Below are 115343 nucleotides of genomic sequence, written 5' to 3' on the forward strand. Positions count from 1 at the left end.
AGAGTTCGGCGCTGCCGCTGGCCCGGACGCACTCCTCGACCCGCTGGCCGAGCTGGGCCAGCGCGTCCTCGGTGACCGGGCGGCCCTGGCAGGCCTTGCGGACGCCGGAGATCACCTTCTCGCGGGAGAAGGGCTCGGTGACGCCGCTGCGCTTGATCACCATCAGGGTGGCGGTCTCGACGGTGGTGAACCGCCGGCCGCAGTCGGGGCACTGCCGGCGGCGGCGGATCGAGCACCCGTCGTCGCTGGCCCGACTGTCCACGACTCTGCTGTCCTGATGCCGGCAGAAGGGGCAGTGCACCTGGAACTCCCTCCCTGCAACCCGACGGCGAACAACTCGCAACACTCTACCCGAACACAACACCTGTGCCCGATCGAGGAGACTAGCCACTAGATCTAGTGGCTGGCACGCCGCCACGCCGAATGAACCCACCGGTTCCGGGGACAGGCCGCAGGGCCGCGCCATAGACTGTTCGAGTCGAACATGCAATCGACTTACACCCGGAGGCTTGATCAAGTCAGCCAACCTCGAATAAGTTCACTCGAACGTGTGTTTGGCGCAACCTTTCGATAGAGGGGCCAGTTGAGCTGGGCAGATGGAGCACCAGCCCGACGAGAGGGTCCGCCGCGATGTCCACCCCCAGCGCCACCGGCGTCATGCACACCGCCGAAGCCAAGACCGCCATCCCGGTGCAGGAGCGTTCCGCGCGCACCGCTGACCAGGAGAGCATGGACCAGGCCATGAGCCGTAGTCAGCCGATCGAGGAGTCCCCGCTCGGTGCGCCCGTTCCCGTCGTCCGCTCCCTCCCCGGCCGCCCGCCCGGCATCCGCACCGACGAGGCCGGCCTGACCGAGCGTCAGCGCCGGGTCATCGAAGTGATCAGGGACTCCGTCCAGCGCCGCGGCTACCCGCCGTCCATGCGCGAGATCGGCCAGGCCGTCGGCCTGTCCTCCACCTCCTCGGTCGCGCACCAGCTGATGGCGCTGGAGCGCAAGGGCTTCCTGCGGCGCGACCCGCACCGTCCGCGCGCCTACGAGGTCCGCGGCGTCGAGGTGGCCCGCCCGGCCGCGGCGGAGACCTCCGGCCGGCCGTCCACCTCCTACGTGCCGCTGGTCGGCCGGATCGCGGCCGGCGGCCCGATCCTGGCCGAGCAGACCGTCGAGGACGTGTTCCCGCTGCCCCGCCAACTGGTCGGCGAGGGCGAGCTGTTCGCGCTGACGGTGAAGGGCGACTCGATGGTCGACGCGGCGATCTGCGACGGCGACTGGGTGACGGTCCGCAAGCAGCCGGTGGCCGAGAACGGCGACATCGTCGCGGCGATGATCGACGGCGAGGCGACGGTGAAGCGGCTCAAGCGCGAGGACGGCAAGATCTGGCTGATGCCGCACAACGCGGCGTACGAGCCGATCCCGGGCGACAACGCGACGATCCTCGGCAAGGTGGTGGCGGTGCTGCGCCGCCTCTGAACGCGGCAGCACGCGAAGGGGCCGGACCCGCTCGGCGGGTCCGGCCCCTTCGCGTGCGCTCAGCGCTGCTTGACCGGCGGGGCCGCGGCGTCGATCGCGGCCAGCGAGCGGCGGACCTGGTTGCGGTCGGTGGTGTACCAGAAGTCCGGCATGGAGGAGCGGAAGAAGCCGCCGTAGCGGGCGGTGGCCAGCCGCGGGTCGAGGACCGCGACGATGCCCTTGTCGTCGGCGGCCCGGACCAGCCGGCCCGCGCCCTGCGCCATCAGCAGCGCGGCGTGCGTCGCCGCGACGGCCATGAAGCCGTTGCCGCCGTGCGCCTCGACGTCCTTCTGCCGGGCGCTCATCAGCGGGTCGTCGGGCCGCGGGAAGGGGATCCGGTCCATCACGACGAGCTGGCAGGCGGAGCCGGGCACGTCGACGCCCTGCCAGAGCGACAGGGTGCCGAACAGGCAGGTCCGCGCGTCGGCGGCGAAGCCCTTGATCAGCTCGCCCAGGGTGTCCTCGCCCTGGAGCAGGATCGGCACGTCGAGGCGTTCGCGGAGCTGCTCGGCGGCGGTCTGGGCGGCCCGCATCGAGGAGAACAGGCCGAGCGTGCGGCCGCCGGCCGCGCCGATCAGCTCGGTGAGCTCGTCCAGCATCTCGGGCCGGTCGGGCTCCCGGCCGGGCGGCGGGAGGTGCTTGGCGACGTAGAGGATGCCCTGCTTGGGGTAGGTGAACGGGGAGCCGACGTCCAGGCCGCGCCAGTACGGCGGGGCGTCCTCGCCCGTCTCGGCGGCGGGCCCGTCGGGGGTGCGGTGGTCGGGGAGCCTGGTCTCGCCGGGCAGGCCGAGCGAGGCGGCGACGCCGTTGAAGTCCCCGCCGAGCTTGAGGGTCGCCGAGGTCAGGACGACCGAGCGGTCCCGGTACAGGTTCTCCCGGAGCAGGCCGGAGACCGACAGCGGGGCGACCCGCAGCGAGGCGGTGCCCAGGCCGTAGCGGTCGGAGCGCTCGATCCAGATCACGTCGTACTCGGAGCCGGTGAGCAGCCGGTCCACGGTCTCGTGCAGGGTCTCGGCGGAGGCCATCGCCTGCTTGCGGACGGCGTCCTCGTCGGTGAGGCCCTTGTCGCGGGTCTCGCCGAGCGAGGTGATCACCTGGCGGCAGGCGTCCCGGATGCCGGCCACCGCGTAGCCGAGGTACTCGGGGAGCTCGTCGACCTGGCCGGGCTGGGCTGTCTCCATCAGGCCGTGGAAGTTCTCGGCGGCGGCCTGGAGGGCGTCCACCGCCTTCTCGTTGGCGAGCTTGGCGGCGCGCTTGACCGCCCGGTTGACGGCGCCGACGGTGAGCTCGGCGGTGGCCGCGCCGGTGACCCGGTTCACCAGCTCGTGCGCCTCGTCGATGATCAGCAGGCCGTGCTCGGGCAGCACGGGGGCGCCCTCGATCGCGTCGATCGCCAGCATGGCGTGGTTGGTGACCACCACGTCGGCCAGCTTGGCGCGCTCACGGGCCTGCTCGGCGAAGCACTCCTCGCCGTAGGCGCAGCGGGAGGCGCCCAGGCACTCCTTGGAGGTGACGGCGAGCTGGGCCCAGGCCTTGTCGGAGACGCCGGGGGTGAGGTCGTCGCGGTCGCCCGTCTCGGTCTCCTCGGCCCACTCGCGCAGCCGGAGCACGTCCTGGCCGAGCTTGCCGGTGGGGCCGCCGAGCGCGTCGACCGGGTCGAACAGGCCCTCGCCCTCGTCGCTCGGGGTGCCCTCGTTGGCGCGGTGCAGGCACAGGTAGTTGGAGCGGCCCTTGAGCATGGCGAACAGCGGGCGGCGGCGCAGCACCGGGTGCAGGGCCTCGACGGTGCGCGGCAGGTCCCGTTCGACGAGCTGGCGCTGGAGGGCGAGCGTCGCGGTGGCGACGACCACCCGGTCGCCGTGGGCGAGGGCGGGCACCAGGTAGGCGAGGGACTTTCCGGTGCCGGTGCCGGCCTGGACGAGCAGGTGCTCGCCCTCGTCGACGGCGGCGGAGACGGCTTCGGCCATCCGGACCTGCCCGGGCCGCTCCGTGCCGCCGACGGCGGCGACGGCGGCGTGCAGCAGCTCGGGGAGGCGGGAGGCGGGGACCGGCGCGGGGGGCTCGGCCGTCTCCGGGCCGCCGGGCAGGGGTTCGATGGTGTCGTTCGTCATGACGCCCCCCAGCCTACGGGGCCGGACTGACAACCCGGACCCGCTGGGCGGGGAGGTGGGCGGTGCTGTGCAGCGGGTTGTCGACCTGCCCGTGGACGGCGGCGTGCGGGCGGTCGGGGCGGTCCCGGTAGCCGTCGAGCAGCAGGCGGTTGCGGTTCAGGCAGAGCCGGTCGATCCGGGGCTTGAACAGGTCGAACAGCCGGTGGCGGTCGGCGAGTTCGGGGAAGCGGCGCTGGCAGTCGAGGATCTCGGCGCGCAGCAGTTCCCAGAACTCCGCTTCCGGCAGCCCGAGTTGGTCCTCCAGCAGCGGGGCGAGGTAGCGGTGGACGCCGATGAACAGGCCGGAGTGCAGGAACTGGCAGAGGTAGTCCGGGTCCTCCCGGTTGAGCACGTCGGCGATCTCCGCGGGCAGGCCGGCGAGTTCGGGCAGCGGCCGGTCGCTGAGGTTGACGTCGTCGACGAAGTCCTTGACGGCGAGCCGGACCGGGACGTCGTCGCGGTCGAAGACCACGATGGCGTTCTCGCCGTGCGGGGAGAACACCAGGCCGTAGCGGTACAGGAAGTGCAGCAGCGGCGGCAGCATCGCGGCGAACAGCCGGCGCACCCACTCCCGGGGCTCCAGGCCGGAGCGGGCGACGAGTTCGGCGGTCAGCGCCCGCCCGTCGGAGCCGGTCTGCAGCAGCGCGGCCAGGGTGCGGGCCCGCTCGCCGGGTTCCAGGTACCGGCCGAGCGGTTCGCGCCAGATCGCGCCGAGCAGTTCCTTGTACTGGTAGGGGGCGTCGGGCAGGTCCCGGTACAGCGGGTGCTCGACGGTGACCGAGGCGATCTCGCCGAGCAGGATCACCCGGCACTCGTCGCGCAGGTACGGGTCGGTGTCGCGCAGGTGGTGGATCCAGGCGGTGACGGCGGGCGCGGCGAGGGCGCGTTCGGTGGGCAGGCCGCGCCAGACCAGGGTGTTGAGGATGGCGAGCGGCAGTTTGACGGTGCAGCGGTCGGGGCGGCTGAGGTTGAAGAAGGAGCGGATGGACTGCTGGGGCAGCCGCAGGTCGCCGTCGCTGGGCAGCGGGATGATCCGGCCGTCGGCGATCCACGGCGCGAACAGGCCGACCACGGTCTCGTCCCACTGCCAGGGGTGCACCGGGAGCAGCCAGAACTCGTCGGCGCGCTCGCCGAGTTGGGTGCGGAAGGCGGGGTCGAGTTCGGTGTCGTAGACGGTCGGGTCGCCGCGGAACTCGGCCAGGCTCTTGTGCACGGCGAGCCAGGGCAGCGGGCGGGGCAGCCGGGCCTCGGGGGTCCAGCCGGCCGCGTCGGTGGCGGAGAAGCCGAGCCGGCCCTTGTTGGCGACGATCCACGGGTGGCCGGTCTGCCGGCCCTCCAGGGCGACGTGGTCGAGGTCGGCGAGCTCGGCGGCGGTCAGCGCGGTGGCCCGCAGGTGGGCGTCGGCGATCAGGGTGGCGGTGAGTTCGCGGACCAGGTGGCCGGTGGTGTCGCCGCTCGCCCCGAGGACGTGCCGGGCCTGCTGGAGGAAGCGCAGCGGGTCGCCGCCGCCCTCGATCGAGGCCGCCTCGACCCGCCAGCTGCCGTACGCGCCGCGGCGGGCGGCGAACCGGTAGTCGGCGTCGGGGAGGCGCAGCAGGTAGCGGCCGTCGCCGTCGGGCTGCGGGTGGAGCAGTTCCTCGTAGGCGAATTCGCCGAGCAGTTTGGCGAGCATGTCCCGTCCGGCGGCTTGCCAGTGCCCGGTGGTGAGCTGGGGTGGCAGGTGGAGCACGGGGTCAGCGGCTGGCTGCGGCACGCTCGGTTCCTTCCTGGGGTCGTGGGAGCACCGCCGGCTGCGGGGCGGGTCCGGGGGCGGCGGGCGGCGCGAAGGTGGTCCAGGCGGTGCGCTGGGGCAGCGGGTGGAGGGTCTTGCCCGCGACGGCGTTGAGGATCACGGCGGCGCGGTGCGCGCCGAGCCCGAGGTCCGGGGTGCCGACACCGTGAGTGTGCAGCTCGGCGTTCTGGACGTACAGACCACCGGTGAGTTCCGGCCGGGTGGCGACCCGGTGGTCGAGGTCGACCCGGTAGCGGCCCCGCTCGTCCCAGTCGATCAGGTCGGCGATCGGGTCGAGGGCGGCGGGGCGCACCGCGCGGTAGCCGGTGGCGAGCACCACGGCGTCGGTGCGGACCAGGTGGCGGCGGCCGGAGTCGCCGTGCCGGCAGTGCAGTTCGAGGCCGCCGCCGGGGCTCTGCGCGGCCTCGGTGACGGCGGTGCCGGGGAGGATCTCGACGGGTTCGGCGTCGATCGGGCGGCCGACGGTGCGCTCGTACAGGTGGTCGTGGATCTCGGCGAGGGTCTCGGCGCTGGCGGCCTTGTGCAGCTGCCACTGGGCGGGGACGAGGGCGTCCCGGACGTCGGCGGGCAGGCCGTGGAAGTAGCGGGTGTAGTCGGGGGTGAACTGCTCCAGGCCGAGCTTGGAGTACTCCATCGGGGCGATCGCCCGGGTGCGGGTGAGCCAGCGCAGCCGGGTGCCGTCGCCGGCCCGGTGGCGCAGCAGGTCGAGGAAGACCTCGGCGCCGGACTGGCCGGATCCGACCACCGTGACGTCCCGGGCGGCGTCCAGGGCGCGGCGCCGGGTCAGGTAGTCGGCGGAGTGCAGCACGGCGGGGTGCCGGTCCAGCGGGGCGAAGGCCGCGGGGCGGACGGGTTCGGTGCCGGTGCCGAGGACGAGGTGGCGGGCCCGGTGCACCGCGCCGGCGGCGTGCACCAGGTAGAGCCGCTGCCCGGCGTCCCAGTGGACGGCGGTGACGGGGCTGCCGAAGCGGCAGTTGGGGAGCCGGTCGGCGGCCCACCGGCAGTAGTGGTCGTACTCGCGGCGGGGCAGTTGGAAGCGCTCGCCGAAGTAGAACGGGAACAGCCGCTGCTGGTCGCGCAGGTAGTTGAGGAACGACCACGGGTTGGTCGGGTCGACCAGGGTGACCAGGTCGGCCAGGAACGGGACCTGCATCCGGGCGCCGTCGACGAGCATGCCGGGGTGCCAGCGGAACTCGGGCCTGGCGTCGAGGAACAGCGCGCTGACGGTCTCGGCCCGGTCGGCGAGCGCGGCCAGCGAGAGGTTGAACGGGCCGATGCCGACGCCGATCAGGTCGTACGGCTCGGGCGGCCGGCCCGCCGTGTCGTCGTGGGAGGTCATGTCGTCCTAGGTGGCGGCGGGGGTGTCGGCGCGCCGACGGATCATCAGGGCGGCGCGCTTGTCGGGCAGGTCGAGGTCGGCGACGCGGTCGAACCCGGCGCGCGCGAACGCCCGGACGGAGGGCGTGTTGCGGACGTCGGGTTCGGCGAGCACCCGGGTGCAGCGGGGTTCGCGCCGCAGCAGCCGGGTGGCGATCGCGTCGAGCAGCGGGGCGGCCAGGCCCCGGCCGCGGGCGGCGGGGGCCAGCAGCAGGTGCACGCCCAGGTCGTGCGGGCGGGCGGGGTAGTGCGCGGCCAGCGGGTCGAGGTCGGCCCGGTACAGCTCGAAGTAGCCGGTGGGCGTGCCGTCGAGCAGGGCCAGGACGGGGCGGCTGCGGCCGTCGCCGTCGAGCTGGGCGGCGAGGTGGTCGGCGGTGGTCCGCGGCGGGCCCGCGAGGGCCCACCAGCGGTCGGTGTCCGGGTCGTTCATCCAGCCGGTGAGCAGGTCCAGGTCGGCGTCCAACCGCACGGTGGGCAGGACGAGTTCACCGGCCGCGGTGGGTATCGTCCCGGTCGCCGGGATCACGCCCGGGCCACCGGGTTGTCGATCTCGACGTACACCGACTGGGTCTCGACCGGGCCGACCAGTTCGTCCAGGCCGTGCAGCCGGGTGAGCAGGTTGGCCTTGCAGCGCAGGGTGGGCGCGTCCAGCAGGTGGGCGGGCAGCGCGGAGCCGGTGGCGGTGGCGGCGGGGCCGGCCAGGAAGCGGCGCAGCGCGGCCAGCAGCAGCTGCTCGTCGGCGAGGCCCTGGGAGCCGAAGGCGCCGATCAGGCCGAGCACGTGGTTGATGCCGAGGTAGTAGGCGAAGCGCTCGTCGGCGACCGCGTCGGGCACGAAGGTGTCGCTGTGCGCGCCGAGTCCGGGCAGCCGCCGGTGCAGCCGGTCGGCGTGCGAGTCGCGGAAGTAGTAGCCCTGGTTGTCGCGGTAGCGGCCGCCGGCGGGCCAGCCCTGGGGGTCCAGCAGGACCAGGCTGTTCTGCTGGTGGGCCTCCAGCGCGATGCCGGCCCGCCCGTCCAGCCAGAGGATCGGCAGCACGACGGTGTCCAGGTAGCGCAGGAACCACTCGGTGGCGACGGTCGGCACCGGGCGGCCGGTGCGGACGGCCAAGTCGTCCAGGACGTCCGCCAGTTGCGAGCCGAGCCGGTCCAGCGGCCGTTCGGCGACCAGTCCGGCCACGCACAGCGCCCGGTCGGCGGGCCCGAACGGCAGCCGGCGCAGCACGGTGTCCAGGCCGTTGGGGTCGCCGAGCGCGGGGTGGTCGACGCCGATCCAGGCCGGGTCGCGGACGATGTCGAAGCCGGGGTGGGCGGCCCGCCACTCGGCGGCCAGGCCGGACTCCAGCAGGCGGTGCACCTCGGCGCCCCGGTGCAGTTCCTTGCGGAGGTTCTCCCGGCGGGAGTTGGTGATCCGCAGGCCGAGCGACAGCTTGAGCATCCACGGGGTGCCGGGGCGGCAGACGGTGCGCACCGAGCTGGTGGGGTGCCAGGGCTCGCCGTGCTGGCCGAGGTCGGTGAGCAGGCCCTGGTCGAGCAGTTCGGCGACGGCCGGGCGGAGCACCAGTTCGCGGGCCTGCCAGGGGTGCAGCGGCAGGGCGGCCGTGCCGGCGGGCAGCGGGCGGCCGTACAGCCCGGCGGTGAGCTGCTCGACGGGGGTGCCGGCGGCGGAGTCGCCGGCCAGCAGCGAGCGGTGCACGGCCCACCAGTGCAGCCGGAAGCTGCCGTGCAGCTCCGGGGAGTACGCGGCGGACTGGGCGGGGCCGAGGCCGTCGCGGCTCTTCGGGGTGGGGTGCAGCGGGTGGCCGAGCAGCAGCGCCTGCTCGGCGCGCAGGAACGGGTCGGCGGGGGCGGCGGGGGCGGCCCGGCGGTGGGCGAGGATCTCCGCGGTGCGGGCCGAGGAGTCGGCCACCCGGGCGGTCAGGTCGGCGAGTTGGCCGGGTTCGGGGCGGCCGGTGGCGCCGGCCACCAGGGCGGCGACGGTGACCGCGTCGACCGGGTGCTCGGCGGTGCCGGTGGAGACGGTGGCCGGGCCGAACCGGTGCCAGCCGCAGGCCGACCAGTGCCGCACCGGCGCGGACAGCTGCGCGGCGCCGCCGAGCACCGGGATCCGCAGCAGGTCGCCGTCCGGGCGCTCGGCCGCGGTCTCCCGGGCCCAGCAGCGCAACAGGCTCTCGGTGGCGGCGTGTTCGGCGGCCACGGCCGGGTCGGGGTCGAGCAGCGGGTCCGGGGTGGGGTGCCCGGCCGCGGGCCGGGCGGCCGGGGGGACGCCGGTGAGGGTGCTGGCCAAATCCGCTCCTTGTAGCCGCGTGACTGCCTACGGGTAAGGGTTGCCTGTCCACCACCGCCGGGCACAAGGACGACTCACTCGTTCCGGTGAGTTTCGGGCGATCCCTCACCCGCAGGTGTGAGTGGGCGGCATCCTGACGGACCGTCACCATCACGGTTCGGTGTCCGGACGTCAACGGCAGGGGCACCGCCCGTCCGCCGCGTCGGACCCGGATGGAAGACTGTCCCGGGGAGTCGTTCCGTTCTGGGGGGTCGATGGTGAGGGCACGGGGGGTGGTGGCCCTGCTGTCCGCGGCCGCCGTGGTGGCGGGCGGGACGAGCGCCTGCACCTCGACCGGCGGCGGGGGCGACGGGTCGCCGCGCAGCTTCGCCGAGTTGAAGCAGTGGGGGTACGCCGAGTGGGACCGCTGGGCGCAGCACCACGGCTTCCGCAACCCGGCGGTGCCGGGCCTGTGGAGCGCCGAGAAGATGGACCAGGCCCCGCCGCAGCAGCCCGCCCCGGCCCCGGACGGGCCGTCCGCCGCGCCACCGCCGTCGCTCCCGGTGAGCACCCCGGCGGGCGCGCCGGAGAGCGGGCCGGAGAGCGCCTCGGCGAGCGGGCCGGAGAGCGCGCCCGCGTCCGGCCCGGCCGCCGCGTCCCCCTCCCCCGCCGCGCCGCCGCCGGTGGCCGCGCAGCCGGTGCCGCGCCCGTACACCAGCTACCCGGCGTCCGGGAAGGTCTTCATGACCGCGCCGAACGGCGGCACCGGCCAGTGCTCGGCCACCGTGGTCGCCGACCCGGCGCACCCGGGGAAGAGCAACCTGGTGTGGACGGCCGCGCACTGCGTGCACGAGGGCAAGGGCGGCGACTGGTACAAGAACCTGGTGTTCGTCCCGGCCTACAACAGCTCCGGCGCGGCCAGCGACCACCGGAGGGCGACGCTCGCCGAGGTCGCCCCGCTCGGGCAGTGGTGGGCCGACAAGGTGATCACCTCGCCGCTGTGGACCACCGAGGGCACCAAGGGCGGGGGTGCCGCGAACCAGTACGACTTCGCGGTGGTCAAGGTGCGCGGCCCGGAGGGCGAGACCCGCTCGCTGGAGGAGGCCGTCGGCACCGCCGTGCCGGTGTGGTTCGACGCCCCGCGCGAGCAGTTGGCGATCCAGGCCTGGGGGTACCCGGCCCTCGCGCCGTTCGACGGGCAGGAGTTGGAGCGCTGCGACTCCGGCCGGCCGGGCTCCCGCAGCTTCGACCCGGCCCGGCCCCCGATGCTGGTGATCGGCTGCACCATGACGGCCGGCGCGTCGGGCGGCGGCTGGTTCGCCGACGGACCGGACGGCCGCCAGCGGCTGGTCAGCAACACCTCGATCGGCACCCAGGCGCACACCGCCCTGAACGGGCCCTACCTGGAGGACGTGGCCCGCCGGGCGCTCGACTACATCTCCCGGACGTGACCGCCGCCGGTCGCCTCCGTCCGGCCCGGCCCCGGCCCCGACTCCGCACCCATTCCGACACCGACCACGGGGGAACACCCATGACCGACCAGCACCGCACGGCGCGCCGAGTCCGGAGCGCGGCCGCGGCCGCCCTGGTGACGGTGCTCGCCGTCACCACCGCCGCCTGCTCCCAGAAGCCGGTCCCGTCGCCGCCGCCCGCCAAGTCCTCCGCGTCCGGGTCGAAGGACTCCGTGGACATCGGCGACCTGCAGAACTTCCTCTCCCAGGCGCCGAACTGGAACGCCGACGACTGGAAGAAGTGGGCGTCCAAGAACGGCTTCAAGCCGGAGGACATCGAGGCGATCAAGAGCTTCTGGAACACGAAGAAGCCCGCCGACCCGAAGAAGACCACCTCGATCGCCCCGGACGAGAAGGCCCCCTCGATCCGGGACGTGGTCTTCCCGTCCGTCGTCCAGGCCAAGGCCCAGCCGCACCCGTACGGCGCGGACACCGCCGTGATCGGCAAGATCTTCTTCGAGAGCGACGAGGGCACCGCGGTCTGCTCGGGCACCGTGGTCGCCGACCCGGGCAACCCCGGCCGGAGCAACCTGGTGTGGACGGCCGCGCACTGCGCCCACGGCGGCAAGGGCAAGGGCTACTTCACCAAGCTGATGTTCGCGCCCAGCTACAACCGCACCGGCGTCACCAGCAACGGCAAGGGCCAGAACGCCACCTGGGAGCAGGTCGCCCCGCTCGGCCGCTGGCTGGCCACCGACATGCTGGTGATGCCGCAGTGGACCCAGGAGGGCAACCTGGTGGGCACCGCGGCCAACCAGTTCGACTTCGCAGTGATCCGGGTGGCCTCGCTGGACGGCTCGGACATCTCGCTGGAGGAGACCGTCGGCGGCTCGGTGCCGATCCTGTTCAACGCCAAGCCGGAGGACATCACCGCGCCCAAGGCGTACGGCTACCCGGCCGGGAAGCCGTACGACGGCGAGGAGTTGGAGCACTGCGACTCCACCGCCAAGCTCACCCCGTTCGTCTTCGACCGCTCGCGCCCGCCGATGCTGGCCATCGGCTGCAGCATGACGGGCGGCTCCTCCGGCGGTGGCTGGATCACCCGGCAGAGCGGCAAGCCGGTGCTGTTCTCCAACGTCTCGATCGGCGACAACGGCAACCGCTGGCAGGCCGGCCCGACCCTCGGGCCGGACGCCAAGAAGATGTTCGACGCCTTCCTGGCCAAGGAGTCGGGCAACCGGTAGCCACCGGAACGCCGACGGGCGGGCGGCGCACCCCTCGCAGGGTGCGCCGCCCGCCCGTTCGTTCGCTACGGCGGGTGGCGGGTGCCGGTGCCGTCAGGCCGCGACGACCGCGTACCGCTCCAGCTCGCCGGCCAGTACGGCCGCCACCTTGGCGTGCAGCAGGGTGCCGTCCGCCGTGTGCTCGGTGGAGATCAGCTCGCCCTCCGCGTGCACCCGGGAGACCAGGTCGCCGCGGGTGTAGGGGACCAGGGCCTTGACCTCCACCGCGGGGCGGGGCAGTTCCCGGTCGATCAGGGCGAGCAGTTCCTCCATGCCCTGGCCGCTGCGGGCCGACACCACCAGGGCGTGCGGCTCGCGGCGCAGCAGGCGCTGGAGGACCAGCGGGTCCGCCGCGTCGGCCTTGTTGATCACCACGATCTCCGGCACGTTCTGCGCGTCGACCGAGACGATCACCTCGCGGACGGCGGCGAGCTGGGTCTCCGGCTCGGGGTGCGAGCCGTCCACCACGTGCAGGATGAGGTCGGCGTCGGCGACCTCCTCCATGGTGGAGCGGAACGCCTCGACCAGGTGGTGCGGCAGGTGCCGGACGAAGCCGACCGTGTCGGCCAGCGTGTAGAGCCGGCCGCTCGGGGTCTCGGCCCGGCGGACCGTCGGGTCCAGGGTGGCGAACAGCGCGTTCTCCACCAGGACGCCGGCCCCGGTGAGCCGGTTGAGCAGCGAGGACTTGCCCGCGTTGGTGTACCCGGCGATGGCCACCGACGGGACGTGGTTGCGCCGCCGCTCCTGCCGCTTGGTGTCGCGGCCCTTCTTCATGTCGGCGATCTCCTTGCGGAGCTTCGCCATCTTCTCGCGGATCCGCCGCCGGTCGGTCTCGATCTTGGTCTCACCGGGACCGCGGGTGGCCATGCCGCCGCCCGAGGAGCCGGAGCCACCGCCGCCCATCTGCCGGGACAGCGACTGACCCCAGCCGCGCAGGCGCGGCAGCATGTACTGCATCTGCGCGAGCGAGACCTGCGCCTTGCCCTCCCGGGACTTGGCGTGCTGGGCGAAGATGTCCAGGATCAGGGCGGTGCGGTCGACCACCTTGACCTTGACCACGTCCTCCAGGTGGATCAGCTGGCCGGGCGTCAGCTCACCGTCGCAGACCACGGTGTCGGCGCCGGTGGAGGCGACGATGTCGCGCAGTTCCTTGGCCTTGCCGGAGCCGATGTAGGTGGCCGCGTCGGGCTTGTCGCGGCGCTGGATCACGCCGTCCAGGACTTCGGAGCCGGCCGTCTCGGCGAGGGCGGCGAGCTCGGCCATCGAGTTCTCCGCCTCCTCGAGCGTGCCGTCCGTCCACACGCCGACGAGCACCACGCGCTCCAGGCGGAGCTGGCGGTACTCGACTTCGGTGACGTCCTGCAGTTCGGTGGAGAGGCCGTGCACGCGCCGGAGCGCGGCGCGCTCGGAGCGGTCGTACTGCTCTCCGTCGTAGTTGCCGAGGCCCTCGTCGATCGCCGCGAGGTCCTCGTCCATCAGGGCTTCCGCCTTGAGGTCGGCGAGTCGGCTGGCGGACTCGCTCGATCGGGTGCGGCTGTCGAACGTGGAGGTCATTTCATCCTTGGGTTGATCGGATCGTGCTCTCGGACAACACGGCGGAGCCGCCGTGAATTCCCCACGATGGTTGCACGTCCGCTGTGCCCGAGTCATCCCTTTTACCAGCCGCCCCCTCCGGACCGGCCACCGCCCCCGCCGCCGCCCCCGCCCCTGCCGCGGCCGCCTCCGCGGCCGCTCCGTCCGGCCCGGCCTCCGGCCCGCCGGGCCGGTACACGTCGTACACGCCCGACACCCGGAGCACCGCCCGCATCACCGCGGGCAGCACCGCGGCGTCGGGCAGCTCCAGGGTGTAGCTGTGCCGCACCCGGAGCTGGCGGGGCGGCTCGACCTCGGCGGAGAAGATCGACGCGCCCTCGCCGGAGATCGCCGCGGTCAGGTCGGCGAGCAGCCGGGGCCGGTTGAGCGCCTCGGCGTGCAGGGTGGCCCGGTAGCCCCACTGCGGGGCGCCGCCGGGCAGCCAGCGGACCCCGACCGGGCGGCGGCCGCCGCGCAGCATCCGGGTGCCGGTGGGGCAGCCCGCCCGGTGCACCGCGACGATCCCGCCGCGCAGCGCGATGCCGGTCACCTCGTCGGGCGGGACGGGCGTGCAGCAGCGGGCCAACCGGACGGCCGCGCCGGGCAGTTCGGGCACCTCGGCGGGCGCGACGGCCTCGGGGGCGGCGGCACCGGCGGCGGCCCCGGGCACGGGGGCGCCGGTCGGCGCGGCGGTCGGGGCGACGGCGGCGGTCCCGGGCGGTTCGGCGGGCGCGGGCCCGGGCGGCACGGCGGGCGCGGCCGGGCGGGCGGCCAGCCGCCGCTCGACGGCGAGCCGGGCACCGGGGGTGCGGACGTACTCCAGCCACTGCGGGTCGGGCCCGCTGTCCTCGCCGTCGGGGGCCAGCAGCAGGCCGAACATGTCGCCGTCGCGCAGTTCGGTGGAGAGCGCGGCGAGCCGGCCGTTGACCCGGGCGCCGATACATCGGTGGCCGGTCTCCTCGCCGAGCAGGTAGGCGGCGTCCAGGCAGCTGGAGCCGGCCGGCAGGTGCAGGGTGGCGCCGTCCTCGGTGACGGCGGTGATCTCGCGGTCGTCGCGCAGGTCGGCGGTGAGCGCGGACCAGAAGGCGTCCGGGTCGGGGGTGTCCTGCTGCCAGTCGAGCAGCCGGGCCAGCCAGCCGGGGCGGGCCGGGTCGGTGCGGTCCTCGGGGTCGTCGGCGGTGCCGGGCCGGTCGGCGGTGCGCGGGTCGCCGAGGGCGACCACGCCGGTCTCGGCGACCTCGTGCATCCGCCGGGTGCGGACCAGGACCTCGATCACCTCGCCGCCGGTCAGCGCGACCGCGGTGTGCAGCGACTGGTACAGGTTGAACTTGGGGGCGGCGACGAAGTCCTTGAACTCGCCGGGCAGCGGCGTCCAGCAGGTGTGCAGCTCGCCGAGCACGGCGTAGCAGTCGGCGTTCTCCTCGACCACCACCAGCAGCCGCCCGAAGTCGGCGGGCCGCAGCCCGGCGCCGTCCGGGCCGGCCCCGCGCTTGATCATCACCCGGTGCAGCGAGACCAGGTGCCGGGGCCGGACGGTGACGGCGGCGGGGATGCCGGCCTCGGCGAGCTGTCGGCCGAGCTCGGCGGCGAACGGGGCGAGCACGCCGTCCGTCCAGCCGCCGGCCACCGCGCCGGTGTGCTCGTACTCCTCGGGGTGCAGGGTGGCGAAGACGATGTCCTCCAGCTCCGCCTTGACCATCTGGATGCCGAGCCGTTCGGCGAGCGGGATCAGCACGTCCCGGGTGACCTTGGCGATCCGCACCTGGCTGGCCGGCTTCATGTGCCGGATGGTGCGCATGTTGTGCAGCCGGTCGGCGAGCTTGATCACCATCACCCGGACGTCGTCGCCGGTGGCGACCAGCATCTTGCGGAAGGTCTCCGGCTCGGCGGCGGCCCCGAAGTCGACCTTCTCCAGTTTGGTGACGCCGTCCACCAGGTACGCCACCTCGGGCCCGAAGACCTCGGCGACCTGATCGAGCGTCACCTCGGTGTCCTCGACGGTGTCGTGCAGCAGCGAGGCGACCAGCGTGGTGGTGTCCGCGCCGAGCTGGGCGAGGATCATCGTCACCGCGAGCGGGTGGGTGATGTACGGCTCGCCGCTCTTCCGGGTCTGCCCGCGGTGGCTCTCCTCGGCGAGCCGGTACGCCCTGGTCAGCAGCGGTACGTCGGCCTGCGGGCGGTGCACCCGGTGGGCCTGGACGATCGGCTCGATGGCGTCGGGGACGGGCGTCCGCCCGGTGGCGAGCAGTGCCGCCCGGCCGGCCCGGCCGAGTGCCGCGCGGCTAAACCGGCCCGCCGGCTGCTTGGACGGCGGACCCGCCAGCTCGGAGCGGATGGTCATCTGCACCTCCGGCAGCAACACCGGAGCGACGGCCGACCCGGTGGTCCATGCTACCGAGCAGAGCACGTTGCGCGAGCCCCCGCTTCCCCTCTGTCACCCGGATCACTCGAACGGGCGGATTAGCCGGAAGGCCGGATGGGAAGCGGGAGCTGACGCCCCGTCGCGCTGACCTGCGGTCAGAGCAGGACGCCCTCCGCGACGATCACCGCGGGGCCGGTCATCTCGATCCGGCCGTCCGGGAACTCCTCGATCAGCAGTCGACCGCCCGGCAGGTCGACCGTGTAGCGGACGGCCTCCCCGGTGACCGCCGGGTCGGCGCCGTCCCGCCGGATCGCCGCCACCGCGACGGCGCAGGCGCCGGTGCCGCAGGAGCGGGTCTCGCCGGAGCCGCGCTCGTGCACCCGCATCGCCACGTGCCGCTCGCCGCGGTCCACCACGAACTCCACGTTCACGCCCTGCGGGTACGCGCCCGCGGGGGCGGTCGCCGGGGCGTCGAGCAGGTTGCCCGCGTGCGCCAGGTCCTCGACGAAGGCGACGGCGTGCGGGTTGCCCATGTTGACGTTCAGCGCGGGCCAGCTGCGGCCGTCCACGGTGACGGTGATGCCGTCCGGGCCGGGCAGCACGGCGCGGCCCATGTCCACGGTGATCCCGCCCGGGGTGCCGTCCGCGGCGTCCGCGGCGATCCGCACCTTCTTCACCCCGCCGCGGGTGGCCACCGCCAGCTCGCCCGGCTTCGCGTGCCCGGCGTGCACCAGGTACCGGGCGAACACCCGCACCCCGTTGCCGCACATCTCGGCGATCGAGCCGTCCGCGTTGCGGTAGTCCATGAACCACTCGGCCTCGTCGGCCATCCCCGCCGCGGCCGGCTCGGCCGCCGAGCGGACCACCCGCAGCACGCCGTCCGCGCCGATCCCGGCCCGCCGGTCGCACAGCTCGGCGACGGTGGCCGCCGGCAGGTCGATCCGCCCGTCCGGGTCGGGGACGATCACGAAGTCGTTCTGGGTGCCGTGCCCCTTGAGGAAGGCCGTTCCGCTGATACCGCTGCGCTCGCTCACACCGCCGATGGTAACGAAGCCCGCCGGCCGCCCGGCCCGCGGTGCGGGGCCTAGCCGCGCAGGTGGACGACCCGCCAGAGGGCGAGCGCCACGGCCGCCGCCGCCAGCAGGGTGTACAGCACGATGGCCTTCCAGCCGGCCCGCTCGGTGCTGCCGCGGCGCGGCACGCCCGGCCACTTGTAGCCGGCCCGGCGGGCGGCCATCGCGCCCCAGCCGACCGAGGCCGCGGTGATCAGCAGGCCGAGCATCCCGATCATCGCGGTCGCGCCCTCGCTGCCGAAGGCCAGCGGGAAGGCGAACATCAGCGAGCCGAACATCACCGTCGCGGCGATCGGCAGGATCTGCCACCAGCGCAGCCGGCGGCGCGGCCGGATGTCCCGCTCGTGGACCACGCCCGGCGCGGCGGCCAGGTCGTCGATCGCGGGCAGCGCCACGGCGTAGGAGGTGGTGGGGACGGCGAGCTCGGGGAGGGTCTCGGACCCGTCGGAGACGTCGCCGAGCAGCTCATCGGTTTCGGGGCCGGTACCCGTTGACACGCGGCCTCCCCTGACGGCTCGACACGAGCTCCGGAGCTCGCGGGCGGTGAGGCCGGCCCGCGTGCCGGGCCTCGGTGCTACCGATGATGGCACGTACCAACACCCGGGCAGGGCGTCCCACGGGTCGATCGGGTGATCCGATGCCAGGACGTGATCCCGCCGTGACCGCCGGTGCCTTCTGCACCTGCGTCTGCCGGTGCAGACGCCGCGAGCCTGGCCGGATCCCTCCGCCCGGCAGCCGAAACGCGCCGGTCAGCCCGCCGCGCCCGGCTCTTCCGGACGGTGGATCAGTTCCAGTGCCCGGCCCAGCAGCTCGACCGGATCGGCGCCCTCCGGCCGTTCCAGCCAGTGGATCCGCGGGTCCCGGCGGAACCAGGACTCCTGCCGCCGGGCGAACCGCCGGGTGGCCCGGACGGTCTCCGCCCGCGCCTCGTCCTCGGTGCACTCCCCGGCGAAGAACGCCAGCACCTGCTGGTAGCCGAGCGCACGGCTCGCGGTCAGCCCCTCGCGCAGCCCGGCCTTCTCCAACTCCCGCACCTCGTCCAGCAGCCCGGCCTCCCACATCCGGTCCACCCGCAGCTCGATCCGCCGGTCCAGCTCCGGCCGCGGCACCTGGACGCCGATCTGCACCGCCGCGTACACCGCCCGCTGGGTCGGCAGGCTGGCCGTGAACGGCCGCCCGGTGATCTCGATGACCTCCAGCGCCCGGACGATCCGCCGCCCGTTGCTGGTCAGGATCGCCTCCGCCGCGGCCGGGTCCAGCTCCGCCAGCCGCCGGTGCAGGACACCGGGGCCGACCCGCTCCACCTCCTCCTCCAGCCGGGCCCGCACCGCCGGGTCGGTGCCCGGGAACTCCATCTCGTCGACCGCCGCCCGCACGTACAGGCCCGACCCGCCGACCAGCACCGGCACCTGCCCCGCCGCCAGCTGCCGGTCCATCTCGGCCCGCGCCAGTCGCTGGTACTCGGCCACCGAGGCGGTCTCGGTCACCTCCCACACGTCCAGCAGGTGGTGCGGGACGCCGCCCCGCTCCGCCGCCGTCAGCTTGGCGGTGCCGATGTCCATGCCCCGGTACAGCTGCATCGAGTCGGTGTTCACCACCTCCCCGCCCAGCTCGCGGGCGATCGCCACCGCCAGGTCGGACTTGCCGGCCGCCGTCGAACCGACCACCGAGACCACCCGGGGCAGCACGGCGGGACGCGCGGGAGAAGAGGAGGAAGAGGAACCGCTCACCCCACCAGTCTCGCAAAAGCCGGGCACCTCCCGTGTCACCGCGTCGTTCACCGGGGAGGATCAGCTATGTCTGATCCGGAAATGACCTGAATTGCGAAGGATGGATGCCATGGGCCTGATGGACAACCTCAAGGGCAAGGCCGAGGAACTCAAGGACAAGGCCAGCGAACTGGCCGGGAAGCACGGCGACAAGCTGGACGGCATGGTGGACAAGGCCGGCGAGGCCATCGACAAGGCCACCAAGCACAAGTACAGCGACAAGATCGAGAAGGGCGCCTCGGCGACCAAGCACGCCCGCGACGACTTCGCCGCCAAGCCCAAGGACGACTGAGCCCCCGGCCCGCCCGGCGCGCTCAGCGCCAGGAGGCCACCAGGTAGCCGACGCCGTACGGGGCGTCCTCGTAGCGCAGTTCACCGCCGAGCGCGGCGCCCTCCGCGGCACCCGCCAGCACCTGCCACGGGGCACGCCCCTCGGCCATCAGCTCCGCCGACAGCCCCGCGTCCAACCCGGCCAGCGCCGCCGCGTCCGCCCCCGCCAGCGCGAGCGCCACCGCCCGGTCGTGGCCCTCGGCCCGCTCGTCCAGGTAGCCGGGCGCCTTCACCGAACGCCGGGCACTGCCGTCACCGAGCACCAACAGCCCCACCCGGTCCGCGAGTTCGGCCAACCCCCGGCCCAGCCCCAGCAGCCGCTCCGGCGCCGTGTCCGGCCGCACCGCGACCGCGTGCGCCGGCACCCGCACGCCCGCCTCCTCCAACAGCCACGCCCCCACCGTCAACGCGGGCGACAACTCCGGCCCCGCCACCCCGCCCGACGGCAACCGCACCGCCTTCGCCACCCCGTACCGACGGAACGACCCCGCCCCGCCCTCCGTCCACACCCCGGCCCGCTCCCCGGTCCCGACCACCACCACCAGATCGACCCCGGCCAGCTCCCCCACCGCCGCCAGACACGCCTCCCGCAACCCCGCCACCTCACCGGCGGCCCCCACCGCCACCTCCGGCACGAGCAACGGCGGACACGGGCACACAGCAGCGGCAACAAGCATGCCGATCACTCTACGCGGAGCCCCCGACCCGACCCCAGGGACGCAGTGACAACTGCTGCAGGCTCACCCGAGCGAAAGCAGGGGCGCGGGGAACTGCGCGGCCAACCGAGCACCCACAGCCAGATCGCCTCGCAGGACAGTGTGTTGCACTATCCCGCGAACTCGCTGACGTGCTCCTCCGCTGCGCGCAGCTCCCGCGCCCCTGCTTCCGCGCGTGCGCCCGTCTCAGCAGCCGCAGCCGTCCCCGCCCGACGCCACGGCCTCCGTCCGCACCGGAGCCCCGATCGTCGGCAGCCCCAGCATCACGCCCGCGGGCTTCGCCGCCGGCGCCGCCTGCCGCTTCTCCCACGCGTCGCCCGCCCGGGTGCGGCGCACGCCGAGCGCGGGGCCCTCCGCGAGGAGGTGGTGCGGGGCGGCGTAGGTGATCTCGACGGTGACCACGTCGCCGGGGCGGACGCCGCTCTCCGGCCGCGAGAAGTGCACCAGCCGGTTGTCGGGGGCGCGCCCGGAGAGCCGGTCGGTGCGGTCGTCCTTCTTGCCCTCGCCCTCGGCGACCAGGATCTCCAGCTTGCGGCCGACCTGCTTCTTGTTCTCCTCCCAGGAGATCTCCTCCTGGAGGGCGATCAGCCGGTCGTAGCGCTCCTGCACCACGGCCTTGGGCACCTGGTCGGCCATCTCGGCGGCCGGCGTCCCCGGGCGCTTGGAGTACTGGAAGGTGAAGGCGTTGGCGAACCGGGCCTCGCGGACCACGTGCAGGGTCTGCTCGAAGTCCTCGTCGGTCTCGCCGGGGAAGCCGACGATGATGTCGGTGGAGATCGCGGCGTCCGGCATCGCGGCCCGCACCTTCTCGATGATGCCGAGGAACCGCTCCTGCCGGTAGGAGCGCCGCATGGCGCGCAGCACGGTGTCGGAGCCGGACTGCAGCGGCATGTGCAGCTGGTGCATCACGTTGGGGGTCTCGGCCATCGCGGCGATCACGTCGTCGGTGAAGTCCTTCGGGTGCGGCGAGGTGAAGCGGACCCGCTCCAGTCCCTCGATCTCCCCGCACGCCCGCAGCAGCTTGGAGAACGCCTGCCGGTCGCCCAGGTCGGAGCCGTACGCGTTGACGTTCTGCCCGAGCAGGGTGACCTCGACGACGCCCTCGGCGACCAGTGCCTCGACCTCGGCGAGGATGTCGCCGGGGCGGCGGTCCTCCTCCTTGCCGCGCAGGGCGGGGACGATGCAGAAGGTGCAGGTGTTGTTGCAGCCGACCGAGATGGCGACCCAGGCCGCGTACGCGGACTCGCGCCGGGTGGGCAGGGTGGAGGGGAAGGTCTCCAGCGACTCGAGGATCTCGACCTGGGCCTTGCGCTCGACGGCGGCGCGCTCGAGCAGCGCGGGCAGGTGGCCGATGTTGTGGGTGCCGAAGACGACGTCGACCCAGGGGGCCTTGCGGACGATGGTCTCGCGGTCCTTCTGGGCGAGGCAGCCGCCGACGGCGATCTGCATGCCGCGGTTGGCCTGCTTGGCGGGGGCGAGCCGGCCGAGGTTGCCGTACAGCTTGTTGTCGGCGTTCTCGCGGACCGCGCAGGTGTTGAAGACCACCAGGTCGGGATCGCCGTCGCCGGCGGCCTTGGCGTAGCCGGCCTCCTCCAGCAGCCCGGACAGGCGCTCGGAGTCGTGGACGTTCATCTGGCAGCCGTACGTGACGACCTTGTAAGTTCGCAAGCTCTCCTCCATACCCACAGAGCCAAGGGTACGGGCAGCGGGAAGGGCCTCCCGCCGGGCGGTGGGGGCTGGCAGTATCCACGGCATGGCTGCTGCGAACCTCCTCTCCCGCCCCGCCGCCGGGCTGCGCTCCGCGGCGCGTTCCGTCCTGCGCGGCCGGCTGCTGCGGATCGTCGTGGTGCTGCTGCTGGTGGCGGGGGGCGTGGGCGGCTGGTGGGTGTCCTCGGCCCGGTCCTCGTCGGGCCCGCACGGGCGGGTGGCGTTCGCCACCGGGGTGGACGGCGGGGTGTACGACCGGTACGGGGTGCTGCTGCAGCAGTACCTGGGCGACCACATGCCGGGGCTGAAGGTCCAGCTGGACAACTCCGAGGGCTCGCTGGACAACCTGGAGCGGCTGGTCTCGGGCCGGGACGACTTCGCGGTGGCCACGGCGGACGCGGTGGCGACCTTCGACAACCCGGGGAAGCCGAAGCTGCGGGCGATCGCCCGGCTGTACGACGACTACATGCAGCTGGTGGTGCCGGCCGGCTCGCCGGTGCACTCGGTGGCGGACCTGCGCGGGCTGCGGGTCGGCGTGGGGCAGGCCAAGTCGGGGGTGAACCTGGTGACCCGGCGGCTGCTGGAGGCGGCCGGCCTGGACCCGGACAAGGACGTGCGGCCGGCACCGGTCAGCGTCGTCCAGGCGGCGGACGGGCTGCAGCGCAAGGAGCTGGACGCGTTCTTCTGGTCGGGCGGCCTGCCGACCACGGCGCTGTCCAACCTGTCGGAGCGCGTCCCGATCCGGATCGTGCCGATGGGCGACCTGTCCGACCCGCTGCACCGGCTGGCCGGGCCGGGGATGGACGCGTACCGGGCGGCGACCATCCCGGCGGACGCCTACCCGAGCGTGGAGCCGGAGCGGACGCCGGTGCCGACGGTGGCGGTGCCGAACCTGCTGGTGACCCGGGCCGACGTGGACCCGGCGCTGGTGGAGGCGCTGACCCGGGCGGTGATCGACAGCCGGGACGACATCGGCCGCCAGGTGCACGCCGCCCAGCTGGTGGACCTGCGCACCGCCGTGTACACCGACCCGCTGCCGCTGCACGACGGCGCCAAGCGCTACTACCTGTCCGTCAAGCCCTGAGCCTTACGCCCTGAGCCTTACGCCCCGAGCCCCGAGCCCCGAGCGCCGGGTCCCGGGCCCCGGGCCGGCTTCAGCGCCGCCCCCGGCGCCGGGGCACGCTGAGCCGCACGGTCAGGCCGTTCGGCTCGGCGGGCGCGAAGTCCAGGCCGCCGCCGCCGGCCAGCAGCAGGGTGCGGGCGATGGACAGGCCGAGGCCGGAGCCGTCGATGTTCTGGTGCCGGGAGGAGCGCCAGAACCGGTCGCCGACCCGGGCCAGCTCCTCCTCGGTGAGGCCCGGTCCGGCGTCGGTGACGGTGGCGGTGACCTCGTCCTTGCCGATCAGCAGGCCGACCCGGACCTCGCCGCCGGCCGGGGTGAACTTCAGCGCGTTGTCCAGGACGGCGTCCAGCGCGCTGCCGAAGCCGATCGGGTCGGCCCAGGCGTGCGCCATCGGCGGGCCCTCCCAGTGCAGGGCGACGCCGCGCTGCCCGGCGAGCGGGCGCCAGGCGTCGGCCCGGGTGCGGACCAGGTCGACCAGGTCGACCGGTTCGGGCTCGGGCCGGGAGCCCTCGGCGGTGGCCAGGCCCAGCAGGTCGTCCAGCACCCGGGCCAGCCGGGCGCCCTCCTCGCGGACCGCGACGAGCTCCTCCTCGTGGCCCTCGGGCAGGTCGAGGCCGATCAGCTCGACCCGGAGCAGCAGCGCGGCCAGCGGGTTGCGCAGCTGGTGCGAGGCGTCGGCGACGAACGCCCGCTGCTGGTCGATGGCGAGCACCACGTGGTCCGCCATGTCGTTGAACGAGCGGGCCAGCCGCCGCAGTTCGGGCGGCCCGCCGCTGGGGGCGACCCGGGCGCCGAGCCGGCCGGTGGCGATGTCGTGGGTGGCCCGGTCCAGGGTGCGGACGGGGCGCAGCACCCAGCCGGTGAGCCGGACGGCGAGCAGGATGGCGACGATCATGGCGAGCGCCTCGCCGCCGGCCAGCACCATCCAGCGGTGCAGGATCCGCGAGCGCAGGCCGCCGGTGGGCGATTCGGTGAGCACCACGGCGATCACGTCGCCGTCGCGGACCACCGGCAGGGCGACGGCCAGGGTGCGGTCGGGGGTCCACGGCCAGACCTGCGGCGGGTTGTGGCTGCGGCGGCCGGCCAGCGCCTCGTGGTACGCCTGCTGGCCGGGGCCGGCGGCGGGGGGCCGCCAGCCGGTCGGGGAGACCGCGATGGCGCTGCCGTCGCGCTGGAACAGGCCGATCCGGGCGCCGTACAGCTCGTGGTAGCGCTCGGCCTCGGTGGTGAGGGCGTGCAGCCGGCCGATGTCGCCGGGGCCGGGTTCGGGGTCGCCCTTGACGGCGGTGGTGAGGCGGCCCTGGGTGGGCAGGTCCTGGGCGAAGCGGGCGGCGTCGTCGATCCGGTCGACGACCACCTTCGACTGCTCGGAGGCGGCGATCAGGTAGGCCAGGGGCACCCCGAGCGCGGCCAGCACGCAGGCCATCAGGGCGATCAGGATGCCGAGCAGGCGGTTGCGCACGTGCGGTCAGCGCTCCGCCGGGCCGTCGCCGGGGGCGGTGCCGGGGCCGCCGTCGGGCTGGTCCGGCTGGTCCGGCTGGTCGGGGATCAGCCGGTAGCCGACGCCGCGGACGGCCTCGACCAGGCCGGGCAGGCCGAGCTTGGTGCGCAGCGAGCCGATGTGCACCTCCAGGGTGCGGCCGTTGCCCTCCCAGCCGGAGCGCCAGACCTCGCTGAAGATCTGTTCCCGGCGGTAGACCACGCCGGGGCTCTGGGCGAGCAGCGCCAGCAGGTCGAACTCCTTGCGGGTGAGCGGGACGTCGCGGCCCTCGACCGAGACCCGGCGGCGCTCGCGGTCGATCTCGACGCCGCGGGAGGCCAGCGGCCCGGACGGCTCGGGGCCGCTCTCCTCGGCGCTGCGGGGGGTGCCGCGGCGGGCCACGGCGTGGATCCGGGCCAGCAGTTCGCCCATGTCGTAGGGCTTGACCACGTAGTCGTCGGCGCCCAGGTTGAGGCCGTGGATCCGGGAGCGGATGTCGGCCCGCGCGGTCACCATGATGACCGGGACGCCGCTGCCGGCCCGGATCCGGCTGCACACCTCGAAGCCGTCCCGGTCGGGCAGGCCGAGGTCGAGCAGCACCACCCGGTAGGGGTCGCTGCCGTCCGGGACGAGCGCGTCCAGCGCCTCGTGGCCGCTGCGGGCGTGCCGGACCTGGAAGCCGTGCCGGCCGAGCACCGCGACCAGGGCGGCGGCCACGCGGTCGTCGTCCTCGACCAGGAGCAGGCGCATCGGGTTCCCCTTCCGGCGTTCGTTCGGTCTGTTCGGTCCGTGTCGGTCCGCGCGCTGTGTCGGTCCGCGCGTCCGGGCCGGTGCGGAGGTCCGCGGGCCGCCCGGTGGCGCGGTTCGCGGTCCGGCGTTGTCATGGCTCGGCCGGTGGCGGATCCGGGCCATCCTGGCATCCATGCCCATCCGGCGTCACCCGGTCAACCGGGTTGGCCGGTCCGTTACCCAGCCGGTATCCGCTACCCGTCGACTACCCGGCGTAGCCGAACCGTGATCCTCAAGTTCAGCTCAGATCGGCTGACGAGGAGTCGTGTACCTGCCTAAAGTCACCCCAGTCCGGGGGCCGTGGGCTCCGCCGGCTCCGGCCCCCGGACATCAGACGGACCATCACCGGCTCTGCGGCCCCAGCGCGTTGGCCCGGGTTGGCAGGACGAGGGAGCGAGCCGCGATGACCGAGAACAGTGCCGACCTGCGCGAGCCCGAGGACGGCGGGGCCGCCCCGCTGGTGTCGCTGCGCGGGGTGAACAAGCACTTCGGCGCGCTGCACGTGCTGCAGGACATCGACCTGGAGATCGCCCAGGGCGAGGTCGTGGTGCTGATCGGCCCGTCCGGCTCCGGCAAGTCCACGCTGTGCCGCACCATCAACCGGCTGGAGACCATCGACTCCGGCACCATCGAGGTGGACGGCCGTCCGCTGCCCGCCGAGGGCCGCGAACTGGCCCGGCTGCGCTCCCAGGTCGGCATGGTGTTCCAGTCCTTCAACCTGTTCGCGCACAAGACCGTGCTGCAGAACGTGGTGCTGGCCCAGGTGAAGGTCGGCCGGGTGCCGAAGGCCGAGGCCGAGAAGACCGCCCGCGAACTGCTGGAGCGGGTCGGCGTCGGCGCGCAGGCCGACAAGTTCCCCGCCCAGCTGTCCGGCGGCCAGCAGCAGCGGGTGGCGATCGCCCGCGCGCTGGCGATGAACCCCAAGGTGATGCTGTTCGACGAGCCCACCTCGGCCCTCGACCCGGAGATGGTCAACGAGGTGCTGGAGGTGATGCGTTCGCTCGCCGCCAAGGGCATGACCATGGTGGTGGTCACCCACGAGATGGGCTTCGCGCGCTCGGCCGCCAACCGCGTCCTGTTCATGGCGGACGGCCGGATCGTCGAGCAGAACACCCCCGAGGCGTTCTTCACCGCGCCGCGCAGCGACCGCGCCAAGGACTTCCTTTCGAAGATCCTGCACCACTGAGCCAGCCATTGATCTAGCGTCAGTTCGCAATTTGCCCGGAGCCAGCGATGGCCCCTACCGAGGAGAAGAACGACCGCATGAAGGCCCGTCGTACCGTAGCCGCCGCCCTGTCCGTGCTCGCCCTGACCGCGGTCGCGGCCTGCGGCAAGGACGGAACGCCGAACTCGGACACCAACAAGGGCGGCTCGGCCGCCCCGCAGCTGCCCACCTACCAGGTGAACGCCGACGCCAAGCTGGACGGCTCGCCGGTGTGGACCAAGGCCAAGGCCGCCGGCAAGCTCCGCATCGGTGCCAAGTCGGACCAGCCGTTCCTCGGCTTCGAGGACGTGCAGACCGGCAAGCGCAACGGCTTCGACATCGAGATCGCCAAGATGGTCGCCGCCGACCTCGGCTTCTCCCCGGACCAGATCCAGTTCACCACCATCAACTCCAGCGCCCGCGAGACCTCGATCGCCGGTGACCAGATCGACTACTACGTCGGCACCTACTCGATCAACGACAACCGCAAGAAGCAGATCGACTTCGCCGGCCCGTACTACATCGCCGGCCAGTCGCTGCTGGTGAACAAGGACAACACCGCCATCACGGACGCGAAGTCCACCGAGGGCAAGGCGGTCTGCACCGTCACCGGGTCCACCTCGGTCGACAACATCAAGACCTACAACGCCAAGGTCACCACCTTCGACAGCTACTCGCTCTGCGTGGAGAAGCTGCTCACCAAGGAGGTCGACGCGGTCACCACCGACGACGCGATCCTCAAGGGCTACGCCGCGAAGAACCAGGGCAAGCTCAAGGTCGTCGGCGAGCCGTTCTCCAAGGAGCGCTACGGCATCGGCCTGAAGAAGGGCGACGCGGTGCTGCAGAAGGCGATCAACGACGCCCTCAAGAAGCACGAGGACAACGGCGACTGGAAGAAGGCGTACGACGCCACCCTGGGCCTGTCCGGCTCCGCCGCCCCGGCGGTCCCCGAGCTGGACCCGACCACCGCCTCCTGACGCCCGTCCCGACCGATACCGAGAAAGGAGGGCCGCCGGCATGGGCATACCGTTCGAGGACGGCAACTTCTCGCTGTTCGTCCGCGGGTTCCTGGGGACGATCGAACTGAGCGCGCTCAGTGCCCTGTTCGCCCTGCTGCTGGGCTTCATGCTGGCGGCCTTCCGCGTCTCGCCGGTCCCGGTGCTGCGGGGCTTCGGCACAGCCTGGGTGACGATCTTCCGCAACACCCCGCTGACCCTGATGTTCTTCGCGGTGACCTTCGTGCTGCCGCGGCTGGACGTGCACATCAGCAGCTTCACCGCCGCGGTGGCCGCGCTCAGCATCTACACCGGCAGCTTCGTCTGCGAGGTGCTGCGCGCGGGCATCAACACCGTGCCGCTGGGCCAGGCCGAGGCCGCCCGCTCGCTGGGCATGGGCTTCGGCCAGACCCTGGGCCTGGTGGTGCTGCCGCAGGCGGCCCGCGCGGTGCTCGCGCCGATGGGCTCGGTGTTCATCGCCCTGCCCCGCAACTCGGCCATCGGCGGTGCCTTCAACGTGTTCGAGCTGTTCAGCGTGCAGAAGACCCTGACCGAGAAGGGCTACGCCATCTTCGCCATCTTCTTCTGGGTCGCCCTGGCCTACCTGGTGATCAGCTTCGCGGTCGGCGCGGTCTTCTCCGCCCTGGAGCGGCGCACGGCGGTGGCCCGATGAGCACCCGCACCGCCTCCGTCCTGTACGACGTCCCCGGCCCGCGGGCCCGGCGGCGCTACCTGGTGGCCGGCGTGATCGGCACGCTCGGCATCGCCGCCCTGCTCTGGTGGGTCGTCGCCACCCTGGCCGACCAGGGCCAGTTCGACGCCTCGCTGTGGGACGCCTTCCAGTACACCGCCGTCCAGCAGCGGATCCTCGACGGCGTGCTGGCCACCCTGGAGACCTTCGCGCTGGCCGCGGCCGGCTCGCTGGTCCTCGGCTCCCTGCTCGCGGTCGGACGGCTGTCCGACCACCGCCCGGTGCGGGCGGTGTGCACCGTCGTGGTCCAGTTCTTCCGGGCCATGCCGCTGGTCATCATGATCTTCGCGCTGTACCAGGCGGTGTTCACCGCCAAGCCGATGTGGGGCCTGGTCATCGGCCTGGTCCTGTACAACGGCGCCGTGCAGGCCGAGATCATCCGCTCCGGCATCAACGCCGTCCCGCGCGGCCAGGCCGAGGCCGCCCACGCCCTGGGCCTGCGCAAGACCCAGGTGATGAGCCTGGTGCTCGTCCCGCAGGCGGTCCGGACGATGCTGCCCGCGATCATCGGCCAGCTGGTCGTCACCCTCAAGGACACCTCGCTCGGCTACATCATCACGTACTCCGAGCTGCTGTACGTGGGCAAGCTGATCGCCTCCAACTCCGACGGCTACCCGTACATCCCGGTCGTCCTGGTGATCACCCCGATCTACATCGTCATGTGCCTCGCCCTCGGCGGCCTGGCCCGCTGGATCGAGTCCCGCGGCCGCCGCGGCGCGACCCGTCGCGGCGCAGCCGCTGCTTGACGGACACCCAGGTGATCTGTTGCATTGCTCTTCGTGACACCACCTGGGACCTCCCACCCGGCATATGACGCACCGGCGGCCGCCGCCGCCCGCCCGAAGGCCCCGACATGGACGCGGTGATCATCGTCGGGGCCGGGCCGGTCGGCCTCGCCCTGGCCCTCGCCCTGGCCCGCAACGACGTCCCCAGCACCGTCCTGGACGAGGGCACCGGCGTCAGCCCGGAGAGCCCCCGCACCGTCGTGCTCGGCGGCGACACCACCGCCTTCCTGGCCCGGATCGGCTACACCCGGGTGGTCTCCGACGCCGCCCGCTGGGACGCCTTCACCATCTGGCGCCGCCGCACCGAGGTGCTGCGCCTGCCGCTGGACGCCGAACCCGTCCTGCACCTCGCCCAGCACCGCCTGCAGCGCGGCCTGCGCGACGCCGTCGCCGCCACCCCGCTGATCCGCCTGCTCCCCCGCCACAAGGTGGTCGAACTCGCCCAGGACCACGACGGGGTGACGGTCCGCACCACCTCCGCCGGCCAGGACGCCTGGTGGCACGGCAGCCACCTGGTCGGCTGCGACGGTGCCCGCTCCACCGTCCGCAAACTGCTCAAGGTCCGCTTCCCCGGCCGCCCCGCCGTCGACCGGCACGCCGTCGCCACCGTCCGGGTCGACCTGCCCTTCCCCGGCGAGGCCCGGATCCACCGCGAACCCCCGTGGCGCGGCGACCGCGAAGCCTCCGCCCGCCCGCTGCCCGACGGCCTCTGGCGGCTCGACTGGCGGCTGCCCCCCGGCCGCCCCCAGCCCACCGAGCCCGTCGACCCGCACGCCACCTGGCCCGGCATCGTCACCGGCGACACCCTGCTCACCCGGGTCACCTCCGCGCTGACCGGCTGGTGCGGCGAACTCCCGCCCCACCAACTCCTCGCCGCCGCCGACCACACCTACCAGCAGCGCCTGGCCGGCCGCTTCCGCACCGGCCGCTGCTTCCTGGCCGGCGACGCCGCCCACCTGCACGGCGCCCTCGGCATGCAGAACCTCGCCGACGGCCTGCGCGACGCCGACAACCTCTCCTGGCGGCTCGCCCTCGCCCGGCACCTGCCCCCCACCGGCGACCGCGCCGACCGCGCCCTGCTCGACGGCTACGAGGCCGAACGCCGCGGCGCGGTCGGCGCCCGGCTGCGCGCCGTCGACCAGAGCATGCCGCTGCTGCGCCCGCTGCGCGGCTGGGCCGAGACCCGCCGCTCGCTGCTCTCCGGCTCCTTCCGCAAGAACGCCCCGCTCCTGGCCGACGGCCAACTCGGCACCGGCCGCTTCGGCGGCGCCCCCGCCTACCCGGCCGCCCCCTCCGGCGTCGCCCCCCGGGTCCCCGAACAGCGCGGCGCCCAGCGCGGCACCTCCCTGACCGAACAACTCCCGGCCACCGCCCCCGGCGTGCTGGTCCCCGACCTCCCGGTGGTCACCGCCGACGGCACCGCCGACACCCTCCGGGCCCGACTCGGCGGCCCCTTCCTACTGGTCCTGGTCGCCCCCGGCACCACCGTCTGGTCCGCCGAACACTGGCTCGGCGCCGGCCTGATGCCCCGCCTCGCCGAACTCGCCGCCGCCCTCCCCGTCCCCACCGAGGTCCTGGTCACCGACACCTACCCCGGCGCCACCCCCCACACCGTCCTCCTGGTCCGCCCCGACGGCCACCTCCTCGGCACCACCCCCGGCCTCCACCCCGAAACCCTCCACGCCCTCACCGCCCCCCTCTCCCCCCAGCCGGGCCTGGAACAGGAAGCCAGGGGATAGGGGACGCCCCCCGGGGGGGGCGCGAGGAACCGCGCGCCCAACCACCCCCGCCCCCGCACGAACACGACCACGCCCGCCGTCCCAGGGGCGCGAGGAACTGCGCACCCAACCACCCCCGCCCCCGCAAGATCGCGCCCCCGACAGCCAGTTGCCGCCCCGGGGCGCCCCTCCCTGCGCGCCCTCCCTGCCGGCCTCTACCTCCCGACCCCTACCTCCCCTACCGCGCGACCTCCGTCGCCCGCGACTCCCGCACCACCGTGATCCGGATCTGCCCCGGGTACGTCAGCTCCTCCCGCACCTGCCGGGCCACCTCCTTGGCGATCTCCTGCGCCCGCAGGTCGTCCACCGCCTCCGGCTGCACCATCACCCGGACCTCCCGCCCGGCCTGCATCGCGTACACCTTGGTGACGCCCTCGTGCGCCCGGGCGATCTCCTCCAGCCGCTCCAGCCGGCGCACGTACGCCTCCACCGACTCCTTGCGCGCGCCCGGCCGCCCGGCCGAGCAGGCGTCGGCTGCCTGGGTGAGCACCGCCTCCACGGTCTTGGCCTCGATCTCGCCGTGGTGCGCCGCTATCGCGTGCACGACCTCCTCCGCCTCGCCGTGCCGCCGGGCGAACTCCGCGCCGATCGCGGCGTGGCTGCCCGGCACCCGGTGGGTGAGCGCCTTGCCGATGTCGTGCAGCAGTGCGGCCCGCCGCACCGGCTCGGGGTCGACGCCGAGTTCCGCGGCCATCATCCCGGCCAGGTGCGCGGACTCCACCAGGTGCCCGAGCACGTTCTGCCCGTACGAGGTCCGGTAGCGCAACGTCCCGAGGGTGCGGACCAGTTCGGGCGACATCTCGCCGCTCGTGCCGATGCCGACGGTCAGCAGCGCGTCCTCCCCGGCCCGGACGCACAGCCGCTCGACCTCGGCCCGGCTGCGCTCGTGCTCCTCCTCGATCCGCGCGGGCTGGATCCGCCCGTCGACCAGCAGCGCCTCCAGGGTGAGCCGGGCGCTCTCCCGCCGGACGGGGTCGAAGCAGGAGAGCTGCACCAGTCCGGGGGTGTCGTCGACGATCAGGTTGACGCCGGTGACGGCCTCGAAGGCGCGGATGTTGCGGCCCTCGCGCCCGATCACCCGGCCCTTCATGTCCTCGCTGGGCAGCCGCAGGGTGGTGACCACGGTGTCGGCGGTGTGCTCGGCGGCCAGCCGCTGGATGGACGCGGCGATGATCTCCCGGGCCCGGCCCTCGCCCTCGGTGACGGCCCGCCGTTCGATCTCCCGGACGGTCAGCGCGGCCTCCCGGCGGGCCTCCGACTCGGCGGCCCGGACGATCTCCTCGCGGGCCTGCACGGCGGTCAGCCCGGCGGTGTGCTCCAGCAGCAGGCGGTTCTCCGCGGCCTGGTCGGCGAGTTCGCCGCGGACCCGCTCGGAGTCGGCGGCGCGGGCGGCGAGTTCGTCCTCGTGCACGTGCAGACGGTGGAGTTCGGAGGTCAGCCGCTCCTCGCGGCGGTCGAGTTCGGCCCGGCGCTGACGGAGCATCAGGAACCCGGCGGCCAGCACCAGCACCAGGGCGCCGATCAGCACTCCGGCCGCCAGCAGCAGGGAGGAACCCGTTTCGGTGCCCTGAGCGATGCCCATCCGGCCACTCCCCGTCCTGCTCACGCTGCCGCTGAGGCGACCTCCGCGATCGTCCTACCACTGAGTGTGAGGCTAGGCCGAGGTTACGAAACGGTCAAGATGCGATCGAGAATTGACTCCGATGAACTGATCACCAGTCATCAAATCCCACCACCACCCGGCCCGTTCCGTTCCGACATCCGCGCCCAGCCGTCCGACCGCCCAGCCGCCCGACCGCCCAGTCGTCCGACCGCTCAGTCGTCCGGCTCCTCCGTTCCGTCTTCCACCCCGTCTTCCACCCCTTCTTCCGCCAGCGCCTCCCGCACCACCCGGAACGCCAGGCCCTCGGCGTAGCCGCGCCGGGCCAGCACCCCGACCAGCCGCCGGATCCGCACGTCCCGGTCCAGCCCGGCGGTGGAGCGCAACTTCCGGTCCACCAGCGCCCGGGCGGCCTCCGACTCGTCCTCGGCGTCCACCTGGAGCAGGGCCCGCTCGGCGGTCTCCCCGGTGACGCCCTTGGTGCGCAACTCCTGGGCCAGCGCCCGCCGGGACAGGCCGCGCACCGCGTGCCGGGACTCCACCCAGGCTTCGGCGAAGGCGGCGTCGTCGATCAGCCCGACCTCCTCCAGCCGGTCCAGCACCTGCTCGGCGACCTCGTCCGGGATCTCCTTGCGGCGCAGCGCATCGGCCAGTTGCTTGCGGGACTTGGCGGCTCCGGTGAGCAGCCGCAGGCAGATGTCCCGGGCCCGGTCGGCCGGATCGCCCGCCGGCTCGGCAGCCCGCCCGCGCCGGCCCTGGCGCGGCTCCCGCTCGCCCCTCTCCTCCCCTTCTTCCCCCCGCTCGGCCTTCGCCCGTCGCCGGGCCCGCGGCCGCTCCGCCGCCACCGGTTCCGGCTCCGCGACCGGCAACTCCCCCAGCGCACTGCGCCGTCGCCGCCGTCCTCCGGCCAGCTCGGACGCCCGCACCAGCCCGGGCAGCTCCCCCAGATCCGCCACCCGCGCGGCCCCGCCCCCGCCGCCCGCCCCCGCGCCGGGCGGCTCCTCGGCCACCGCCGCGAACCAGTCCGGCGGCCCGTCCGACGCCTCCTCCTCCGCGCCGGCCGCGAACCAGTCCGGCGGCCCGTCCCCGCCGCCGGACCAACCGCCGTAGCCGTCGCCGCGGCCGCTGCCGCTGCCGCTCTCGCCGTGTCCGCTGCTGCTCCCGTCGTCCCCGGGAACGCCCGCACCGGGCCCGTCCTCGGACGGACCCGGTGCCGGGTGGTGGTGCTGGTGGCGTGTCAACGGATCAGCTCTTGGCAGCGGCCGCCGTCTTCTTGGCGGCGGCCTTCGCGGGGGCCGCCGCGGCCGGGATCTCCACGGCGGGGGCGGCGTCGCCCTCGGCCTCGGGGAGCTTCGGGCCGATGCCCAGCTTGCCCTTGATCTTGGCCTCGATCTCGTCGGCCAGCTGCGGGTTGTCCTTCAGGAAGTTGCGGGCGTTCTCCTTGCCCTGGCCGAGCTGGTCGCCCTCGTAGGTGTACCAGGCGCCGGACTTCCGGATGAAGCCGTGCTCGACGCCCATGTCGATCAGGCCGCCCTCGCGGCTGATGCCCACGCCGTAGAGGATGTCGAACTCGGCCTGCTTGAACGGCGCGGCGACCTTGTTCTTGACCACCTTGACGCGGGTGCGGTTGCCGACCGCCTCGGTGCCGTCCTTCAGGGTCTCGATCCGCCGGATGTCGAGGCGGACCGAGGCGTAGAACTTGAGCGCGCGGCCACCGGTGGTGGTCTCCGGCGAGCCGAACATCACGCCGATCTTCTCGCGCAGCTGGTTGATGAAGATCGCGGTGGTGTTCGACTGGTTCAGCGCACCGGCGATCTTCCGCAGCGCCTGGCTCATCAGGCGGGCCTGCAGGCCGACGTGCGAGTCGCCCATCTCGCCCTCGATCTCGGCGCGCGGCACCAGCGCGGCCACCGAGTCGATGATCACCAGGTCGATCGCGCCGGAGCGGATCAGCATGTCGGTGATCTCGAGCGCCTGCTCGCCGGTGTCCGGCTGGCTGACCAGCAGGGCGTCGGTGTCCACGCCGAGCTTCTTGGCGTACTCGGGGTCGAGCGCGTGCTCGGCGTCGACGAAGGCGACGGTGCCGCCGGCCTTCTGGGCGTTGGCGGCGAGGTGGAGGGTCAGGGTGGTCTTGCCGGAGGACTCGGGGCCGTAGATCTCGACCACCCGGCCGCGCGGGATGCCGCCCACGCCGAGCGCCACGTCGAGGGCGGTGGATCCGGTGGAGATCACCTCGACCGGCTCGTTCGCCTTCTCTCCGAGCCGCATCACCGAGCCCTTGCCGAACTGCCGCTCGATCTGGGCGAGTGCGGCCTCCAGGGCCTTCTCGCGGTCCGTTCCTGCCATGGCTTCCACCCTCGGGTTCTGTCCTGTGCGCTTCATCGTCATCGACGCTAGCGCGTCCCACCGACAATCGGCCCCGGACGGGCTCGGCCTGTGGAAAACTCCGCACCGAAGAGTACAAAGAACGTTTGTTCGATTCCAGTCTCGCACCTCACCGCCCCCGGAACGGGCGGGGCCCGGCCCCACGACCGCCCGGCCGTGGCACCGGGCCCCCGCCCCCGCCCGGGCTACTTGAGCATCTCCTCGCCCGCGTTCGGCACCTCGGCCCCGCTCTTGTCGAAGAACTGCCAGGACACCACCCGCTTCCCGGCCTGCTCCGGCACCACGATCCGCCGGTACGGGGAGTCCCCGACGGTGACCAGCTGCGGTTCGACCACGCTGCCGTCGCTCCAGGTCACCACCACCTTGGCGATGTCCGGCCCGAACGCCATCACGGCGAGCGTCACCGGCAGCGGCCCGGGGTGGTCGTCCTTGGCCCGGGGACCCATCAGGCCGCCGTTGAAGGTGGTCGCCATCCACGGCTCCAGGTGCCCGGGTGCCGGGTAGCCGCCCTGCTCGTCGTACTTCTGCCGGACGCCGTCCAGCGTCGCGTAGGTGTCGACGACGTCCTCGTTCGGCTGCCAGTACTGCTGGACGTACGCCTCGGTGGGCTTGTCCAGCGAGGGGTCGACGGCGCTGCGCTCCTGCCAGACCGCCACCGCCTGCTCGTACGCCCGCTCCTGCGGGGCGACCGGCCAGAGCGCCTCCCAGAGCTTCCACTCCTTGCCGTCGACGACGCCCTGCCCGATCACCACCCGGACCGGCGCGAACGGGTCCCGGGCGGCCGCCGACGGGGAGGCCGGGGTGCCGTCGTCGCCGGCCCCGACCAGGCTGCCGCCCGCGCCGCCGCCGGCCGGCCCGATCGCCCGCGCGGTGCCGGTCCCGGCCGGCCCGGCGTGCAGCCCGGCCGCCGTGCCGCCGCCCAGGACCACCACCGAGGCCAGCGCCAGCGCGCCGACCGCGGTGCGCCGCCGGCGCCGGATCCGCCGCCCGCCGGCCTCGATGCCCGCGACCGGGACCGACCCGATCCGCACCTCCGCCGCGGCCCCCGCGAGGCCCAGCTCCACCCACATCTCGCCGTTGCCCCGCGCTCCGCTGTCACCCGTGGTCACACCGCACCCCCGATCCGAGTCATGTCCTTCAGTTCCCCCAGGTCCGCGGTCTCCCGCAGCCTGGCTATCCCCTTCGCCGCGTGGCTGCGCACGGCACCGGCCGAGCACCCCATCGCCGCGGCCGCCTGGCTGTCGCTCAGGTCCTCCCAGTGCCGCAGCACCACGGCCTGCCGCTGCCGGGCGGGCAGCCCCGCGAGGGCCGCCATCAGCATCCGGCGCTGGTCCGACCTGGCGTACCCGTCCTCGGGCCCGGCCGCGTCCGGCACCGCCTCCACCAGGACCTCGGGGGCCCGGCGGCGCCAGCGGCGGGCGTGCTGGTTGACCATGATCCGGCGCACGTAGCTGTGCGGGTCGTCGGCCCGGCGGACCTTCGACCAGGCCGCGCAGGTCCGCTCGGCGGCGGACTGCGCGAGGTCCTCGGCGGCGTGCTGCTCGCCGGTCAGCAGGTACGCCGTCCGCAGCAGCCAGGGCCAGGCCCCCACGATGAACGTCCGGAACTCGTCGTCCGGACCGTTCTGCTTCTCTCCCATGAACACCTCCTCACCCATCCAGAGCCCTGAGGAGGCACCAAACGCTTACCCGCCGGGTCATTCCCCCGGCGGTTCCTCCCGCCGCTCCCCTTCCGCCCGGCCCCCACCAGTACCGTCCGCACCCGAACCACCGGCCCGCCCCGGACCGTCCGAGCCGCCCGACATGATCCGCCGCAGCCGCCGCACCGTGTGCCGCCGCCGCTCGCGCCGCTCCTCGCCGCGGTCGATCCGCGGGTCGTCCTCGACCTCGTAGCGGCGCACGTACGTCCCGACGAAGCCCTGCAGCGTCGCGGCGACCGGGATGGCGATCAGCGCGCCGACCGCGCCGAGCAGCGCGGCCCCGGCGATCACCGCGCCGAACGCGACGGCGGGGTGCACGTCGACGGTCTTCGCGGTGATCCGCGGGTGCAGCAGGTAGTTCTCGATCTGCTGGTAGACGATCACGAAGACCAGCACCCACAGCGCCTCCACCGGCCGCTCGGTCAGCCCGACCAGGACCGGCAGCGCGCCCGCCAGGTAGGTGCCGATGGTCGGCACGAACTGCGACATGACGCCGACCCAGACGGCCAGCGCCGCCGCGTACGGCAGGCCGATGGCGGCGAAGAACGCCCAGTGCGCGAGGGTGGAGATCAGCGCGAGCAGCGCCCGGGAGTACAGGTAGCCGCCGGTCTTGGCCAGCGCGATCTCCCAGGCCCGCAGCACCTCGCCCTGCTTGGACGGCGGCAGCAGCGAGCAGACGGTGCGCCGCACCCGGGGGCCCTCGGCGGTGAAGTAGAAGGTGAACAGGCCGACGGTGAAGGCCTGGAACAGCCCGCCGATGACGGTCCCGGTGACGCCCCAGACGTTGTCGGCGGCCTGCTGGGTGTACTTCTCGATGGTGCCGGAGTCCTTGAGCACCTGGTGCTGGAGCTGGTCGAGCGACAGGTCGGTGCGGAAGGTGTGGTTGATCCAGTTGATCAGGTCCTGGAGCAGCTGCGGCAGCTTCCCGGCGATCTGGGTGATCTGGTCGACCAGCAGGGTGCCGAGCGAGGCCAGGAAGCCCGCCACGGCCAGGGCCAGGCCGATGAACACCAGGAAGGTGCCCAGGCCGCGGCGCATCCCGCGGGCGGCCATCCGGTCGACGGCGGGCTCCATCGCCAGCGACAGGAAGAACGCCACCAGCAGCATCACGAACAGGTCGATCAGCTGGTGGAACGCCCAGTCGGCGAGCTGGAACAGGCCGACGCCGAGCAGCGCCAGCAGGATCGCCCGGGGCAGCCAGCGGGGCATCGCGCCGCTGCCGGTGTCGGCCCGGCGCAGCAGCCGGGCGGCGGCGGTGCGCGCCGTCTCGGCGTCGGCGGCCGCCACGGCCTCGGCGGCCCGGTCCGTGGTGCCGGGCCCGGCCTCGGCCGGGGTGTCGAACGGGGTGTCGGGGGTCGTCCGGCCGGGGGCCGTCGGGTCGGGGTGCTCTGCGCTGCTCGCCACCGGGACAGTCTCACCCACGGCGGGGCGGATAATCTCACCTCAGCCGGGACGACACCCCTTGCGTGGCGCAGACCACCCGCCACACGTCCTTGGCCTCCCACCCGGCGTCCAGCGCCTGCCGGACGGTGCGGCCGCCGAGCTCGCCCATCACGTGGTCCTGCGCGAAGGACTCGGCGTACGCCTCGCCGAAGTGCTCGTGCATCCGTCGCCAGAACTCGGTCAGCCTCATGCGCCCAGTATCGGGCACCGGCGGCACCGCCCGGGGTCAGTCGGCGGGCAGGGCGAGGATCCCGGCGCCGTAGAAGTCGCGGTCCTGGCAGCCGAGCGGCAGGGCCTTGGTGCAGTTCTCGTCGGCGGCCCGGGCGAGGTCGGCGGAGATCCGGTCGGGGCTCCAGTCGGGGTGCCGGGCGGCGACCACGGCGACCGCGCCGGTGACGTGCGCGGCGGACATCGAGGTGCCGGCCAGGGCGGCGTACCGGCCGCCGGGCCAGTCGGAGACGACCGCGCCCTGGGTGCCGCCGTCGGGGTCGCCGCCGGGGGCGGCGATGGAGACCTTGCCGCGCCCGTAGTTGCTGTACCCGGCGGGCAGGCCGTTGCGGTCGACGGCGGTGACGGTGACCACGCCGGGCAGTTCGCCGGGCAGCCGGATGCACTCGGTGCCGAGCTGCCGGTCGTCCGGGGGGCCGGTGGTGCGGTCGTTGGGGCTGCGCCGGTCGGTGCGTCCGGCGTTGAGGTCCTGGCCGTCGTTGCCGGCCGAGGCGACCACCACGGCGCCCTTGCGCTGGGCGTAGGCGACGGCCCGGCCGACGGCGGCGGCCAGCGCGGCCTGGTTGGCGTCCTCGGGGCAGTTGTACTTCCACGGGTCGGCGAAGTAGCTGTCGTTGATGGCGCGGGCGCCGTGGTCGGCGGCCCAGAGCATGCCGCAGACGATGTTCTCGGCGTAGTACTGGCCGAGCGGTCCGAGCAGCCGGACGGCGGCGATCCGCACGCCGGGGGCGACGCCGGTGACGCCGTGGCCGTCGCGGGCGGCGCCGACGATCCCGGCGACGTGGGTGCCGTGGCCGCTCTCGTTGATCGCGTCGTCGGGCCGCCAGGCGCCGCTGCGGGAGTCGGGGCGGCCGTCGGCGCAGGACGCGGAGGCGCCCGGGTCGACGGCGGCCCGCAGGTCGGGGTGGGTGTCGTCGACGCCGGAGTCCAGCACCGCGACGGTGACCTTGGACAGCTGCTGGGCGGTGGGCAGGACGGCGGCCCGGTCGGCGGAGGGCGCGGTGCCGCGGTCGGCGACCGGCGGGCGCAGCAGCGCGGCGCCGCGTCCGGCGGGGCGGTCGAGGGCGCCGATCATGGCGAGGTTCCAGTCGGACTGCTCGCCGGGGTCGGGCACGGTGGCGGTGGAGTCGTCGGCGCCCTCCGCGGTGTCCCCGGGCGGCACGGCGTCCCCGAGCGGCAGTGCGGCGGCCCCGGGGCCGTGCGCGGTGCCGGTGTCGAAGGCGGCGCCGGCCAGCGGCCGGGGCGGGGAGGGCACCGGGACGGTGCGGGTGGCGCCGACGGCGGCTATCCCGGGCCGCTGCCGCAGCTTCCCGGCGAACCGGGGCCCGGCGTAGGCGAGCACCGCGCCGATCTGCGGGTAGTCCTGGACGACCTTGCCGCCGAGCGCCCGGGCCTGGTCGGCGGCGTGCTCGGCGCCCCGGGCGTCGGTGCGCTCGTCCAGCACCAGGTAGCTGAGGTAGGTGTCGCCGGTGCCGGTGACGTAGGGGACGGCGCCGCCGAGCAGCAGTCCGGTGAGCAGCGTCGCCCCGAGCACCCGGACGCTGCGGCGCCGGCGGGTGGCGGGGGTGTCGCTGCGGGCTTGGCTCACCTGCTCCATCGCACGGTCTCCGCTCGTCAGGCAGGGCCGGACACCGGGGATCGGGTCCGGTTCCTCACGATATGAGCGATTTGTACGATTTGCTGCACGGGGTTGGGTCAGACGGTGACCGTTCCGTGACCTGTCAGCCTGTCGGGGCACCATGGGGGCATGGGCACCTCCGACGCTGATCCGCTGCAAGGCTTCGCCCCGGCCACCCGGGCCTGGTTCACCGGGGCGTTCGCCGCCCCCACCGAGGCGCAGTCCCGGGCCTGGGCGGCGATCCGGCTGGAGACGGACGTGCTGGTGGTCGCCCCGACCGGCTCCGGCAAGACGCTGGCGGCCTTCCTCTCCGCCCTGGACCGGCTGGCCGCCACCCCGCCCCCGGCCGACCCGAAGCGCCGCTGCCGGGTGCTCTACGTCTCCCCGCTGAAGGCCCTCGCGGTCGACGTGGAGCGCAACCTGCGCGCCCCGCTCACCGGCCTGCGGCAGGCCGGCGTCCGGCTGGGTCTGCCCGAGCCGGACGTCCGGGTCGGCATCCGCTCCGGCGACACCCCGGCCGCCGACCGCCGGAAGTTCGCCACCCACCCGCCGGACATCCTGATCACCACCCCCGAGTCGCTGTTCCTGCTGCTCACCTCCGCCGCCCGGGACGCCCTGCGCGGCATCGACACGGTGATCCTGGACGAGGTGCACGCGGTGGCCGGCACCAAGCGCGGCGCGCACCTGGCGCTCAGCCTGGAGCGCCTCGACGAGCTGCTGGACCGCCCGGCCCGCCGGATCGGCCTGTCCGCCACCGTCCGCCCGGTCGAGGAGGTCGCCCGCTACCTCAGCCCGCGGCGCGGCGCCGCGATCGTCCAGCCCGGCAGCGACAAGCGCTTCGACCTGTCCGTGGTGGTCCCCGTCCCGGACCTGGCCGACCTGCCCGCCGCGCCCGCCGAGGAGTCCGACCCGCAGCGGCAGTCCTCGATCTGGCCGCACGTCGAGGAGCGGATCGTCGACCTGGTCCAGGCGCACCGCTCGACCATCGTGTTCGCCAACTCCCGCCGGCTGGCCGAGCGGCTGTGCCACCGGCTGAACGAGATCGCCTACGAGCGGGCCACCGGCGCCCCGCTGCCCGAGGCGCACTCCCCCGCCGAGCTGATGGGCGGCTCGGGGGCCGCCGCGGGCGCCCCGCCGCTGCTCGCCCGGGCCCACCACGGCTCGGTCTCCAAGGAGCAACGGACCCTGGTGGAGGAGGAGTTGAAGGCCGGCCGGCTGCCCGCCGTGGTGGCCACCTCCAGCCTGGAGCTGGGCATCGACATGGGCGCCGTCGACCTGGTGGTGCAGGTCGAGTCCCCGCCCTCGGTGGCCTCCGGCCTGCAGCGGGTCGGCCGGGCCGGGCACCAGGTCGGCGCGGTCTCCCGGGGCGTGTTCTTCCCCAAGTACCGGGGAGACCTGGTGCAGTCCGCCGTGGTCACCGAGCGGATGCGCAGCGGCCGGATCGAGGCCCTGCGGGTGCCCCGCAACCCGCTGGACGTGCTGGCCCAGCAGCTGGTCGCGATCACCGCCCTGGACACCTGGGACGTGGACGAGCTGCTCGCCCTGTGCCGCCGCGCCGCGCCGTTCGCCACCCTCCCGCAGTCCGCGTTCGACGGCGTGCTGGACATGCTGGCCGGCCGCTACCCGTCCGACGCCTTCGCCGAACTGCGCCCCCGCCTGGTCTGGGACCGCGTCGCCGGCACCGTCACCGGCCGCCCCGGCGCCCAGCGGCTGGCCGTCACCTCCGGCGGCACCATCCCCGACCGCGGCCTGTTCGGCGTCTTCATCGCCGGGGCCACTGCATCTGATTCAAAAACGGGGAAGAAGGGCGGCGGCCGGGTCGGAGAGCTGGACGAGGAGATGGTCTACGAGTCCCGGGTCGGGGACGTCTTCACCCTGGGCACCACCTCCTGGCGGATCGAGGAGATCACCCACGACAAGGTGCTGGTCACCCCCGCCCCCGGCGTCCCCGGCCGGCTCCCGTTCTGGAAGGGCGACACCCTCGGCCGCCCGCTCGAACTCGGCCGCGCCGTGGGCGCGTTCGTCCGCGAGATCGGCGCCCTGGAGCCCGCCGGGGCCACCGCGCGCCTGCACGCGGCGGGCCTGGACGACTGGGCCGCCGCCAACCTGCTCGCCTACCTCGCCGAGCAGCGCGCGGCCTGCGGCCACCTGCCCGACGACCGCACCATCGTGGTCGAGCGCTTCCGCGACGAGCTCGGCGACTGGCGGATCGTCGTGCACTCCCCGTTCGGCGCCCAGGTGCACGCCCCGTGGGCCCTGGCCATCGGCGCCCGGCTGCGCGAGAAGCACGGCCTGGACCCGCAGGTGATGCACGCCGACGACGGCATCGTGCTGCGCCTGCCGGACGCCGACCTGCTGGCCGACTTCCCCTCCGCCGCGGCCGCGGCGCCCGCCGACGAGGCCCCGGTCGGCGCCGACGCCGCGGTCTTCGACGCCGCCGAGATCGAGCAGCTGGTCACCGACCAGGTCGGCGGCTCGGCCCTGTTCGCCGCCCGCTTCCGCGAGTGCGCCGGCCGCGCCCTGCTGCTGCCCCGCCGCAACCCCGGCAAGCGCACCCCGCTGTGGCAGCAGCGCCAGCGCGCCTCCCAACTCCTGGAGGTGGCCGCCGAGTACGGCTCCTTCCCGATCGTCCTGGAGGCCGTCCGCGAGTGCCTGCAGGACGTCTTCGACGTGCCCGGCCTGGTCGAGCTGATGGGAGACCTGGAGTCCCGCGCGGTCCGCCTGGTCGAGGTCACCACCCCCGAACCGTCCCCGTTCGCCCGCTCCCTGCTGTTCGGCTACGTCGCCCAGTTCCTGTACGAGGGCGACTCCCCGATCGCCGAACGCCGGGCCGCCGCCCTCGCGCTGGACTCCCGGCTGCTGTCCGAACTGCTCGGCCAGGCCGAGCTGCGCGAACTGCTCGACCCGCAGGTCCTCGCCGACCTGGAGGCCGAGCTCCAGCGCCGCACCCCCGAGCGCCGGATCAGGGACGCCGAGGGCGTCGCCGACGCGCTGCGCCTGCTCGGCCCGCTCGCCGAGGCCGAACTCGCCGAGCGCGGCGCCGAACCGCTCTGGGCGCTGGAGCTGGAGGCCGCCCGCCGGGCGATCCAGGTCCGGATCGGCGGCGCCCTGCGCTGGGCCGCGATCGAGGACGCCGGGCGGCTGCGCGACGCCCTGGGCACCCCGCTGCCGGTCGGCGTCCCCGAGGCGTTCACCGAGCCGGTCAAGGACCCGCTCGGCGACCTGCTGGCCCGGCACGCCCGCACCCACGGCCCGTTCACCGCGCAGGAGGCCGCCGAGCGCTTCGGCCTCGGCAGCGCCGTCGTCACCGGCACCCTGCACCGCCTCACCGCCGCCGGCCGCCTGGTCCAGGGCGAGTTCCGGCCCGACGGGACGGGCACCACCCCGGAGTGGTGCGACACCGAGGTGCTGCGCCGCCTGCGCCGCCGCTCGCTGGCCGCCCTGCGGCACGAGGTGGAGGCCGTCCCGCCGAAGGCCCTGGCCGCCTTCCTCCCGCAGTGGCAGCACCTGGCCGGGCACCGCCTGCGCGGCGCCGACGGCCTCTACCGGGTGGTCGAGCAGCTCCAGGGCACCGCGCTGCCCGCCTCCGCCCTGGAGAAGCTGGTGCTGCCCGCCCGGCTGTCCGACTACTCCCCCGCCCTGCTGGACGAGCTGATGGCGGCCGGCGAGGTCGGCTGGTCCGGCGCGGGCGCGCTGCCCGGCAAGGACGGCTGGATCAGCCTGCACCTGCCGGAGAACGCCCACCTGCTGCGCCCCGAGCCGCTCCCGCTCACCCCGGGCCCGGTGCACACCGCCCTGCTGGAGGCGCTGACCGGCGGCTACGGCGCGTTCTTCCGCCAGCTCGCCGAGCGCGTCCCGGACACCCCGGACGCCGAGATCGCCGATGCCCTGTGGGACCTGGTCTGGGCCGGGTACGTCACCAACGACACCCTGGCCCCGCTGCGCGGCCTGCTCGGCTCCGGCCGCACCGCCGGCGCCACCGCGCACCGCGCCCCGCGCGCCACCCCGCGCGGCCGCTACGGCGGCGCCGCCCGCGGCCTGGCCCGCCCGGCCTCCCGCACCGGCCCGCCGACCGCGGTCGGCCGCTGGTCGCTGCTGCCCGCCCTCGGCGGCGAGGCCACGGTGCGGGCCGCCGCCCGGGCGCAGGCCCTGCTGGACCGGCACGGCGTGCTGACCAGGGGCGCGGTGGCCACCGAGCGCGTCCCGGGCGGCTTCGCGGGCGTCTACCGGGTGCTGTCGGCGTTCGAGGAGCGCGGCCGGGCCCGCCGCGGGTACTTCGTCGAGGGCCTGGGCGGCGCCCAGTTCGCCATGGACGGCGCCGCGGACCGGCTGCGCTCGGTCAGCTCCCGGCTGGAGCGGACGGCGGGCGCCGAGTGGTCCGCCGAGCCCGCCGGGCAGGCCCCGCAGGCCCTGGTGCTGGCCGCCGCCGACCCGGCCAACGCGTACGGCGCGGCCCTGTCCTGGCCGGAGCCGCCCGCCGACACCGCGGCCGCCCACCGCCCGGCCCGCAAGGCCGGCGCGCTGGTCGCCCTGGTCGACGGCGAGCTGGTGCTGTACCTGGAGCGCGGCGGCAGGTCGCTGCTGGCCTGGCCCGCCGAGGGCCCCGCGCTGGACGCCGCCCTGGCCGCGCTGGCCGGTCCGCTCACCGTGGAGCGCGTCAACGGCCACCCCGCCCTCACCAGCCCCCTGGGCCCCCGGCTGGAAACGGCCGGTTTCCACCCCACCCCGAAGGGCTACCGGCTCCGGTAGCGGGGGCGCGCCTCACCCGCCCGGGGGAGCGTCCCCCGCGCCGGGCGGGCCGGGCCGCGGCAGGCCCGGGCCCGGTGCGGCCTCCTGCCGCGCGGGCTCGGGCACGGTCCTGGCGTGCACCGGGATCAGCCCCACGCCCCACCAGCCGGCCGCGAGCACGCCGAGGGCGGCACCGCCGTGTATCGCGGTGCCGCCCATCAGCAGCAGTATCAGGCCCAGGCCGACCAGTGCCGTCGCACCGAGCAGCAGCGCACTGCGCGCACTCCGCATCGTGGCCCTCCTTCACCCGGCGTCCCGCACCAGCGGGACGGTCGAGGTCCGGTCAGGCCGCCACCACGTCCATCGCCGCCTTGGGCGAGATGGACCCGGACCGGTCGACACCGGGCGCCGGCAGCGGAACCGGTTCGAGCACCGGCCTCAGCAGATCACCCTCCGAGAGTGTCGCCATCGCCGCAAGTTCGGCGAGCGACAGTTCGTCGCTGACCTCCCGCATGACCTCCGACATCCGCACGTCGAGCGCGTCGCAGATGGCGGAGAGCAGCTCGGAGGACGCCTCCTTCTGTCCCCGCTCGACCTCGGAGAGGTAACCGAGCGAAACCCTGGCGGCTGCCGACACCTCGCGGAGTGTGCGGCCCTGGCGCTGGCGCTGCCGACGCAGCACATCGCCCAACAGGCGACGGAGCAGGATCATCGGTGCCTCCCTCCTCGGACTGCGGATCGAGATGTCACGACCCCACCGTACCGCCTTGCCAGCATCCCGTGCCGGGACCGGGGTCGTGTTCACTCTGGGCTGCAAGGCGCCCCCTCCCTGTTTCTTCCCCTCCGGGGCCGTCGAACCACCCGTGACGGGCAGATGTCCGGCTCCGGACGCGCGGTCGACGCCGGGTCGACGCGCCTGCTCCCGGCCGGGGCGGCCCGACCGGAGCCTCCGGTGTAACACGTTCCCCCGCCGGGTGCGGCGGGTTCGCGGGTTTTCGGCGCACCGCACCGGGTCCTCGGCGAAGCTCAGACCTGCCCGGACGCCAGCCGCCGGAGCAGCAGCTCCAGCGCGGCGTCCACCGATCCGTGCCGGATCGTGTCACGCCCACCCGACAACCGGAGCGGGAGCGCTTCTGTTCCCGCCGGTCCGGCGAGCGCCACGTACACGGTGCCGACCGGCTGCCCGTCCTGCGGGTCGGGGCCGGCCACGCCGGTGGTGGCCAGCGCCCAGTCGGCCCCGAGCAGGCGGCGCACGCCCTCGGCCATCTGCCGGGCCACCACGGGGTGGACCGGGCCGTGCACGTCGAGCAGGCCCTCGTCGACGCCGAGCACGGAGGCCTTGAGGTCGGTGGCGTACGCGGTGACCGAGCCCCGGAACACCGCGGAGGCGCCGGGCACCCGGACCAGGGCGGCGGCCAGCAGGCCGCCGGTGAGCGACTCGGCGACGGCCAGGGTGGCGCCGTCGGCCTTCAGCGCGGCCAGCACCCGGGCGGCCGCGGCGCCCTCACTCACCGCGGCGCTCCCGGGCGATGCCCTCCCGGCGCAGCCGGACGGCCTGCAGCACGTAGTCGAGGCCGGTGGCCAGGGTGAGGAGCACCGCGACGCCCATCACCACGGCGCGGGCGGTGGCCAGCGGCCCGGTGAGCACCAGCACGTACATGCCGACCGCGGTGCCCTGGGCGAGCGTCTTGATCTTGCCGCCGCGGCTGGCCGGGATGACGGCGTAGCGGATCACCCAGAACCGCATCAGGGTGATGCCGAGCTCCCGGGCCAGGATCACCGCGGTGATCCACCAGGGCAGGTCGCCGAGCAGGGACAGGCCGATCAGGCCGGTGCCCATGATCGCCTTGTCGGCGATCGGGTCGGCGATCCGCCCGAAGTCGGTGACCAGGCCCTTGCGGCGGGCCAGCGCGCCGTCGAAGACGTCGGTGATCATCGCGATGGCGAAGGCCGCCCAGGCGAGGGCCCGCCACTTGGGGTCGTGGCCGCCGCCGGCGAACAGCAGCGCGGCGAAGACCGGGACGAGCACCAGCCGGAACATGGTCAGCACGTTGGCGATGTTCCACAGGCCGGGCTCCGGCGGGACCGCGGCCGGGGTCGGCCGGGTGGCGGCCGGGGCCCCCGGCCCCTTGGTCATACGTCGGCTCCGGCGGGCTGCGGGACCTCGATCGCCTCGGCGATCAGGTCGACGCCTTCGGTGCCCGTCACGGTGGCCCGGTAGAACCGGCCGACCACCGCGTCCGGGGCTCCGAGCAGGGTGGTCAGGCCGTCGGTCTCCGGGGCCTGGTGGACGGCCCGGCCCTCCACCACCCCGTCCTCGACGGACTCGACGAGGACGGTGACCTCGCTGCCGATCCGCTGCTCGGCGCGCTGCGCGGTGAGCTCCTCGGCGAGCTTGGAGAGCCGGGCGACCCGGTCGTCGACCACGTCCTGGTCGAGCTTGCCGTCGTAGCCGGCGGCCTCGGTGCCGTCCTCGTCGGAGTAGCCGAACACGCCGATGGCGTCGAGGCCGGCGTGGGTGATGAACCGTTCCAGCTCCGCGTAGTCCTCCTCGGTCTCGCCGGGGAAGCCCACGATGAAGTTGGAGCGGGCGCCGGCCTCGGGGGCCTTGGCCCGGATCGACTCCAGCAGGCCGAGGAACTGCTCGGTGGAGCCGAAGCGGCGCATCCGGCGCAGCACGGCGGGCGCGGAGTGCTGGAAGGACAGGTCGAAGTACGGGACGACCTTGTCGGTGCCGGTCATCACGTCGATCAGGCCGGGGCGCATCTCGGCGGGCTGCAGGTAGCTGACCCTGACCCGCTCGATGCCCTCGACCGCGGCGATCTCGGTGAGCAGGGTCTCCAGCAGGCGGATGTCGCCGAGGTCCTTGCCGTAGGAGGTGTTGTTCTCGGAGACCAGGGCGACCTCGCGCACGCCCTGCCCGGCCAGCCAGACCGCCTCGTTCAGCACGTCGCTGGGTCGGCGGGAGACGAAGGAGCCGCGGAAGGCCGGGATGGCGCAGAACGAGCAGCGGCGGTCGCAGCCGGAGGCGAGCTTGATCGAGGCGACCGGGGCGTCGTCCAGCCGCTTGCGCAGGGTGCGCGGGCCGGAGGCGGGGGCGACGCCGTCGGGGAGGTCCGCGGGGGCGCCGTGGCCGGGGAGGGCGATCGCGGCGGCCGCGGCCTGCCGCTCGACCGGGGTGAGCGGGAGCAGCTTGCGGCGGTCCCGGGGGTGTGGGCCTCGACGTGGCCGCCGGAGAGGATGGTGTTCAGGCGGTTGGAGATGTCGGCGTAGTCGTCGAAGCCGAGCACGCCGTCGGCCTCGGGGAGGGCGTCGGCGAGTTCCTTGCCGTAGCGCTCGGCCATGCAGCCGACGGCGACCACGGCCTGGGTGCGGCCGTGCCCCTTGAGGTCGTTGGCCTCCAGCAGGGCGTCGACGGAGTCCTTCTTGGCGGCCTCGACGAACCCGCAGGTGTTGACGACGGCGACGTCGGCCTCGCTGGCGTCGTCGACCAGCCGCCAGCCGTCGGCCTCGAGTCGCCCGGCGAGTTCCTCGGAGTCGACCTCGTTGCGGGCGCATCCGAGCGTGACCAGGGCGACAGTGCGGGTTTCAGGCATGACGCCAAGATTAACGCGCGCCCCCCGGTGGAGTTCCCCCCGGAGGGCGCGCGCGTTGCTTCGGCGGGCGGATCGTCCCGGTTCAGCCCGCCTGCGGGTCCCCGGGGGTGTAGGCGAGGTGCACGACCTGGCCGTCCTGGCCGGCCGGGCCGAGGTCCTTGCCGTTGACGAACAGGTGGACGGCCCCGGCGTTGCCGATCACCAGGGTGATCTTCTTGCCGTCGGTGAAGGTCTGGTCCTGGCCGGCTTCCAGGTTGTTGGAGTACAGCGACTTGCCGTTGCCGTCCTTGGCGGTCACCCAGCTCTTGTCCTGCCCGGCGACCAGCTTGACGGTGACCTTGTCGGCGGGCGCGGCGGCGATCGCGGCGACGCTGCTCTCGGGGGCCGGCGGCTGGGCGGACGGGGAGGTGGTGGCGGGGGCGGAGACGCCGGAGGGCAGCGGGGCGCTGGCCGCGCCGGGCTGGTCGCCGCCGGAGGACGAGGAGCCGACCAGGTTGTAGCCGATCAGCGCGACCACGGCGACGATCGCCACCACCATCGCGGCGGTCCAGTTCGGGCGGTTGTGGTCCTTGACCTTGATCGGGCCGGAGTCGAGCAGTTGTCCAGCGGTCGGCGAGGGCGCGCCGCCGTGCTCGGCGTCGTAGCGGGCGACCAGCGCCTCGCCGTCCAGGCCGACCTCGCGGGCCAGCAGCCGCAGGTGGCCGCGGGCGTAGAAGGCGCCGCCGCAGCGGTCGAAGTCGTCGGACTCGACGGCGTGCACGATCGGCACCCGGATCCTGGTCCGGGTGCTCACCTGGTCGACCGTCAGGCCGGCGTCGATCCGGGCCCTGGCGAGCATCCGCCCGATGCTCGGCCCGCCGGTGGTACGGCTCGACTCCTCGGCGGCGGCGGGCGCGGAGGAGTCGGGGGCGGAGCTGTGGGGGGACTTGCCGATGGTCACTGGGCACGCCTTTCGAGCGGAGGCCACCTGCTGAAGCACCAGTCTAGGGGTGGGGGCGGAACGTTTCTCAACCGGAGGGGGCCCGAACGTGCCACAGTCTCGCAACAGAAGTTGACGCGCGCTCACCGCGCTTTCCGGCCACCGCCCCGCCCCGCCGGGCGACCGGCGGGGCGGGGGGAGGGAGCTCAGCCGCGCAGGGTGACCAGCACGCCGTCCAGCTCGTCGGGCTTGATCAGCACGTCGCGGGCCTTGGAGCCCTCGCTGGGGCCGACGATGCCGCGGGACTCCATCAGGTCCATCAGCCGGCCGGCCTTGGCGAAGCCGACCCGGAGCTTGCGCTGGAGCATCGAGGTCGAGCCGAACTGGGTGGTGACGACCAGTTCGGCGGCCTGGATCAGCAGGTCGAGGTCGTCGCCGATCTCCTCGTCGATCTCCTTCTTGGGGCCGCCGCCGACCACCACGTCGTCGCGGTAGCGGGCGGTCAGCTGGTCCTTGCAGTGCTGGACGATCTTGGCGATCTCCGCCTCGGTGACGAACGCGCCCTGCATCCGGACCGGCTTGGAGGCGCCCATCGGCAGGAACAGCGCGTCGCCCTTGCCGATCAGCTTCTCGGCGCCGGGCTGGTCGAGGATGACCCGGGAGTCGGCCATCGCCGAGGTGGCGAAGGCCAGCCGGGACGGCACGTTGGCCTTGATCAGGCCGGTGACCACGTCCACCGAGGGGCGCTGGGTGGCCAGCACCAGGTGGATGCCGGCGGCCCGGGCGAGCTGGGTGATCCGGACCACCGAGTCCTCGACGTCGCGCGGGGCGACCATCATCAGGTCGGCCAGCTCGTCGACGATCACCAGCAGGTACGGGTAGGGCGCCAGTTCGCGCTCGCTGCCCAGTGGCGGCTGCACGGTGCCGGCCCGGACGGCGGCGTTGAAGTCGTCGACGTGCCGGAAGCCGTAGGCCGCCAGGTCGTCGTAGCGCATGTCCATCTCGCGGACCACCCACTGGAGGGCCTCGGCGGCCTTCTTCGGGTTGGTGATGATCGGCGTGATCAGGTGCGGGATGCCCTCGTAGGCGGTCAGTTCGACCCGCTTGGGGTCGACCAGCACCATCCGGACCTCGTCGGGGGTGGCGCGCACCAGCACCGAGGTGATCAGGCAGTTGATGCAGGAGGACTTGCCCGCGCCGGTGGCGCCGGCCACCAGGACGTGCGGCATCTTCGCCAGGTTGGCCATCACGGTGTGGCCCTCGACGTCCTTGCCCATGCCGACCACCATCGGGTGGGTGTCCTCGGCGGCGGCGCGCGAGCGCAGCAGGTCGCCGAGGGTGACCATCTCCCGGTCCCGGTTGGGGATCTCCACGCCGACCGCGGACTTGCCGGGGATCGGCGAGATGATCCGCACGTCGGGGGTGGCCACCGCGTAGGCGATGTTCTTGGCCAGCGCGGTGATCCGCTCGACCTTCACGGCCGGGCCGAGCTCGACCTCGTAGCGGGTCACCGTCGGGCCGCGGGTGAAGCCGGTGACCCGCGCGTCGACCTTGAACTCGGTGAACACGCCGCTGAGTTGGGCCACCACGTCATCGTTGATCTGGGACCGGGCCTTGCCGGGGGCGCCGCGCTCCAGCAGGTCGAGGGAGGGCAGCGCGTAGTCGCCGCCGCCGGAGAGCTGGAGCTGTTCCATCCGGGCCGGGGCCGCGCCGTGGCCCTCGGGGGCGTCGGCGGCCCGGGCGGCGGGCACCTCCGGCGTCCAGGGCTCCTCGGGCGGGGCGGTGTTGTCCTTGACCTGGCCGATCATGCTGGCCACCGCGGGCGAGCCGGGCACCCCGTACAGCAGCGCGCCGTCCAGGTCGGCGGCGACGCCGGCCGCCAGGTCGCGGGTCTGGTACGGGTCCTTCTCGAACGAGAGCGGCTCGGCGGCCTCCGTGACCTCGACGTCGTCGTCGGCCTTGCGGCGGCGGCGCTTGCGGCGGGCGGAGAGCTCGTCGCCCTCGATGGTGATCGGCAGCGCGTCCGGGTCGGCGTCCTCGGGCGGGGCGGTGGAGTAGGCGCGCTCGGCGTCGGACGCCCCGGCCTCCTCCGGATCCAGCTCGCCGGGCAGCGGCTCGACCACGCCCAGGCGCACGCCGAGCAGCCGCAGCCGCTCGGGGATCCGGTTGACGGGGGTGGCGGTGACCACCAGCAGGCCGAAGAAGGCGACCAGCAGCAGCAGCGGGACGGCCAGCGGCGGGCCGGCCGCGGCCATCATCGGGGTGGACACGGCCCAGCCGATCAGGCCGCCGGCCTGCCGGATCCTCGTCGCGCCGGCGCCCATCGCGGGCGCCCCGCAGCCGATGTGCACCAGGCCCAGCACGCCGACCACCAGGGTGCTCAGGCCGATCGCTATCCGGCCGTTGGCCTCCGGGAGTTCGGGGTGGCGCATCAGCCGGACGGCGAGCGCGCCGAACAGGAACGGCACCAGCACGTCGAGCCGGCCGAACAGGCCGGAGACCACGTTGGTGGCGGCCTCGCCGAGCCAGCCCTGCGGGCTGAACCACGTCCCGGCGGCGGTCACCAGGGCGAGTGCCAGCAGCAGCAGCGCCACGCCGTCCTTGCGGTGCTCGGGGTGCAGGTTGCGGGCGCCGTGGCCGAAGCCGCGGAACACCGCGCCCACCGAGTGCGCCAGGCCCAGCCACAGGGCCCGGACGGCCCGGAAGAGTATCGGCCGCTTCGGCGGGGGCGGCGGGGGCGGGGCGACGGCCTTCCTGGCCGGCGCGGCCTTCTTCGCCGGGGCCTTCTTGGCGGGGGCGGCCTTCTTCGCCGCGGCCTTCTTGGCTGGCGCGCCCTTGGCCGGCCCGGGCTTGCTGGTGCGTGCGGCGGCGCTTCCGGGCGTTCGTGTGGCCATGGGGGGCAGCCTACCGGCGCGCCCGGGCCGCGGACATGCGCGGGCGCACTTCGGCGGGTTGTGTCGCCGACGCGCCGTCAGCCGCCCGGGAACCACCCGGACGGGCGACGCCGACGACCCGTCAGTTCGCGCCGGGGCGCAGCGCGTCCAGCGCCCCGCGCAGGCCCGCGATCTTCCGCTCCAGGTGCGCTGCGGTCGCCGCGGCGCCGCTGTCGGAGCCCGCGTCGAGCTGCTTGGTGAGCGCCTCGGCCTGCTCCTCGACGGCGGCCAGCCGGGCCGACAGCTCGCCGAGCAGCGCCCCGCCGATGGCCGGCTCCGCGCCCGCCTCCAGCTGCAGGCGCAGCAGTGCGGCCTGCTCCTTGAGCTGGGTGTTCTTCTGGTACAGGTCGACGAAGACGGAGACCTTGGCCCGCAGCACCCACGGGTCGAAGGGCTTGGAGATGTAGTCGACCGCACCGGCCGCGTAGCCGCGGAAGGTGTGGTGCGGGCCGTGGTTGATCGCGGTCAGGAAGATGATCGGGATGTCCCTGGTCCGCTCCCGGCGCTTGATGTGCGCGGCGGTCTCGAACCCGTCCATGCCGGGCATCTGGACATCCAGCAGGATGACCGCGAAGTCGTCGGTGAGCAGAGCTTTGAGCGCTTCCTCGCCGGAGGAGGCGCGCACCAGGGTCTGGTCGAGCGCGGAGAGGATCGCCTCGAGGGCGAGCAGGTTCTCCGGACGGTCGTCGACCAGGAGGATCTTCGCCTTCTGCACCAGGACCCGCCCTCCTGCCGGTTGTTTCCCGAGGGCCGGCACCTTCGTGCCGCCCATCACTGCCCCGGTCATGCTAGCCGTACCCCCTTGCCTGCCACAGGCCCGGTGCCGGGCGTCACCGTACGGTCACTGTTGGCAACGACGGGTGACCTTACCGGGTTCCCGCCCGCGGGGGCCAGCCGGAGCGGGCCCCCGCGGGCGGCGGTCACCTGACAGGCAGGTGCTGGCGCATCACCGCCAGCAGGTGGTCGGTCTCCACCGGCTTGGTGATGTGGTCGGTGGCGCCCGCCTGGAGGCTCTTCTCGCGGTCGCCCTTCATCGCCTTGGCGGTCAGCGCGATGATCGGCAGGCCGGAGAACCGGGGCATCCGGCGGATCTGCTCGGTGGTCGCGTAGCCGTCCAGCTCGGGCATCATGATGTCCATCAGCACCAGGGCGACCTCCTCGTGCTGCTCGAGCATCTCGATGCCCTCGCGGCCGTTCTCGGCGTACAGCACGGTCAGGCCGTACTGCTCCAGCACGCTGGTGAGGGCGAACACGTTGCGGATGTCGTCGTCGACGATCAGCACCCGCTCGCCGTCGAAGCGCGGCGGGGCCGCGGTGGCGGGGCGGGACGGCTCGCCCTGGCGCGGGACGGTCTCCTCGGCGGGGCGGGGGGCCTCGGCGGGGCGGCGGCGCTCGGCGGTGGAGCGGCGGCGCTCCTCGACCAGGCCGCGGGCCTCCTGGGTCCACTGCTCGGCGGGCGTGCGGGGCGCTTCGAGGGCGCGCGGGGCGCCTCCGCGCTCCAGGGTGACCGGCTCGGGGCCCTCGCTGCGCAGCGGCAGGTAGAGGGTGAAGGCGGAGCCGCGGCCCAGTTCGCTCTCGACGTGGATCTCGCCGCCGAGCAGCCGGGCGATCTCCCGGCTGATCGACAGGCCCAGGCCGGTGCCGCCGTACTTGCGGCTGGTGCCGCCGTCGGCCTGCTTGAACGCCTCGAAGATCTCCCGGAGCTTGTTGCCGGGGATGCCGATGCCGGTGTCGGAGACCGAGAAGGCGATCAGCGGCTCGTCCGGGTCGGCCATGGTGCCGGACTCCAGCAGCTGCTCGCGCACGTGCTGCGGGATCTCCGCCCCGGCCACCGGGCGGATCATCAGCTCGACCGCGCCGGCGTCGGTGAACTTCACCGCGTTGGACAGCAGGTTGCGCAGCACCTGCTGGAGGCGCTGCTCGTCGGTGTGCAGGGTGACCGGCAGGTCCGGGGAGACCCGGACCGCGAAGTCCAGGTTCTTCTCGGCGGCCAGCGGCCGGAACGCGGCCTCCACGTAGTCGACCAGCTGGACCAGCGCGATCCGGGCCGGGCGGACGTCCATCTTGCCCGCCTCGACCTTGGACAGGTCGAGGATGTCGTTGATCAGCTGGAGCAGGTCGCTGCCCGCGCCGTGGATCGTCTCGGCGAACTCGACCTGCTTGGCCGACAGGTTGCCCTCGTTGTTGTCGGAGAGCAGCTTGGCCAGGATCAGCAGCGAGTTGAGCGGGGTGCGCAGCTCGTGCGACATGTTGGCGAGGAACTCGCTCTTGTAGCGGGAGGCCAGCGCGAGCTGCTCGGCGCGCTCCTCGAGGATCTGCCGGGCCTCCTCGATCTCGCTGTTCTTGATCTCGATGTCGCGGTTCTGCTGGGCGAGCTGCTCGGCCTTCTCCTGCAGCTCCTCGTTGGTGCGCTCCAGCTCCTCCTGGCGGGCCTCCAACTCGGCGGAGCGCATGGAGAGTTCGGCAGTCAGCCGCTGGGACTCCAGCAGCAGGCCCTCGGTCTTGGTGTTGACCGAGATGGTGTTGACGGTGACGCCGATCTGGTCGGCGATCTGGTTGAGGAAGTCCAGCGCGACGGTGGTGAAGCTGGAGAAGGTGGCGAGTTCGATCACGCCGAGCAGCCGGCCCTCGAACAGCACCGGCATCACCACCACGTGCGCCGGGGAGGACTCGCCGAGGCCGGAGGAGATCTTCAGGTAGCCGGGCGGGGTCTCCTTGAGCACGATCGGCCGCTTCTCCACCGCGGCCTGCCCGATCAGGCCCTCGCCGAGCCGGAAGGTGGTGGGCATGGTGCGCCGGTGGTAGCCGTAGGAGCCGATCAGGCGCAGCACGATGTCGTTCTCGTCGTCGTCCTCGGTGACGAGTTCGGCGGTGCGCCCGGCGGGCTGGGCGAGGAAGAAGGCGCCGTGCTGGGCGGAGACCACCGGGGTCAGCTCGCTCATGATCAGCGAGGCGACGGCGGAGAGGTCGCGGCGGCCCTGCAGCATGCCGGACATCCGGGCCAGGTTGGACTTGAGCCAGTCCTGTTCCTTGTTGGTGCGGGTGGTCTCGCGCAGGTTGGCGATCATCTGGTTGATGTTGTCCTTGAGCTCGTCGAGCTCGCCGGACGCGTCCACGTTGATCCGGGGCGACAGGTCGCCGCGGGTGACGGCGGTGGCGACCTGGGCGATCGCGCGCACCTGCCGGGTCAGGTTGTTGGCGAGTTCGTTCACCGACTCGGTGAGGTCCTGCCAGGTGCCGGCCACGCCGGGGACCCGGGCCTGGCCGCCGAGGCGGCCGTCGGTGCCGACCTCGCGGGCGACCCGGGTGACCTCGTCGGCGAAGGCGCCGAGCTGGTCGACCATGGTGTTGATGCTGGTCTTCAGTTCGAGGATCTCGCCGCGGGCGTCGACGTCGATCTTCTGCGACAGGTCGCCGCGGGCCACCGCGGTGATGACGAGGGCGATGTTGCGGACCTGGCCGGTGAGGTTGTTGGCCATCAGGTTGACGTTCTCGGTCAGGTCCTTCCAGATCCCGGCGACGCCCGGCACGCTGGCCTGGCCGCCCAGGATGCCGTCGGTGCCCACCTCGCGGGCGACGCGGGTGACTTCGACGGCGAAGGCCGACAGCTGGTCGACCATGGTGTTCAGGGTGTCGGCGAGCGCGGCGACCTCGCCGGCCGCGTCGATGGCGATCTTCTTGGACAGGTCGCCGCGGGCCACCGCGGCCGCCACCTCGGCGATGTTGCGGACCTGGCTGGTCAGGTTGGACGCCATCAGGTTCACGTTGTCGGTCAGGTCGCGCCAGATGCCGGCCACGCCGGGGACCCGGGCCTGCCCGCCGAGCCGGCCGTCGGTACCCACCTCGCGGGAGACCCGGGTGACCTCGTCGGCGAACGCGGACAGCTGCTCGACCATGGTGTTGACGGTGGTGACGAGTTCGCGGATCTCGCCCTTCGCGTCGACGGTGATCTTCTTGGAGACGTCGCCGCGGGCCACCGCGGTGGTCACCTCCGCGATCGAACGCACCTGGCTGGTCAGGTTGTTGGCCATCAGGTTCACCGAGTTGGTGAGGTCCTTCCAGGTGCCGGAGACCCCGGGCACGCTGGCCTGGCCGCCCAGGATGCCCTCGGTGCCGACGTCCCGGGCGACCCGGGTCACCTCGTCCGCGAACGCCGAGAGCTGGTCGACCATCGTGTTGATGGTGTTCTTCAGCTCCAGGATCTCGCCCCGCGCGTCGACCTGGATCTTCTGCGACAGGTCGCCCTTGGCGACCGCGGTGGTGACCTGCGCGATGCCGCGGACCTGGCTGGTCAGGTTGTTCGCCATCGAGTTGACGTTCTCGGTCAGGTCCTTCCAGACGCCGGCCACGCCGGGCACCTGGGCCTGCCCGCCGAGGATGCCCTCGGTGCCCACCGCGCGCGCCACCCGGGTCACCTGCTCGGCGAACCCGGACAGCTGGTCGACCATCGTGTTGATGGTGTTCTTCAGCTCCAGGATCTCGCCCCGGGCGTCCACCTCGATCTTGCGCGACAGGTCGCCGAGCGCGACCGCGGTGGTCACCTCGGCGATGTTGCGGACCTGCGCGGTCAGGTTGGCGGCCATGAAGTTCACCGAGTCGGTGAGGTCGCGCCACACGCCGGCCACGCCCGACACCTGCGCCTGGCCGCCCAGCCGCCCCTCGGTGCCCACGTCGCGGGCCACCGTGGTGACCTGCGCGGCGAACGAGTTGAGCTGGTCCACCATCGTGTTGACGGTGTTCTTCAGCTCCAGCATCTCGCCGTCGACGTCGACGGTGACCTTGCGCGACAGGTCGCCGCGGGCCACCGCGGTGGTCACCTCGGCGATGTTGCGGACCTGCGCGGTCAGCCGGCCGGCCATGGTGTTGACCGAGTCCGACAGGTCCTTCCAGGAGCCGGAGACGCTGCGCACCCGGGCCTGGCCGCCGAGCTTGCCCTCGGTGCCGACCTCGATCGCCACCCGGGTCACCTCGTCGGTGAACTCCGACAGCTGGTCGACCAGGCCGTTGACGGTCCGGCCGACCTTCAGGAACTCGCCGCGCAACGGGTAGCTCGCGCCGGTGGTGTGCACCGACCGCAGCTCCATGGTCTGGGTCAGGTCGCCCTCGGCGATCGAGCCCAGCACCCGGCCGACCTCGGCCATCGGCCGGGCCAGGTCGTCGATCAGCGCGTTGCAGTTGTCGACGGCCGCCATCCAGGCGCCCTCGCCGACCCCGGTCTCCAGCCGCTCCGAGAGCCGGCCCTCGCGGCCCACCGCCCGCCGCACCCGGGCCAGTTCACCGGTGAGGTGCTGGTTGCGCTCGGCGACCTCGTTGAACACCGCGGCGATCTCCGCCAGCAGGCCGTCACCGGGGAAGGTCAGCCGGCGGCGGAAGTTGCCGTCCCGCATCGCGGTCAGCGCGGTCAGCAGCTTGCGCAGCTCCGCGGGCTCCGCGCCGCGCCCCGGCCCCGGGCGCCGCCCGCCGCCGGCCCGCGACGGCGGCACCGGGCGGGCGCCGCGCGCAGCGGCGGTCGTCGTACCGGACACGTCCTTGGTCGCCGAACTCAACGGGGCCCTCCCAGGTCCTGACTCGGTTCACCGCCGCGGGAGGATCGGCGTCCGGCCGGTCGGCTCCCGCGCCGTCCCTGTCGACCGTACTGCGGCGGTGACGGCACGCGGACCCCCCAGTGTGACAGCACTGGCACCCGGTGTCGGTCCGGTTCTCCAGGAGTTTTCCCGACGACCAGGGAAAGTGGTGAACGAAATCACCCCCAGGTGCCTGTTTCGACGCCCCGGCCCCACTGGGTACCAACCGGAAAGTAGGGTGGAGGGCCGCACCGGACCGAGGCGACGCCGCCCCGCGTCCGCCGCACCGCCCGAACCGTCCGCCGGACCAGTCAGCAGAGGAGCCGTGGCCGTGGTCACCGCGCGCACAGCCGCCACCTTCGAACCGGTCGACCGGTCGGCCGCCGCGGCCCGCGGCTTCGTCCGGGACGCCCTGCTCGGCTGGGGGCTGCCCGAGGTGGTGGACGACGCCGTGGTGCTGGTCAGCGAGCTGGTCACCAACGCGGTGGTGCACGCCGGGACGGCCGCCGAGGTGGTCTGCCTGCGCGAGGAGGACACCGTCCGGATCGAGGTCAGCGACCGGCACCCCGAGCGCGGCCTGCCGTCCTTCGCCAACGTGACGATGAACTCCGAGCGCTACGCCGACCCGGACGGCGAGGGCGGCCGCGGCTTGCTGATGTGCTCGGCGCTCTCCAGCAGCTGGGGCGTGGAGTACACCGCCGGCCGCAAGACCGTCTGGTTCCGCCTCGCCCTGCCCGAGCAGAGCCCCGGCACCCGCTACGCCCTGCCCAGCCTGCCCGGCGGCGAACTCCCGGCCGCGGACGGGCCGGTGCGGGTCGCCGTGGTGCAGCTCGACGACCACGGGCGCATCCGGCACTGGAACCCCGACGCCGAGACGCTCTTCCACCGCCCCGCCGACGCCGTCTTCGGCCGTCCCTGGGCCGAACTCGCCGTCTGGCCGCAGACCCCCGGCCTCGGCCTCGGCGACACCCTGCGCCTGGCCCGCTGGGAGGGCTCGTACGCGGTGCGCGGCGGCGACGGCGCGGTCCAGGAGGTCTACGGCACCCACGTGCGGCTGCGCGACAGCCAGGGCACCCCGACCGTGCTGTGCGTGCTGGTCCGGGAGGCCGACCGCGCGGTGCTGCGCACCCCCGGCACCCCCGGCAGCGCCGTGGAGGGCGCCGCCACCGCCGTCGAACCGCTGGACCTGCTGGTCGGCCCGGTCTCCCCCGACGACCTGTCCAGCCTGCTGCAGCGGATCGTCGAACGCGCCCGCGACCTGCTCGACGCCGACGCCTCCTACCTGCTGCTCACCAGCGAGGACGAGACCGAGTTCGAACTGCGCGCCGCCACCGGCCTCACCGGCCCGTCCCGGCGCTTCGCCCGGCTGCCGATCGACGCCGGCGCGGGCCGCTTCGACTCGGCCCGGCTGCCCGCCGTCCACGAGGACCTGTCGGTCCGCCCGACCGGCGCCGCCCCGCTGCTCGACGGCACCGAACTGCGCTCGCTGATCACCGTCCCGCTCAAGGTCGAGGGCCGGCTGACCGGCTCGCTCGGGGTGGCCGCGGCCGCCCCCGGCCGCTACGACAACGAGGACGCGCTGCGCCTGCAGTTCGCCGCCGACCGGATCGCGCTGGCCCTGGAGAGCGCCCGCCTGGGCGAACTGGAGCGGCTGCGGCGCGGCTCGCTGTCCTTCCTGGTCGAGGCGTCCGACCTGCTCGCCGGCACCCTGGAGCACGAGCAGACGCTCGCCCTGATGGCGCAGATGGCCGTCCCCACGCTCTCCTCCTGGTGCGCCGTCTACACCACCGCGGACGCCGCGGCCGGCGCCGAACTCGCCTTCGTGCTGCACGAGGACGAGGACCGGATCGACGCGCTGCGCGCCCTGCTCGACAAGTCCCCCGCCCCGGAGGCGGAGCCCAGCCCCGGCGCCCGCCCGTGGACGGCGCCCGCCGAGACCGCCCGGGCCCTCGGCCACCCGGTCGGCCCGGACCTCGGCGAGACGGTGGTGCTGCCGCTGTCCGCCCGCAACCGGGTGATCGGCCTGCTGGTGCTCGGCACCCGGCACGGCGTCCGGTTCCGCCAGGAGATCCTGGAACTCGGCGAGGACCTCTCCCGCCGGGCCGCCCTCGCCCTGGACAACTCCCGCCTGTACTCCGAGCGCACCGCCACCAGCCAGGCCTTCCAGCGCGCCCTGCTGCCGCCGGAGCTGCCGAAGATCCCCGGCGTCGAGGTGGAGGTCTTCTACCAGGCCGCGGGCGAGGGCAACGAGGTCGGCGGCGACTTCTACGACCTGTTCCCGATCCGCGAGGGCACCTACGGCTTCGCCATCGGCGACGTCTGCGGCACCGGCCCCGAGGCCGCCTCGGTCACCGGCCTGGCCCGCAACTCGCTGCGCCTGCTGGCCCGCGAGGGCCTGAACGCCCCGCAGGTCCTCACCCGGCTGAACGCCGCGATCCTCGACGAGGGCAGCCGGGCCCGCTTCCTCACCCTGCTGTACGGCGAGCTGACGCCCCGCGAGGACGGCTCGACCGCCCTGTCACTGGTCTGCGCCGGCCACCCGCTGCCGCTGCGGCTGCGCACCGACGGACAGGTCGACCAGGCCGCCTCGCCGCAGCCGCTGCTCGGCGTGATGGACGAACTCGACCTCACCGCCGAGGAGTTGGTGCTCGCCCCGGGCGAGGTCCTGCTGTGCGTGACGGACGGCGTGACCGAACGCCGGGAGGGCCGCCGGATGCTCGGCGACGACGGCCTGGTCGAGGTGCTGACCGGCTGCGCGGGCCTGACCGCGGGCGCCGTCGCGGCCCGGGTGCACCGGGCGGTGGAGCGGTTCGCCCCCGAGCCCCCGTCCGACGACATGGCCATCCTGACCCTGCGGATCCCGACCCAGCGCCAGAACTGACCGGGCCTCCCCAGCGACAGAACCGACCGGGCCCCGCACCCGAACTGGTCACGGTTTGCTCACACTTGCTCATTCTGCGTGATTCACAAGGGTACAAAACCGGGGCGCCGGGTACACCGTAAGCACCGGGGGCTTCCACCCCGGAGGGCATGACCAGCGGCTCGGCCGCCGGTTCTCTCACTCGCCGCAGCCGCCGCACCCTCCCTTCGGTGCGCCCACGACCCGGCACCCGGCACCACCCCTCGCACACCCACTTTTCACCGTGATCCCGCCATGCCCTGGCGCAGAGTGAAAGGAGCCTCCGGTGAGCAATGAAGCCTCCGGGGCGAACGCCCGATCCGCTGACGCGGGTCCACTCGGTTACCTGGCCCTCGGTCTGACTCTCCTGGCGTACGGCCTGCTCGGCACGGGTGTCCTCAGCGGCACCTCGGTCGGCGGCGCGTCCTCGCTGGCGCACCTGGTCGGCGGTGTGACGCTGTTCGTCGCCGGCCTCTGGCAGTTCCGCGGCGGCGACCGCTTCAGCGGCACCGCGTTCACCGCCCTCGGCGCCTTCTGGGCGACCTGGGCCGCCGCCGGCCCGGCCGGCAAGAACACCGCGGGCCTGTTCCTGCTGCTGTGGGCGCTGCTCGCGCTCACCCTGACCGCCGCCTCCTGGGGCGCCGGCCAGCTCACCCGCGCCGTCTACGGCCTGCTGACGGTCTCCCTGGTGCTCAGCGCCATCGGGGTCCTCGGCGACGCCGCCGGCTGGGGCAAGGTCGGCGGCTGGGTCGCCGCCGTGGCCGGCCTGGCGGCCTGGTACTCCGCCACCGCCGACCTGACCGGCGGCCGCTGGGGCAAGGTCGCCCTCCCGGTCAAGTAACCGCCCCCGCACCACCGTTCACCGCACCACCCCGGGGCCCGGACGCCACCCCCACGGCGCCCGGGCCCCGGCGCGTCCGCGGGCCGGTCCCTCCCCCGCTCCCGTCCCCCCGGTGATCGGGCAATCGCCTGACCCGTTCACCGCCGATTGCTACTGTCTGCGTTCGGAGGGGACGCATGGGTCATTGGCTGGTGAGCACGGAGTCCCTCGCCGCATGCCGTTTCGCGCTCTCACCGCTGGTCGAGACCGTCGCCGCGGTCGGCGTCCTCGCCGAACTCCACCCCGAGCCCTGGCGCCGCGACTGGCTCGCCACCCACCAGCCCGCCTTCCGCGCCCACCTCGCAACCGCCCCTCACCTCGCCGCCTGGCTGGCCGCGCACCGGCCCGCCGACTGGCCCACCGCCCTACGGCTGCCCGTCCCCGACCCGGACGCCGACCCCCGCCTACCCGACCTCGCCGACGCCGGCCTGCCCGCCGAACCCGCCGAACTCCTCGCCTGGACGTGGCAGCACGTCGTCCGCCCCGAATGGCCCGCCCGCCTGCGCACGCTCCGAGCCGACCTTACCGTCCGCCGCGAACGCGCCCACCGCCACGGCTGGCCCGCCGCCCTCCCCCGCCTCGGCCCCCAGCACCGCTGGCTCCCCGACGGCCGCCTCCGCCTCACCACTCCCGACCTCCCCGCACCTCCGCCCGCCTCCCCGGACCTGCTGTTCATCCCCACCAGCGCCCGCCATGGCTGGCTCTGCCCGAACGAGTCGCGCACCCGGCTCGCCGTCGTCTACCCGGTTTCGGCTGCCCCCGTCCCCGGCCCGCACACCCCACCCCCCAGCCTGGGCCGCCTGCTCGGCAGCGCCCGCGCCCACCTCCTCGCCGCCCTCGACCACCCGCGCGACACCACCCAACTCGCCACCCGCACCGGCCTGAGCCCCGCCACCGTCGACGACCACCTCAGCGTCCTGCTCGACGCCCGCCTCGTCGCCGGCCCCGCCACCACCGGCCGCTACTACCGCACCGCCCTCGCCGAAGCCCTGCTCTCCGCCCAGCCCGGCTGACCGGCCCCTTCCCCTCCCCCAGACGCCGCCGACGGCTCCGGGGCCTCCGGAAGCCGCCACCCACCCCCTCCGACTCGCTACTGCACCGCGCTGGGCTCCCGCTCCCCCGCAGCGGCCGCGACCGCCGTCACGCCGTCCTCTTTCTGCCGCCACCCCGACACCGCCGCCTGCACCAGGTACACGGTCAGCAGGATCACCACCGCCACCAGGCCGTCCGCCCAGAAGTGGTTCGCCGTCACCACCACCACCCACACCGTCACCACCGGGTGCAGCACCATCAGCCACCGCCACGGCCCGCGCGCCACCGAGACCACCGCCACCGCCGCGATCACGCACCACGCCACGTGCACCGACGGCATCGCCGACAGCTGGTCCGCCACCACCCCCGCGACCGCGTTCCCGTACACCGACTGCCCGTACTGCTCCGCCAGGTCGACGAACCCGTTCCCCGGCAGCATCCGCGGCGGCGCCACCGGAATGAACTGGATCAGCAGGCACACCGCCGTCGTCGCCACCACCGTGGTCCGCACCCAGGCGTACCGCGCCCGGTGCCGCAGGAACAGCCACAGCAGCACCACCAGCATCACGCCGAAGTGCATCGTGGCGTAGTAGTAGTTCGCCCCCTGCACCAGCCACGGATGCCCCATCACCGCCCGCTGCCACGACGCCTCGTCCGGCAGCCCGAACTCCCCCTCCGTCCGGTGGATCCACTCCGCCCGCTCCAATGCGTGCCCCGTCCCCACCAACGACAGGTGCCCCACCACCTGCCACAGCGCGAACAGCGCCAGCAGCGTCCCAGCCTCCCGCAACGCATCCGCCGCCGTCCCCGCCCGACGCCGCCGCACCTCCCCGCCGGCCCGCCGGACCACCCCCCGCCTGACCGCGAACGCCGCAGCGTGCAGCGCCGCGGAGGCACCGGCCGAGGTTTGCCACGTCAACGTCAGGTTCTGCATTGGCGCAGGTTACCCGGCAAGTCCCGGGAACGCGAGAAAGCCCCCTGACTTCCCGTCAGGGGGCTTTCCCACAATGATTGTTCGGCGGCGTCCTACTCTCCCACAGGGTCCCCCCTGCAGTACCATCGGCGCTGTGAGGCTTAGCTTCCGGGTTCGGAATGTAACCGGGCGTTTCCCTCACGCTATGACCACCGAAACACTATGAAACTGTCGCCGCCCGGCCGGATCCCTCCGGCGGGGGTCGTTGTTTCAGAACAACACAGTGGACGCGAGCAACTGAGGACAAGCCCTCGGCCTATTAGTACCGGTCAACTCCACCCCTCACAGGGCTTCCATATCCGGCCTATCAACCCAGTCGTCTACTGGGAGCCTTACCCTCTCGATGGAGGTGGGAGTGCTCATCTCGAAGCAGGCTTCCCGCTTAGATGCTTTCAGCGGTTATCCCTCCCGAACGTAGCCAACCAGCCATGCCCTTGGCAGGACAACTGGCACACCAGAGGTTCGTCCGTCCCGGTCCTCTCGTACTAGGGACAGCCCTTCTCAACACTCCTACGCGCACAGCGGATAGGGACCGAACTGTCTCACGACGTTCTAAACCCAGCTCGCGTACCGCTTTAATGGGCGAACAGCCCAACCCTTGGGACCTACTCCAGCCCCAGGATGCGACGAGCCGACATCGAGGTGCCAAACCATCCCGTCGATATGGACTCTTGGGGAAGATCAGCCTGTTATCCCCGGGGTACCTTTTATCCGTTGAGCGACGGCGCTTCCACAAGCCACCGCCGGATCACTAGTCCCTACTTTCGTACCTGCTCGACCCGTCAGTCTCACAGTCAAGCTCCCTTGTGCACTTACACTCAACACCTGATTGCCAACCAGGCTGAGGGAACCTTTGGGCGCCTCCGTTACCCTTTAGGAGGCAACCGCCCCAGTTAAACTACCCACCAGACACTGTCCCTGATCCGGATCACGGACCCAGGTTAGACATCCAGCACGACCAGAGTGGTATTTCAACGGCGACTCCACAACAACTGGCGTTGCTGCTTCACAGTCTCCCACCTATCCTACACAAGCCGAACCGAACACCAATATCAAGCTATAGTAAAGGTCCCGGGGTCTTTCCGTCCTGCTGCGCGAAACGAGCATCTTTACTCGTAATGCAATTTCACCGGGCCTGTGGTTGAGACAGTCGAGAAGTCGTTACGCCATTCGTGCAGGTCGGAACTTACCCGACAAGGAATTTCGCTACCTTAGGATGGTTATAGTTACCACCGCCGTTTACTGGCGCTTAAGTTCTCAGCTTCGCCCGACCGAAATCGGACTAACCGGTCCCCTTAACGTTCCAGCACCGGGCAGGCGTCAGTCCGTATACATCGCCTTACGGCTTCGCACGGACCTGTGTTTTTAGTAAACAGTCGCTTCTCGCTGGTCTCTGCGGCCACCACCAGCTCGGGGAGCAAGTCCCGTCACCAGCAATGGCCCCCCTTCTCCCGAAGTTACGGGGGCATTTTGCCGAGTTCCTTAACCACAGTTCACCCGAACGCCTCGGTATTCTCTACCTGACCACCTGAGTCGGTTTGGGGTACGGGCCGCCATGAAACTCGCTAGAGGCTTTTCTCGACAGCATAGGATCATCCACTTCACCACAATCGGCTCGGCATCAGGTCTCAGACACGTGTTGCGCGGATTTGCCTACGCAACGTCCTACACCCTTACCCCGGGACTACCACCGCCCGGGCTGGACTACCTTCCTGCGTCACCCCATCGCTCACCTACTACCCCGTTGGGTCACCGGCTCCACCACGTCCCTTTGTCCGAAGACTCCGGGCCGGCTTCACGGGCTTAGCATCAAGAGGTTCGACGTTGGCGCTTCAAAGCGGGTACGGGAATATCAACCCGTTGTCCATCGACTACGCCTGTCGGCCTCGCCTTAGGTCCCGACTTACCCTGGGCAGATCAGCTTGACCCAGGAACCCTTGGTCAATCGGCGCAAGAGTTTCCCACTCTTGTATCGCTACTCATGCCTGCATTCTCACTCGTGAACCGTCCACAACTCGATTCCTCGGCTGCTTCACCCGGCACACGACGCTCCCCTACCCATCACAGCCCCCGTTGGGGGTATTGCTGCAATGACACGACTTCGGTGGTGTGCTTGAGCCCCGCTACATTGTCGGCGCGGAATCACTTGACCAGTGAGCTATTACGCACTCTTTCAAGGGTGGCTGCTTCTAAGCCAACCTCCTGGTTGTCTCTGCGACTCCACATCCTTTCCCACTTAGCACACGCTTAGGGACCTTAGTCGGTGTTCTGGGCTGTTTCCCTCTCGACCATGGAGCTTATCCCCCACAGTCTCACTGCCGCGCTCTCACTTACCGGCATTCGGAGTTTGGCTAAGGTCAGTAACCCGGTAAGGCCCATCGCCTATCCAGTGCTCTACCTCCGGCAAGAAACACGCGACGCTGCACCTAAATGCATTTCGGGGAGAACCAGCTATCACGGAGTTTGATTGGCCTTTCACCCCTAACCACAGGTCATCCCCCAGGTTTTCAACCCTGGTGGGTTCGGTCCTCCACACGGTCTTACCCGCGCTTCAACCTGCCCATGGCTAGATCACTCCGCTTCGGGTCTTGGGCATGCAACTCGATCGCCCTATTCGGACTCGCTTTCGCTACGGCTACCCCACACGGGTTAACCTCGCTACACACCGCAAACTCGCAGGCTCATTCTTCAAAAGGCACGCAGTCACAGCCCGAAGGCTGCCCCCACGGCTTGTAGGCACACGGTTTCAGGTACTATTTCACTCCGCTCCCGCGGTACTTTTCACCATTCCCTCACGGTACTATCCGCTATCGGTCACCAGGGAATATTTAGGCTTAGCGGGTGGTCCCGCCAGATTCACACGGGATTTCTCGGGCCCCGTGCTACTTGGGAGAAGCTCAAGCGAGCCGTACAGATTTCGTCTACGGGGGTCTTACCCTCTACGCCGGACCTTTCGCATGTCCTTCGACTACCCATACGGTTTCTGACTCGCCCAGCCGCCGGCAGACGACTGAAGAACTTTCCCACAACCCCGTCGTGGCAACCCCTGCCGGGTCTCACACCACAACGGTTTGGCCTCATCCGGTTTCGCTCGCCACTACTCCCGGAATCACGGTTGTTTTCTCTTCCTGCGGGTACTGAGATGTTTCACTTCCCCGCGTTCCCTCCACGCACCCTATGTGTTCAGATGCGGGTGACAGCCCATGACGACTGCCGGGTTTCCCCATTCGGACACCCCCGGATCAAAGCTCGGTTGACAGCTCCCCGGGGCCTATCGCGGCCTCCCACGTCCTTCATCGGTTCCTGGTGCCAAGGCATCCACCGTGCGCCCTTAAAAACTTGGCCACAGATGCTCGCGTCCACTGTGCAGTTCTCAAACAACGACCAGACACCCAAACCCGACACCCCTGACAGGAGCGCCCGGCATGAGGCCGGCATCCATGAGAAAACGATCACTCGTTCCCTCAGGACCCAACAACGTGCCCGGCACAGTCACTCCCAGAGAACCGCTTTCCACGCCCCGAGGGGGCAGTACTGGCGACCTGTTCGCTTCCTGTGCCGAATAGTCAACGTTCCACCCATGAGCTAGCACTCCGGGACATTCGCCCGAAGCTGCCGTGTGCTCCTTAGAAAGGAGGTGATCCAGCCGCACCTTCCGGTACGGCTACCTTGTTACGACTTCGTCCCAATCGCTGGTCCCACCTTCGACGGCTCCTCCCCTTACGGGTTAGGCCACCGGCTTCGGGTGTTACCGACTTTCGTGACGTGACGGGCGGTGTGTACAAGGCCCGGGAACGTATTCACCGCAGCATGCTGATCTGCGATTACTAGCAACTCCAACTTCATGGGGTCGAGTTGCAGACCCCAATCCGAACTGAGACCGGCTTTTTGGGATTCGCTCCGCCTCGCGGCATCGCAGCCCTTTGTACCGGCCATTGTAGCACGTGTGCAGCCCAAGACATAAGGGGCATGATGATTTGACGTCGTCCCCACCTTCCTCCGAGTTGACCCCGGCAGTCTCCTGTGAGTCCCCGACATTACTCGCTGGCAACACAGAACAAGGGTTGCGCTCGTTGCGGGACTTAACCCAACATCTCACGACACGAGCTGACGACAACCATGCACCACCTGTACACCGACCACAAGGGGGCTGATATCTCTACCAGTTTCCGGTGTATGTCAAGCCTTGGTAAGGTTCTTCGCGTTGCGTCGAATTAAGCCACATGCTCCGCTGCTTGTGCGGGCCCCCGTCAATTCCTTTGAGTTTTAGCCTTGCGGCCGTACTCCCCAGGCGGGGAACTTAATGCGTTAGCTGCGGCACCGACGACGTGGAATGTCGCCAACACCTAGTTCCCAACGTTTACGGCGTGGACTACCAGGGTATCTAATCCTGTTCGCTCCCCACGCTTTCGCTCCTCAGCGTCAGTAATGGCCCAGAGATCCGCCTTCGCCACCGGTGTTCCTCCTGATATCTGCGCATTTCACCGCTACACCAGGAATTCCGATCTCCCCTACCACACTCCAGCCTGCCCGTATCGAATGCAGACCCGGGGTTGAGCCCCGGGCTTTCACATCCGACGCGACAGGCCGCCTACGAGCTCTTTACGCCCAATAATTCCGGACAACGCTCGCACCCTACGTATTACCGCGGCTGCTGGCACGTAGTTAGCCGGTGCTTCTTCTGCAGGTACCGTCACTTGCGCTTCTTCCCTGCTGAAAGAGGTTTACAACCCGAAGGCCGTCATCCCTCACGCGGCGTCGCTGCATCAGGCTTTCGCCCATTGTGCAATATTCCCCACTGCTGCCTCCCGTAGGAGTCTGGGCCGTGTCTCAGTCCCAGTGTGGCCGGTCGCCCTCTCAGGCCGGCTACCCGTCGTCGCCTTGGTGGGCCGTTACCCCACCAACAAGCTGATAGGCCGCGGGATCATCCTGAACCGCCGGAGCTTTCCACCGGCCCCCATGCGGGAGACGGTCGTATCCGGTATTAGACCTCGTTTCCAAGGCTTGTCCCAGAGTTCAGGGCAGATTCCCCACGTGTTACTCACCCGTTCGCCACTGATCCACCCCGAAGGGCTTCACCGTTCGACTTGCATGTGTTAAGCACGCCGCCAGCGTTCGTCCTGAGCCAGGATCAAACTCTCCGTGAATGCTTCCACGAAAGAGCGGCACAGCAGCCACCGGAATAAGGCGGCCCCGTGCACTGCGTCCTCGCTAGTGTTTTACTTCAAAAGGAATCTCCAACCCCGACGAGACGTCGAGGCCGGGGATGTCAACATATCTGGCGTTGACTTTTGGCACGCTGTTGAGTTCTCAAGGAACGGACACTTCCTTCGGACCGCACTCCTGCGGACCCTCCGGGCGCTTCGTTCTTTCGTGTTCCCAGCTTATCAGATGTTTTCCGCTCCGTTTTCCGGAGTTTCATTCGGTCCGATTTGCTTTCGCCTTTCGGCGCTCCCGAACTCTACCAGAGTTTCTCGGCCTGTTTTCCCCGCCCCGTTTCGAACGAATTCGAATCCGGAGCGAAGCCGCACGACCGTGGGGCAACTCGGAGAACGTTACGCACCGAGCTGCCCCAGGTCAAATCAGGTCGTGCCTCAGACCTCGACGACGACCGGGAGGATCATCGGGCGTCGGCGGTAGTTGTCCGCGACCCACTTGCCGATGATCCGGCGGACCAACTGCTGGATCTGGCGGACCTCCAGGACGCCTTCGCCGGCGGAGCGGGTCAGGGCCTCCTCCAGCTTGGCGGCGACCGAAGTGAACGCACCGTCGTCGATGCCGGAACCGCGGGCCTGGATGGTCGGGCCGCTGACGATCTTGCCGTTGGCGGAGTCGACCACCACGAAGACCGAGATGAAGCCCTCCTCGCCGAGGATGCGGCGGTCCTTGAGCGAGGCCTCGGTGATGTCGCCGACCGAGGAGCCGTCCACGTAGACGTAGCCGGCCCGGACCTTGCCGACGATCCGGGCGACGCCCTTCTCGAGGTCGACGCAGACGCCGTCCTCGGCGATGACGACGCGGTTGCGCGGGATGCCGGTGGCGATGCCGAGGTCGGCGGCGGCGCGCAGGTGGCGCCATTCGCCGTGGACGGGCATCAGGTTCTTCGGCTTGCAGATGTTGAAGAAGTACAGGAGCTCGCCGGCCGAGGCGTGGCCGGAGACGTGCACCTTGGCGTTGCCCTTGTGGACGACCTTGGCGCCCCAGCGGGTGAGGCCGTTGATGACCCGGTAGACGGCGTTCTCGTTGCCGGGGATCAGCGAGGAGGCGAGGACGACGGTGTCGCCCTCGACGATGCGGATCTGGTGGTCGCGGTTGGCCATCCGGGAGAGCGCGGCCATTGGCTCGCCCTGGGAGCCGGTGCAGATCAGCACCACCTCCTTGTCGGGCAGGTCGTCGAGGGTCTTGACGTCGACGACCAGGTTGCCGGGGACCTTCAGGTAGCCGAGTTCACGGGCGATGCCCATGTTGCGGACCATCGAGCGGCCGACGAAGGCGACCTTGCGCTTGTACTCGTGCGCGGCGTCCAGCACCTGCTGGATGCGGTGCACGTGGCTGGCGAAGGAAGCGACGATGATGCGCTTCTCCGCGTTGGCGAAGACGTTGCGCAGGGCCGCGGAGATGTCGCGCTCGTGCGGGATGAAGCCGGGGACCTCGGCGTTGGTGGAGTCCACCAGGAGGAGGTCCATGCCCTCCTCGGCCAGCTTGGCGAAGGCCGGGAGGTCGGTGAGCCGGCCGTCCAGCGGGAGCTGGTCCATCTTGAAGTCGCCGGTGGCGACGACCATGCCCGCGGGGGTGCGGACGGCGACGGCGAGGGCGTCCGGGATGGAGTGGTTGACCGCGATGAACTGGCAGTCGAAGGGGCCGATCCGCTCGCGGTCGCCCTCCACGACCTCCAGGACGTAGGGGTGGATGCGGTGCTCGGCGAGCTTGGCCTCGATCAGCGCGAGGGTGAGCTTGGAGCCGATCAGCGGGATGTCCGGGTTCTCCCGGAGCAGGTAGGGCACGGCACCGATGTGGTCCTCGTGCCCGTGGGTGAGGACGATGCCGTCGATCTTGTCGAGGCGGTCCCGGATGTAGCTGAAGTCGGGGAGGATCAGGTCGACGCCAGGTTGCTCGTCCTCGGGGAAGAGGACGCCGCAGTCGACGATCAGGATCCGGTCGCCGTACTCGAGGACCGTCATGTTGCGGCCGATCTCGCCGAGGCCGCCGAGCGGGGTGATGCGGAGGGCGCCTTCCTTGAGTGCGGGGGGCGCGCCGAGTTCGGGGTGCGGGTGGCTCAAAAGACTCTCCTCACGACGCACGCCATATGCCCGGGGGGTTCTTCCCCCGGTGGCATATGGCGTGCGTCCATCGTGGTTACCTGACTGCCGAGTGCCGCGCGCCTTCGGTCCCGGTCCAGCGGCGGACCCGGGTGGGTCCGGCGAGCCGGGGGCGCGCACGTCTGTTGTTGGTTACAGGTGTACCCCGCCGGCGGCGAGATCCTCCTTCAACCGGGCGGTCTCCGCGTCCGTGGCGGGGACCAGGGGCAGCCGGAGCGGGCCGGCCGGGTGTCCCTGCAGGTTCAACGCAGCCTTGGCCAGGATCACTCCCTGGGTGCGGAACATTCCGCTGAAGACCGGCAGCAGGGACTGGTGGACGGCGAGCGCCTTGGCGGTGTCGCCGGCCGTGAACGCCTCGATCATGGTGCGCATCTCGGCGGCGACGACGTGGCCGACCACGCTGACCACGCCGACGGCTCCGACCGAGAGCAGCGGCAGGGTCAGGTTGTCGTCGCCGGAGTACCAGGCGAGGCCGGAGCGGGCGATGGCCCAGGAGGCCGCGGAGACGTCGCCCTTGGCGTCCTTGTTGGCGACGATCCGGGGGTGCTCGCCGAGCCGGACCAGGGTGTCCGCTTCGAGCGCGACGCCGGAGCGGCCGGGGATGTCGTACAGCATGACCGGCAGGTCGGTGGCGTCGGCGATGGCGACGGTGTGCCGGTACAGGCCCTCCTGCGGGGGCTTGCTGTAGTACGGGGTGACGGCGAGCAGGCCGTGCGCGCCGGCGGCCACGGCCTGGCGGGCGAGTTCCACGCTGTGGTGGGTGTCGTTGGTGCCGACGCCGGTGACGACGTGGGCGCGGTCTCCGACCGCCTCGACCACGGCCCGCACCAGCCGGGCCTTCTCCGCGTCGGTGGTGGTGGGCGACTCGCCGGTGGTGCCGTTGAGTACCAGGCCGTCGTTGCCGGAGTCCACCAGGTGTGCGGCGAGGCGCTGGGCGCCGTCGAGGTCGAGGTCCCCTTCGGGGGTGAACGGGGTGACCATCGCGGTCAGGACCCGGCCGAAGGGCGTCTGCGGTGTGGAGGTCGGAGCCATGGGTCCAAAGCTACTCGTAGGGCGGTGGTCGATAGCCACGCAGGTCCAGGGTTTGGACAGTGCGGGTCGTCGGGAGGGGCACCGGGACCCGGGCCGGACATGGGATTCCGGTGCTGCGCGCTCGGGGGTTCACGCAGCACCGGAATCCGTGTCCTGAGCGTATGGAGCGGCCGAGAAAGCCGCAATCCAGACATGCCGGACAGTCCGCCCATCTGCTCGTCGGCGCAGGTCAGCGGGCGGGCCGGGGGCGGCAGCCGAAGGCCGCACGGGTGAGGGCGGCCGGCCCGGTGCTCCGACGGGCCGTCAGACCTTGCGCCAGCCCGGCACCCAGGCGCCGTCCTCGACGGTGTAGTCGCCGAACAGCGACGGGGCCTCCTTGACCATCAGCTCGCCGATCTTGCCGAACAGCAGCCGGATCTCTTCCTCGGCGCCCGGCGCGGTGCGGTTCTCGATCACGTGCCGCAGGGTGCGGACGTTGGCGGTCCAGACCAGGCCGGTGGCCAGGCCCTCGGGGGCGAAGCGGCGCATGAAGGAGGTCTTCTCCTTCTTCTCGTGGAACTTCACGCCCTCCTCGTCCAGCCCGAAGTGGGCGGCCATCCAGTGCTGGAACTCCTCGATCTCCTTCATCAGGCCGGTGGCCCGGGACATCAGCTCCTCGTCCTGCTGCGCCCACTCGGGGAACCAGAACGGGATGTCGTCGAGGCGGACGAAGCGCAGCGACTCCTGGGAGACCGCGACGCCGGCCCGGTGGCGGACCAGCTCGTGGGTGACCACCCGGCTGACGTTGTGCAGGACGAAGGTGAAGGAGACGTGCTCCAGCACCGAACCGTGCGCGCTGGCCAGGATGTTCTTGAGGTAGACGTCCTGGTCGGTGCGGACCTTGGTGACGTTCGGGTTGAGGCCCGGCTTCCACGAGCGGTAGCAGATCCGGCCGGCGAACTCGGCCAGGTTCTGGGCGTCGTCCAGGTCGCCGCGGTCGACCCGCTCCAGCCAGCTCTCGCCACCGACGTCCTGCAGGTAGGCGGCGACCTCGTCGTAGTCGAGCTCGGGGCGGGCGATGAGGTGGACCTGGGGTTCTACTGCGCGCATGGGAGAACGTCCTGAGGGGGTCTGGAGGGGAGTACGGGTCAGTCTACGGCGGTGGGAGAGCCCGCCCCGCGCAGCTTGATCGCGTGCTGCATGGCCTTGCGGGCCCGCGGCACGTCGCCCGCGTCGGCGTAGGCGACGGCCAGCCGGAAGAAGTTGCGCCAGTCGGTGGGGTCGGCCTCGGCCTCGGCCTTGCGGCGGGCGAACACCGCGTCGGCGGAGGCGCGGTCGATCCGGCCGCCGGAGGTGCGCTTCAACTCGTCGACGGGCAGGCCGCCCTCGGCCTCCAGCTCGCGGGCGAGCCGCTCGCCGGCCCGGCCGAAGCGGACGGTCTGGGTGAGGAACCAGACGCCGATCACCGGGATGACGAAGGCGCACGCGCCGATGCCGATGCCCAGCGGTTTGCCGGTGGCGACCAGTTGGATGCCCTCGCCGATGCAGACCAGGCTGACCAGCAGCAGGATGCCGGAGAGGACGAAGAAGCCGGTGCGGGAGGTCATGTCACAGGTCCAGGAAGTGTTCCAGGCCGAAGGTGAGGCCCGGGTGGTCGGCGATCTTCCGCGCGCCGAGCAGGATGCCGGGCATGAAGCTGCTGTGGTGCATCGAGTCGTGCCGGATGGTCAGGGTCTCGCCGGTGTCGCCGAACATCACCTGCTGGTGCGCCAGCAGGCCGCGCAGCCGCACCGCGTGCACCGGGACGCCGTCCACGTCGGCGCCGCGGGCGCCGGGCAGGCCGTGGGTGGTCGGGTCGTGCTGCGGGGGCAGGCCGGCCTCGGTGCGGGCGGCGGCGATCAGCTGGGCGGTGCGGGTGGCGGTGCCGGAGGGGGCGTCGGCCTTGTTGTCGTGGTGGAGTTCGATCACCTCGACGGACTCGAAGTACCGGGCCGCGGCCTGGGCGAACTTCATGCCGAGGATCGCGCCGATGGAGAAGTTGGGGGCGATCAGCAGGCCCGATCCGGGCGCCTTGGCGAGCAGTTCGCGGACGGTGGCGAGGCGCTCCTCGGTCCAGCCGGTGGTGCCGGTGACCACGTGGATGCCGTTGCCGAGGCAGTAGTCGAGGTTGCCCATCACCGAGTCGGGGTGGGTGAGCTCGACGGCGACGTCGGCCCGGGCCCGGGTGAGTTCGGTCAGGTCGGAGCCGCGGCCCAGGGCGGCCACCAGCTCCAGGTCCTCGGCGGCCTCGACGGCCTTGACCGCCTCCGAGCCGATCCGGCCCTTGGCGCCGATCACGGCGACGCGCAGCGTCATGTCAGTTGTCCTCTCCAGCCGGTCGTCAGACCAGCAGGTCGGCGAGCTTGGCGGCCCGCCGGTCGTTGATCGGGCCGATCAGGGCGAGCGAGGGGCGGTGCGCCCCCAGCACATCACGGGCGACGGCGTGCACGTCGTCCAGGGTCACCGCGGCGATCTTCCCCAGCATCTCGTCCACCGACAGGTGGTGGCCGTAGGAGAGTTCGGCCTTGCCGATCCGGTTCATCAGCGAGCCGGTGTCCTCCATGCCGAGCACGGTGGAGCCGGAGATCTGGCCGATGGCGCGGCGCAGCTCCTCCTCGGTGATGCCCTCCTCGACCACCCGGGCGAGCTCGGTGCGGCAGATCTTCAGCACCTCCTCGACCCGCTTGGGCTGGCAGCCGGCGTAGATGCCGAACAGGCCGGTGTCGGCGTACGAGGAGGAGTAGGAGTACACCGAGTACGCCAGGCCGCGCTTCTCCCGGACCTCCTGGAACAGCCGGGAGCTCATGCCGCCGCCGAGGGCCGCGTTGAGCACGCCGAGCGCCCAGCGGCGCTCGTCGTGGCGGGGGATGCCGGGGAGGCCGAGGACCAGGTGGGCCTGCTCGGTGGGGCGGTTGAGGACGGCGGCCTTCCCGGCGGTGCGGACGGCCTTGATTCCGCGGCGGGCCTCGGCGGGGTGGCCCTGGGACTTGGCCAGGACGGGCGCGAAGGCCTGCTCGACCAGCTTGACCACCTTGGCGTGGTCGAGGTTGCCGGCCGCGGCGACCACCAGGTTCTCCGGCTTGTAGCGACGGCGGTAGAAGCCGGCGATCTGGTCGCGGGTGAGCGCGGTGACGGTCTCCTGGGTGCCCAGGATGGGGCGGCCGAGCGGGGACGTCCCGAAGATCACCTGGGCGAACAGGTCGTGCACGACGTCGCCCGGGTCGTCCTCGGCCATCGCCATCTCCTCGAGGATGACGCCGCGTTCGGACTCCACGTCCTCGGGGCGGATCAGCGAGCCGGTCAGCATGTCGCAGACCACGTCGATGGCGAGCGGCAGGTCGGTGTCCAGGACCCGCGCGTAGTAGCAGGTGTTCTCCTTGGCGGTGAAGGCGTTCATCTCGCCGCCGACCGCGTCGAGCGCGGCGGAGATCTCCAGGGCGTCGCGCCGGGCGGTGCCCTTGAAGAGCAGGTGCTCGAGGTAGTGGGTGGCGCCGTTGAGGACGGGCGTCTCGTCGCGGGAGCCGACGCCGACCCAGATGCCGAAGGTGGCGCTGCGCACCGTCGGGAGGGTCTCGGTGACGACCCGCAGGCCGCCGGGGAGGACCGTGCGGCGGACGGTGCCCGCGCCGCCCTCGCTGCCCTTGAGCAGGGTCCGGGTGGTTCCGGGGCGCTGCTTCGCCGCCGAGGCCTGGGCCACGGGTGTTCCTTCCAACTGCTGCTTCACGAACAGGACTTCACGAACAGGGTGCGGCCCGCACGCGCCGTCGAGGGCGTGCGGGCCGCGGGTGCTACGGGGTCGTCACTCGGAGGCGGCGGCCTCGCCGCCCTCCTCGCCCTCGACGACCGGGATCAGCGACAGCTTGCCGCGCGGGTCGATCTCGGCGATCTCGACCTGCACCTTGGCGCCGACGCCGAGCACGTCCTCGACGTTCTCGACGCGCTTGCCGCCGGCCAGCTTGCGGATCTGCGAGATGTGCAGCAGGCCGTCCTTGCCCGGCATGAGCGAGACGAAGGCGCCGAAGGTGGTGGTCTTCACCACGGTGCCCAGGTAGCGCTCGCCGACCTCCGGCATGGTCGGGTTGGCGATCTGGTTGATCGTCGAGCGGGCAGCCTCCGCCGAGGGGCCGTCGACCGCACCGATGTAGATGGTGCCGTCGTCCTCGATGGTGATGTCCGCGCCGGTGTCCTCCTGGATCTGGTTGATCATCTTGCCCTTGGGGCCGATGACCTCGCCGATCTTGTCCACCGGGATCTTGATGGTGATGATCCGCGGCGCGTTCGGGGACATCTCGTCGGGCGCGTCGATGGCCTCGTTCATGACGTCGAGGATGTGCAGGCGGGCGTCCTTGGCCTGCTTCAGCGCGGCGGCCAGCACGGAGGCCGGGATGCCGTCGAGCTTGGTGTCGAGCTGCAGGGCGGTGATGAAGTTCCGGGTGCCGGCGACCTTGAAGTCCATGTCGCCGTACGCGTCCTCGGCACCGAGGATGTCGGTCAGCGTCACGTAGTGGGTCTCGCCCTCGATCTCCTGGGAGATCAGGCCCATGGCGATGCCGGCGACGGGGGCCTTGAGCGGCACACCGGCGTTCAGCAGCGACATGGTGGAGGCGCAGACCGAGCCCATCGAGGTGGAGCCGTTGGAGCCCAGCGCCTCGGAGACCTGGCGGATCGCGTAGGGGAACTCCTCGCGGGTCGGCAGGACCGGGAGGAGCGCCCGCTCGGCGAGGGCGCCGTGGCCGATCTCGCGGCGCTTCGGGGAGCCGACGCGGCCGGTCTCGCCGACCGAGTACGGCGGGAAGTTGTAGTTGTGCATGTAGCGGCGACGGGTCTCCGGGGAGAGCGTGTCGAGCTGCTGCTCCATGCGCAGCATGTTCAGCGTGGTGACGCCCAGGATCTGGGTCTCGCCGCGCTCGAACAGGGCCGAGCCGTGCACCCGCGGGATGGCCTCGACCTCGGCGGCCAGGGTGCGGATGTCGGTGACGCCGCGGCCGTCGATGCGGACCTTGTCCTTGATGACGCGCTCGCGGACGATCTTCTTGGTCAGCGCGTTGTAGGCGGCGCTGATCTCCTTCTCGCGGCCCTCGAACTCCGGGAGCAGCTTGTCGGCGGCGACGCCCTTGATCCGGTCCAGCTCGTTCTGGCGCTCCTGCTTGCCGGCGATGGTGAGCGCCTTGGCGAGCTCGTCCTTGACGGCGGAGGTCAGCGCGGCCAGCACGTCGTCCTGGTACTCCAGGAAGCGCGGGAACTCGCCGGTCGGCTTGGCGGCCTGCTTGGCGAGCTGCGACTGGGCGGCGCACAGCACCTTGATGAACGGCTTGGCGGCCTCCAGGCCGGCGGCGACGACCTCCTCGGTGGGGGCCTCGGCACCGCCCTCGACCAGCTGGATGGTCTTCGTGGTGGCCTCGGCCTCGACCATCATGATCGCGACGTCGCCGTCGGGCAGCGCCCGGCCGGCCACGACCATGTCGAAGACGGCCGACTCCAGCTCGGAGTGGGTCGGGAAGGCCACCCACTGGCCGTTGATCAGCGCGACGCGGACGCCGCCGATCGGGCCGGAGAACGGCAGGCCGGCCAGCTGGGTGGAGGCGGAGGCCGCGTTGATGGCCACCACGTCGTACAGGTGGTCGGGGTTGAGCGCCATGACGGTGACGACGACCTGGATCTCGTTGCGCAGGCCCTTGACGAAGGACGGGCGCAGCGGGCGGTCGATCAGGCGGCAGGTGAGGATCGCGTCCTCGGAGGGGCGGCCCTCGCGACGGAAGAACGAGCCGGGGATGCGGCCGGCGGCGTACATCCGCTCCTCGACGTCCACCGTGAGGGGGAAGAAGTCGAAGTGCTCCTTGGGCTGCTTCGAGGCGCTGGTGGCCGACAGCACCATGGTGTCGTCGTCCAGGTAGGCCACGGCGGAGCCGGCGGCCTGACGGGCCAGGCGGCCGGTCTCGAAGCGGATGGTGCGGGTACCGAAGCTGCCGTTGTCGATGACGGCCTCGGCGTAGAAAACGTTCTCTTCCACCTGGAAGATCTCCTCTTTCGTACGTCTTCCCCAGGAGCGTCCCTGCGCTTGCCTGCCGTGGCCCGGGCAGCTGGGCCGGTCTTCGATCGAAGCCACCGGGTCGTGCCCCGTTCCTCGGGGTTCCCGGCGGCCACTACCGAGGACCGGCGCCTTTCGGCGCGCGGCGGTCGGCGTGTGGACGCTCCTGCGGGGTGCGGGCGGCCTCCGTTGGAGGCCTTGATTCGTCCCGCAAGGGCGGGCATGCCCTTTACCTTACAAATTCACACCCTACCGAGCGCGGCTTTACGCGGACGGCTTCGTCGCGGGGTGTGGTCGCGGGGTCGCCCGAGGTGGCGCGGAACGCGCCGAAGGGCGGCTCCCCCGGTGAGGGGAGCCGCCCCTTCGAGCGGTGTTCAGCGGGCGCCGCCGGCGGCACCGCGGCGGATGCCGAGGCGGTCCACCAGGGTACGGAAGCGCTCGATGTCCTTCTTGGCCAGGTACTGCAGCAGGCGGCGGCGCTGGCCGACCAGGATCAGCAGGCCACGACGCGAGTGGTGGTCGTGCTTGTGGAACTTCAGGTGCTCGGTCAGGTCCGAGATACGGCGGGAGAGCATGGCCACCTGGACCTCGGGGGAGCCGGTGTCGCCCTCCTTCTGGCCGAACTCGGCGATGATCTGCTTCTTGACGTCAGCGGCGAGGGCCACGGGCATCTCCTTCGGTGTGTGGCCGAGCGGTCCTGGTAGGAGGCACAGGACCTGACAAGACTCGGTCTGTTAAACCCTAGCAGTCCGGCTCAGCCGGTCGCGCCGCGCACCACGTTGTAGACGTTGAGCACGGCGAGGGCCAGGGGGACGAGCGCGAGCAGCATCAGGCTGTCGACCATGTCCAGGATGCGGCCCCAGAACGGGGACACCCCGGAGCGCGGGACGATCAGCGCGATGGCGGTCATCACCGCGGCGCCGGCCGCGATGGACGCGGACAGCCACACGGTGCGCAGGTCGGTGCCGCCGGTGGAACCGGTGGTCAGCTGGGTGAGCAGCAGGTGCACCGGGGTGTGCAGGGCCAGGCCGAGGATCAGCAGGGACAGCGCGGCCAGACCGGAGATGGTGAGCGCGAAGACCTGCGTGGTGTAGCGGAACAGCCGGGCCCGCAGCATGGTCGAGACGCCGATGGCCAGGGCCAGCAGTTCGGCCCAGCCCCGGTCGCTGAAGCCGAGCACGGTGCAGGCGCCGACGATGGTGGCGGAGGCGCCGCCGACCAGGCCGACCAGCACCTCGTGGCCGCGGCGGGCCTGGGCGGCGATCCGCTCGTACTGGACGGTCTCGGCGCTGTTGGCCTCCTCGCCGTACGCGGTGCCGCGGGTGCGGGCCTGGCCGGGGGCGCTGAAGCCGACGGGCAGGCGGGCGAAGCGGGCGGACAGCGCGGGCAGGAAGCCGATCACGGCCACCGCGGCGACGCCGGTGACGGCGGCGATGTCGGTGACCGCGGTGCCGGACATCAGCACGGCGGCGAAGGTGGCCAGGGTGCCGGCCGCGGCCAGGAAGGCGGCGGCGACGAACACCGAGTCCTTCTCCGGGAGCAGGCCGACCAGCAGGACGGAGACCACCAGCACGGTGACGCAGCCGACCAGGAACTGGAGCCGGCCGGGGCCGTCGCCGGCGCCGGGGACGTCGATGATGCCGGAGCCGGCCAGCATCGCGTGCGGCAGCGCGCCGAGGCCGAGGGCCAGCGCGGCGCCGTGGTCGGCGTAGACCCGGGCCCGGACGCCGGCGAAGGTCACCAGGACGATCGCGGTGACGCCGGACAGGATGCCGGGCAGGCCGAACATGTTGTGCCGCAGGTCGGAGAACCACAGCGCGAAGGCGAGCAGCGCCAGCAGGACGGTGCCCGCGATCAGGCCGAAGGCCCGCATCAGGTCGGGGCTCCAGAACCGGCGGTCCGCCTCGACGGCGGAGGCGATGGCGTCCGCGACGTCGTCGTAGACGGCCGGCGGCAGTGATTCGGCGAACGGCCGCAGGCTCAGCAGGTCGCCGTCGCGGACCTGCTGGGCCGCCAGCGGCAGTCCGCTGTCGAGCACGGTGCCGTCCCGCCGGACCAGGTGGAAGCCGGTCGGCGTTCCGTCCACCTGGGTCTGTCCGGAGAGCCTGAGCACCTCCGGGTAGATGTCCGCGAGCGGGACATCCTCCGGCAGGGCGACGTCGATCCGGCTGTCCGGTGCCACCACGGTGACCCGGCAGAAACCGGTCGTTGCGTTGTTGCTCACCGGCCCTCTCCCCCTCGTTGGCTGTGTCGGCAAGTCTGCTGACCACTCGTCGCAGCGGTTCCGGAACTGTCACGGTCCGAACGAGAGTTGGCGCGGCGACACCTTACCCTCCGCGGCAAGGGTGGTGTGCGCCGGGTGCGGGGCCGCTCCGGCCGCCGCGGGTCGGGCGGCGGGCGTGACGGGCGGTCAGCTCCGGGCGGGGCCCGGCGCGACCCCGTGGACGAACCGCTTGGCGTGCGCAGTAGGATCGGCCCCTGCGCACGGCGTACGGGGGCCGCGGTCGAAGACGCGAAGCCCCGCGCGCCTGCGGTTCGGCGGAGCGGGGGCGGCGTCATCACACGGGGCGCCCTCACCGTACGTATCCAGATGCGTGAGGGCGGATTGTGAGCGAGCGATGGGGGCGCCCCCTGTCAAGTGCCCTGGGAGGGCGCGTCGTTGAGAACGGGGAGTCGCACGCTGCGGCTGCCGCCCGGGACGGGGTGACGGTATGAACGAGCGGTGCGCGGGTGCGGAGCGCTCGCCGAGCGCCGGCGAGGTGGGCGCATGAGTACGGTGACGGTGAAGCGGCCGCCGCGGGCGTTCCCGCCCGCGGTGTCGGAGGAGCCGGTCGAGCTGGTTCCGCCGCCCGAGCTGCCGCGCGGCGGCGGCGAGGACTGGCTGATGACGCTGATGCCGATGCTCGGCATGGGCGGCAGCGCGGCCTTCCTGTTCCAGGGCGGCCAGGGCCCGATGAAGATGATGGGCGTCCTGATGATCGCCTCCACCGCCGCGATGGCGGTGGCGCAGATCGTCCGGGCCCGCAAGGGAGGTAGCGCGGCCACCTCGGACGAGCGCCGCGACTACCTGAAGTACCTGCAGCAGAAGCGGCGCGAGGTGCGGCGCACGGCGGAGCGCCAGCGCGGCGCGCTGCTGTTCACCCACCCGGAGCCGGACCAGCTGTGGTCGGTGGTGGCCGAGGGCCGCCGGCTGTGGGAGCGCCGGCCGACCGACGCGGACTTCGCGCAGATCCGGGTCGGCCTCGGCCCGCTGCAGCTGTCGACGCCGCTGGTGGCGCCGCAGACCGCGCCGATGGACGAGCTGGAGCCGCTCGCCGCGGAGGCGATGGGCACCTTCATCAAGACCCACGGCACCCTGCAGGACCTGCCGCTGGCGGTCTCGCTGCGGGCGTTCTACCACATCACGGTGTGCGGCGACCCGGACTCGGTGTACGGCAACGTGCGGGCGATGGTGGCCCAGCTGGCGACCCTGCACTCCCCCGAGGACCTGATGATCGGGGTGGCCGCCGCGCCCGGCGCGGTGGAGGAGTGGGAGTGGGCGAAGTGGCTGCCGCACACCCAGCACCGCAAGGAGAGCGACGGGGCCGGCTCGCGCCGCCTGATCGCCTCCGGGCTGGGCGAGCTGGAGGAGCTGCTGGCCAACGAGCTGGCCGGCCGCAAGGGCTTCTCCCGGGACAGCACGCCGACCCCGGACCAGCCGCACCTGGTGGTCATCATGGACGGCGCCTCGGTGCCGGTCGACTCGGTGATCGCCGGTCCGGAGGGCGTCCAGGGCGTCACCGTGATCGAGGTCGTCCCGGGTGACCTGGACGAGCCCAACGGCCACCTGGTGATCACCGTCGGCAAGGACGAGCTGCTGCTGGAGGCGGCCTCCGGGGCGAGCTACCCGGGGACCCCGGACGGCCTGTCCAGCTGGCAGTCCGAGGCGCTGGCGCGGCAGTTGTCGCCGTTCCGGGCGTCCGTGGGCGGCGACGACAGCGACCCGTCGCTGGTGTCGATGGACTTCACCGAGATGATGCACACCGGCGACCCGGGCTCCTTCGACCCGGCCCGGCACTGGCGTCCCAAGCCGATGCGCGAGAAGCTGCGCGTCCCGCTGGGCGTCGGCAGCAACGGCGAGTACGTCTGGCTGGACATCAAGGAAGCCTCGCTGGAGGGCATGGGCCCGCACGGCATGTGCGTCGGCGCGACCGGTTCCGGCAAGTCCGAGGTGCTGCGCACCATCGTGCTGGCGCTGGCGGTCACCCACTCCTCCGAGGTGCTGAACCTGGTGCTCGCGGACTTCAAGGGTGGTGCGACCTTCGCCGGCATGTCGGAGATGCCGCACACCGCGGCCGTGATCACCAACCTCGAGGGCGAAGCGACCCTGATCGACCGCATGCGCGACGCGATCGAGGGCGAGATGAACCGCCGCCAGGAGCTGCTGCGCGCGGCGGGCAACTACGCGAACATCAACGAGTACGAGCGGGCCCGCGCGGCGGGTGCGCCGCTCGACCCGCTGCCCTCGCTGCTGATGATCATCGACGAGTTCTCCGAACTCCTCACCGCGAAGCCGGACTTCATCGAGCTGTTCATCCAGATCGGCCGGATCGGCCGTTCGCTGGGCATGCACATGCTGCTGGCCTCGCAGCGACTGGAGGAGGGCAAGCTCCGCGGTCTGGACACCTTCCTCTCCTACCGCCTGGGTCTGCGCACCTTCTCGGCCGCCGAGTCGCGGGCCGCGATCGGCGTGCCGGACGCCTACCACCTGCCGCCGATCCCCGGCGTGGGCTACCTCAAGTTCGGCTCCGACGTGATGGAGCGCTTCCGCGCCGCGTACGTCTCCGGCAAGTACCGGGCGCCGGGCACCCAGCGCGCGGTCGGCGGCGTGGTGGTCACCGCCCAGCCGGTGCTGTTCACCGCCGCCGAGGTCGAGGTCGTCGAGCCCGAGGTGGAGGTCCTCCCCGAGCTCCCCGAGGAGGAGGAGACGGACGAGGCGCTGCTGGACACCATGCTCGACGTGTTCGTGCAGCGGATGATCGGCCAGGGCCCGCCGGCCCACCAGGTGTGGCTGCCGCCGCTGGACGACTCGCCGTCGGTGGACAGCCTGCTGGAGCCGCTGCAGGTCAGCCAGGACCGCGGCCTGACCCCGGCGGCCGTCCGCCAGGGCAACCTGGTCGTCCCGGTCGGCATCGTCGACAAGCCGCGCGACCAGCGCCGCGACGTGATGTACCTGGACTACTCGGGCGCCGCGGGCCACGGCATGATCGTGGGCGGTCCGCGCTCCGGCAAGTCCACCATGGTGCGCACCATCGTGGCCGGCTTCTCGGTCACCCACACGCCGGTGGAGGCGCAGTTCTACCTGCTCGACTTCGGCGGCGGCGGCTTCGGCTCGCTGGCCGAGCTGCCGCACGTCGGCGGCGTGGCGGGCCGACTGGACGTCGAGAAGGTCCGCCGCATGATCAGCGAGGTGCACGGCGTGCTCAACCGCCGTGAGGAGCTGTTCCGGGCGACCGGCATCGACACCATCGCCACCTACCGGTCCCGCCGGGCCGCCGGGCAGCTGCCCGACGAGCAGTTCGGCGACGTGTTCCTGTTCGTCGACGGCTGGCTGACCTTCAAGCAGGAGTTCGAGGTCCTGGAGCCGGTCATCGCCGACATCGTGCAGCGCGGTCTCGGCTACGGCGTGCACGTGGTGATCACCGCGGCCCGCTACGCCGAGGTCCGCCCGGCGCTGAAGGACCAGCTGCAGAACCGGGTCGAGCTGAAGCTCGGTGACTCCATGGAGTCCGAGATCGGCCGCAAGGTGGCGGCGAACGTGCCGCCCATCCCGGGCCGCGGCCTGACCGCCGACCAGTTGCACTTCCTGTCCGGCCTGCCCCGGATCGACGGCTCCAGCAGCACCGAGGACCTGGTGGACGGCGTCGCCGACCTGGTCTCCCAGGTCAACGCGGCCTGGACCGGCCCGCGGGCCCCGCAGGTGCGCATGCTGCCGCCGGTGCTGGACGGCCACTCGCTGCCCAAGGGCTTCGAGCACCCGGAGCTGGGTGTCGCGTTCGGCGTCGACGAGGTCGAGCTGGCGCCGGTGTTCGTCAACTTCGAGTCCGACCCGCTGTTCGTCGTCTTCGGCGAGAGCGAATCCGGCAAGTCGGCGATGCTGCGGATGCTGATCAAGCAGATCACCGAGCGGTACACCCCGGACCAGGCGGGCATCGTGGTCGGCGACTTCCGCCGCTCGCTGCTCGGCGTGGTGCCGCCGGAGTACCTGGTGGAGTACGCGGCCGCCGCGCCCGCCATGACGGCGATCGTGGAGATGCTGCGCGGGGCCTGCGGGCGCCGCCTGCCCGGCCCGGACGTCACGCCGGAGCAGCTGCGCAACCGCAGCTGGTACAGCGGCAAGGACATGTTCGTGATCGTGGACGACTACGAGCTGGTCGCCACCCAGTCGGGCAACCCGATGGCGCCGCTGGCGGAGTTCCTGCCGTTCGCGCGCGACATCGGTCTGCGCCTGATCATCGCCCGCAACGCGGGCGGCGCCGGCCGTTCGCTGTTCGAGCCGGTGATGCAGCGGATGCGCGAGCTGGGCGGTCAGGGCCTGCTGCTCTCCGGTGACAAGGGCGAGGGCGCGCTGCTGGGCACGGTCAAGCCGCAGCCGCAGCCGCCGGGCCGCGGCGTGTTCGTCTCCCGCCGGATCCAGGCGGGCCAGACGGTGCAGACCGGCTGGCTGCCGACGCAGATCTAGCGCGAGCACCGTCACGGACGGTGATCGGGAGGGCCGGGCTCCGGAAGGGGTCCGGCCCTCCGGCGTTCCCGGGCGGCATCCGAGGGGTGGAACGGTGCCATAACGTTATCTTCCGCTTTTCGCGGTTTTCCTTCGGTTCCCGTACCCGTCGGGGGTGTCCGACGACGTTTTTCGGCCCAGTAGCGCGGCGCGGCGGAGCGCCTTGGAATCGACGTCGGCCACCTCACATCACCTTCGATTCAAGCGCAGTTAACCCGAGTTGACACTACGGAAACATACGTCCCGACCCCTTCGGAGCTGCGTTCCGCAGGCGGATCGCCCTTGTGACGACGGAATCCGCAGCCGATCGCGCGTTGACTGGGTCAATTCACCCAGGCAACCTGGCGAACCGGGAGCGAAGCAGAACCAGACCGCGAGACCGTGCTTCGGAGGCGATACCGCTCCCCACCCCCACACCGCCGCTCAGTGGATCGGATGCCCCATGACCGACACGCTTCCCCCGCAGGTAGCCTCCCCCCTCACGGGGGACACCGCGGGGAGCCCCAAGAAGCTCGCCCGATCGCTCGGCGTCGTGGGCGGCACCCTGCTCACGCTCTCCTGCGTGACCCCGGCATCCTCACTCTTCGTGATCGTTCCGGAGCTCTTCAACTCGCTCGGCACCTTCACCCTGATGTCGATCCTGATCGGCACGGTCATCTGCGTCGCGGTGGCGTTCTGCTACTCCGAGCTCGGCACCCTGGTGCCCTCCGCGGGCGGCGAGTACGCGATGGTCGGCACCCTGGCGGGCAAGTTCACCGGCTGGCTGGTCTTCATCCAGTCGCTGATCGTGGTGATGATCGTGCCCTCACTGATCGCCATGGGCACCGCCGACTACCTGGAACCGATCATCCACCTCGACCCGAAGTGGGCCGGCGCCGCGGTGATGCTCGCGGCCACCGTGGCCGGCCTGCTGGACCTGCGGGCGAACGCCTGGATCACCGGCATCTTCCTGGTGCTGGAGGTCATCGCCTGCGCCGTGGTCGCCTTCCTCGGTTTCGGCCACTCGGAGCGCGGCGTGAGCAGCCTGCTGCACGGCTCCGTCGCCGACGTGACCAGCGGCGCCACCAGCGGGGTGGGCTTCGCGGCGATCCTGGCCGCGATGGGCACCGCGCTCTTCGTCACCCAGGGCTTCTCCACCGCGATCTACCTCTCCGAGGAGCTGGAGAACCCGCGCAAGAACGTCGCCCGCACCGTGCTGTGGACGCTGGGCCTGTCCACCGCCATCATCCTGGTCCCGGTCGCCGCGATCACCATGGGCGCCCCCGACCTGAAGGCGCTCAGCGAGGGGAACATCTCCTCGCTGGTGATCGGCTGGAGCAACAGCGGCGTCGGCACCTTCATCAGCCTGTGCATCGCGCTGGCGATCATCAACGCCGGCATCGTGATGGTCATCCAGAACTCCCGGGTGCTGTTCGCCTCCGGCCGCGACAAGGCCTGGCCGGAGCCGGTCAACAAGGCCTTCGGCACCCTCAACAAGTTCAGCGCCCCGTGGATCTCCACCCTGGCGGTCGGCATCCCCGGTGCCGCGCTCTGCTTCGTCGGCCAGGACCTGCTGACCAACATCACGGGTGTCGCGGTCGCCGCGCTCTACCTGCTGGTCGCCGTCGGCGCGCTGTTCTCCCGCCGCGGCCACCACAAGGCCGTCGCGGCCTGGCGCCAGCCGCTGTGGCCCGCCCTGCCGGTCCTGGTGATCGTCGCCCTGGCCTACGTCCTGACCAAGCTCGACCCCACCGCGCTGTGGTGGACCCTCGGCATCACCGCCGCGGCCAGCCTCTACTGGGCGCTCTACCTGCGCCCCCGTCCGGAGACCCGCTGGGTCATCACCCTCCCCGAGGACGAGCGCGTCTGATCCCCGCGGGCCCGCCCTCCCGTCGGCCCCCACCCGGTCCCCAGGACCGGACGGGGGCCGGCCCCTTTCCGGGACCGGCCCCCTCGTACCCACCGCCCGCGCGGGGCGGGTCAGTCGTGGCGCCCGCGGCGCCGCTGCATGTCCCGGGTGACGATCGAACCGCCGGCCAGGCCGGCCACCACCAGGGCGCCGATGCCGAGCACGAAGGTGCCGGTGCGGCGGTCCCGGTCGGCCTGGGTCTCCTCCAGCCCGAGCGGCTGCGGCCGCAGCGCCACGGTGTCGAGCTTGACCTGCGCGTCCACGCTGGGCGAGGCGGTCGGGCCGGGCACCTCGCTGTACTCCATGGCCTTCACCGGGTCGACCACGCCCCAGCCGATGTACTTGTTCGGGCCCCGCTCGGTGCGCTGCGCGGTCTGCTCGATCACGGTGCGGATCTGCATCGGGTTCCAGGTGGGGTGCCAGCCCTTGAGGAGGGCGGCCACCCCGGAGACGTACGGGGCGGAGAAGCTGGTGCCGTTGTCCGTGCACTGGCCGTGGCCGGGGACGGTGGAGAGCATGTCGACGCCGGGTGCGGCCACCTTGACGAAGTCGCCGTACTGGGAGAACGGCGCCCGCTCGTTGTTCCGGTCGGAGGCGCCCACGGACAGCACCGTCGGGTAGGCGGCCGGGAAGGTCGGGCCCTCGGCGCCGTCGTTGCCCGAGGAGGCGACCACCACGATGCCGGCGGCCTCGGCCCGCTTCAGGGCCTCCCCGAGCTCCTTGTCGTGGTCGAAGCGGTTCTCGTTCTCGGACTTGTTCGGGTCGACCTGGACCCGGACGTCCTGCGAGATGTTGATGACCTGGACCTTCTGCCCGATCGCCGAGTCGATCGCCTTGATCAGGCTCCCGACGTCGCCGTTGCCGTCGGCGTCGTTCTGCCGGATCGCCAGGATCTTCGCGTCCTTGGCCAGACCGACGAAGCCGATCTCGCCGGTCGGGTCCAGCGCGGCCGCGATGATGCCGGCCACCTTGGTGCCGTGGCCCACCGGGTCGGTCGTGCTGGTCCCCTCCGGGACCTGCTTGTTGTTGGCCGCCATGGTCTCCTTGAGCAGGTCCGGGCCCTCGATGACCTTGTCCTTCAGCTGCGGGTTCCGGTTGTCCACCCCGGTGTCGATGACCGCGACCACGACTCCCGCGCCGGTCCGGTTCGGGACCGGGCCGTCGCCGTCGGCCTTGCCCTTCCCCTTGCCGCTGGCGGCCGGGCTGGGGCTGGCACTGGAGGCGGGCTGCGGCTTGCCCGTGCCCCACACCTCGTCCAGGAAGACCCGCTGCAGCGCCCACGGCTTGGCCTTGGTGTTCTCGCTGATCGGGAAGTTGCAGTCACCGGAGGCGGTCAGCCGCAGCTGCCCGCGGGTGTCGCCGCCCGCCGGCACCGGTCCGGCCCAGGCCGGGCCGATCGCCATCGGGCCGACCGTTCCCAGTACCAGCAGCACCGCACCAGCCCGGCGCAACGATCCTGACGCCACCTCTGCTCCACCCCTCACTGCGTTCCACCCGTGTCGGTCGTGCCCCGCCCCGTGCGGCGCACGAAGGGCGGGCGTCCGTGAGGACGCCCGCCCGTGTCAAGCACTTGCCGTGCAAGTTCCCCCGTGCTGTCCGTCTACCGACGGTTACTGCCAGATGTTCCGGTTCGAGTCCTCGGTCTGCTGGTAGCTCTGCGCGGCGTTGTCCAGCGCGGCGGCGATCCGACCCAGGACCTCCTGGAGGTCGGCGGCCTTGGCGTCCCACTGGGCCTGGCGGGCCTGGTAGCCCTGCTGGGCAGCGCCTTCCCAGCTGGAGGCGATGCGCTGGACGCCCGCCTTCAGGTCGTCCAGCTGGTTCTGGATGCGCGAGGCGGTCTGCCGGACCTCGGAGCTGGCGTTCTGAATGGTCTGGAAATTGACGAGAATGCCGGACATTGATCTCTCCCCTTCGATGGATTCACGGCGCACCCCCGGAGGGGCGCAGTGTGGTGGTGGTTACGAGCTACCGGCGTCAGCCGATGCCACCGACCGCAGCACGCTGCTCCTCTTCAGTCATCGAGTAGGCCTTGGTGGTCGCCTCGATGGCCTGACGGATCTCGTCGAGGATCCGGTTGAGCGCGTTCGCGTCCTCGTTGAACTGCGACTGCATCTGCTGGTACGCGGACGCAGCCGCGCCCTTCCAGCCCGAAGCGATCTCGGAGACCAGGTTGTTGAGACGACCGATCTCGCCCTGGACCTGCTGGTTGACCTCGCCGATGCGGTTCGCGAAGGCGGTCATTTCCTCCGCGGTCGTCGTGAACTGACCTGCCATGATCCACCGTCCCCCATGAGACAGACTACGTCCGGACGTCCCTGTGGCGAACGCCCGCACGGGCACCACTTCGTGTGGTGCTCTGAAGCACTGTAACGGCCAACTGCCCTACACCCAACACCGGATAGCGGGTAGTTACCAGACCATGACACTGGATCGCGCTACCCGCGTTGACGGCCCGTCAGGCGTTCTGCGGCTGAGCTGCGGCCGTGGTGTCGAGCACCGGCCCGGCCGGGACCAGCTTGGACCACGCGGCCGGCACCTGGGGCGGCAGGACGTCCTTGTAGTCGAGCCGCGCCTGGGCCTCGTTGGCCTCCGCCTTGGCGGCCGGGGCAGCCGGGGCCGCCGGGGCGGAGGAGCCGTCGGCGGTGGGCGCGGCGGTGCTGGCCGGCAGGGAGTAGCGCAGGCCGGCGTCGGTGATCAGGAAGTAGCTGCCGGAGCTCGCCTGGCCGCTGGCATCGAGCGTGTCGCCGTCCACCGCGCGGTACAGCAGGCCGTGCCCGGCCGTCACGTGGGCGCTGAGCGAGTTCGCGCTGACCTTCGCCGGGTACTCGCCGTCCGCCCAGACCGTGCGCTTGATCCGGCCGTCCTGTTCGGCCCCGGCGTAGGTGGAGCAGATCACGGTGCGGGGCTTCTCCCCGATGTTGACGGCCTTCAGCTGGTGGGTGGGCATGTCCGGGTGCTCGGTCATCAGGTGGTTGTCGATCTGGGGCTGGAGCTTGTTGATGTCGCTCGCGTTGATCGGGTCCGCCTTGGCCTCGCTGCTGGAGCCGTAGACGCTGATCATCCGGGGGTCGTACTTCATCAGCTGGTACTGGAACGGGGTGATCTGGTACAGGTGGTCGAGGCCGACCACGTAGAAGGCGTCCTGGAACGACAGCAGCCGACCGACCTTCTTCTGCTTCGAGTCCGACATGTCCAGGTGGGAGTTCTGGGCCTTGTCGCCCAGCCCCGGGATGTCCGGGAACTGCACCGGGTAGCCGTCCGCCAGCGTGTTGGTCCAGTCCTTGGTGACCCGCTGCGCCTCGGGGCTCTGGCCGAACAGGGCCAGCTTCAGGGCGTTGATCTGCTCGTCCGTCTGGTTGTACGTGCCGATCGCGTGCTTCACGCCGTTGGAGTCCACCAGGTAGAACGAGCCGTCCGTCTTGGCGTCCAGGTTCGGTTCCTGGATGTACAGCGCCTGGTTCTCGTCGAGCACCCGGGCCGGGTCCTTGAGGGTCTTCTCGTCCTGGTCGGCGGCGATGAACACCGACTGGCCGACGGTCGACTGGGCGTTCTGCTTGCTCTTCGTGTCGCAGACCGACCACAGCTTCTGCTTGCCCGCGTCGTCCTTCTTGGGCAGCTTGTCCGGCGCGTACGGGATGCCGATGGTGGCGCCGCGGCGCGGGTACTTGTCCAGCACGTCGTCGGCGACGGACAGCACGGTGGCGCCCGCGGCCAGCACCAGCCGGGCCGAGGCCATGTTCAGCACCTGGTGCAGGGTGGGCTCCTTGTTGGGCCCGTCGTTCAGGATCACGTAGCGGGTGGTCGAGGACTTCCCCTGCAGGATGTACTTCCCGTTGTCCCAGTTCGGCGGCGCGGCCGGCTTGAGCACGCCCCACATGCCGAAGCCCGCGACGACCACCGCGGCGACCACGAAGCTCGGCAGCACCGCGCGGAGCGGACGCGGCGCGTCCTCGTCGTTGCCGCCGCCGCCCGGTTGCAGGAAGGCCCCCACCATCCGCTTCCGGGCGAAGGTGTAGGCGTTCAGCTCGTCCCGGCGTGATGCCATGCTCGTCCCCGTCTCCCCTGTGTGACCCGCCCCGCGGGTGTCAACGCGCTTGTGCCGTCGGTTGAGTCTGCCACCCGGCGGGCGACCCTCGCGGCCACTCCTCTACGATGCGGCAGCAGACGGTGAGTACGGTAACGGGTAGGCTCCGACGGTCCGCCATCCGGGCCGCCGACCCGGCCCCCGCCCGAGACTTTCCGGGCCCGCAGGGGGATCTGACGGGACATCTGAAGCAGAGAGGGCAATTCGGGGGATGCCAAGCCAGTCCGCTCCAGCACGACGACGCTCCACTTCGCACGGCCGGAGGCCGGAGGCCCAGGGCGGACGCCGGGCCCGCACCGCACCGCCCGCCCCGGCCGCGGTCGGCCCGGTGGGCCTGCGGCTGCTGCCCCGGCCCGGGCTGCTGGGCCGCCGGCTGGAACTCAAGCAGATCGTCCAGCTGGAGGTCGCCGCCGCCCTGGTCGCGGTCGGCTGGTCGATCAACACGATGATGGCCGCGGCCTTCGCGGTGCCCGCGCTGGTCCTGGTCGTGATCGCCCTGCTGCGGCTGCGCGGCCGCACCACCGGCGAGGCGGTGAGCGTCCGCTCGGCGTACAACGCCCGCCGCAAGGAGGCGAAGTACAACGTCCCGCCGCCCGGCACCGACCCGGCGATCGCGCCGGTGATGGAGCTCGACCCGGCGCTCAAGACCTGCACCCACGCGATCGAGACCGACCTCGGCGACGGCCGTCCGCTGCGCCGCGAGACCGGCATGGTCGGCGACGGGACCTTCTTCACCTCGGTGCTGCTGGTGCAGTCCAAGGACCAGCCGCTGCGCCCGGGCCGGGCCACCTCCGCGGTGCCGCTGGACCTGATCTGCTCGATCCTCCAGGTCGACGACATCGGCCTGGAGTCGGTGCAGCTGGTCCAGCACACCCAGCCCGCCCCCGCCCCGCACCTGCCCGAGCACTCGCTGGCCGCCCGCGCCTACCAGCAGACCCCCGGCGGGGTCAGCACCCCGGCGCTGCGGCTGACCTGGGTCGCGCTCAAGCTCGACCCGGAGCGCGCGGCCACCGCCGTGCTGGCCCGCGGCGGCGGCGAGGAGGGCGCCCGCAAGACCCTGCAGCGGGTCACCGACCAGCTGGCCGGCCGGCTGAACAGCGCCGGCTTCACCGCCACCGTGCTGGACGAGCGGGAGCTGATCGCCGCGCTGGCCATCTCGGTGTGCGCCAACCCGGTGGCGGTGGCGGGCCGGCAGGGCTCGGGCGGCGGCGGGGTCGGCGTGCGCCGGGCCCAGGAGTCCTCGAAGTACTGCCGGATCGACGACCGCTGGCACGCCACGTACTGGGTCTCCAAGTGGCCGGTGCTCTCCCGCCCGGGCATGGGCGGCGGCCGGGTGACCGCCCCCGACCTGGTCAACCAGCTGACCGGCACGCCCGCGTTCGCCTCGACCTTCTCGGTCACCGCGTCCCGCGCGATGGGCGGCGCGGTGGCGCTCAGCGGCCACCTGCGGCTGACCGAGCACAACGAGTCCAGGCTCGAGCAGATGGGCCGCCAGGCGGAGTCCCGGGCGCAGCACAGCGGCGCCTCGCTGACCCGCCTCGACCTGGAGCACGCCCCCGGCCTGCTCGCCACGCTGCCCCTGGGAGGGACGTCCTGATGGCCTACCAGACCTACTCCGGCCAGGCCCCGCAGCCGGTCGAGCAGCGCCCGGTGCGGGTGCGCCCCGGTTTCGGGCTGCGCGGCCCGCGCCGGGAGAAGCACGTGCTGCCGGCCGAGGACCTCGCGGCGCTGGCCTTCCCGGTCGGCGACGACGGCGTGGTGATCGGCCTGGACCACCAGCAGCAGCCCGCGGTGATCGGGCTGTTCCGCCCGTCCGCGTTCGAGGTGGTGCTGGTCGGCGGCATGTGGACGGCGCAGCTGATCGCGCTGCGCGCGGCCGCGACCGGCGCCCGGATCGCGGTGGAGACCGGCCGTCCGCAGGCGTGGGCGCCGATGGCGCAGGCAGCGGGCGGCGGGCAGCCGTGCGTGACGGTCCACCAGGTGGGCCGGCTGGGTGCGCAGGGCGCCTCGGTGGCGTCCCCCGTTCTGGTGGTCCGCGACCTGGGCGCGCGGCCCAACCGCAGCCGGCTGTCGGCGACGCCCTGGCAGACCACGCTGACCGTGCTGCCGTACCTGGGCCCGAACGCGGGCCGGGTGCTGAACGCCGCCGACCTGGTCGGCCTGCAGCGGGTCTCGCCGCAGGAGGCCGACCTGCTGGGCCGGCTGCTGTCGCTGGCCCCGGGTGACGTGAGCGCGCTGCCGACGCTGCCGGACAACGTGACGCTGTGGGCGACCCGGATGCGGCGCCAGTACGTGATGACCAACCAGGGCGAGGCCGAGACCCAGGTGCTGGGCGGTCCCCGCCGCATGGACTGACCGCCGGCCGGCCGGTCCGCACGCTCCGGAAGGGCCACGGGGGCCCGGGTGCGGGCGGGCCGGCCGGGCCGGTCGGATCCGCCGTGAGGTCGGGCACCGCCTTCAAAGCGGGCCCGCGCACGGCCTAGTCTTGTTGCCCGACGGCAACCGCCGAAGCAGCTTCGGCGAGAACGAGGGAGCCCCAGTGAGCAGCGATCGGGACGGCGTCTACGTCGGCGACAACGCGGCCGAGGACGACGATGACTGGTCCGACGCCCCGGACTACACCGCTCCGTCCTGGTACACCCAGAGCGCCGCGCCGGGTGCTCCGACCTCGGCGCCGCAGCCGCAGCCGGTCCAGCAGCAGCCCGTCCAGCAGCAGCAGGTGCCGCAGGCCCAGCCCCCGGTGGTGCAGCCCCCACCGGTGCAGCAGCAGGCCCCGCCGCCGCAGGTCCAGCAGCCGCCGGTGCAGCAGCAGGCCCCCCAGCCGCCGGGTCCGCCGGTGGCCGCGCAGCCGGAGCAGCCGCAGCCCGTCCAGCCGGCCGAGCAGCAGCCGCCGGTGCAGGCGCAGGCCGCCGCGCAGCCGGACCCCGGTCCGAACGCGCCGGCCGCGCAGGCCCCGGTGCCGGACGCCGCGCCGCCGGTGGCGCAGCAGGTTCCCGGCCCGCCGCAGGCCCCGCAGCCGCCGGTGCAGCAGCAGGCCCCGCAGCCGCAGCCCGTCCAGCCGCAGCCCGTCCCGCAGCAGGCGCCGCCGCAGCAGCCGTACCCGCAGCAGCAGGGCGGCTACCCGGCGCCGGACGCCCAGCAGCCCCCGCAGCAGCAGTGGCCCCAGCAGCAGTACCCGCCGCAGGTCCAGCAGCCCTACCCGCAGCAGGGCCAGCAGTGGCCCGCCCAGCAGCAGCCGCCGGCCGATCCGCGGGCGGGCGGCTGGCCGCAGCAGCCGCCGCAGCCGTACCAGCAGCACAACCCGGGCGGGGCCCCGCAGGCTCCGGCGCAGTTCCAGCAGGCGGCCGGGCAGGCCGCGGCGCACGGGGCGGCGCTGGGCTACACGGCGGCGGTGGAGCTGTCCTCGGACCGGCTGCTGCGCGGCCAGCCGAAGGTGCAGAAGCAGTCCCGGTTCCAGTTCGGCGGCAAGTCGGCGCAGGCCGGCAAGCAGCAGAAACTGGAGCTGATCCGGCACCCGGTGATGACCTGCTACCGGATCGCGGTGATCAGCCTCAAGGGCGGCGTCGGCAAGACCACGACCACCACCTCGCTGGGCGCGACGCTGGCCAGCGAGCGGCAGGACAAGGTCATCGCCATCGACGCGAACCCGGACGCGGGCACGCTGGGCCGCCGGATCAAGCGGCAGACCGGGGCGACCATCCGCGACCTGGTGACGGCGATCCCGAACATCCGCAGCTACATGGACATCCGCCAGTACACCTCGCAGGACCCGAACTCGGGCCTGGAGATCGTCGCCAACGACGTGGACCCGGCGGTCTCCACCACCTTCGACGACTCGGACTACCGCCAGGTCATCCAGGCGCTCGGGCAGCACTACCCGATCATCCTGACCGACTCCGGCACCGGTCTGCTGTACTCGGCGATGCGCGGCGTGCTGGACCTGGCGGACCAGTTGATCGTGGTGGCCACGCCCAGCGTGGACGGCGCGTCCAGCGCCTCGACCACGCTGGACTGGCTGTCCGCGCACGGCTACGCGGACCTGGTGCAGCGGTCGATCACGGTGGTCTCCGGGGTGCGCGAGACCAGCAAGATGATCAAGGTCGAGGACATCGTGGCGCACTTCCAGACCCGCTGCCGCGGCGTCGTGGTGGTGCCGTTCGACGAGAGCCTGGCGGCCGGCGCCGAGGTCAACCTGCAGATGATGCGGCCCAAGGTCCGGGACGCCTACTTCGAGCTGGCCACCCTGGTCGGCGAGGACATCGCCCGCTCCCAGCAGCAGGCCGGCTGGCAGGGCCAGCCGCAGCAGCAGTACCCGCAGCAGGGCGGCTACCCGCAGCAGCACCAGCCGTACCCACAGCAGGGGGGCTACCCGCCCCAGCAGGGCGGCTACCCGCAGCAGGGCCAGCCCTGGCAGCAGCCCTACCCGCAGCAGGGCGGCTACCCGCCCCAGCCGCAGCCCCCGCAGCACGGCTACGGCTACCCGCCGCCGCACGAGGCGCCGCCGCCGGGGTACGGCTACCCGCCGCCCCACCAGGGCTGACCACGCGCCGGAGGCCCCCCGCGGGGGGGCCTCCGGCGCGTGCGGGGGACGCTCAGGGGCGCTCGGTGAGCTCCCGGGCCCGCTTGACGTCCTCGGCCATCCGCTCCAGCAGGGCGTCGACGGAGTCGAACTTCTCCATGCCGCGCAGCCAGGCCAGGAAGTCGACGGCGACGTGCTGCCCGTACAGGTCGAGGCCGACCCGGTCGATGGCGTACGCCTCGACGGTGCGGGCGGTGCCGTCGAAGGTCGGGTTGGTGCCGACCGAGATCGCGGCGGGCATGGTCTCGCCGTCGGCGGTCAGCCAGCCCGCGTACACGCCGTCGGCGGGGATCGCCGAGTACGGGACGGTGTCCACGTTGGCGGTGGGGTAGCCGAGTTCGCGGCCGCGCTGGGCGCCCCGGACGACCTCGCCCTCGACCCGGTGCGGGCGGCCGAGGATCTCGGCGACGCCGGCCATGTCGCCGGCCGCGACCAGCCGCCGGCACAGGCTGGACGAGAACGGCTCGCCGTCGCCCGCCGCGCCGCGCACCTGCAGGTCGACCACCTCGACGGTGAAGTCGTCGGCCCGGCCGAGCTCGGCGAGCAGGTCGACGTTGCCCGCCGCGCGGTGCCCGAAGCGGAAGTTGGGGCCCTCGACGACCGCCTTCGCGTGCAGCGCGTCGACCAGCACCGACCGGACGAAGTACTCCGGGGACTCCTGGGAGAACTCGGCGGTGAACGGCAGCACCAGGACGGCGTCCACGCCCAGCTGCTCGACCAGTTCGGCCCGGCGCGGCTGCGGGGCCAGCAGCGGCGGGTGGGTGCCGGGGCGGACCACCTCGCTGGGGTGCGGGTCGAAGGTCACCACGACCGACTTCGCCCCCAGTTCGCCGGCCAGCTCCACCACCCGGTTGATGATCAACTGGTGTCCGCGGTGGACCCCGTCGAACGATCCGATGGTGACGACGCTGCGCCCCCAGTCCCCGGGGATCTCCTCCAGGCCGTGCCAGCGCTGCACCTGACCGCTCCTTGTTCCTACGGTGTGCACAACCCGTGCACTCGAAAGACCGAAACCGAACCCCTATAGCGTGCCATGCGACCGGCCCTGCCCAGGTACCGGAAGGCCCTTGGTGTGATCGGTCAGACGGCCGCCGGGACGGTCCACCTGCCGTTCGGCCTCGGCGGCGGCGTACTGCGGGTCCCGCCCGGACGCGGCGAGGGCCCGCAGCCGGGCCAGCCGGGGCCCCTGGGGCGGCGGCGGGGCCTCCTCGGGCCAGGACGCCAACAGCCGGGCGAAACCCGCCCAGCGGCCCGCACAGCGCACCAGGGCGGCGTCCGCGCCCGGCCACCGCGCGGCGACCCGCACCAGCAGCTCGCGCACCCGCCGCTGCGGGTGCCCGGCGTGCCGGGCCGCCAGCGCCTCCACCACGGCCGCCAGCACCCCCTCGTCCCGCTCCGCGGCCAGCAGCGCGTCCAGCAGCTCCTCCCGGCCGCCGCCGGGCGCCGCCAGCACCGGCACGAAGAGTGCCCGCACCGACGGCCCGGCGGCCAGCACCGCGTCCAGCAGCGGGCGGCCGTCCCGCCCGGCGTCCAGCGCCGCGTCCAGGTGCCGGGCCACCTCCCCGGCCCGCTCCGGGTCCTCCCGCAGCAGTTCGGCGGCCAGCAGCAGGCCGGCCCGCGCCACCGCCGGGTCGGCCGCCCCGTCCAGCACCCGCAGGCCCTCCCCCGCCCGGGCGCCCGGCACCAGCAGCCGCGCGCGCACCGCCGCCAGCACCTGGTCCGGGTGCTCCGCCAGCAGCCCGGCCAGCACCTCGGCGGTCAGGAACGGGTCGCCCGCCCGGTACCCGGCCAGCGCGGCCGGCAGGTGCTCGGCCCGGCCCGCCGGGTCGCGCACCAGCAGCGCCAACGCCGCGCCGTGCAGGGCCGGTTCGTCCTCCCGGGCGAGCAGCGTGCGGGCCGCCAGCCGCAGCAGTTGCGCGCCCGAACCGCCCGCGTGCGGGGCGGTGCGCAGCGCGTGCACGGCCGCCGCGACGTGCCGCTCGGGGCGCGGGTCGTGGCTCCACCGGTCGACCGCCCGGCACAGCGCGGACGGCTCCCGCTCGGCCAGCCGGCCCAGCAGCGCGTCCGCCCGCGGGTGCGCGGTGGCCACCAGCGCCTCCGTCAACTCGTCCAGCGCCAGCGCCCGGTGCTCGTACAGCAGCTCGTCGGCCAGCTCCGCGGCGCCCTCGGCGCGCTCGGCCCCCTCGGGGCGCCCGGCGGCGTGCCCGTACCAGGCGCACAGCAGCGGCAGCACACCGCGCGGATCGGCCGCCAGCAGCTCGGCCGCCGCCGCCCGGGCCACCTCCGCCCGGCCCGGGACCTCGGCCAACCGGGCCAGCAGCGCGACCCGTTCGGCCACCGGCAGCGGCAGGCCCGTCCAGAACGCGGCGCCGAACCGCTCGTCCCGCCCGGCCCGGTCCGCCAGCAGCTCCAGCAGCTCCCGGTGCGCGGACGGCTCCGGGCTCCCCGCGATCCCCGCCACCAGCAGCCGCCCGGCCCACCAGTCCGCCTCGCCGCCGCGCTCCGAACGCTCCAGCGCCGCCCGCACCCGCCGCAGCCACCCGTCCAGCACCGCCGCCCCGCGCACCTCCCCCGCCCGCCGCAGCGCCCCCACCACCACCCCGACCCGGGCCCGCCCGACCCCCGCCCCGGCCCCCGCACCGCCGCCGGCCGGCCCGTCCCCCGCCGCCCCCGCGTCCCGCTCCTCCAGCAGCAGCCGCAGGGCCGCGTCCAGGTCCAGGTGCAGGCTCTGCAGCCACTCCCCCCACTCCTCGTGCCCCGCCCGGTACCCGGCCCCCGCCGGGACCAGCAGCCGTTCCTCCCGGACGGCCCGCGCCCACCCGCCCGCGTCCGGGAACAGCCGGGCGAAGTCCTCGGCGGGCAGCGCCCCGTCGCCCGCGCCGAGCATCAGCCGCGCCGCCTCGTGCAGCCGCCCGGCCGCGACGGCCGCGAGGCGGCGGACCTGCCGGGCGTCCTCGCCGGGCGGCACCGGCCCGCCGCGGCGGTGCCGGCGCGGCCCGCCGGGGGTGAGCGCGATCCGGCGGGCGACGGTGAGGCAGGCCAGGTCGAGCCAGCCGGCGAAGAGTTCGGCCCGGCTGCCGACCGGGCCGTGCACGCCCGCGCCGCGCAGCTCGCCGGCCAGCCGCAGGGCCAGCGGGTGGCCGCGCTCGGCCGGGCCTAGGAAGGCGCCGGGCAGTCCGTAGCGGCGGCCGGCCCGGGCCGCGGCGTCGTCGGTGAGCGGGCCGAGCCACAGGGCCCGGGCGGCGGAGCGCCAGGGGCCGAGCTGTTCCCAGCCGTCGGGGCGGCAGGCGACCAGGGCCCGGGCGCGGTGCGCGCGCAGCCATTCCAGCCCGGCGGTCAGCCAGCGCGCGGAGAGCGCGAGCGGCGCCTCCTCGGGCCCGTCGAGCACCACCAGCAGCGGCCGCCCGGCGTCGGCGCAGAGCGCCGCCAGCTCCCCGGGGTCGACCTCGGGCACGCCGAACTCCCGTGCTACCAGGGCGAGTCGGCGGCGCAGCGGGTCGCCGAGGGTACGGTCGCCGGCGGCCAGGTCGGCGCCGCGCAGCCAGAGCGTGGGCAGTGGCCGGGCGGCGCCGGCCCGGCGCACCGCCAGGGCCGCCAGTTCGGTGCTGCGGCCGCTGCCGCTCTCGCCGAGCAGCACGGTGAGGACGTCCTGCGGTTCCTCGCCGCTGAGACCGTCGGGGCGGTCGACCCGGTCGGCGGCGAGTTCGGCGATCCGTCCGGGTCCGGCGGCGGCGCCCTCCAGTTGGGCCCCGGTCAGCCGCAGGGCCCCGCCCAGGTTGAGCGCCCGGCCGAAGGCGGGGGCGTCGGCGGCGTTGCGGGCCAGCAGCCGGCCGAGCGGGGAGTCCTCCGGGCGGCCGTCGGCCGCCAGCGGGACGGCCGCGACGCCGGGCCCGGCGACGGCGCGCACCCGGGGGGCGAGCACGGCGAGCACCGCACCGGTCTCCGGGTCGAGCACCGGCGCCCCGGCGGGCGGGGTCACCGGGAGGTCGAGCAGCAGCACGCCGGGGACGGTGCGCACCAGGGCGCCGTCGCCGCAGCGTCCGCTCTCCCGGCCGAGCGGCCGCCCGTGGGCCAGCGCGGGCGCGCCGTCCTCCCAGCGCTGGTGCGGCACCGCGACGGGGCCGGTGACGGCGGTGCGCCCGATCGGCAGCGCGGGGCCGGGCAGGCCGCCGACGGCGGCGGTGCGCAGCAGGGCGAGGCCGCGTTCGGGCAGCAGGTCGACGCTCTCGGGGCCGAGCACCCGGGACTGGCCGCCGGGGGTGTGCAGCACCAGCCGGGGCAGGCCGGCCACCGCCTCGTGCGCGGTGACCACCGTGCCGTGCCGGTCGGCGACGAAGCCGAGCCCGCACAGCCGGCCCTGCTGGTCCCGGATCCGCAGCAGCGCCTGTGCCGGATCCCCCGCGAAGCCGGCGCCCGCACTCTCGCCCATCCCGCCAAGTCCTCCCGCCGGGCCGCGCCGGGCCCCGGGCGGGGCCGGGTACGGCCGCCGTACACGCCGCCGGTCAGCCTGCCCCCCACCAGCCCCACAGCACCTCGCACGCCCCTCTCACCACACTGCTTCACTCCGTGCGCCCCCTGCCGTCCCGCCCGGCGCGCGCCCCGCCCCGGACCACCCGGCCCGCCCCCGCCCGCCGCCAACTGCCGACCGGCGCCCCGCACTTGCCCGCACCGGCCCCGCCCCCGCACCCGTCCCCGGTCCGCCCTCCCCTGTGCCGTGCCCGGCGCACGTCCGCCGCCCGCCCGCCGCCGGAAAACCGCTGGCGCCCCGGCCGCCCCCGGCGCCACCCTGCGGGGCATGGACGTCCGCCTGGAACCCTGGTCCGAGTCCCACCTCGCCCTGCTGCGCCGGATCAACACCCCGCTGATGCGCCGGCACGTCGGCGGCCCGGAGAGCGAGGAGCAGCTGCTGCTGCGCCACCGCCGCTACCTCGGACTCCCGGCCCTGGGCGGCACGATGTACGCGGTGCTGGCCGACGGCGAGCAGGCCGGGTCGATCGCCCACCACCGACGCGAGTGGCGGGGCGCCGAGGTGCACGAGAGCGGCTGGAACGTGCTGCCCGGCTTCCAGGGCCGCGGCGTCGCGCTCGCGGCCGGCCGCGCGATGCTCACCGCGCTGCGCGCGCTGGTCGCCGCCGACCCGTCCGCCCCGGGGGTCCTGCACGCCTTCCCGGCCGTCGACAACGCCCCGTCCAACGCGCTCTGCGCCCGCCTGGGCTTCACCGGCGCGGGCCCGTGCGCCTTCGAGTACCCGCAGCGCTCGGGCCGCTTCCTGCACAGCAACGACTGGTACCTGGCCGTGCGCTGAGAACCCCGGCGCCGGAACGCCGGGCGGCCCCGCCGGTAACCACCCGACGGGGCCGCCCGGGACGCAGGCGCCCTCAGCCGACGAAGACCGCCACCGGCTTGGCCTTCCCGCCGACCTCCTCGATCAGCGCCAGGAACCGCCCGTCCGGGTCGAAGACCGCGACCGGCCCGTCCGCGCCCAGCCCGGGCGCGTCCAGCCGCATGCCGTTGGAGAGCAGCCGGGCCTGTTCGGCGTCGACGTCCCAGCGCGGGAAGGCGGCGGCCGCGGCCTCGGCGATCGGCAGCACCTCGAGCTTCTCCTCCAACTGCTCGAGGGTGTGCGCCGATTCGACCCCGTACGGCCCGACCCTGGTGCGCCGCAGCGCGGTCAGGTGCCCGCCGACGCCGAGCGCGGCGCCCAGGTCGCGGGCCAGCGCCCGGATGTACGTCCCGGAGGAGCACTCGACGGTGACGTCGAGGTCGAGCACCGGCGTGCCGTCCTCGGCGACGGCCGGGCGCACCTCGTGCACCGTGAACGAGTGCACCGTGGTGGGCCGGGCGGCGAGCTCGAAGTCCTCGCCCTCGCGGACCCGCGCGTACGAGCGCTTCCCGTCGATCTTGATCGCGCTGACCTTCGACGGCACCTGCATGATCTCGCCGGTCAGTTCGGCGATCCCGGCGTCGATCGCCTCCCGCGCCACGCCGTCGGCGGGGGCGGAGGCGGTGACCTCGCCCTCCCGGTCGTCGGTGACCGTGGTCTGCCCGAGCCGGATCGTCGCCTCGTAGGTCTTGGCGGTGAGCATCAGGTGCCCGAGCAGCCGGGTGGCCCGCTCGACGCCGATCACCAGGACGCCGGTGGCCATCGGGTCGAGGGTGCCCGCGTGCCCGACCTTGCGGGTCCCGGCCAGCCACCGCAGCTTGGCGACCACGCCGTGCGAGGTGATGCCCTCCGGCTTGTCGACGATGACCAGCCCGTCGGGGCCCGTCCCTTTACGCTTCATCGCTCATCATCATTTCGAAGTCCCGCGCGCATCCCTGCGCGGCCGCTCGCCCGGCCCGACCGCCGAACCGCACGAGCCTAGCGCGCGCCCGGCCCCTCGGAGTCCGCCCCCGACGCCGCGGCCACCTCGGCCAGCGCCGCCCGGAACCGCTCCACCACGGCCTCCACGGCCTCCCGGGCACTGAACCCGGCCGCGTACACGTGCCCGCCGCCGCCGAGCCGGGCGCACACCGCCGCGACGTCGACCGCGCCGCGGGAGCGGCAGGAGCCGCGCAGCGTGCCGTCCGGGTCCTGCTTGAGCACCAGCGCGACGTCCGCCTCGGCGGGCTTGCGCAGCACGTCGATCAGGCCCTCGATCTCCTCCACCGTGACGCCGAACAGCGCCAGGTCCTGGTACGGCACCCAGGTCCACACCAGCCCGTGCCCGCCGGCCTCCTCGGGCTCGAACGCGGCCCGCTCCAGCGCCCCGGCGAGCACCTTGAGGTACCCGAAGGAGGTGGTGTCCCACAGCTGCCGGGAGATCAGGTCCTGCCGGATCCCGGTGGCCAGCATCCGCCCGGCCATCTCGTGGGTGGCGGGCGTGGTGGCCCGGTACTTGAACGAGCCGGTGTCGGTGGCGATGCCGGTGTACAGGCAGGCCGCGATCGACTGGTCGAGCGGCACCCGCAGCCGCCGCAGCAGTTCGTCCACCAGGACGGCGGTGGCGGGCGCGGCCGGGTCGATCAGCCGGACGGTGCCGAAGCCGGGGTTGGAGGCGTGGTGGTCGAACACCACCAGTTCGTCCGCCGCGAACGCCTTCTCCCGCAGCAGGCCGAGCCGCTCCTCGGAGGCGGCGTCGAAGGCCAGCACCAGCGCGGGCGCGGCGGGCACCGCGGCGGCGGGGACGATCAGCTCCTGCCCGGGCAGGAAGGACAGCGACTCCGGGATGACCTGCGGGTCGTCGCCGAACGACACCCGCACCCGCTTGCCCAGGCCGCGCAGCGCCAGCCCGGCGGCCAGCGCCGAACCGAGCGCGTCGCCGTCCGGGCAGATGTGGCAGACCAGGTCGATCTCGTCGCTGCCCGCGATCAGTTCGAGGGCGCGCCGCCACTCCTCCTCGAACCGGCCCGCGCCGCCCGCCGCGTCCGCCTCCGCCCCGGATTCGGACGATGACGCGCTGCGAGGGCCCGGAAGCACCGCGAGGGCGGTCTCCACCTCGACGGTGGAGACCGCCCTCGCGGTGCCGGACTCGGCCGGCTCCCCGGCCACGGTCACTCGTCCTCGTCGTCGTCGCGGGACGACCTGTACGGGTCGGCCTCGCCGGCGAACGCGGCCCCGGCGGCGGCGGTGCGGACGGCGGCGTCGGAGAGCCGGGCCTTGTCCAGCAGGTCGTCGATGTTCCGGGCGTTGTCCGGCAGCGCGTCGGCGACGAAGGTCAGGGTCGGCGTGAACCGCACCCCGGTCTGCTTGCCGACCTCGGAGCGCAGGATGCCCTTGGCGCTCTCCAGCGCGGCCGCGCTGGACTCGCGCTCGGCCTCGTCACCGTAGACGGTGTAGAAGACGGTGGCCTCGCGCAGGTCCCCGGTGACCCGGGCGTCGGTGATGGTGACGTACCCCAGGCGCGGGTCCTTGATCCGGCGCTGCAGGGTCTCCGCCACGACCACCTGGATGCGGTCGGCGAGCTTGCGCGCCCTAGCGGTGTCGGTCACGTTGCCTCCTCGTGCAGTAGGCGCGTACCCCGGGTCATGACCTCGCCCGGTGGGGCCCTCTCCCCAACGTACCCGCCCGCGCCCAGCCTTGTGGGCGCTCTCGGTCCTGTGCGGGTGTGACGGTGGTGACGCCCGCAGGTCATTCGTCGTCGTCGTGGTGGTACCGCCTCCGTGCGGAGAGCAGCATCACCTCGGGGCGGCCGGCGACGAGCCGCTCACAGCTGTCCAGGATCTCGTTGACGTACCCGGCCTCGCCGGACACCACCGCGCAGCCGATCTCGGCCCTGCGGTGCAGATCCTGGTTCCCTACCTCTGCGGCGCACACGCTGTACTTGCGCTGCAGTTCGGCCACGATGGGCCGCACGATCGACCGCTTCTCCTTGAGCGAGTGCACGTCGCCGAGGAGCAGGTCGAAGGTGAGTGTTCCTACGAACATGTGGGACAGGCCTGAGCCGGCCTGGGAGCCTCGATGGAGTTCCGACAGGCCAGACCCTAACAAGCGCGGCCGGGGCCGGTCGACGGGATAAAGCACCCCGCCGACCGGCCCCGGTTCAGCACCTGTTACGAGCGCGGCTTCTCGCGCATCTCGTAGGTCTCGATGACATCCTCGATCTTGATGTCGTTGAACGAGCCCAGGGTGACACCGGCCTCGAAGCCCTCGCGGACCTCGGTCGCGTCGTCCTTGAAGCGGCGCAGGCCCTCGATGTTGAGGTTCTCCGCCACGACCTTGCCGTCGCGCAGCAGGCGCGCCTTGGTGTTGCGGCGGATGATGCCCTCGCGGACGAGGACACCGGCGATGTTGCCGAACTTGGAGGAGCGGAACACCTCGCGGATCTCCGCGGAGCCGAGGCGCACCTCCTCGTACTCGGGCTTGAGCAGGCCCTTGAGCGCGGCCTCGATCTCCTCGATCGCCTGGTAGATGACCGAGTAGTACCGGATGTCGACGCCCTCGCGCTCGGCCGCGGTACGGGCACGCCCCTCGGCGCGCACGTTGAAGCCGATGATGATGGCGTCCGAGCCCATCGCCAGGTCCACGTCGGACTCGGTGATGGCACCCACACCGCGGTGCAGGACCCGCAGCTCGACCTCTTCGCCCACGTCCAGCTTGACGAGCGCGTCCTCGAGGGCTTCGACGGAACCGGAGACGTCACCCTTGATGATGAGGTTGAGCTTCTCGATGTTGCCGGCGGCCAGCGCGGCCTCGAAGCCCTCCAGCGAGACGCGAACGCGGCGCTGGGCCATCGAGGCGTTGCGGTCGCGGGCGGCGCGCTTCTCGGCGATCTGGCGGGCGGTGCGGTCCTCGTCGACGACGATGAAGCTGTCGCCGGCGCGGGGCACCGAGGTCAGACCGAGCAGCAGCACCGGACGGGACGGGCCGGCCTCGGAGAGGCTGTTGCCGTTCTCGTCCAGCATCGCGCGGACGCGGCCGTAGGAGTCGCCGACCACGATCGAGTCGCCGACCCGCAGGGTGCCGCGCTGGACGAGCAGCGTCGCCATGGCGCCGCGGCCCTTGTCCAGGTGGGCTTCGATCGCGATGCCCTGGGCGTCCTGCTCCGGGTTGGCGCGCAGGTCGAGGGAGGCGTCCGCGGTCAGGACCACGGCCTCCAGCAGCTCCTCGATGTTGAGGCCCTGGCGGGCGGAGATGTCGACGAACATGGTGTCGCCGCCGTACTCCTCGGCCACCAGGCCGAACTCGGTGAGCTGGCCGCGGACCTTGGTCGGGTCCGCGCCCTCGACGTCGATCTTGTTGACCGCGACCACGATCGGCACGCCGGCGGCCTTGGCGTGGTTCAACGCCTCGACCGTCTGCGGCATGACGCCGTCGTTGGCCGCGACCACCAGGATCGCGATGTCGGTGGACTTGGCACCACGGGCACGCATGGCGGAGAACGCCTCGTGACCCGGGGTGTCGAGGAAGGTGATCGGGCGCTCTTCGCCGTTCACCTCGGTGACCACCTGGTACGCACCGATGTGCTGGGTGATGCCGCCGGCCTCGCCCGCGACCACGTTGGTCTTGCGGATCGCGTCCAGCAGTCGGGTCTTGCCGTGGTCGACGTGACCCATGACGGTGACCACCGGCGGACGCGGCGCGAGCATCTCCTCGTCGCCCTCGTCGGCACCGAAGTCGATGTCGAAGGACTCGAGCAGCTCGCGGTCCTCGTCGTCCCGGCTGACGATCTCCAGCACGAAGCCCATCTCCTGGGCCAGCATCTCGAGCGTCGCGTCGGAGACCGACTGGGTCGCGGTGACCATCTCACCGAGGTTGAACATCACCGAGACGAGCGCCGCCGGGTTGGCGTTGATCTTCTCCGCGAAGTCCGTCAGCGAAGCGCCGCGCGAGAGGCGAACGGTCGCGCCGTTGCCGCGCGGCAGCATCACGCCGCCGACGGACGGGGCCTGCATGGCCTCGTACTCCTGGCGCTTCGCCCGCTTCGACTTCCGGCCACGGGCCGGACGGCCGCCGGGGCCGCGACCGAACGCGCCCTGCGTGCCACCACGGGCACCCGGGCCGCCGGGACGACCGCCGAAGCCGCCGGGACGGGCACCGCCGCCGCCGAAGCCACCGCCGCCACCGGCGCCGCCACCCGGACGGGGGCCGCCGAAGCCGCCACCGGCCGGACGCGAGCCCGGACCGGCCGGACGGCCCTGGAAGCCGGGACGGGCACCGCCCGGAGCACCCGGACGCGCACCGGGGCCACCCGGACGCGCACCGGCACCCGGACCCGGGCGCGGGCCCGGACGCTGCGGCATCATGCCGGGGTTCGGACGGGGCATCCCGGACGGGCTCGGCGCACCGGGCCGCGGAGCGGCCGGACGCGGCATGCCGTCGGGACGGGGCGCACCGGCACCCGGACCGCCGGGACGCGGGGCGCCACCGGGACGGGGACCGCGCTCACCGGACGGCGCACCGCCCGGACGCGGCGCACCGGCACCCGGGGCACCGGCGGGACGGGGCCCGCGCTCGCCACCGGGACGGGGACCGCGCTCGCCACCCGGCGCACCGGCCGGACGGGGACCGCGCTCACCACCGGGACGGGCACCGCGCTCACCGGACGGCGCACCGCCCGGACGCGGGGCCGACGGACGGGCCATGCCCGACGCGCCGCCCGAGGTGAAGGGGTTGTTGCCCGGACGCGGGCCGGCCGGACGCGGGCCCGGACGGGCCGCGGGGTTGGCCGGGGCCGGCCGCGGGGCGGCCGGACGCGCCGGAGCCTCGCCGGCCGGGGCCGGGGAGGAGAACTCCGCCGCCGGCGCCGGAGCGGCCGGGGCGGGCGCCGCCGGGCGCGGACCCGGGGTCGGGGCCTGGCCGGCCGGCTTCGGCGCGGTCGGGCCCGCCGCGGGCGCGGGGGTGGCGGGGGTGGGACGGGGGCCCGGCGTCACGGTGGGACGCGGGCCGGGGGTGGGGGCACCCGGCTTGGGTGCGGCCGAACCGGCGCCGCCGGTCGGCTGGGGCGCCGCGGGCTTCCGCGGGCCAGGCTTCGCGGAGGACGCGCCGCCGGACGGCGGGGTCGCTCCCAAAGCGTCAGTCAACTTGCGCACGACCGGCGCCTCGATCGTCGAGGACGCTGAACGCACGAACTCGCCCAGCTCGGTGAGCTTGGCCATGACGGCCTTGCTCTCCAAGCCGAGCTCCTTGGCGAGTTCGTATACCCGGACCTTAGCCACTTCGCTCCTGTCTATGTGTCCGGGGTATTCGTCCGCCGGACTGCCGTTACTTCATGGGCGTACTCATCGCGTACTCATCGAGTGCTCATCGCAATCTCGACCTACTTCCATCTCGCGAGGTACCTGACTGGGGCGCACGGCGGCGTACCACGTCGCCGTGCGCTGGTGCGTGTTGCCGGGCGCGGGGCCCGTCAGTGGGCCGACTGCCGATCGGCCGGACTTGCTTCCGCCCCGAGGTGCTCCCGCAGGGCGCCGGGGTCGAGCGCGCCCTGGACCCTGAGGGCCCTGGGGAACGCCCGGCGGCGGACCGCGAGGTCGAGGCAGTTCGGGTCGGGGTGCAGATACGCGCCCCGGCCCGGCAGAGTGCCACGGGGATCGGGGACGCATTCGTCCCCGCCCGCCACGACACGCAGCAGCTCGTGCTTGGCCGCGCGCTTGCGGCAGCCCACGCAGGTGCGTTCAGGGCATGCCCGGACATGCGTCCGGCCAGACACGTTCAAGTCTACCCCTCCGAAGGGACTCACCGCCGCCGAGTAGATCTCCGGAGGCACATGACAACGTTGCTAGCGGTTGGCGGATTCCTCGGCGGGGGCCTCGGTGTCCGGACGGATGTCGATCCGCCAGCCGGTCAGGCGGGCGGCCAGGCGGGCGTTCTGCCCCTCCTTGCCGATCGCCAGCGACAGCTGGTAGTCCGGCACGATCACCCGGGCGGAGCGCTGGGCCAGGTCGACGATCTCCACCTTCGTCACCCGCGCGGGCGACAGGGCGGCGGCGACCATCTCGGCCGGGTCCTCCGACCAGTCGACGATGTCGATCTTCTCGCCGTGCAGCTCGGCCATCACGCCGCGCACCCGCATGCCGTTCGGGCCGATGCAGGCGCCCTTGGCGTTCAGGCCCTGCCGGCGCGACCAGACCGCGATCTTGGTGCGGTGGCCGGCCTCGCGGGCGATCGCGGCGATCTCCACCGAGCCGTCCGCGATCTCCGGGACCTCCAGCGCGAACAGCCGCTTCACCAGGTTCGGGTGGGTGCGCGAGAGCGTCACCGACGGACCGCGGACACCGCGCCGCACGCCCACCACGTAGCACTTCAGCCGGGTGCCGTGCCGGTAGTCCTCGCCCGGGACCTGCTCCTGCGGCGGCAGGATGGCCTCCAGCTTGCCGATGTCGACCAGCACGCTCTTCGGGTCGTTGCCCTGCTGGACGACACCGGTGACGATGTCGCCCTCCTTGCCCGCGTACTCGCCGAAGGTCTGGTCGTCCGCGGCGTCCCGCAGCCGCTGCAGGATGACCTGCTTGGCGGTGGACGCGGCGATCCGGCCGAAGCCCGACGGGGTGTCGTCGAACTCCTTCGGCTCGACGCCCTCCTCCAGCTCGGACGCGTCCTCCAGCGCCCAGACCGTCACGTGGCCGGTCTTGCGGTTCAGCTCCACCCGCGCCCGGCGGCGCGAGCCCTCGGTGCGGTGGTACGCGATGAGGAGCGCCGACTCGATCGACTCGACCAGCAGGTCGAACGGCACGCCCTTCTCGGTGACCAGCCCGCGCAGGGCACTCATGTCGATGTCCACGACTACGCCTCCTCTTCCTCTTCGTCCACGTCCGCGATGTCGGCGGCGGCGTCGAGCGGTTCCTCGTCCTTGCGGTTGAACTCGACCTGCACCCGGGCCCGCGCGATCTCCGCGAACTCCAGTCGGCGCTCCTTGGGGCGGCCGCGCCCCTTCACCGGCTGCACCTCGACCAGCGCGCCGTCCTCGTCGCTCTCCAGCACCCGCGCGGTCAGCTCCGCGCCGTCCAGCAGCTTGACCGCCGCCAGCCGACCGGTCGCCCGGCGCCAGTGCCGGGGCTCGCTCAGCGGGCGCTCGGCGCCCGGCGAACCGACCTCCAGCAGGTACGGGGCCTCGCCCATCAGGTCGGAGGCGTCCAGCGCCTGGCTCACCAGGCGGGAGAACTCGGAGATCGCGTCGAGGTCGACGCCGTCCTCGGCGTCCACGTCGACCTGCACCTGGCGGCGACTGCCGGCCTGGGTCACCTTGACCTCTTCGAGGTCGAGCCCGGCCTCGGCGGCCAGCGGCTCCAACAACGCGCGCAGCCGGTCAGTGGGGGTGGTGCTCATCCGGGTGACTCCTCGGCCGCGTCTGCTGTTGTCGAAGGTGCTAACTCACCGCGAAGCCTATCGGGTCAACCCCCGAACCACCGATTCCGACCCGGGCCGCCCGCACCCCCTGCGAGGAACCTCACAGCGGCCGGATACCGTCCAACCTCCGTACAGGGCGTGTGCGGCTCCGGTAAAGATTCTCCCGACGGGGAGCACCGCGCCCCCACCGAGCCCGCTGGAGCACCGATGCCCGCACCCACACGGCGGACCCTGCTGGCCCTCGGGGCGCTCACCGGGCTCCAACTGCTCTGCGGCTGCACCGACGACCACCCGGCCGCGCCGAAGCCCACCGCCGCCGACCCGGACCGTCCGCTGCGGCTGCGTCAACTGGCCGCCACCGACGCCCTGCTCGCCGACTACGACGCGGTCCTCGCCGCCGCCCCGGCCGACGCCGACCGGCTCGGCAACCTGCGCGAGGACGTCGCCCGGCACCGCGAGGCGCTCGCCGGCCCGCTGCCCTCGCCGTCCGCCGCCGGGTCCGCCGCTTCCGGGTCCGCCTCCGCCGCCGGGTCCGCCTCCCCCGCCGCGGGCCCGGCCGCCCGGACGGCCGCCGAGCTGGCCGCCGCCGAGCAGCGGACCGCCGCGCTGCGCCTGGCCGACCTCGCCGCGGCCTCCCCCGAGCTGGCCCGGACCCTCGCCTCGATCGCCGCCTCCGACGCGGCCCACGCGGCCGCCCTCGGCGACACCACCGCGCCCGCCCCCGCCCCCTCCCCTTCGGCCTCGGCCTCGGCCTCGGCCGGTGCGCTCCCCGCCGCCGACACCGCCGCCCTGCAGGCGGCGCTGGCCGCCGAGCACGCCGCCGTCTACGGCTACGGCGTGGTCGGCGCGTTCCTCCCCACCGGGCCCCAGCGCGAGGACGCCCGCTCCGGCTACAGCGCCCACCAGGCCCGCCGCGACGTCTGGCAGCGCCTGCTGGCCGCCGGCGGCGCCTCCCCCACCGCCGCCGCCCCCGGTTACCGGCTGCCCTTCGCGGTCAAGGACCCCGCCACCGCCGCCCAGTTGGCCGCCCACCTGGAGACCCAGCTCACCGCCGCCTACGCCGACCTCGCCGCCACCACCGCGCTGCGCGAGCAGGCCGCCGCCGCGCTGCGCGAGGCCGCCCTGCGCGCCGCCCACTGGGGCGCCGACCTGCCCGCCCTCCCGGGCCTGGCCGCGGCGTCCTGACCGCCGGGGGCCCGTCGGACCGGATAATCGATCACATGGCACAACCTGCGCGGTTCAGCGCCCCCCAGCGTCTCGTCGAGTCCGTCCGGGCGGAGGACACCCCGTCGGCGCGGGCCTGGCTGGCGCAGCTGCCCGCGCTGCTGGAGGCCCGGCTGGCGGCCTGGGGGCTGGTGCCGGAGCGGATCGCGGAGCCGGGCGGGCGCAGCAGCCTGCTGGTGCACGCGCACCGGGCGGACGACCTGGCGCCGGTGGCCCTGAAGCTGGCGCGCCCGAACGGCGAGGCCGCCGCCCTGCGGACGTGGGCCGGCCGGGGCGCGGTCCTGCTGCTGGACGAGGCCGACGGGGCACTGCTGCTGGAGCGGCTGCACGGGGAGATCCCGCTGCGCTCGCTGGCCGAGCCGAAGGCGATGCTGGAGGCGACCAGCCTGCTGCACCGCCTGTGGGTCCCGGCCCCGGCCGGGCACGGCCTCCCGTCCCTGGCCGAGCACGCCCGGCAGCTCGGGGACCGGATCGCCGAGCGGCGCTCGCTCCCGGGCGCCGCGGACGCCGGGCCGCTGGTGGACGAGGCCCTGGAGGCCGTGGCGCTGGCCGCGGACGGCGGCGGGTGGCTGCTGCACGGGCGGTTCCGGCACGGCCGGGTGCTGGCCGCCGACCGCGCCCCGTGGCTCGCGGTGGCCCCGCGCCCGGTGGTCGGCGACCGGGCGTACGACCTGGCCTCGCTGGTGCTGGACCGGTTGGACACCCTGGCCGCCTCCCCGGGCCCGCGCGGCGCGGCCCGGCGGCGGCTGGCCCGGCTGTCCGAGGCGGTGGAGCTCCCCGCCGACCGGGTCCGCGCCTGGACCCTGCTGCGGGCGGTGGACACCGCCCTGGGATCGCTGGCCGCGGGCGGCACCGCGGCGGCCGAGCTCCATCTGGAGTTCGCCGCCTGGCTGTGAGGCCGGGGCGGTCGGCCGCCCGCGGCGGCAGGTAGTAACGTCCCGCTTCATGGAGCAGCTCACCGGGGTGACGATCGAGGCCATCGACCTGGCGGCGTGGGCGCCCGCCGTGCTGGAGGTCCAGGCCGTCGCGTTCGGGCTGGGGCCGCACGAGGTCGCGGTGCGGCTGCCGATCGTGGGGCGGCACGCGCTGCAGCCGGGGGTGGTGGCGCTGGGGGCGATGTCCCGGGGGCGGCTGGTGGGCTTCGGGTACGGGATGCCGAACCGGCGCGACCACTGGTGGTCGACGGTGATCGAGCCGTACCTGGCGGCGCGCGGCCACGAGGGCTGGCTGGACGGGGTGTTCGCGGTGACGGAGCTGCACGTGCTGCCGGAGTTCCAGGGCCTCGGCGTGGGCACCCGGCTGATCCGCACGCTGTGCGGGCACTCGGGCCTGGACCGGTCGATCCTGTCGGCGATCGACGCGGAGACCCCGGCCCGCCGGCTGTACCGCTCGCTCGGCTACCGGGACCTGGCGCCCGCGGTGCGCTTCCCGAACACGGCCCGCCCGTACGCGGTGATGGGCGCCCACCTGCCGCTGCGCGACCCGGCCCGGCCCTGACGGACCGTCAGAACAGCACACTCATGAACGCGCCGACCTCGCGGAAGCCGACCCGGCGGTAGGCGGCGCGGGCCCGGACGTTGAAGTCGTTGACGTACAGCGAGACGACCGGGGCGACCTCGGCGAGGGCGGTGTTGACGACGGCGGCCATGCCGGTCTCGGAGAGCCGCTTGCCGCGGTGCTCGGGGGCCACCCAGACGCCCTGGACCTGGCAGGCGCCGGCCGTGACGGCGCCGATCTCGGCCTTGAAGACGACCTTGCCGTCCTGGTCGAAGCGGGCGAACGACCGTCCGGTGGAGACCAGTTCGGCGACCCGGGCCTGGTAGAGCAGCCCGCCGTCGCCGGCCAGCGGGGAGATGCCGACCTCCTCGGTGAACATGGCCACGCAGGCGGGCATCAGCGCCTCGATCTCGGCCCGGCCGACCCGGCGCACCAGCGGGTCGGGCTCGACCTCGGTGACGGGCGTGGCGGTGGCCATCAGCGGCTGGTGGGCGCGGACGTCGCGGGCCGGGCCCCAGGAGCGCTCGAGCAGCGCCCAGAGCGTCGCGGTGGCCTCGGCGGGGCCGACGATGGAGGAGCAGCGGCGGCCCTGCCGGCGGGCGCGTTCGGCGAAGGCGCGGACGGCCTCGGGGCCGGCGTTGACCGGGACGAGGTTGGCGCCGGCGTAGCAGAGCGCGTCGAGCCGGCCGTCGGCGTCGTGCCAGCCCCACATCTCGCCGCCGAGCCGCCAGGGGTCGAGGCCGACGGCCTCCACCCGGGTGGCGACGAAGGCGTTGGCGACGGGGTCGCGGTGCAGGATCTCCAGCGCGTCGTCGAGGTCGGGGGCCTCCAGCACGCGGGTGGCGGCGAGCGCCCGGGCGACCTGGAACGGGCCGGGCAGCATCACACCTCGGTCGAGCACGGGGGCACCTCTCGGACGGGCGGGGCCGCCCCTGTCAGGGCGGCCCCGCCGGGGGACTTCAGGCCGTCACTCGGCGGCCACGACGACGGGGGCGCCGGAGGCGACGCCCTCCTCCTGCATCTGCTCGGCCAGCTTCATGGCCTCCTCGATCAGGGTCTCGACGATCTTCGACTCGGGCACGGTCTTGATCACCTCGCCCTTGACGAAGATCTGGCCCTTGCCGTTGCCGGAGGCGACGCCGAGGTCGGCCTCCCGGGCCTCGCCGGGGCCGTTGACGACGCAGCCCATGACGGCGACCCGCAGCGGCACCTCCATGCCCTCCAGCCCGGCGGTGACCTCCTCGGCGAGCTTGTAGACGTCGACCTGGGCGCGGCCGCAGGACGGGCAGGAGACGATCTCCAGGCCGCGCTGGCGCAGGTTCAGCGACTCCAGGATCTGGATGCCGACCTTGATCTCCTCGGCCGGCGGGGCGGAGAGCGAGACCCGGATGGTGTCGCCGATGCCCTCGGCGAGCAGCGCGCCGAACGCCACCGCGGACTTGATGGTGCCCTGGAAGGCGGGGCCGGCCTCGGTGACGCCGAGGTGCAGCGGGTAGTCGCAGGCGGCGGCGAGCTGCCGGTAGGCGTTGATCATCACGACCGGGTCGTTGTGCTTGACCGAGATCTTGATGTCGCGGAAGTCGTGCTCCTCGAACAGCGAGCACTCCCACAGCGCGGACTCGACCAGCGCCTCGGGGGTGGCCCGGCCGTACTTCTCCAGCAGCCGCTTGTCGAGCGAGCCGGCGTTGACGCCGATCCGGATCGGCACGCCGGCGTCCTTGGCGGCCTTGGCGATCTCGCCGACCTTGTCGTCGAACGCCTTGATGTTGCCGGGGTTGACACGGACCGCGGCGCAGCCGGCGTCGATCGCGGCGAACACGTACTTCGGCTGGAAGTGGATGTCGGCGATCACCGGGATCTGCGACTTCCGGGCGATGATCGGCAGCGCGTCGGCGTCGTCCTGCGAGGGGACGGCGACCCGGACGATCTGGCAGCCCGAGGCGGTCAGCTGGGCGATCTGCTGCAGCGTCGCGTTGACGTCGGAGGTGAGCGTGGTGGTCATCGACTGCACCGAGACCGGCGCGTCGCCGCCGACCGGCACGTTGCCGACCATGATCTGACGCGAGTGGCGGCGCTGGGCCAGCGGCTTGAGCGGCAGGGAGGGGATACCGAGCGAGATCGCGGTCATGTGCGCAGTTTTTCCTCTGGAGAGGTCGGTGAGCCGGGGCGCGCCGCGGTGGCGGGGGCGCCCGGCGTCCAACGGTACGGCACGGCCGGGCGGCGGAGCACACCCGGCCGTGGATGGCGCGCGGCCAGGTCCTGTCCGGTCGATCCTGTCGGATCGGCGCGCGGCGGTGGGCGCCCGGCTGGGAGTGCCGGCCCGACGCCCTCGTACTGGATGTACTCGGGTGTCGGGCCGGTGCTTCCAGACGGGATGCCCGGCGTCGGGCGCCCGGCAAGATCGACCGGACAGGGCCTAGATGTTCTGACCATGGAGGTTGGTGACAGGGGTCACGGTGTGGTGATCTTGAAATGAGTGAGGGCCTTCTGGCTCGGTGTGGATTGCGACATCTACCCGGCGACCAGAAAGGCCCTCATGCCGCACTCTAATGCACCGCTGACCGAGACCGGCCGCCTGCGTCTGGCCCGGTGCGTGGTCGAGGACGGCTGGCCGCTTCGCCGGGCCGCCGAGCGCTTCCAGGTCTCGCCGACCACGGCCAAGCGCTGGGCCGACCGCTACCGCGCCCTCGGAGAGGCCGGCATGAGCGACCTTTCCAGCCGCCCGCACCACAGCCCGCGCCGGACCCCGACCCGTACCGAGCGGCGCATCATCAAGGTCCGCGTCCTGCGGAGATGGGGACCAGCCCGCATCGCCTACCTGCTGCGGTTGAACCCGGCCACCGTGCACCGCGTGCTGACCCGCTACCGGCTTGCCCGCCTGAACCACCTCGACCGGGCAACCGGCCGAGTGATCCGACGCTACGAGCACCACGCGCCGGGCGAGTTGGTCCACGTCGACATCAAAAAGCTCGGCAACATCCCCGACGGCGGAGGCCACAAGACCCTCGGACGCGCGGCCGGGCGCAAGACCCGTGCCGGGGCCGGCTACAGCTACCTGCACAACGCCGTCGACGACCACTCCCGCCTGGCCTACAGCGAGATCCTGCCCGACGAGCGCAAGGACACCGCCGCCGCGTTCTGGACCCGAGCACACGAGTTCTTCGCCCAGGCCGGCATCACTGTCCGGCGCGTCCTGACCGACAACGGCTCCTGCTACAAGTCCCACCCCTGGCGCGACGCCCTGGCCCGGACCGGGACCACCCACAAGCGCACCCGGCCCTACCGGCCCCAGACCAACGGCAAGGTCGAACGCTTCAACCGCACCCTGCTCGACGAATGGGCCTACGCCAAGCCCTACCGAACTGAGCAGGAACGACGCGACGCCTACCCCGAATGGCTCCACACCTACAATCACCACCGCGGACACACCGCACTCGCAGGCAAGCCACCCGCCAGCCGCGTCCCCAACCTCACGGGTCAGAACACCTAGACGAGTAGTTCCGAAGTCGGGTGTCTTTGGCTGTTCTGCTTCGGACATGCGGGGAGGGTGTCCAGGCTTCGGGTTGTGACGACCGAAGAGCTGGACACCCTCCTGACGGCACTCTACGTGCAGATCGATGACCACCTGCCCCGAACGCGCTGGTTGGGGCGCCCGCCGCGGCTGACGGACTCGGAACTGGTGTGCCTGGCCGTGGCCCAGGTGCTGCTGGGCTTCCACTCCGAGGCCCGCTGGATCCGCTTCGCCCGCGCCCGCCTGCGCGGCATGTTTCCCCACCTGCCCGAGAGGCCCGGCTACAACAAGCGCCTGCGCGCCGCACGCCCGCTGCTCCAGCAGGCGATCCGCGACCTGGCCCGGGACACCGACCTGTGGGCGGACCCGGTGTGGATCACCGACTCCACACCCGTGGAGTGCGGCCGCTCCCGCGACACCGCACGCCGCTCGGCCCTGGCCGGATGGGCCGGCTACGGCTACAGCCGCTCCCACTCACGCTGGTTCTGGGGCCTGAAACTGCACCTGGTCTGCACCCCCGCCGGTCTGCCCGTCACCTGGGCCCTGGCCAGTCCGAAGGTCGACGAGCGCGAGGTGTTGGCCGCGCTCGTCGAAACCGAACCGGAGCTGGCCCGCGAGCGGCCCGGCCTGCTGATCCTCGCCGACAAGGGCTACGTCTCCGCCGAACTCGACCGCTTCCTCGAACAGCACGGCATCACGCTGCTGCGGCCGTCCTACCGCAACCGAACCCCACGCCCCGGGGAAGGGCTGCTGAAGTCCGTCCGCCAGCTGATCGAGTCCGTCAACGACACCCTCAAGGGCCAACTCGGCCTCGAACAGCACGGCGGACGCACCATCGAGGGCCTCGGCGCCCGAGTCGGCCAACGGCTACTCGCGATGACCT

82 protein-coding genes, 3 rRNA genes and 1 pseudogene (2 of these 86 cut by a window edge) are annotated in these 115343 nt (G+C 72.9%); 25 read left to right on the forward strand and 61 right to left on the reverse strand.

All coding sequences use genetic code 11. From position 1 onward, the window contains the following. Positions 1 to 301, reverse strand: partial view of a transcriptional regulator NrdR gene (gene nrdR, locus EDD39_RS33695; RefSeq protein ID WP_030458000.1) — the 5' portion only. The gene continues 176 nt to the left of window position 1, outside the view; 301 of the gene's 477 nt are visible here — the first part of the coding sequence; it begins with the start codon at positions 299 to 301; the stop codon falls past the left edge of the window. Between the two features lie 440 nt (positions 302 to 741). Here nrdR and lexA point away from each other — a divergent pair, with 440 nt between their 5' ends. Then, the gene (gene lexA, locus EDD39_RS33700; protein WP_232794816.1) at positions 742 to 1467 is read left to right on the forward strand and encodes a transcriptional repressor LexA; all 726 of its coding nucleotides are present in this window, start codon (positions 742 to 744) and stop codon (positions 1465 to 1467) included. Positions 1468 to 1526: 59 nt separating this feature from the next. On the opposite strand, the gene EDD39_RS33705 is transcribed toward lexA, so the two are convergent. From EDD39_RS33705 to EDD39_RS33725, 5 genes are read right to left on the reverse strand one after another with little or no spacing between them, the layout of a single operon-like run. Further along, the gene (locus tag EDD39_RS33705) at positions 1527 to 3617 is read right to left on the reverse strand and encodes an ATP-dependent DNA helicase (protein WP_244257404.1); all 2091 of its coding nucleotides are present in this window, start codon (positions 3615 to 3617) and stop codon (positions 1527 to 1529) included. Between the two features lie 13 nt (positions 3618 to 3630). Continuing rightward, a complete protein-coding gene (locus EDD39_RS33710; RefSeq protein ID WP_425269790.1) occupies positions 3631 to 5409 on the reverse strand; it encodes an IucA/IucC family protein in 1779 nt (592 codons plus the stop codon). Further along, a complete protein-coding gene (locus tag EDD39_RS33715) occupies positions 5390 to 6787 on the reverse strand; it encodes a lysine N(6)-hydroxylase/L-ornithine N(5)-oxygenase family protein (RefSeq protein ID WP_123563261.1) in 1398 nt (465 codons plus the stop codon). Before EDD39_RS33715 ends, EDD39_RS33710 begins: the two co-directional genes overlap by 20 nt. A 6-nt stretch (positions 6788 to 6793) precedes the next feature. Continuing rightward, entirely contained in the window at positions 6794 to 7351 is a 558-nt protein-coding gene (locus EDD39_RS33720) for a GNAT family N-acetyltransferase (RefSeq protein ID WP_123563263.1), read from the reverse strand. Next, a complete protein-coding gene (locus tag EDD39_RS33725; protein WP_123563265.1) occupies positions 7348 to 9108 on the reverse strand; it encodes an IucA/IucC family protein in 1761 nt (586 codons plus the stop codon). Before EDD39_RS33725 ends, EDD39_RS33720 begins: the two co-directional genes overlap by 4 nt. A 254-nt stretch (positions 9109 to 9362) precedes the next feature. Here EDD39_RS33725 and EDD39_RS39990 point away from each other — a divergent pair, with 254 nt between their 5' ends. Together EDD39_RS39990 and EDD39_RS33735 are read left to right on the forward strand one after the other, a co-directional pair. Further along, positions 9363 to 10538 carry a trypsin-like serine peptidase gene (locus EDD39_RS39990; RefSeq protein WP_162870288.1) on the forward strand — a complete coding sequence of 392 codons (1176 nt, stop codon included), beginning with the start codon at positions 9363 to 9365 and terminating at the stop codon, positions 10536 to 10538. 80 nt (positions 10539 to 10618) lie between these two features. Continuing rightward, the gene (locus EDD39_RS33735) at positions 10619 to 11782 is read left to right on the forward strand and encodes a trypsin-like serine peptidase (RefSeq protein WP_123563268.1); all 1164 of its coding nucleotides are present in this window, start codon (positions 10619 to 10621) and stop codon (positions 11780 to 11782) included. A gap of 93 nt (positions 11783 to 11875) precedes the next feature. Here EDD39_RS33735 and hflX read toward each other — a convergent pair whose 3' ends face one another. The 5 genes from hflX to miaA all read right to left on the reverse strand — a co-directional run bounded on the left by hflX (position 11876) and on the right by miaA (position 18558). Further along, the gene (hflX, locus tag EDD39_RS33740) at positions 11876 to 13375 is read right to left on the reverse strand and encodes a GTPase HflX (RefSeq protein ID WP_123563270.1); all 1500 of its coding nucleotides are present in this window, start codon (positions 13373 to 13375) and stop codon (positions 11876 to 11878) included. Between the two features lies 1 nt (position 13376). Further along, a complete protein-coding gene (locus tag EDD39_RS33745) occupies positions 13377 to 15734 on the reverse strand; it encodes a RelA/SpoT family protein (RefSeq protein WP_123563498.1) in 2358 nt (785 codons plus the stop codon). A gap of 176 nt (positions 15735 to 15910) precedes the next feature. Continuing rightward, on the reverse strand, positions 15911 to 16798 hold the full coding sequence (gene dapF, locus EDD39_RS33750) for a diaminopimelate epimerase (protein WP_425269798.1): 888 nt from the start codon (positions 16796 to 16798) through the stop codon (positions 15911 to 15913). Positions 16799 to 16839: 41 nt separating this feature from the next. Continuing rightward, entirely contained in the window at positions 16840 to 17325 is a 486-nt protein-coding gene (locus EDD39_RS33755; protein ID WP_030457988.1) for a hypothetical protein, read from the reverse strand. 252 nt (positions 17326 to 17577) lie between these two features. Then, the gene (miaA, locus tag EDD39_RS33760; RefSeq protein WP_123563272.1) at positions 17578 to 18558 is read right to left on the reverse strand and encodes a tRNA (adenosine(37)-N6)-dimethylallyltransferase MiaA; all 981 of its coding nucleotides are present in this window, start codon (positions 18556 to 18558) and stop codon (positions 17578 to 17580) included. Between the two features lie 109 nt (positions 18559 to 18667). On the opposite strand from miaA, the gene EDD39_RS33765 reads away from it, so the two are divergent. Beyond that, complete coding sequence (locus tag EDD39_RS33765) at positions 18668 to 18889, forward strand: antitoxin (protein WP_030457986.1); 222 nt, start codon at positions 18668 to 18670, stop codon at positions 18887 to 18889. A gap of 22 nt (positions 18890 to 18911) precedes the next feature. Here EDD39_RS33765 and EDD39_RS33770 read toward each other — a convergent pair whose 3' ends face one another. Continuing rightward, on the reverse strand, positions 18912 to 19604 hold the full coding sequence (locus EDD39_RS33770; RefSeq protein ID WP_030457985.1) for a class III extradiol ring-cleavage dioxygenase family protein: 693 nt from the start codon (positions 19602 to 19604) through the stop codon (positions 18912 to 18914). A gap of 225 nt (positions 19605 to 19829) precedes the next feature. Next, complete coding sequence (gene miaB / locus EDD39_RS33775) at positions 19830 to 21323, reverse strand: tRNA (N6-isopentenyl adenosine(37)-C2)-methylthiotransferase MiaB (protein WP_123563276.1); 1494 nt, start codon at positions 21321 to 21323, stop codon at positions 19830 to 19832. A 73-nt stretch (positions 21324 to 21396) separates the two neighbouring features. Here miaB and EDD39_RS33780 point away from each other — a divergent pair, with 73 nt between their 5' ends. Continuing rightward, a complete protein-coding gene (locus tag EDD39_RS33780; RefSeq protein WP_123563278.1) occupies positions 21397 to 22434 on the forward strand; it encodes a TAXI family TRAP transporter solute-binding subunit in 1038 nt (345 codons plus the stop codon). Positions 22435 to 22504: 70 nt separating this feature from the next. Here EDD39_RS33780 and EDD39_RS33785 read toward each other — a convergent pair whose 3' ends face one another. Together EDD39_RS33785 and EDD39_RS33790 are read right to left on the reverse strand one after the other, a co-directional pair. Continuing rightward, entirely contained in the window at positions 22505 to 23935 is a 1431-nt protein-coding gene (locus EDD39_RS33785; protein WP_123563280.1) for a sensor histidine kinase, read from the reverse strand. A 6-nt stretch (positions 23936 to 23941) separates the two neighbouring features. Further along, complete coding sequence (locus EDD39_RS33790) at positions 23942 to 24703, reverse strand: response regulator transcription factor (RefSeq protein WP_123563282.1); 762 nt, start codon at positions 24701 to 24703, stop codon at positions 23942 to 23944. A 442-nt stretch (positions 24704 to 25145) separates the two neighbouring features. Between EDD39_RS33790 and EDD39_RS33795 the strand changes: the two genes are divergently transcribed. The 5 genes from EDD39_RS33795 to EDD39_RS33815 all read left to right on the forward strand — a co-directional run bounded on the left by EDD39_RS33795 (position 25146) and on the right by EDD39_RS33815 (position 30216). Beyond that, positions 25146 to 25928 (forward strand): amino acid ABC transporter ATP-binding protein, encoded by a 783-nt coding sequence (locus EDD39_RS33795; protein WP_123563284.1) that lies wholly within the window; start codon positions 25146 to 25148, stop codon positions 25926 to 25928. A 77-nt stretch (positions 25929 to 26005) separates the two neighbouring features. After that, entirely contained in the window at positions 26006 to 26923 is a 918-nt protein-coding gene (locus tag EDD39_RS33800; protein ID WP_123563500.1) for a glutamate ABC transporter substrate-binding protein, read from the forward strand. Positions 26924 to 26963: 40 nt separating this feature from the next. After that, positions 26964 to 27614, forward strand: a complete 651-nt coding sequence (locus EDD39_RS33805; protein ID WP_030457978.1) for an amino acid ABC transporter permease — start codon at positions 26964 to 26966, stop codon at positions 27612 to 27614. Then, on the forward strand, positions 27611 to 28438 hold the full coding sequence (locus tag EDD39_RS33810) for an amino acid ABC transporter permease (protein WP_123563286.1): 828 nt from the start codon (positions 27611 to 27613) through the stop codon (positions 28436 to 28438). Before EDD39_RS33805 ends, EDD39_RS33810 begins: the two co-directional genes overlap by 4 nt. 107 nt (positions 28439 to 28545) lie before the next feature. Beyond that, entirely contained in the window at positions 28546 to 30216 is a 1671-nt protein-coding gene (locus tag EDD39_RS33815) for an FAD-dependent monooxygenase (protein WP_123563288.1), read from the forward strand. A gap of 217 nt (positions 30217 to 30433) precedes the next feature. Here the strand turns inward: EDD39_RS33815 and rny are convergent, their stop codons facing one another. From rny to EDD39_RS33855, 8 genes are all read right to left on the reverse strand, one after another. Further along, positions 30434 to 31837 carry a ribonuclease Y gene (gene rny / locus EDD39_RS33820; RefSeq protein WP_244257406.1) on the reverse strand — a complete coding sequence of 468 codons (1404 nt, stop codon included), beginning with the start codon at positions 31835 to 31837 and terminating at the stop codon, positions 30434 to 30436. 233 nt (positions 31838 to 32070) lie between these two features. Continuing rightward, positions 32071 to 33096 carry a regulatory protein RecX gene (locus tag EDD39_RS33825; protein ID WP_123563292.1) on the reverse strand — a complete coding sequence of 342 codons (1026 nt, stop codon included), beginning with the start codon at positions 33094 to 33096 and terminating at the stop codon, positions 32071 to 32073. Positions 33097 to 33100: 4 nt separating this feature from the next. After that, entirely contained in the window at positions 33101 to 34201 is a 1101-nt protein-coding gene (recA, locus tag EDD39_RS33830; RefSeq protein WP_030457973.1) for a recombinase RecA, read from the reverse strand. 224 nt (positions 34202 to 34425) lie between these two features. Beyond that, positions 34426 to 35349, reverse strand: a complete 924-nt coding sequence (locus EDD39_RS33835; protein WP_123563294.1) for a hypothetical protein — start codon at positions 35347 to 35349, stop codon at positions 34426 to 34428. Beyond that, on the reverse strand, positions 35346 to 35879 hold the full coding sequence (locus EDD39_RS33840) for a SigE family RNA polymerase sigma factor (RefSeq protein WP_123563296.1): 534 nt from the start codon (positions 35877 to 35879) through the stop codon (positions 35346 to 35348). Before EDD39_RS33840 ends, EDD39_RS33835 begins: the two co-directional genes overlap by 4 nt. A 57-nt stretch (positions 35880 to 35936) precedes the next feature. Further along, a complete protein-coding gene (locus EDD39_RS33845; protein ID WP_425269791.1) occupies positions 35937 to 37343 on the reverse strand; it encodes an AI-2E family transporter in 1407 nt (468 codons plus the stop codon). Positions 37344 to 37377: 34 nt separating this feature from the next. Continuing rightward, entirely contained in the window at positions 37378 to 37572 is a 195-nt protein-coding gene (locus EDD39_RS33850) for a DUF3046 domain-containing protein (RefSeq protein ID WP_123563501.1), read from the reverse strand. 36 nt (positions 37573 to 37608) lie between these two features. Continuing rightward, entirely contained in the window at positions 37609 to 39207 is a 1599-nt protein-coding gene (locus tag EDD39_RS33855) for a S8 family peptidase (protein ID WP_123563298.1), read from the reverse strand. A 150-nt stretch (positions 39208 to 39357) separates the two neighbouring features. Here EDD39_RS33855 and EDD39_RS33860 point away from each other — a divergent pair, with 150 nt between their 5' ends. Then, on the forward strand, positions 39358 to 43977 hold the full coding sequence (locus EDD39_RS33860; RefSeq protein WP_123563300.1) for an ATP-dependent helicase: 4620 nt from the start codon (positions 39358 to 39360) through the stop codon (positions 43975 to 43977). A gap of 12 nt (positions 43978 to 43989) precedes the next feature. Here the strand turns inward: EDD39_RS33860 and EDD39_RS33865 are convergent, their stop codons facing one another. The 9 genes and pseudogenes from EDD39_RS33865 to EDD39_RS33905 all read right to left on the reverse strand — a co-directional run bounded on the left by EDD39_RS33865 (position 43990) and on the right by EDD39_RS33905 (position 56791). Next, a complete protein-coding gene (locus tag EDD39_RS33865) occupies positions 43990 to 44247 on the reverse strand; it encodes a hypothetical protein (protein ID WP_123563302.1) in 258 nt (85 codons plus the stop codon). A 52-nt stretch (positions 44248 to 44299) separates the two neighbouring features. Then, complete coding sequence (locus tag EDD39_RS33870; protein ID WP_030457965.1) at positions 44300 to 44668, reverse strand: helix-turn-helix domain-containing protein; 369 nt, start codon at positions 44666 to 44668, stop codon at positions 44300 to 44302. 314 nt (positions 44669 to 44982) lie between these two features. Continuing rightward, positions 44983 to 45468 (reverse strand): CinA family protein, encoded by a 486-nt coding sequence (locus tag EDD39_RS33875; protein ID WP_208765708.1) that lies wholly within the window; start codon positions 45466 to 45468, stop codon positions 44983 to 44985. Next, a complete protein-coding gene (pgsA, locus tag EDD39_RS33880; RefSeq protein ID WP_123563304.1) occupies positions 45461 to 46093 on the reverse strand; it encodes a CDP-diacylglycerol--glycerol-3-phosphate 3-phosphatidyltransferase in 633 nt (210 codons plus the stop codon). Before pgsA ends, EDD39_RS33875 begins: the two co-directional genes overlap by 8 nt. Further along, positions 46090 to 47552 (reverse strand): annotated as a pseudogene (rimO, locus tag EDD39_RS33885) (30S ribosomal protein S12 methylthiotransferase RimO). Before rimO ends, pgsA begins: the two are co-directional and overlap by 4 nt. A gap of 82 nt (positions 47553 to 47634) precedes the next feature. After that, a complete protein-coding gene (locus EDD39_RS33890) occupies positions 47635 to 48492 on the reverse strand; it encodes a helix-turn-helix domain-containing protein (RefSeq protein ID WP_123563306.1) in 858 nt (285 codons plus the stop codon). A 185-nt stretch (positions 48493 to 48677) separates the two neighbouring features. Further along, complete coding sequence (locus EDD39_RS33895; protein WP_123563308.1) at positions 48678 to 51365, reverse strand: DNA translocase FtsK; 2688 nt, start codon at positions 51363 to 51365, stop codon at positions 48678 to 48680. Between the two features lie 121 nt (positions 51366 to 51486). Next, the gene (locus tag EDD39_RS33900) at positions 51487 to 52122 is read right to left on the reverse strand and encodes a response regulator (RefSeq protein ID WP_030457959.1); all 636 of its coding nucleotides are present in this window, start codon (positions 52120 to 52122) and stop codon (positions 51487 to 51489) included. 202 nt (positions 52123 to 52324) lie between these two features. Further along, the gene (locus EDD39_RS33905; RefSeq protein ID WP_198544943.1) at positions 52325 to 56791 is read right to left on the reverse strand and encodes a HAMP domain-containing protein; all 4467 of its coding nucleotides are present in this window, start codon (positions 56789 to 56791) and stop codon (positions 52325 to 52327) included. Between the two features lie 415 nt (positions 56792 to 57206). Between EDD39_RS33905 and EDD39_RS33910 the strand changes: the two genes are divergently transcribed. The 3 genes from EDD39_RS33910 (at position 57207) to EDD39_RS42390 (ending at position 61760) form a co-directional block, all read left to right on the forward strand. Continuing rightward, positions 57207 to 59849, forward strand: coding sequence for a SpoIIE family protein phosphatase (locus EDD39_RS33910; RefSeq protein ID WP_425269792.1), 2643 nt, complete (start codon positions 57207 to 57209; stop codon positions 59847 to 59849). A 304-nt stretch (positions 59850 to 60153) separates the two neighbouring features. Then, positions 60154 to 60708: an acetate uptake transporter gene (locus tag EDD39_RS33915; RefSeq protein ID WP_030457956.1), complete on the forward strand. Its 555-nt coding sequence runs from the start codon at positions 60154 to 60156 to the stop codon at positions 60706 to 60708. Positions 60709 to 60899: 191 nt separating this feature from the next. Continuing rightward, positions 60900 to 61760 (forward strand): winged helix-turn-helix domain-containing protein, encoded by an 861-nt coding sequence (locus EDD39_RS42390; RefSeq protein WP_162870289.1) that lies wholly within the window; start codon positions 60900 to 60902, stop codon positions 61758 to 61760. A gap of 77 nt (positions 61761 to 61837) precedes the next feature. Here EDD39_RS42390 and EDD39_RS33925 read toward each other — a convergent pair whose 3' ends face one another. From EDD39_RS33925 to eccD, 13 genes are all read right to left on the reverse strand, one after another. Next, on the reverse strand, positions 61838 to 62713 hold the full coding sequence (locus EDD39_RS33925) for a phosphatase PAP2 family protein (RefSeq protein ID WP_123563312.1): 876 nt from the start codon (positions 62711 to 62713) through the stop codon (positions 61838 to 61840). A 79-nt stretch (positions 62714 to 62792) separates the two neighbouring features. Beyond that, positions 62793 to 62909 (reverse strand): 5S ribosomal RNA (gene rrf / locus EDD39_RS33930). An 82-nt stretch (positions 62910 to 62991) separates the two neighbouring features. After that, positions 62992 to 66097: ribosomal RNA gene (locus tag EDD39_RS33935) — 23S ribosomal RNA — on the reverse strand. 285 nt (positions 66098 to 66382) lie between these two features. Further along, a 16S ribosomal RNA gene (locus EDD39_RS33940) occupies positions 66383 to 67899 on the reverse strand. Together the 16S, 23S and 5S rRNA genes form the textbook arrangement of a ribosomal RNA operon. Before the next feature lie 447 nt (positions 67900 to 68346). Further along, positions 68347 to 70032, reverse strand: coding sequence for a ribonuclease J (locus EDD39_RS33950; protein ID WP_123563316.1), 1686 nt, complete (start codon positions 70030 to 70032; stop codon positions 68347 to 68349). A gap of 171 nt (positions 70033 to 70203) precedes the next feature. After that, on the reverse strand, positions 70204 to 71103 hold the full coding sequence (dapA, locus tag EDD39_RS33955; RefSeq protein WP_123563318.1) for a 4-hydroxy-tetrahydrodipicolinate synthase: 900 nt from the start codon (positions 71101 to 71103) through the stop codon (positions 70204 to 70206). Positions 71104 to 71406: 303 nt separating this feature from the next. Then, positions 71407 to 72192 (reverse strand): FAD-dependent thymidylate synthase, encoded by a 786-nt coding sequence (gene thyX / locus EDD39_RS33960; protein ID WP_030462692.1) that lies wholly within the window; start codon positions 72190 to 72192, stop codon positions 71407 to 71409. Between the two features lie 38 nt (positions 72193 to 72230). Continuing rightward, positions 72231 to 72689, reverse strand: coding sequence for a tetratricopeptide repeat protein (locus tag EDD39_RS33965; RefSeq protein ID WP_123563320.1), 459 nt, complete (start codon positions 72687 to 72689; stop codon positions 72231 to 72233). Between the two features lies 1 nt (position 72690). Then, entirely contained in the window at positions 72691 to 73437 is a 747-nt protein-coding gene (gene dapB, locus EDD39_RS33970; RefSeq protein ID WP_123563322.1) for a 4-hydroxy-tetrahydrodipicolinate reductase, read from the reverse strand. A 25-nt stretch (positions 73438 to 73462) separates the two neighbouring features. Next, a complete protein-coding gene (locus tag EDD39_RS33975) occupies positions 73463 to 74818 on the reverse strand; it encodes a M16 family metallopeptidase (protein ID WP_244257407.1) in 1356 nt (451 codons plus the stop codon). A 102-nt stretch (positions 74819 to 74920) separates the two neighbouring features. Then, positions 74921 to 77131 (reverse strand): polyribonucleotide nucleotidyltransferase, encoded by a 2211-nt coding sequence (locus tag EDD39_RS33980; RefSeq protein WP_123563326.1) that lies wholly within the window; start codon positions 77129 to 77131, stop codon positions 74921 to 74923. A 392-nt stretch (positions 77132 to 77523) separates the two neighbouring features. Continuing rightward, complete coding sequence (gene rpsO / locus EDD39_RS33985; RefSeq protein ID WP_030462697.1) at positions 77524 to 77814, reverse strand: 30S ribosomal protein S15; 291 nt, start codon at positions 77812 to 77814, stop codon at positions 77524 to 77526. Between the two features lie 89 nt (positions 77815 to 77903). Next, positions 77904 to 79373: a type VII secretion integral membrane protein EccD gene (gene eccD, locus EDD39_RS33990; RefSeq protein WP_123563328.1), complete on the reverse strand. Its 1470-nt coding sequence runs from the start codon at positions 79371 to 79373 to the stop codon at positions 77904 to 77906. A gap of 543 nt (positions 79374 to 79916) precedes the next feature. On the opposite strand from eccD, the gene eccCa reads away from it, so the two are divergent. Both eccCa and EDD39_RS34000 read left to right on the forward strand, forming a co-directional pair. Then, positions 79917 to 83870 carry a type VII secretion protein EccCa gene (gene eccCa / locus EDD39_RS33995; RefSeq protein ID WP_123563330.1) on the forward strand — a complete coding sequence of 1318 codons (3954 nt, stop codon included), beginning with the start codon at positions 79917 to 79919 and terminating at the stop codon, positions 83868 to 83870. Positions 83871 to 84351: 481 nt separating this feature from the next. Beyond that, on the forward strand, positions 84352 to 85758 hold the full coding sequence (locus EDD39_RS34000; RefSeq protein ID WP_123563332.1) for an APC family permease: 1407 nt from the start codon (positions 84352 to 84354) through the stop codon (positions 85756 to 85758). 110 nt (positions 85759 to 85868) lie between these two features. Here the strand turns inward: EDD39_RS34000 and mycP are convergent, their stop codons facing one another. From mycP to eccB, 4 genes are all read right to left on the reverse strand, one after another. Continuing rightward, on the reverse strand, positions 85869 to 87230 hold the full coding sequence (gene mycP, locus EDD39_RS34005) for a type VII secretion-associated serine protease mycosin (protein WP_244257408.1): 1362 nt from the start codon (positions 87228 to 87230) through the stop codon (positions 85869 to 85871). A 177-nt stretch (positions 87231 to 87407) separates the two neighbouring features. Beyond that, complete coding sequence (locus EDD39_RS34010) at positions 87408 to 87695, reverse strand: WXG100 family type VII secretion target (protein WP_123563334.1); 288 nt, start codon at positions 87693 to 87695, stop codon at positions 87408 to 87410. 76 nt (positions 87696 to 87771) lie between these two features. Then, the gene (locus tag EDD39_RS34015) at positions 87772 to 88071 is read right to left on the reverse strand and encodes a WXG100 family type VII secretion target (RefSeq protein ID WP_030462703.1); all 300 of its coding nucleotides are present in this window, start codon (positions 88069 to 88071) and stop codon (positions 87772 to 87774) included. A 181-nt stretch (positions 88072 to 88252) separates the two neighbouring features. Beyond that, positions 88253 to 89842, reverse strand: coding sequence for a type VII secretion protein EccB (eccB, locus tag EDD39_RS34020; protein ID WP_123563336.1), 1590 nt, complete (start codon positions 89840 to 89842; stop codon positions 88253 to 88255). A gap of 250 nt (positions 89843 to 90092) precedes the next feature. On the opposite strand from eccB, the gene eccE reads away from it, so the two are divergent. The 3 genes from eccE to EDD39_RS34035 all read left to right on the forward strand — a co-directional run bounded on the left by eccE (position 90093) and on the right by EDD39_RS34035 (position 94421). Then, complete coding sequence (gene eccE / locus EDD39_RS34025; protein WP_030462705.1) at positions 90093 to 91478, forward strand: type VII secretion protein EccE; 1386 nt, start codon at positions 90093 to 90095, stop codon at positions 91476 to 91478. Then, positions 91478 to 92236, forward strand: a complete 759-nt coding sequence (locus tag EDD39_RS34030) for a hypothetical protein (RefSeq protein WP_123563338.1) — start codon at positions 91478 to 91480, stop codon at positions 92234 to 92236. The genes eccE and EDD39_RS34030 overlap by 1 nt, the downstream gene beginning before the upstream one ends. 184 nt (positions 92237 to 92420) lie before the next feature. Beyond that, the gene (locus EDD39_RS34035; RefSeq protein WP_123563340.1) at positions 92421 to 94421 is read left to right on the forward strand and encodes a MinD/ParA family ATP-binding protein; all 2001 of its coding nucleotides are present in this window, start codon (positions 92421 to 92423) and stop codon (positions 94419 to 94421) included. A gap of 52 nt (positions 94422 to 94473) precedes the next feature. On the opposite strand, the gene EDD39_RS34040 is transcribed toward EDD39_RS34035, so the two are convergent. Together EDD39_RS34040 and EDD39_RS40175 are read right to left on the reverse strand one after the other, a co-directional pair. Further along, positions 94474 to 95418 carry a bifunctional riboflavin kinase/FAD synthetase gene (locus EDD39_RS34040; protein ID WP_123563342.1) on the reverse strand — a complete coding sequence of 315 codons (945 nt, stop codon included), beginning with the start codon at positions 95416 to 95418 and terminating at the stop codon, positions 94474 to 94476. 63 nt (positions 95419 to 95481) lie between these two features. Further along, a complete protein-coding gene (locus EDD39_RS40175) occupies positions 95482 to 98889 on the reverse strand; it encodes a serine protease (protein WP_167518091.1) in 3408 nt (1135 codons plus the stop codon). Positions 98890 to 99255: 366 nt separating this feature from the next. On the opposite strand from EDD39_RS40175, the gene EDD39_RS34050 reads away from it, so the two are divergent. Then, entirely contained in the window at positions 99256 to 99765 is a 510-nt protein-coding gene (locus tag EDD39_RS34050; RefSeq protein WP_123563344.1) for a GNAT family N-acetyltransferase, read from the forward strand. Positions 99766 to 99838: 73 nt separating this feature from the next. On the opposite strand, the gene truB is transcribed toward EDD39_RS34050, so the two are convergent. From truB to rimP, 8 genes are all read right to left on the reverse strand, one after another. After that, positions 99839 to 100744, reverse strand: a complete 906-nt coding sequence (gene truB, locus EDD39_RS34055; RefSeq protein WP_123563346.1) for a tRNA pseudouridine(55) synthase TruB — start codon at positions 100742 to 100744, stop codon at positions 99839 to 99841. Between the two features lie 77 nt (positions 100745 to 100821). Beyond that, positions 100822 to 101991: a DHH family phosphoesterase gene (locus EDD39_RS34060; RefSeq protein ID WP_244257409.1), complete on the reverse strand. Its 1170-nt coding sequence runs from the start codon at positions 101989 to 101991 to the stop codon at positions 100822 to 100824. A gap of 2 nt (positions 101992 to 101993) precedes the next feature. Next, positions 101994 to 102431, reverse strand: coding sequence for a 30S ribosome-binding factor RbfA (rbfA, locus tag EDD39_RS34065; RefSeq protein WP_123563350.1), 438 nt, complete (start codon positions 102429 to 102431; stop codon positions 101994 to 101996). 139 nt (positions 102432 to 102570) lie between these two features. After that, positions 102571 to 102867 carry a DUF503 domain-containing protein gene (locus EDD39_RS34070; protein WP_030462950.1) on the reverse strand — a complete coding sequence of 99 codons (297 nt, stop codon included), beginning with the start codon at positions 102865 to 102867 and terminating at the stop codon, positions 102571 to 102573. A gap of 125 nt (positions 102868 to 102992) precedes the next feature. Further along, positions 102993 to 106097, reverse strand: a complete 3105-nt coding sequence (gene infB, locus EDD39_RS34075; protein ID WP_081967217.1) for a translation initiation factor IF-2 — start codon at positions 106095 to 106097, stop codon at positions 102993 to 102995. A gap of 191 nt (positions 106098 to 106288) precedes the next feature. Continuing rightward, a complete protein-coding gene (locus EDD39_RS34080) occupies positions 106289 to 106591 on the reverse strand; it encodes a YlxR family protein (protein ID WP_123563505.1) in 303 nt (100 codons plus the stop codon). Positions 106592 to 106660: 69 nt separating this feature from the next. Then, positions 106661 to 107662 (reverse strand): transcription termination factor NusA, encoded by a 1002-nt coding sequence (gene nusA, locus EDD39_RS34085; protein WP_123563352.1) that lies wholly within the window; start codon positions 107660 to 107662, stop codon positions 106661 to 106663. Between the two features lie 2 nt (positions 107663 to 107664). Continuing rightward, positions 107665 to 108207 (reverse strand): ribosome maturation factor RimP, encoded by a 543-nt coding sequence (rimP, locus tag EDD39_RS34090; RefSeq protein WP_123563354.1) that lies wholly within the window; start codon positions 108205 to 108207, stop codon positions 107665 to 107667. A gap of 228 nt (positions 108208 to 108435) precedes the next feature. Between rimP and EDD39_RS42600 the strand changes: the two genes are divergently transcribed. The 3 genes from EDD39_RS42600 to EDD39_RS34105 are packed head-to-tail and all read left to right on the forward strand — an operon-like array spanning position 108436 to position 110949. Then, a complete protein-coding gene (locus tag EDD39_RS42600; RefSeq protein ID WP_123563356.1) occupies positions 108436 to 109413 on the forward strand; it encodes a ferritin-like domain-containing protein in 978 nt (325 codons plus the stop codon). A gap of 35 nt (positions 109414 to 109448) precedes the next feature. Continuing rightward, positions 109449 to 110348: an aminoglycoside phosphotransferase family protein gene (locus EDD39_RS34100; protein WP_123563358.1), complete on the forward strand. Its 900-nt coding sequence runs from the start codon at positions 109449 to 109451 to the stop codon at positions 110346 to 110348. A 49-nt stretch (positions 110349 to 110397) separates the two neighbouring features. After that, entirely contained in the window at positions 110398 to 110949 is a 552-nt protein-coding gene (locus tag EDD39_RS34105; RefSeq protein ID WP_123563360.1) for a GNAT family N-acetyltransferase, read from the forward strand. A 7-nt stretch (positions 110950 to 110956) separates the two neighbouring features. Here the strand turns inward: EDD39_RS34105 and EDD39_RS34110 are convergent, their stop codons facing one another. Beyond that, the gene (locus tag EDD39_RS34110; RefSeq protein WP_123563362.1) at positions 110957 to 111832 is read right to left on the reverse strand and encodes a GNAT family N-acetyltransferase; all 876 of its coding nucleotides are present in this window, start codon (positions 111830 to 111832) and stop codon (positions 110957 to 110959) included. A gap of 84 nt (positions 111833 to 111916) precedes the next feature. After that, a complete protein-coding gene (ispG, locus tag EDD39_RS34115; RefSeq protein WP_123563363.1) occupies positions 111917 to 113077 on the reverse strand; it encodes a flavodoxin-dependent (E)-4-hydroxy-3-methylbut-2-enyl-diphosphate synthase in 1161 nt (386 codons plus the stop codon). A gap of 408 nt (positions 113078 to 113485) precedes the next feature. Between ispG and EDD39_RS34120 the strand changes: the two genes are divergently transcribed. Further along, entirely contained in the window at positions 113486 to 114439 is a 954-nt protein-coding gene (locus tag EDD39_RS34120; protein ID WP_123562597.1) for an IS481 family transposase, read from the forward strand. A gap of 75 nt (positions 114440 to 114514) precedes the next feature. Beyond that, a protein-coding gene (locus tag EDD39_RS34125; protein WP_123553457.1) for an IS982 family transposase crosses the window boundary here: on the forward strand, positions 114515 to 115343 show its 5' portion. Its footprint extends 68 nt past the window's final position; the window shows 829 of its 897 coding nt (coding positions 1-829); its start codon is at positions 114515 to 114517; the stop codon falls past the right edge of the window.

Origin of the sequence: Kitasatospora cineracea, from assembly GCF_003751605.1 — a bacterium.
In the GTDB taxonomy this organism is placed as follows: domain Bacteria; phylum Actinomycetota; class Actinomycetes; order Streptomycetales; family Streptomycetaceae; genus Kitasatospora; species Kitasatospora cineracea.

Excerpts from the sequence above, each read along its gene's own strand:
- EDD39_RS33815 (WP_123563288.1), top strand. The coding sequence starts at position 28,546 with ATGGACGCGGTGATCATCGTCGGGGCCGGGCCGGTCGGCCTCGCCCTG.
- EDD39_RS34000 (WP_123563332.1), top strand. The coding sequence starts at position 84,352 with ATGACCGACACGCTTCCCCCGCAGGTAGCCTCCCCCCTCACGGGGGAC.
- EDD39_RS33905 (WP_198544943.1), bottom strand. The coding sequence starts at position 56,791 with ATGCGGGACGGCAACTTCCGCCGCCGGCTGACCTTCCCCGGTGACGGC.
- EDD39_RS34105 (WP_123563360.1), top strand. The coding sequence starts at position 110,398 with ATGGAGCAGCTCACCGGGGTGACGATCGAGGCCATCGACCTGGCGGCG.
- eccCa (WP_123563330.1), top strand. The coding sequence starts at position 79,917 with ATGAGTACGGTGACGGTGAAGCGGCCGCCGCGGGCGTTCCCGCCCGCG.
- dapB (WP_123563322.1), bottom strand. The coding sequence starts at position 73,437 with ATGACGCTGCGCGTCGCCGTGATCGGCGCCAAGGGCCGGATCGGCTCG.
- pgsA (WP_123563304.1), bottom strand. The coding sequence starts at position 46,093 with ATGACCAAGGGGCCGGGGGCCCCGGCCGCCACCCGGCCGACCCCGGCC.
- EDD39_RS33965 (WP_123563320.1), bottom strand. The coding sequence starts at position 72,689 with ATGACCTCCCGCACCGGCTTCTTCGTCCTCTCCGGCATCCTGCTGCTG.
- EDD39_RS34050 (WP_123563344.1), top strand. The coding sequence starts at position 99,256 with ATGGACGTCCGCCTGGAACCCTGGTCCGAGTCCCACCTCGCCCTGCTG.
- EDD39_RS34010 (WP_123563334.1), bottom strand. The coding sequence starts at position 87,695 with ATGTCCGGCATTCTCGTCAATTTCCAGACCATTCAGAACGCCAGCTCC.
- EDD39_RS33810 (WP_123563286.1), top strand. The coding sequence starts at position 27,611 with ATGAGCACCCGCACCGCCTCCGTCCTGTACGACGTCCCCGGCCCGCGG.
- EDD39_RS33865 (WP_123563302.1), bottom strand. The coding sequence starts at position 44,247 with ATGCGGAGTGCGCGCAGTGCGCTGCTGCTCGGTGCGACGGCACTGGTC.
- dapA (WP_123563318.1), bottom strand. The coding sequence starts at position 71,103 with ATGGCTCCGACCTCCACACCGCAGACGCCCTTCGGCCGGGTCCTGACC.
- EDD39_RS34110 (WP_123563362.1), bottom strand. The coding sequence starts at position 111,832 with ATGCTGCCCGGCCCGTTCCAGGTCGCCCGGGCGCTCGCCGCCACCCGC.
- recA (WP_030457973.1), bottom strand. The coding sequence starts at position 34,201 with ATGGCAGGAACGGACCGCGAGAAGGCCCTGGAGGCCGCACTCGCCCAG.
- EDD39_RS33790 (WP_123563282.1), bottom strand. The coding sequence starts at position 24,703 with ATGCGCCTGCTCCTGGTCGAGGACGACGACCGCGTGGCCGCCGCCCTG.
- rimP (WP_123563354.1), bottom strand. The coding sequence starts at position 108,207 with ATGAGCACCACCCCCACTGACCGGCTGCGCGCGTTGTTGGAGCCGCTG.
- EDD39_RS33805 (WP_030457978.1), top strand. The coding sequence starts at position 26,964 with ATGGGCATACCGTTCGAGGACGGCAACTTCTCGCTGTTCGTCCGCGGG.
- EDD39_RS33800 (WP_123563500.1), top strand. The coding sequence starts at position 26,006 with ATGAAGGCCCGTCGTACCGTAGCCGCCGCCCTGTCCGTGCTCGCCCTG.
- EDD39_RS34015 (WP_030462703.1), bottom strand. The coding sequence starts at position 88,071 with ATGGCAGGTCAGTTCACGACGACCGCGGAGGAAATGACCGCCTTCGCG.
- thyX (WP_030462692.1), bottom strand. The coding sequence starts at position 72,192 with ATGCGCGCAGTAGAACCCCAGGTCCACCTCATCGCCCGCCCCGAGCTC.
- EDD39_RS33770 (WP_030457985.1), bottom strand. The coding sequence starts at position 19,604 with ATGCTTGTTGCCGCTGCTGTGTGCCCGTGTCCGCCGTTGCTCGTGCCG.
- EDD39_RS34030 (WP_123563338.1), top strand. The coding sequence starts at position 91,478 with ATGGCCTACCAGACCTACTCCGGCCAGGCCCCGCAGCCGGTCGAGCAG.
- EDD39_RS40175 (WP_167518091.1), bottom strand. The coding sequence starts at position 98,889 with ATGGGCGAGAGTGCGGGCGCCGGCTTCGCGGGGGATCCGGCACAGGCG.
- EDD39_RS33705 (WP_244257404.1), bottom strand. The coding sequence starts at position 3,617 with ATGACGAACGACACCATCGAACCCCTGCCCGGCGGCCCGGAGACGGCC.
- EDD39_RS34070 (WP_030462950.1), bottom strand. The coding sequence starts at position 102,867 with ATGTTCGTAGGAACACTCACCTTCGACCTGCTCCTCGGCGACGTGCAC.
- EDD39_RS33780 (WP_123563278.1), top strand. The coding sequence starts at position 21,397 with ATGGCTGCTGCGAACCTCCTCTCCCGCCCCGCCGCCGGGCTGCGCTCC.
- eccE (WP_030462705.1), top strand. The coding sequence starts at position 90,093 with ATGCCAAGCCAGTCCGCTCCAGCACGACGACGCTCCACTTCGCACGGC.
- EDD39_RS34120 (WP_123562597.1), top strand. The coding sequence starts at position 113,486 with ATGCCGCACTCTAATGCACCGCTGACCGAGACCGGCCGCCTGCGTCTG.
- EDD39_RS33745 (WP_123563498.1), bottom strand. The coding sequence starts at position 15,734 with ATGACCATCCGCTCCGAGCTGGCGGGTCCGCCGTCCAAGCAGCCGGCG.
- EDD39_RS33895 (WP_123563308.1), bottom strand. The coding sequence starts at position 51,365 with ATGGCCACACGAACGCCCGGAAGCGCCGCCGCACGCACCAGCAAGCCC.
- EDD39_RS33870 (WP_030457965.1), bottom strand. The coding sequence starts at position 44,668 with ATGATCCTGCTCCGTCGCCTGTTGGGCGATGTGCTGCGTCGGCAGCGC.
- ispG (WP_123563363.1), bottom strand. The coding sequence starts at position 113,077 with ATGACCGCGATCTCGCTCGGTATCCCCTCCCTGCCGCTCAAGCCGCTG.
- EDD39_RS33860 (WP_123563300.1), top strand. The coding sequence starts at position 39,358 with ATGGGCACCTCCGACGCTGATCCGCTGCAAGGCTTCGCCCCGGCCACC.
- EDD39_RS33850 (WP_123563501.1), bottom strand. The coding sequence starts at position 37,572 with ATGAGGCTGACCGAGTTCTGGCGACGGATGCACGAGCACTTCGGCGAG.
- EDD39_RS34100 (WP_123563358.1), top strand. The coding sequence starts at position 109,449 with ATGGCACAACCTGCGCGGTTCAGCGCCCCCCAGCGTCTCGTCGAGTCC.
- EDD39_RS39990 (WP_162870288.1), top strand. The coding sequence starts at position 9,363 with ATGGTGAGGGCACGGGGGGTGGTGGCCCTGCTGTCCGCGGCCGCCGTG.
- EDD39_RS33795 (WP_123563284.1), top strand. The coding sequence starts at position 25,146 with ATGACCGAGAACAGTGCCGACCTGCGCGAGCCCGAGGACGGCGGGGCC.
- EDD39_RS33840 (WP_123563296.1), bottom strand. The coding sequence starts at position 35,879 with ATGGGAGAGAAGCAGAACGGTCCGGACGACGAGTTCCGGACGTTCATC.
- EDD39_RS33715 (WP_123563261.1), bottom strand. The coding sequence starts at position 6,787 with ATGACCTCCCACGACGACACGGCGGGCCGGCCGCCCGAGCCGTACGAC.
- EDD39_RS33735 (WP_123563268.1), top strand. The coding sequence starts at position 10,619 with ATGACCGACCAGCACCGCACGGCGCGCCGAGTCCGGAGCGCGGCCGCG.
- lexA (WP_232794816.1), top strand. The coding sequence starts at position 742 with ATGAGCCGTAGTCAGCCGATCGAGGAGTCCCCGCTCGGTGCGCCCGTT.
- miaB (WP_123563276.1), bottom strand. The coding sequence starts at position 21,323 with ATGGAGGAGAGCTTGCGAACTTACAAGGTCGTCACGTACGGCTGCCAG.
- EDD39_RS42600 (WP_123563356.1), top strand. The coding sequence starts at position 108,436 with ATGCCCGCACCCACACGGCGGACCCTGCTGGCCCTCGGGGCGCTCACC.
- eccB (WP_123563336.1), bottom strand. The coding sequence starts at position 89,842 with ATGGCATCACGCCGGGACGAGCTGAACGCCTACACCTTCGCCCGGAAG.
- rny (WP_244257406.1), bottom strand. The coding sequence starts at position 31,837 with ATGGGCATCGCTCAGGGCACCGAAACGGGTTCCTCCCTGCTGCTGGCG.
- EDD39_RS33765 (WP_030457986.1), top strand. The coding sequence starts at position 18,668 with ATGGGCCTGATGGACAACCTCAAGGGCAAGGCCGAGGAACTCAAGGAC.
- truB (WP_123563346.1), bottom strand. The coding sequence starts at position 100,744 with ATGAAGCGTAAAGGGACGGGCCCCGACGGGCTGGTCATCGTCGACAAG.
- EDD39_RS33925 (WP_123563312.1), bottom strand. The coding sequence starts at position 62,713 with ATGCAGAACCTGACGTTGACGTGGCAAACCTCGGCCGGTGCCTCCGCG.
- EDD39_RS33855 (WP_123563298.1), bottom strand. The coding sequence starts at position 39,207 with ATGGAGCAGGTGAGCCAAGCCCGCAGCGACACCCCCGCCACCCGCCGG.
- hflX (WP_123563270.1), bottom strand. The coding sequence starts at position 13,375 with ATGACCTCCACGTTCGACAGCCGCACCCGATCGAGCGAGTCCGCCAGC.